General features: G+C 36.7%; 101 protein-coding genes, 3 tRNA genes and 1 pseudogene. 48 read left to right on the forward strand and 57 right to left on the reverse strand.

The window, feature by feature from the left end; all coding sequences use genetic code 11:
- The 3 genes from PLA12_01430 to PLA12_01440 all read right to left on the reverse strand — a co-directional run.
- A partial coding sequence (locus PLA12_01430) for a phosphoribosylamine--glycine ligase family protein (protein HOQ31152.1) occupies positions 1-228 on the reverse strand: 228 nt, incomplete at its 3' end.
- Between the two features lie 44 nt (positions 229-272).
- Positions 273-908, reverse strand: a complete 636-nt coding sequence (locus PLA12_01435; protein ID HOQ31153.1) for an IMP cyclohydrolase — start codon at positions 906-908, stop codon at positions 273-275.
- Positions 909-1,041: 133 nt separating this feature from the next.
- Complete coding sequence (locus PLA12_01440) at positions 1,042-1,914, reverse strand: uracil-DNA glycosylase (protein ID HOQ31154.1); 873 nt, start codon at positions 1,912-1,914, stop codon at positions 1,042-1,044.
- A 93-nt stretch (positions 1,915-2,007) separates the two neighbouring features.
- On the opposite strand from PLA12_01440, the gene PLA12_01445 reads away from it, so the two are divergent.
- Together PLA12_01445 and dnaE are read left to right on the forward strand one after the other, a co-directional pair.
- Positions 2,008-2,511, forward strand: a complete 504-nt coding sequence (locus tag PLA12_01445; GenBank protein HOQ31155.1) for a CinA family protein — start codon at positions 2,008-2,010, stop codon at positions 2,509-2,511.
- Positions 2,504-5,989: a DNA polymerase III subunit alpha gene (gene dnaE, locus PLA12_01450; GenBank protein HOQ31156.1), complete on the forward strand. Its 3,486-nt coding sequence runs from the start codon at positions 2,504-2,506 to the stop codon at positions 5,987-5,989. Before PLA12_01445 ends, dnaE begins: the two co-directional genes overlap by 8 nt.
- Positions 5,990-6,085: 96 nt before the next feature.
- Here dnaE and PLA12_01455 read toward each other — a convergent pair whose 3' ends face one another.
- The 4 genes from PLA12_01455 to PLA12_01470 are packed head-to-tail and all read right to left on the reverse strand — an operon-like array spanning position 6,086 to position 10,479.
- Positions 6,086-7,465, reverse strand: coding sequence for an MBL fold metallo-hydrolase (locus PLA12_01455; protein HOQ31157.1), 1,380 nt, complete (start codon positions 7,463-7,465; stop codon positions 6,086-6,088).
- A complete protein-coding gene (locus PLA12_01460; protein ID HOQ31158.1) occupies positions 7,462-8,040 on the reverse strand; it encodes a hypothetical protein in 579 nt (192 codons plus the stop codon). Before PLA12_01460 ends, PLA12_01455 begins: the two co-directional genes overlap by 4 nt.
- Positions 8,033-9,721: a DNA repair protein RecN gene (recN, locus tag PLA12_01465; protein ID HOQ31159.1), complete on the reverse strand. Its 1,689-nt coding sequence runs from the start codon at positions 9,719-9,721 to the stop codon at positions 8,033-8,035. The genes PLA12_01460 and recN overlap by 8 nt, the downstream gene beginning before the upstream one ends.
- A 14-nt stretch (positions 9,722-9,735) precedes the next feature.
- Entirely contained in the window at positions 9,736-10,479 is a 744-nt protein-coding gene (locus tag PLA12_01470) for a TlyA family RNA methyltransferase (protein ID HOQ31160.1), read from the reverse strand.
- A 101-nt stretch (positions 10,480-10,580) separates the two neighbouring features.
- Between PLA12_01470 and PLA12_01475 the strand changes: the two genes are divergently transcribed.
- Entirely contained in the window at positions 10,581-11,348 is a 768-nt protein-coding gene (locus PLA12_01475) for a hypothetical protein (protein ID HOQ31161.1), read from the forward strand.
- A gap of 72 nt (positions 11,349-11,420) precedes the next feature.
- Here PLA12_01475 and PLA12_01480 read toward each other — a convergent pair whose 3' ends face one another.
- Together PLA12_01480 and PLA12_01485 are read right to left on the reverse strand one after the other, a co-directional pair.
- The gene (locus PLA12_01480) at positions 11,421-12,263 is read right to left on the reverse strand and encodes an SGNH/GDSL hydrolase family protein (protein HOQ31162.1); all 843 of its coding nucleotides are present in this window, start codon (positions 12,261-12,263) and stop codon (positions 11,421-11,423) included.
- A 183-nt stretch (positions 12,264-12,446) separates the two neighbouring features.
- Positions 12,447-13,397 (reverse strand): response regulator, encoded by a 951-nt coding sequence (locus PLA12_01485; GenBank protein ID HOQ31163.1) that lies wholly within the window; start codon positions 13,395-13,397, stop codon positions 12,447-12,449.
- Between the two features lie 178 nt (positions 13,398-13,575).
- Between PLA12_01485 and PLA12_01490 the strand changes: the two genes are divergently transcribed.
- Positions 13,576-14,052 carry a biopolymer transporter ExbD gene (locus PLA12_01490; GenBank protein ID HOQ31164.1) on the forward strand — a complete coding sequence of 159 codons (477 nt, stop codon included), beginning with the start codon at positions 13,576-13,578 and terminating at the stop codon, positions 14,050-14,052.
- Positions 14,053-14,054: 2 nt separating this feature from the next.
- Here PLA12_01490 and PLA12_01495 read toward each other — a convergent pair whose 3' ends face one another.
- Positions 14,055-14,990, reverse strand: a complete 936-nt coding sequence (locus PLA12_01495) for a hypothetical protein (protein ID HOQ31165.1) — start codon at positions 14,988-14,990, stop codon at positions 14,055-14,057.
- Positions 14,991-15,140: 150 nt separating this feature from the next.
- Between PLA12_01495 and PLA12_01500 the strand changes: the two genes are divergently transcribed.
- The 3 genes from PLA12_01500 to purF are packed head-to-tail and all read left to right on the forward strand — an operon-like array spanning position 15,141 to position 18,870.
- The gene (locus PLA12_01500; protein HOQ31166.1) at positions 15,141-16,427 is read left to right on the forward strand and encodes a 6-phospho-beta-glucosidase; all 1,287 of its coding nucleotides are present in this window, start codon (positions 15,141-15,143) and stop codon (positions 16,425-16,427) included.
- A 26-nt stretch (positions 16,428-16,453) separates the two neighbouring features.
- On the forward strand, positions 16,454-17,341 hold the full coding sequence (locus PLA12_01505) for a phosphoribosylaminoimidazolesuccinocarboxamide synthase (GenBank protein HOQ31167.1): 888 nt from the start codon (positions 16,454-16,456) through the stop codon (positions 17,339-17,341).
- A 59-nt stretch (positions 17,342-17,400) separates the two neighbouring features.
- The gene (purF, locus tag PLA12_01510; GenBank protein ID HOQ31168.1) at positions 17,401-18,870 is read left to right on the forward strand and encodes an amidophosphoribosyltransferase; all 1,470 of its coding nucleotides are present in this window, start codon (positions 17,401-17,403) and stop codon (positions 18,868-18,870) included.
- 83 nt (positions 18,871-18,953) lie between these two features.
- Here the strand turns inward: purF and PLA12_01515 are convergent, their stop codons facing one another.
- The 11 genes from PLA12_01515 to PLA12_01565 all read right to left on the reverse strand — a co-directional run bounded on the left by PLA12_01515 (position 18,954) and on the right by PLA12_01565 (position 27,641).
- On the reverse strand, positions 18,954-19,670 hold the full coding sequence (locus tag PLA12_01515) for a hypothetical protein (protein HOQ31169.1): 717 nt from the start codon (positions 19,668-19,670) through the stop codon (positions 18,954-18,956).
- 33 nt (positions 19,671-19,703) lie between these two features.
- Positions 19,704-20,297: a hypothetical protein gene (locus tag PLA12_01520; GenBank protein HOQ31170.1), complete on the reverse strand. Its 594-nt coding sequence runs from the start codon at positions 20,295-20,297 to the stop codon at positions 19,704-19,706.
- Entirely contained in the window at positions 20,294-20,872 is a 579-nt protein-coding gene (locus tag PLA12_01525) for an RNA polymerase sigma factor (protein HOQ31171.1), read from the reverse strand. The genes PLA12_01520 and PLA12_01525 overlap by 4 nt, the downstream gene beginning before the upstream one ends.
- A gap of 82 nt (positions 20,873-20,954) precedes the next feature.
- On the reverse strand, positions 20,955-22,352 hold the full coding sequence (gene cysS, locus PLA12_01530) for a cysteine--tRNA ligase (protein HOQ31172.1): 1,398 nt from the start codon (positions 22,350-22,352) through the stop codon (positions 20,955-20,957).
- 93 nt (positions 22,353-22,445) lie between these two features.
- Positions 22,446-22,529, reverse strand: a tRNA-Leu gene (locus PLA12_01535).
- Between the two features lie 13 nt (positions 22,530-22,542).
- A tRNA-Cys gene (locus PLA12_01540) sits at positions 22,543-22,617 on the reverse strand.
- A gap of 206 nt (positions 22,618-22,823) precedes the next feature.
- Complete coding sequence (locus PLA12_01545; protein HOQ31173.1) at positions 22,824-23,219, reverse strand: secondary thiamine-phosphate synthase enzyme YjbQ; 396 nt, start codon at positions 23,217-23,219, stop codon at positions 22,824-22,826.
- A 3-nt stretch (positions 23,220-23,222) separates the two neighbouring features.
- Positions 23,223-24,917 carry a hypothetical protein gene (locus tag PLA12_01550; protein ID HOQ31174.1) on the reverse strand — a complete coding sequence of 565 codons (1,695 nt, stop codon included), beginning with the start codon at positions 24,915-24,917 and terminating at the stop codon, positions 23,223-23,225.
- A gap of 4 nt (positions 24,918-24,921) precedes the next feature.
- Positions 24,922-25,656 (reverse strand): ABC transporter ATP-binding protein, encoded by a 735-nt coding sequence (locus tag PLA12_01555; GenBank protein ID HOQ31175.1) that lies wholly within the window; start codon positions 25,654-25,656, stop codon positions 24,922-24,924.
- A gap of 12 nt (positions 25,657-25,668) precedes the next feature.
- Complete coding sequence (gene dprA, locus PLA12_01560; GenBank protein ID HOQ31176.1) at positions 25,669-26,904, reverse strand: DNA-processing protein DprA; 1,236 nt, start codon at positions 26,902-26,904, stop codon at positions 25,669-25,671.
- 14 nt (positions 26,905-26,918) lie between these two features.
- Entirely contained in the window at positions 26,919-27,641 is a 723-nt protein-coding gene (locus tag PLA12_01565) for a DUF1080 domain-containing protein (protein HOQ31177.1), read from the reverse strand.
- Between the two features lie 135 nt (positions 27,642-27,776).
- Here PLA12_01565 and PLA12_01570 point away from each other — a divergent pair, with 135 nt between their 5' ends.
- The 3 genes from PLA12_01570 (at position 27,777) to PLA12_01580 (ending at position 29,005) form a co-directional block, all read left to right on the forward strand.
- Positions 27,777-28,505: a sugar phosphate nucleotidyltransferase gene (locus tag PLA12_01570; GenBank protein ID HOQ31178.1), complete on the forward strand. Its 729-nt coding sequence runs from the start codon at positions 27,777-27,779 to the stop codon at positions 28,503-28,505.
- Between the two features lie 13 nt (positions 28,506-28,518).
- Positions 28,519-28,773 carry a hypothetical protein gene (locus PLA12_01575; GenBank protein HOQ31179.1) on the forward strand — a complete coding sequence of 85 codons (255 nt, stop codon included), beginning with the start codon at positions 28,519-28,521 and terminating at the stop codon, positions 28,771-28,773.
- Positions 28,774-28,918: 145 nt separating this feature from the next.
- Positions 28,919-29,005 (forward strand) — tRNA-Leu (locus PLA12_01580).
- 123 nt (positions 29,006-29,128) lie between these two features.
- Here the strand turns inward: PLA12_01580 and PLA12_01585 are convergent.
- Entirely contained in the window at positions 29,129-30,250 is a 1,122-nt protein-coding gene (locus tag PLA12_01585) for a winged helix-turn-helix domain-containing protein (GenBank protein ID HOQ31180.1), read from the reverse strand.
- A gap of 183 nt (positions 30,251-30,433) precedes the next feature.
- Here PLA12_01585 and PLA12_01590 point away from each other — a divergent pair, with 183 nt between their 5' ends.
- The 8 genes from PLA12_01590 to PLA12_01625 all read left to right on the forward strand — a co-directional run bounded on the left by PLA12_01590 (position 30,434) and on the right by PLA12_01625 (position 39,303).
- The gene (locus tag PLA12_01590; protein ID HOQ31181.1) at positions 30,434-30,892 is read left to right on the forward strand and encodes a flagellar assembly protein FliW; all 459 of its coding nucleotides are present in this window, start codon (positions 30,434-30,436) and stop codon (positions 30,890-30,892) included.
- Between the two features lies 1 nt (position 30,893).
- On the forward strand, positions 30,894-31,145 hold the full coding sequence (gene csrA, locus PLA12_01595; protein ID HOQ31182.1) for a carbon storage regulator CsrA: 252 nt from the start codon (positions 30,894-30,896) through the stop codon (positions 31,143-31,145).
- Positions 31,129-31,764 carry a hypothetical protein gene (locus PLA12_01600; GenBank protein ID HOQ31183.1) on the forward strand — a complete coding sequence of 212 codons (636 nt, stop codon included), beginning with the start codon at positions 31,129-31,131 and terminating at the stop codon, positions 31,762-31,764. The genes csrA and PLA12_01600 overlap by 17 nt, the downstream gene beginning before the upstream one ends.
- A gap of 41 nt (positions 31,765-31,805) precedes the next feature.
- The gene (locus tag PLA12_01605; GenBank protein HOQ31184.1) at positions 31,806-35,111 is read left to right on the forward strand and encodes a glycosyltransferase; all 3,306 of its coding nucleotides are present in this window, start codon (positions 31,806-31,808) and stop codon (positions 35,109-35,111) included.
- Between the two features lie 25 nt (positions 35,112-35,136).
- Positions 35,137-36,609 (forward strand): glycosyltransferase, encoded by a 1,473-nt coding sequence (locus PLA12_01610; protein ID HOQ31185.1) that lies wholly within the window; start codon positions 35,137-35,139, stop codon positions 36,607-36,609.
- A 90-nt stretch (positions 36,610-36,699) separates the two neighbouring features.
- Positions 36,700-36,921 (forward strand): hypothetical protein, encoded by a 222-nt coding sequence (locus PLA12_01615; GenBank protein HOQ31186.1) that lies wholly within the window; start codon positions 36,700-36,702, stop codon positions 36,919-36,921.
- 2 nt (positions 36,922-36,923) lie between these two features.
- Positions 36,924-38,624, forward strand: coding sequence for a glycosyltransferase family 9 protein (locus PLA12_01620; protein HOQ31187.1), 1,701 nt, complete (start codon positions 36,924-36,926; stop codon positions 38,622-38,624).
- Positions 38,625-38,700: 76 nt separating this feature from the next.
- Positions 38,701-39,303, forward strand: a complete 603-nt coding sequence (locus PLA12_01625) for a nitroreductase family protein (protein HOQ31188.1) — start codon at positions 38,701-38,703, stop codon at positions 39,301-39,303.
- 3 nt (positions 39,304-39,306) lie between these two features.
- Here the strand turns inward: PLA12_01625 and PLA12_01630 are convergent, their stop codons facing one another.
- The 6 genes from PLA12_01630 to melA form a co-directional block, all read right to left on the reverse strand.
- Positions 39,307-40,866 carry an alginate export family protein gene (locus PLA12_01630; protein ID HOQ31189.1) on the reverse strand — a complete coding sequence of 520 codons (1,560 nt, stop codon included), beginning with the start codon at positions 40,864-40,866 and terminating at the stop codon, positions 39,307-39,309.
- A 168-nt stretch (positions 40,867-41,034) separates the two neighbouring features.
- Positions 41,035-41,391, reverse strand: coding sequence for a hypothetical protein (locus tag PLA12_01635; GenBank protein ID HOQ31190.1), 357 nt, complete (start codon positions 41,389-41,391; stop codon positions 41,035-41,037).
- A 59-nt stretch (positions 41,392-41,450) separates the two neighbouring features.
- Entirely contained in the window at positions 41,451-42,611 is a 1,161-nt protein-coding gene (locus PLA12_01640; GenBank protein ID HOQ31191.1) for a VCBS repeat-containing protein, read from the reverse strand.
- 10 nt (positions 42,612-42,621) lie between these two features.
- A complete protein-coding gene (locus PLA12_01645) occupies positions 42,622-44,730 on the reverse strand; it encodes a hypothetical protein (GenBank protein HOQ31192.1) in 2,109 nt (702 codons plus the stop codon).
- Between the two features lie 24 nt (positions 44,731-44,754).
- Positions 44,755-46,056, reverse strand: a complete 1,302-nt coding sequence (locus PLA12_01650; GenBank protein HOQ31193.1) for a Gfo/Idh/MocA family oxidoreductase — start codon at positions 46,054-46,056, stop codon at positions 44,755-44,757.
- Between the two features lie 24 nt (positions 46,057-46,080).
- Positions 46,081-47,517: an alpha-galactosidase gene (gene melA, locus PLA12_01655; protein HOQ31194.1), complete on the reverse strand. Its 1,437-nt coding sequence runs from the start codon at positions 47,515-47,517 to the stop codon at positions 46,081-46,083.
- Positions 47,518-47,693: 176 nt separating this feature from the next.
- On the opposite strand from melA, the gene PLA12_01660 reads away from it, so the two are divergent.
- The 5 genes from PLA12_01660 to PLA12_01680 all read left to right on the forward strand — a co-directional run bounded on the left by PLA12_01660 (position 47,694) and on the right by PLA12_01680 (position 52,721).
- Positions 47,694-48,932 (forward strand): PAS domain S-box protein, encoded by a 1,239-nt coding sequence (locus tag PLA12_01660; protein ID HOQ31195.1) that lies wholly within the window; start codon positions 47,694-47,696, stop codon positions 48,930-48,932.
- 145 nt (positions 48,933-49,077) lie between these two features.
- On the forward strand, positions 49,078-50,304 hold the full coding sequence (locus PLA12_01665; GenBank protein HOQ31196.1) for a 6-phosphofructokinase: 1,227 nt from the start codon (positions 49,078-49,080) through the stop codon (positions 50,302-50,304).
- A gap of 79 nt (positions 50,305-50,383) precedes the next feature.
- Complete coding sequence (locus tag PLA12_01670; protein HOQ31197.1) at positions 50,384-50,842, forward strand: hypothetical protein; 459 nt, start codon at positions 50,384-50,386, stop codon at positions 50,840-50,842.
- A 22-nt stretch (positions 50,843-50,864) separates the two neighbouring features.
- Positions 50,865-51,674, forward strand: a complete 810-nt coding sequence (locus tag PLA12_01675; GenBank protein HOQ31198.1) for a phosphatidylinositol-specific phospholipase C/glycerophosphodiester phosphodiesterase family protein — start codon at positions 50,865-50,867, stop codon at positions 51,672-51,674.
- A gap of 18 nt (positions 51,675-51,692) precedes the next feature.
- Positions 51,693-52,721 carry a Gfo/Idh/MocA family oxidoreductase gene (locus PLA12_01680; protein HOQ31199.1) on the forward strand — a complete coding sequence of 343 codons (1,029 nt, stop codon included), beginning with the start codon at positions 51,693-51,695 and terminating at the stop codon, positions 52,719-52,721.
- On the opposite strand, the gene PLA12_01685 is transcribed toward PLA12_01680, so the two are convergent.
- The gene (locus tag PLA12_01685; GenBank protein HOQ31200.1) at positions 52,711-53,697 is read right to left on the reverse strand and encodes a hypothetical protein; all 987 of its coding nucleotides are present in this window, start codon (positions 53,695-53,697) and stop codon (positions 52,711-52,713) included. The genes PLA12_01680 and PLA12_01685 overlap by 11 nt on opposite strands.
- A gap of 167 nt (positions 53,698-53,864) precedes the next feature.
- Between PLA12_01685 and PLA12_01690 the strand changes: the two genes are divergently transcribed.
- The 4 genes from PLA12_01690 to PLA12_01705 are packed head-to-tail and all read left to right on the forward strand — an operon-like array spanning position 53,865 to position 56,968.
- A complete protein-coding gene (locus PLA12_01690) occupies positions 53,865-54,053 on the forward strand; it encodes a galactokinase family protein (protein HOQ31201.1) in 189 nt (62 codons plus the stop codon).
- A 48-nt stretch (positions 54,054-54,101) separates the two neighbouring features.
- The gene (locus PLA12_01695) at positions 54,102-55,217 is read left to right on the forward strand and encodes a hypothetical protein (GenBank protein ID HOQ31202.1); all 1,116 of its coding nucleotides are present in this window, start codon (positions 54,102-54,104) and stop codon (positions 55,215-55,217) included.
- A 21-nt stretch (positions 55,218-55,238) separates the two neighbouring features.
- Complete coding sequence (locus PLA12_01700) at positions 55,239-56,279, forward strand: deoxyguanosinetriphosphate triphosphohydrolase (protein ID HOQ31203.1); 1,041 nt, start codon at positions 55,239-55,241, stop codon at positions 56,277-56,279.
- On the forward strand, positions 56,267-56,968 hold the full coding sequence (locus tag PLA12_01705) for a hypothetical protein (protein HOQ31204.1): 702 nt from the start codon (positions 56,267-56,269) through the stop codon (positions 56,966-56,968). The genes PLA12_01700 and PLA12_01705 overlap by 13 nt, the downstream gene beginning before the upstream one ends.
- A gap of 55 nt (positions 56,969-57,023) precedes the next feature.
- Here the strand turns inward: PLA12_01705 and amrB are convergent, their stop codons facing one another.
- Positions 57,024-58,043: an AmmeMemoRadiSam system protein B gene (gene amrB, locus PLA12_01710; GenBank protein ID HOQ31205.1), complete on the reverse strand. Its 1,020-nt coding sequence runs from the start codon at positions 58,041-58,043 to the stop codon at positions 57,024-57,026.
- Positions 58,044-58,218: 175 nt separating this feature from the next.
- Here amrB and fusA point away from each other — a divergent pair, with 175 nt between their 5' ends.
- On the forward strand, positions 58,219-60,258 hold the full coding sequence (gene fusA, locus PLA12_01715) for an elongation factor G (GenBank protein ID HOQ31206.1): 2,040 nt from the start codon (positions 58,219-58,221) through the stop codon (positions 60,256-60,258).
- A 26-nt stretch (positions 60,259-60,284) separates the two neighbouring features.
- Here the strand turns inward: fusA and PLA12_01720 are convergent, their stop codons facing one another.
- The 21 genes and pseudogenes from PLA12_01720 to PLA12_01820 form a co-directional block, all read right to left on the reverse strand.
- Positions 60,285-60,734 carry a hypothetical protein gene (locus PLA12_01720; protein ID HOQ31207.1) on the reverse strand — a complete coding sequence of 150 codons (450 nt, stop codon included), beginning with the start codon at positions 60,732-60,734 and terminating at the stop codon, positions 60,285-60,287.
- Between the two features lie 12 nt (positions 60,735-60,746).
- The gene (gene fliP, locus PLA12_01725) at positions 60,747-61,571 is read right to left on the reverse strand and encodes a flagellar type III secretion system pore protein FliP (protein HOQ31208.1); all 825 of its coding nucleotides are present in this window, start codon (positions 61,569-61,571) and stop codon (positions 60,747-60,749) included.
- The gene (locus PLA12_01730; GenBank protein ID HOQ31209.1) at positions 61,555-62,367 is read right to left on the reverse strand and encodes a flagellar biosynthetic protein FliO; all 813 of its coding nucleotides are present in this window, start codon (positions 62,365-62,367) and stop codon (positions 61,555-61,557) included. Before PLA12_01730 ends, fliP begins: the two co-directional genes overlap by 17 nt.
- On the reverse strand, positions 62,357-62,689 hold the full coding sequence (locus tag PLA12_01735) for a FliM/FliN family flagellar motor switch protein (GenBank protein ID HOQ31210.1): 333 nt from the start codon (positions 62,687-62,689) through the stop codon (positions 62,357-62,359). The genes PLA12_01730 and PLA12_01735 overlap by 11 nt, the downstream gene beginning before the upstream one ends.
- A gap of 2 nt (positions 62,690-62,691) precedes the next feature.
- Complete coding sequence (locus PLA12_01740) at positions 62,692-63,237, reverse strand: hypothetical protein (protein HOQ31211.1); 546 nt, start codon at positions 63,235-63,237, stop codon at positions 62,692-62,694.
- Positions 63,238-63,315: 78 nt separating this feature from the next.
- On the reverse strand, positions 63,316-64,053 hold the full coding sequence (locus tag PLA12_01745) for a flagellar motor protein MotB (protein HOQ31212.1): 738 nt from the start codon (positions 64,051-64,053) through the stop codon (positions 63,316-63,318).
- A 6-nt stretch (positions 64,054-64,059) separates the two neighbouring features.
- Positions 64,060-64,833 (reverse strand): MotA/TolQ/ExbB proton channel family protein, encoded by a 774-nt coding sequence (locus tag PLA12_01750; protein ID HOQ31213.1) that lies wholly within the window; start codon positions 64,831-64,833, stop codon positions 64,060-64,062.
- 201 nt (positions 64,834-65,034) lie between these two features.
- Complete coding sequence (locus PLA12_01755; GenBank protein ID HOQ31214.1) at positions 65,035-66,294, reverse strand: flagellar hook protein FlgE; 1,260 nt, start codon at positions 66,292-66,294, stop codon at positions 65,035-65,037.
- A gap of 69 nt (positions 66,295-66,363) precedes the next feature.
- Positions 66,364-66,990, reverse strand: coding sequence for a flagellar hook capping FlgD N-terminal domain-containing protein (locus PLA12_01760; protein HOQ31215.1), 627 nt, complete (start codon positions 66,988-66,990; stop codon positions 66,364-66,366).
- 12 nt (positions 66,991-67,002) lie between these two features.
- Complete coding sequence (locus PLA12_01765) at positions 67,003-68,565, reverse strand: flagellar hook-length control protein FliK (protein HOQ31216.1); 1,563 nt, start codon at positions 68,563-68,565, stop codon at positions 67,003-67,005.
- Positions 68,566-68,654: 89 nt separating this feature from the next.
- Complete coding sequence (locus PLA12_01770; GenBank protein ID HOQ31217.1) at positions 68,655-69,230, reverse strand: hypothetical protein; 576 nt, start codon at positions 69,228-69,230, stop codon at positions 68,655-68,657.
- 37 nt (positions 69,231-69,267) lie between these two features.
- Positions 69,268-69,726: a hypothetical protein gene (locus PLA12_01775; protein HOQ31218.1), complete on the reverse strand. Its 459-nt coding sequence runs from the start codon at positions 69,724-69,726 to the stop codon at positions 69,268-69,270.
- 5 nt (positions 69,727-69,731) lie between these two features.
- Positions 69,732-71,039, reverse strand: coding sequence for a FliI/YscN family ATPase (locus PLA12_01780; GenBank protein HOQ31219.1), 1,308 nt, complete (start codon positions 71,037-71,039; stop codon positions 69,732-69,734).
- Positions 71,026-71,724 (reverse strand): FliH/SctL family protein, encoded by a 699-nt coding sequence (locus PLA12_01785; protein HOQ31220.1) that lies wholly within the window; start codon positions 71,722-71,724, stop codon positions 71,026-71,028. The genes PLA12_01780 and PLA12_01785 overlap by 14 nt, the downstream gene beginning before the upstream one ends.
- Before the next feature lie 20 nt (positions 71,725-71,744).
- A pseudogene (fliG, locus tag PLA12_01790) lies at positions 71,745-72,746 on the reverse strand (flagellar motor switch protein FliG).
- Positions 72,747-72,783: 37 nt separating this feature from the next.
- A complete protein-coding gene (gene fliF, locus PLA12_01795; GenBank protein HOQ31221.1) occupies positions 72,784-74,340 on the reverse strand; it encodes a flagellar basal-body MS-ring/collar protein FliF in 1,557 nt (518 codons plus the stop codon).
- 231 nt (positions 74,341-74,571) lie between these two features.
- On the reverse strand, positions 74,572-74,889 hold the full coding sequence (fliE, locus tag PLA12_01800; GenBank protein ID HOQ31222.1) for a flagellar hook-basal body complex protein FliE: 318 nt from the start codon (positions 74,887-74,889) through the stop codon (positions 74,572-74,574).
- 84 nt (positions 74,890-74,973) lie between these two features.
- Positions 74,974-75,399, reverse strand: a complete 426-nt coding sequence (flgC, locus tag PLA12_01805; protein ID HOQ31223.1) for a flagellar basal body rod protein FlgC — start codon at positions 75,397-75,399, stop codon at positions 74,974-74,976.
- A gap of 4 nt (positions 75,400-75,403) precedes the next feature.
- A complete protein-coding gene (gene flgB / locus PLA12_01810) occupies positions 75,404-75,805 on the reverse strand; it encodes a flagellar basal body rod protein FlgB (protein ID HOQ31224.1) in 402 nt (133 codons plus the stop codon).
- A gap of 197 nt (positions 75,806-76,002) precedes the next feature.
- A complete protein-coding gene (locus PLA12_01815; GenBank protein ID HOQ31225.1) occupies positions 76,003-76,611 on the reverse strand; it encodes a GNAT family N-acetyltransferase in 609 nt (202 codons plus the stop codon).
- 47 nt (positions 76,612-76,658) lie between these two features.
- A complete protein-coding gene (locus PLA12_01820; protein ID HOQ31226.1) occupies positions 76,659-77,591 on the reverse strand; it encodes a response regulator in 933 nt (310 codons plus the stop codon).
- Positions 77,592-77,806: 215 nt separating this feature from the next.
- Between PLA12_01820 and PLA12_01825 the strand changes: the two genes are divergently transcribed.
- From PLA12_01825 to PLA12_01840, 4 genes are all read left to right on the forward strand, one after another.
- Complete coding sequence (locus PLA12_01825) at positions 77,807-78,547, forward strand: hypothetical protein (GenBank protein HOQ31227.1); 741 nt, start codon at positions 77,807-77,809, stop codon at positions 78,545-78,547.
- Positions 78,548-78,576: 29 nt separating this feature from the next.
- Positions 78,577-80,397: a hypothetical protein gene (locus PLA12_01830; GenBank protein ID HOQ31228.1), complete on the forward strand. Its 1,821-nt coding sequence runs from the start codon at positions 78,577-78,579 to the stop codon at positions 80,395-80,397.
- A gap of 24 nt (positions 80,398-80,421) precedes the next feature.
- The gene (locus PLA12_01835; GenBank protein ID HOQ31229.1) at positions 80,422-80,838 is read left to right on the forward strand and encodes an RbsD/FucU family protein; all 417 of its coding nucleotides are present in this window, start codon (positions 80,422-80,424) and stop codon (positions 80,836-80,838) included.
- Positions 80,839-80,998: 160 nt separating this feature from the next.
- A complete protein-coding gene (locus PLA12_01840) occupies positions 80,999-82,882 on the forward strand; it encodes a hypothetical protein (GenBank protein ID HOQ31230.1) in 1,884 nt (627 codons plus the stop codon).
- A 63-nt stretch (positions 82,883-82,945) separates the two neighbouring features.
- Here PLA12_01840 and PLA12_01845 read toward each other — a convergent pair whose 3' ends face one another.
- From PLA12_01845 to PLA12_01860, 4 genes are all read right to left on the reverse strand, one after another.
- Positions 82,946-83,755, reverse strand: coding sequence for an undecaprenyl-diphosphate phosphatase (locus tag PLA12_01845; GenBank protein HOQ31231.1), 810 nt, complete (start codon positions 83,753-83,755; stop codon positions 82,946-82,948).
- Between the two features lie 22 nt (positions 83,756-83,777).
- Positions 83,778-85,424 carry an alpha-L-rhamnosidase C-terminal domain-containing protein gene (locus PLA12_01850; GenBank protein HOQ31232.1) on the reverse strand — a complete coding sequence of 549 codons (1,647 nt, stop codon included), beginning with the start codon at positions 85,422-85,424 and terminating at the stop codon, positions 83,778-83,780.
- Between the two features lie 90 nt (positions 85,425-85,514).
- Entirely contained in the window at positions 85,515-86,375 is an 861-nt protein-coding gene (locus PLA12_01855; GenBank protein ID HOQ31233.1) for a DUF1559 domain-containing protein, read from the reverse strand.
- A 116-nt stretch (positions 86,376-86,491) separates the two neighbouring features.
- Complete coding sequence (locus PLA12_01860) at positions 86,492-87,211, reverse strand: DUF1080 domain-containing protein (GenBank protein HOQ31234.1); 720 nt, start codon at positions 87,209-87,211, stop codon at positions 86,492-86,494.
- A 139-nt stretch (positions 87,212-87,350) separates the two neighbouring features.
- Between PLA12_01860 and PLA12_01865 the strand changes: the two genes are divergently transcribed.
- The 3 genes from PLA12_01865 to rimI are packed head-to-tail and all read left to right on the forward strand — an operon-like array spanning position 87,351 to position 88,962.
- Positions 87,351-87,698: an HU family DNA-binding protein gene (locus PLA12_01865; GenBank protein HOQ31235.1), complete on the forward strand. Its 348-nt coding sequence runs from the start codon at positions 87,351-87,353 to the stop codon at positions 87,696-87,698.
- A gap of 56 nt (positions 87,699-87,754) precedes the next feature.
- Positions 87,755-88,468, forward strand: coding sequence for a tRNA (adenosine(37)-N6)-threonylcarbamoyltransferase complex dimerization subunit type 1 TsaB (tsaB, locus tag PLA12_01870; protein HOQ31236.1), 714 nt, complete (start codon positions 87,755-87,757; stop codon positions 88,466-88,468).
- Positions 88,447-88,962, forward strand: a complete 516-nt coding sequence (gene rimI / locus PLA12_01875) for a ribosomal protein S18-alanine N-acetyltransferase (GenBank protein ID HOQ31237.1) — start codon at positions 88,447-88,449, stop codon at positions 88,960-88,962. Before tsaB ends, rimI begins: the two co-directional genes overlap by 22 nt.
- Here rimI and PLA12_01880 read toward each other — a convergent pair.
- Positions 88,959-89,729, reverse strand: coding sequence for a hypothetical protein (locus tag PLA12_01880; protein ID HOQ31238.1), 771 nt, complete (start codon positions 89,727-89,729; stop codon positions 88,959-88,961). The genes rimI and PLA12_01880 overlap by 4 nt on opposite strands.
- A 166-nt stretch (positions 89,730-89,895) precedes the next feature.
- On the opposite strand from PLA12_01880, the gene coaE reads away from it, so the two are divergent.
- Genes coaE through PLA12_01895 form a run of 3 tightly spaced genes read left to right on the forward strand, consistent with a single transcriptional unit; the run spans position 89,896 to position 92,038 of the window.
- The gene (gene coaE / locus PLA12_01885; GenBank protein HOQ31239.1) at positions 89,896-90,495 is read left to right on the forward strand and encodes a dephospho-CoA kinase; all 600 of its coding nucleotides are present in this window, start codon (positions 89,896-89,898) and stop codon (positions 90,493-90,495) included.
- Positions 90,485-90,958, forward strand: coding sequence for a hypothetical protein (locus PLA12_01890; GenBank protein ID HOQ31240.1), 474 nt, complete (start codon positions 90,485-90,487; stop codon positions 90,956-90,958). The genes coaE and PLA12_01890 overlap by 11 nt, the downstream gene beginning before the upstream one ends.
- A gap of 48 nt (positions 90,959-91,006) precedes the next feature.
- Complete coding sequence (locus tag PLA12_01895; GenBank protein ID HOQ31241.1) at positions 91,007-92,038, forward strand: lysylphosphatidylglycerol synthase transmembrane domain-containing protein; 1,032 nt, start codon at positions 91,007-91,009, stop codon at positions 92,036-92,038.
- Positions 92,039-92,123: 85 nt separating this feature from the next.
- Here the strand turns inward: PLA12_01895 and PLA12_01900 are convergent, their stop codons facing one another.
- The gene (locus tag PLA12_01900; GenBank protein ID HOQ31242.1) at positions 92,124-92,996 is read right to left on the reverse strand and encodes an EF-hand domain-containing protein; all 873 of its coding nucleotides are present in this window, start codon (positions 92,994-92,996) and stop codon (positions 92,124-92,126) included.
- Between the two features lie 215 nt (positions 92,997-93,211).
- Here PLA12_01900 and PLA12_01905 point away from each other — a divergent pair, with 215 nt between their 5' ends.
- The 10 genes from PLA12_01905 (at position 93,212) to PLA12_01950 (ending at position 102,172) form a co-directional block, all read left to right on the forward strand.
- Positions 93,212-93,937: a metallophosphoesterase family protein gene (locus PLA12_01905; protein HOQ31243.1), complete on the forward strand. Its 726-nt coding sequence runs from the start codon at positions 93,212-93,214 to the stop codon at positions 93,935-93,937.
- Positions 93,938-93,975: 38 nt separating this feature from the next.
- Positions 93,976-94,569 (forward strand): imidazoleglycerol-phosphate dehydratase HisB, encoded by a 594-nt coding sequence (gene hisB / locus PLA12_01910; protein ID HOQ31244.1) that lies wholly within the window; start codon positions 93,976-93,978, stop codon positions 94,567-94,569.
- Complete coding sequence (gene hisH / locus PLA12_01915; GenBank protein ID HOQ31245.1) at positions 94,566-95,198, forward strand: imidazole glycerol phosphate synthase subunit HisH; 633 nt, start codon at positions 94,566-94,568, stop codon at positions 95,196-95,198. The genes hisB and hisH overlap by 4 nt, the downstream gene beginning before the upstream one ends.
- Positions 95,198-96,037: a universal stress protein gene (locus PLA12_01920; protein HOQ31246.1), complete on the forward strand. Its 840-nt coding sequence runs from the start codon at positions 95,198-95,200 to the stop codon at positions 96,035-96,037. Before hisH ends, PLA12_01920 begins: the two co-directional genes overlap by 1 nt.
- A 10-nt stretch (positions 96,038-96,047) precedes the next feature.
- Positions 96,048-96,929, forward strand: a complete 882-nt coding sequence (locus PLA12_01925) for an HDOD domain-containing protein (GenBank protein HOQ31247.1) — start codon at positions 96,048-96,050, stop codon at positions 96,927-96,929.
- Positions 96,930-96,951: 22 nt separating this feature from the next.
- On the forward strand, positions 96,952-97,161 hold the full coding sequence (locus tag PLA12_01930) for a hypothetical protein (GenBank protein ID HOQ31248.1): 210 nt from the start codon (positions 96,952-96,954) through the stop codon (positions 97,159-97,161).
- Positions 97,162-97,237: 76 nt separating this feature from the next.
- Positions 97,238-98,404 (forward strand): glycosyltransferase family 4 protein, encoded by a 1,167-nt coding sequence (locus tag PLA12_01935; protein ID HOQ31249.1) that lies wholly within the window; start codon positions 97,238-97,240, stop codon positions 98,402-98,404.
- Positions 98,385-99,464, forward strand: coding sequence for a glycosyltransferase (locus tag PLA12_01940; protein ID HOQ31250.1), 1,080 nt, complete (start codon positions 98,385-98,387; stop codon positions 99,462-99,464). Before PLA12_01935 ends, PLA12_01940 begins: the two co-directional genes overlap by 20 nt.
- Before the next feature lie 33 nt (positions 99,465-99,497).
- A complete protein-coding gene (locus PLA12_01945; GenBank protein ID HOQ31251.1) occupies positions 99,498-100,301 on the forward strand; it encodes a glycosyltransferase family 2 protein in 804 nt (267 codons plus the stop codon).
- A complete protein-coding gene (locus tag PLA12_01950) occupies positions 100,298-102,172 on the forward strand; it encodes an ABC-F family ATP-binding cassette domain-containing protein (GenBank protein ID HOQ31252.1) in 1,875 nt (624 codons plus the stop codon). Before PLA12_01945 ends, PLA12_01950 begins: the two co-directional genes overlap by 4 nt.
- Positions 102,173-102,185 lie beyond the last annotated feature (13 nt).

Here is a 102,185-nt window from a genome sequence, read left to right on the forward strand (position 1 = left end):
AAGAGGTTCTTCGGGACCTACAACAACCAGATGAATTTTTTTTTGTTTAATATAGTCCTTAATGGCTTTGAAGTCTTTGATATTAATAGAGGCACAGGTGGCTTTTTCTAATTTTTTAATACCAGGGTTTCCAGGGATAGCATATACATGTTCGACTTCCGGACTTTGGTGAATCTTCCAGCATAAAGCATGTTCTCTACCGCCACTGCCTAATACCAATATACGCATAGGAATTTCTCCTGATTATAAATGTCTGTTTTTTATTTTAAAAATTAAGCCTCTCTTTCCCGTTTAGGTATTTCCTCCGAAGGAGGTGTGGCTTTGCGGTCGAGAAATTCCGCAATTGCACGGTCATAACGGGAAGTGCAGAAAAAAGCCTCTTGAGCGAGGCGATAACGCGTTACAAATGAGACACAACCATCGTGAGCTCGCATTTCATGCATAATGAGTGGATAGTAAATCCTATCTACGACGACGGTTACATAGCGGAAATTTTTTGCTGCGGAACGAATCATGGTAATACCGCCGATATCAATCTGGTCAAACAGTTCATCTACGGAACCTGCGGATTGCTCGATGATTCGGGGTATAGGTTTGGGATTTACCACGACAAGGTCTATTTCCGGGAAGTGATATTGTTGCATCTGTTCAAGGTGCAATTTGTTATCACGCAAAGCAAGCAATCCGGCGTGTATTTTGGGGTGTAATGTTTTGAGCCTTCCACCGAGGATTTCGGGAATACCGGTATACTCACCTATATAAATAGAGGGAATTCCATTTGCCTGTAATAATTCATTTGTTCCTACCGTTGCGATTATTTCCACATGATATTCATGTAAAAATTTTGCAAATTCAATTAGGTCGCTTTTGTCATAGCAACTGATAACGGCTCTTTTTATTTTTCGCATGGGTTTCTCCTGAGACACTTATTTTATTTTTATATATTGTAATCTCACTCATTGCCAAAGCCCAAAACTTTATGTAATAAAAATTCGTAAGATACATTTTAACACAATCACGGATTTTATATTCATTTTGCTGTTATAAAAGTGAAATTTTATCGTTATCAAAGGAAACAGTTATTTCTCCATTTAATAGTTTCATGATTTCCTGAATATCAATCCAGGCTTTCTTTTTATCGGCAGGATTTCTCAATAGATATGCAGGGTGATATGTTACCCGCAGGGGAATTCCGTGATAATTGTGCCACTTTCCCCTCAATTCATTTAGGGGGGCATCGGTTTTAAGCAATGTTTGGGCGGCAATTCTCCCTAAAGCACAAACGACTTTAGGGCGGATTAATTCTAATTGGCGAATGAGATAGGGTTCGCAATTCATTACTTCCATAGGATTGGGGTCGCGATTGTTGGGGGGACGACATTTCAAGACATTACAAATATAAACATCCTCACGACGCATTTTCATACCTTTGACGATAATATCGGTTAATAACTGTCCCGCTCTCCCCACAAAGGGCAATCCCTGTCGGTCTTCTTCGGCACCGGGTGCTTCACCTACGAAAACTAATTCTGCGTGAGGATTGCCAGTTCCAAATACGGTATTTGTCCTATCTTCATGAATAGGGCACTTTTTGCATACCGATACTTCTTTGTTGATTAAATCAAGTTGGTGCTGGATATCGAAAATAGGTGGGTTTTCTTCTGTCTTTTCATATACCATCTCCTGTGATACTGTATTATTTTCAATAGCCATCCAAGGAACTTCGTTTTTTACATCATCTTCATTAGCGTTCATTATCTGGAATAGATGTTTTGCATAAGACCGGGTATCAAAAGCATTCCATCGCTGCAAAAATTCAGGGGAAACCGTTATTGTATTTTTTTGTTTCGCCTCATGTTGCAAAAAACTTAATAACTCATCCAGTATTTCGTTTATCTCTTTTTGAATATCCATTAAAAAATCTCGCTCTGCTTTTTGTATATAATATATGTAAAGTTACTTTGGGTATAACTATTTTAATAAACCTGAATCTGAATTTTGAAATCAATGAATCCTGAAGAGGCCATCATACATCAACTTGTTAGAAAGCATTTAACGCTGGCTACAGCAGAATCGTGCACAGGTGGGCTTATCTCACACCGTTTAACAAATGTTTCTGGGTCATCTGCGGTATTCGTTGGAGGTATTGTAGCCTATAGTAATGAAGTTAAAAAATCCTTGTTAGGGGTTTTGGAATCTTCATTGGTAGCATATGGAGCCGTGAGTAATCCTGTTGCCCTTGAAATGGCTCAGGGTATTTGCAATAGATTAAATAGCGATATGGGTGTTGGCGTAACAGGTATTGCCGGACCTACGGGAGGAACAGCGGAAAAGCCTGTAGGGTTGGTATATATTTCCGTGGTTTCTCTACCCTATAACATACATATAGTTAAAGAATGTCGGTTTCATGGAAGTCGTTCTGAAATAAAACAGCAGACATCGGATACTGCTTTGAATTTATTACTTGAAGTTATAAATAGCATAAATGGAAGGGAAGATACTCATGAATAATGAATTTGTTCATTTACATACCCATTCCGAATACAGTTTGTTAGACGGGATGTCAAAGATTGAAGATTTAATTCAACTTTGCTATAAATATCGTATGCCTGCATTAGCATTGACAGAGCATGGCAATATGTTTAGCACGGTTCCGTTTTATAAGACCTTAAAGAAATTGAAGCCGGAGAGTGATTTTCAACTTAAACAAATTATTGGTGCAGAATTATATGTAGCCCCTAAAAGTAGGACGGATAAAAAAGCAAAAGAATTTGACCGCAGTTATTATCATCTTCTTTTACTTTGTGAAAATGAAATTGGATACAAGAATCTATGTCAATTAATTTCCGCAGGTTATACAGACGGATTTTATATCAAGCCTCGTGTTGATATGGAATTGTTGTCTCAACATCATGAAGGATTAATCGTAAGTAGTGCTTGCATTAGCAGTCGGATAGCGAAAGCCATTTATTATGATAACGACAATGTGGCAGTAGATACATTAAATCAACTCATAGATATATTTGGAAAAGACCATGTATTTTTGGAAATTATGTATCATTCTTTGCCGGATGAGGATAAGGTTAACAGGGGGATAATTGAATTATCCAAGAAGTATTCCATTCCCCTGATAGCAACGCAGGATTCACACTATACAAGCCCGGAAGATTCGGAAGCCCATGAAGTATTGTTGTGTATTCAATCGCAAACTACGCTGATGGATGAAAAACGATGGCGGTTTGGCAGTAATGAATTTTATTTTCGTAGCCCGCAAGAGATGTATGAGATATTTAAGGATTATCCCGAGGCTTGTCAAAATACACTTCGAGTCGCAGAAATGTGTCAGGGCCATATTATTAAAAAGCGTAATTTAATTCCTAAATATATACCCGAGGATAATTCGGATGCCTATACCTTTTTAAGAAGATTAGTTGATGAAGGTTTTAAAAAGAGATTTGGTAATAAAATTCCGTCGGGTTATAAAGAGCGAGCTGAATATGAATTATCTACCATTGCAGAACTAAAATTTGTAGATTATTTTCTTGTAGTATGGGATATTGTTCACTTTGCCAAAACACATGGAATTCCTGTGGGACCGGGTAGAGGTTCTGCGGCAGGAAGTCTTGTGGCTTACCTTCTGGAAATTACGGATATAGACCCCATTCGCTATCAACTTTTGTTTGAACGATTTTTAAATCCGCAACGCGTGAGTATGCCTGATATTGATATTGACTTTGCAGATGACCGACGGATGGAGGTTGTCCAGTATGCTATTCAGAAGTATGGGAAAGATAATGTGTCTCTTATTGCGACTTTTCAACGCTCACTGGCAAGGAATGTCGTCCGTGATGTAGGCCGTGTGTTAGGTATCAGTTATGGGGAAGTTGACCAAATAGCGAAAATGATACCTACGGGGAAACATACCCTAAATGAAGCGTTGGAAATGGAACCTGAACTTAAAAAGCGAATAGAAGCGGAGCCCAATTTACAACGATTGTGGAAATTTGCTCTTAAATTGGAAGGGACTGTCCGTAATTCAGGCACACATGCGGCAGGAGTTGTAATTTGCGATAAACCCATCGTTAACTTTATTGCTACTTATAAAGAAAAAAATTCTGAGTTTATATCCACACAAGCAGAAAAAGAATGCGTGGAGGAATTAGGTCTATTGAAAATGGACTTCTTAGGGTTAAAAACATTGAGTGTTATTCATAACACATTAAAGTTGATAAAAAAGCATAAAGGTATTGATTTGGATATAAATAAAGTTTCTTTAGAAGATAAGAAAACATTTCAGATGCTTCAAGAAGGATTTACCCTGGGCGTGTTCCAATTAGAAAGCGAAGGGATGCGAAATCTCTCGATTCGATTAAAGGTACAATCCTTAGAGGAGATTGTGGCTTTGGTGGCTCTATTTCGTCCCGGACCTATGAAATATATTGACACATTTATTGAGAACAAATTTAAGCCGGAAAGGATACAATATTGGCATCCGATGTTGGCACCGGTGGTAAAAGAAACCTACGGAATACCTATCTATCAGGAGCAGGTTATGCAAATAGCCCAGCGGTGTGCAGGATTTTCATTACCTGAATCGGATATGTTGCGTCAGGGTATGGCAAAAAAGAAAATGGATATTGTAGAAGCAAAAAGATTGCCGTTTATTGAAGGTTGTATAAAGAACGGAATTGACAAACAAACCGCAGAACAAATTTTTACAAATATTGAGGATTTCGCAAACTATGGCTTTAATAAATCTCATAGTGTTGCTTATGCACTGTTAGCCTATCAAACCGCCTACTTGAAGGCAAATTATCCGGAAGAGTATATGTGTGCCTTGTTAACCAAAGAAGTGGATAATCTCGAAAAAATCTCTCTGTATATTAACGAATGTAATCGGATGGGCATTTCTGTATTGCCGCCGGATGTAAATAAGAGTGATGTAGTCTTTTCAATAGAGGGCAAAACCATCCGCTTTGGATTGGGTGTTATAAAAAATGTAGGTATGGGTGTTTGTGAATTAATTGTAAACGAGCGAGAAGCGAATGGCTGTTACAAAGATATTTTTGATTTCTGTTGCCGACTTAACCCGCGGCAAATTAACAAACGAGTGTTGGAAAACTTGATTAAAGCGGGTGCTATGGATTCATTTGGGGTAACCCGACAAAGTCTTTTTGAATCTATAAACATAGCTATGGCAGAGGGGCAACGCGCCAGTAAAGAACGCTCCTCTGGACAAATAAGTCTTTTTGGGGATGTCCCCATTACCTCTCTCAATACCAATATTCATAATGAAATTGTTCCGAAGGAAGAATGGCCATTGTTACAGAAACTTTCTTATGAAAAAGAGGTAATAGGAATATATATATCGGGACATCCATTAGAGCAATATAAAGATATATTTAAATTATGGACTACACCGAAAGATACCGTTGAAAAGAAGGGGGAAGGAGAGGATGTTATTTTAGGAGGAATTATTATTGATGTGAAATATCATAATGCAGCCAAAGGGAAAATGGCTTTTATTAAATTGGATGATACTGAACGGCAATATGAAATAACCTGTTTCTCAGATACCTACGAAAAGTCAAAAGATTTGATATATATAGAGAATATAGTCCTTATTCAGGCGCGGGTCAATTTCAGGAATTCTCAACGCGGTTACATTGCTCGTATTATTATTCCGCCCGATGAATGTATAACCCTGGCAAGTGCTTTCCATATACGGGTGGATTCGACAATCACTGAAAGTGATTATGAAAAATTGATGGATATATTTTCTTATAATATCGGGGATTGTGAGGTCTTTTTTCATTATCAGGATATCCTAAAACAAAGGGAAATTATTATTCAGGCGTATCCGGATATAAAAGTTTCTGCAACGCCACGGCTCGTAGCAGAAATAGAAGAAATTGTAGGGAAAAACAATACATGGTTTAGTGCAGGTAATTTATTACCTATTTCTCATAATGGAAAAAGAATAAGATAATCGTGGTGTAAAAGATTTTTCGGCTTCACGGCAATAAATTCGTGATTACGGCACGAGATGAGAAAAGAGGGTTAATTACTTTCTTATTTTAAGGTATTAAACTTCAATTGTTTCGCGGAATTTAAGAATGGATAGGTTCTTGACACCTTTTTCTGCAAGTGCTAAATAAAGGGCTTGCATAGCTTTTGTTTCGCCGTGCACCAGAAAAACTTTCGTGTCTGTATTGGCATATCTTGAACCAAAGTCAATTAGTTCCGTCCTGCCGGCGTGGGCACTAAATTCGTTCATAATTCGAACACGAGCCTTTAATTCCAACATAATACCTAAAATTTTAACCTGTTTTTGTTTTTCAACAATTTTGCGTCCCAAAGTGTATTCAGCCTGAAAACCAATAATAAGAATGGTGTTGCGTGGGTCTGAGATATTATTTCGGAGATGATGCAAGATACGGCCATATTCACACATACCGGATGCAGAAATGATAATGGCGGGACCTTTCAAACTGTTTAATTCCATAGATTCACTCTGAGAGCGAATGTAGCGGATTCGTTTTAAGTCAAATGGGTTGCCCGCTTCGCGTAATTGTTCTTTAAAATCTTCGTCAAAGGATTCCATGTGTAGGCGAAATACTTCTGTAATATCCACGGTAAGAGGACTATCCACAAAAACAGGGATATCTGGGATTCGGTTTTGTGTTTCCAATCGGTGAAGAGAATAGATAAACTCTTGTGTCCGTTCTAAAGCGAAACTGGGAACAATAACTTTGCCTTCCTGAGCAACGGCTTCTTTTATTATCTCTTCTAATTTAGCGTCCATTTGTTCTACATTACCATGGTCACGGTCACCATAGGTAGACTCCATTATAAGGGTATCACAAGGAGGAGGTTCCCATGGGTCTTGTAGGATGGGCATGTTTTTTCGACCAATATCACCGGAAAAGATAAATCGTTTCCATTTCCCAGATTCTCGATATTCTAATTCGACCATAGCAGAACCTAATACATGACCGGCATCGTGAAATGTCAGGAATACATCATTTCCGACTTGCATTCGCATTTCGTAAGGGACTGATATAAAATGTTTCATAATTTCGTGGACATCATCCGAAGTATAAAGCGGTGGGATAAAGGTCAAATGTTTTTTAGATAGCCATTGGGCATCTTTCTGCTGAATATGGGCGCTATCCATTAACATAATGGAACATAAGTCCCTTGTTGCTGGTGTTGCGTAGATAGGTCCTCTGTATCCTTTTTTACCAAATAATGGTAACAGTCCACTATGGTCTATATGTGCATGGCTAAGTATAATGCAATTAATTTTTTGGATATCCAAAGAATTCTGACGGTTTTTCTGGTCAGCCTCTGCACGTCTTCCCTGAAAGAGGCCACAATCCAGTAAAATTTTATTGCCGTTTATCTCTAAAAGATGTTTACTGCCTGTAACTTCTTGTGCGGCTCCGTAGGATGTTATTTTCATAATGCGGACTCCCTATTTCTTATAACGGGTGGATGTGTTTTGAACCATTCTACACAACGCTCAACAAGTCGTTTGGGGTCTCGGTCAAAAACGATGTTTGAACCTGTTTTTTTCTCGATTACAGGGAGAATATCATCTATATGGTCGGCAATACCTTCTGTGCCCATCAGCACACCGATGGGTCTTCCTTCATCATAGGCAATGGCAAATTCGCCCAATGTTCCCGAACGACCTCCCACTATAATAATAATATCGCAACTGCGAACCCCTATTACTTCACGACCCATGAGACCTGAACCTGTATATATCATAATATCTATGTGGTCTAAAGGACTGCCGTAAACATGAACATGTTCATACTCACTTAATGCGGGGGAAACTCCTACTGTTAAACCGCCTTTGGATTTACAACCTTTAACGGCTTCGTGAGGCAAACCGGGACATCCCCCTGTTAATATTACACAACCTAACTCCGCAATTGTTTCTCCTAAAATTCTGCATTTTTGTGCTGCTTCTGGAGAAATTTCTCCTCCCGCAGAACCCATGACACCTATTTTGATTTTAGGTTTATCCATTTGTTTTTACTCCTTTCTGCTGTTTTACTTCTTTTAATAATTCATTGGCATGTTTTAAACTAATTTCAGAAATAGAACCATCAAGCATACGGGCGATTTCTTTAATTCTCTCTTCTCCTTTTAAGGGTCTAACGCGGGTTACAGTTCGGTTGTCCACATTCTCCTTCAATATCTGGAAATGAGATGCTCCGAAAACGGCAATCTGGGGAATATGCGTTATGACTATAACTTGATGATGACGGGCTAATTCTGCCAATTTTTCGGCTACTTTTCGTGCAACCATACCTCCCACACCGGCATCAATCTCATCAAATATCAAAGTAGGAATCTGGTCGGCACGAGCCAGTTCCGTTTTCAAAGCAAGCATGATACGGGACATTTCACCACCGGAGGCAATTTGTCTTAAAGGTTTTTTAATTTCACCTATATTGGGAGTTAGTAGGAATTCAACTTTATCTATACCACTGGAATACAAGGGACATCTTTCTATTGTGACATGGAAAGTTGCATCTTTCATGGCTAAGTCTTTAATTGACTGGGTAACCTGCGAAGAAAGGATTTCTCCTGCTTTCTGTCTTCGTTCTGATAATTGTTCGGCGGATTGTATAATTTCTTTGTATAGTTTATTTTTCTGTTTTTTTAATTCTTCCAATTGTTGCTCACTGTTCATTACTTTATCCAGAACGGAACGGGCTTTTTGTGCGTATTCTATAACTTCTTCAATGGTATTTCCATATTTATGTTTCAATCGGTTTATCTGATTAAGTCTCTGGTTTAATCGTTCAATTTCTTCTTCGCTAATTTCTACCAGATTACAGCATCGCTCGCATTCTCGGGATAACTCTTGTAGTTCACATTGAATCTCTTCGAGCCGATTAAAAAACGGCTCAAAGGTGGCATCGTGTTTTTGCAGTTCACCAACCATAGATTGGATACGGTGCAGGAAAACGATTACACTAAATTCAGAGCCGGAAAGTAATTCGGAAATTTCTTTTGCATTTTTCCGTATGTTTTCAAGATTCATAGCATAGGACAGTTGATTTCGTAAGGTTTCATCTTCTCCGATAGAAGGGGATACTTGTTCAATTTCGTTTAATTCATGTTTTAATAAATCTAATTCGCGGTTTTGCCGCTGTGCCATTTCCTCAAGGTTTGCTATTTCTTCATCTATCTTTTTTATAGCAAGGAACTTTTCACGAACATTTTCAGAAAGGGCGTTGGCATTTGCAAAGGTATCCAATAATTCTAACTGGCATGAGGGTTTTAATACGGACTGATGTTCATGTTGTCCATGAAAATCTACAAGTTGATTTCCTATATTTAAAAGGACGCTAACAGGAACAGGTCTGCCTGAAACCCACGCTTTACTTCTCCCATCGGAAGATATAAGACGGGAAAGAATAATTCTGTTATCATCCAATTCGATTTCATATTCTTTCAGTATTTGTAGTATGGATTGGGATACAACTGGAATATGAAAAACCGCATCTACCCGAGTTTTTTCTGCACCTGTTCGTATAAATTCAGTAGATGCCCTCTCCCCCAATGCTATCTGTAAGGATTCAACAATAATAGATTTGCCTGCACCGGTTTCACCCGATAAAATATTCAGTCCTGATGAAAAATTGATTTCGAGTTCATCAATCAGTGCAAAATCTTTGATATACAAGGTTTCTAACATAAATCTTTCATATCCTATGTTTCTATCCTTTTCGTCAAAGTTAGGTATGCCAGATACTCCTGATTTCCTGCGGGTCCTTTTATGGGAGAAGGAACTACACCCTGAATTTCAAAGCCAAGTTTTTCTGCTTCGTTTAATACTTCATCAATTGTTTTTTTAATAATCATATTGTCCTTAACAACACCGCCTTTTTCTACATGTTCGCGTCCTGCTTCAAATTGAGGTTTGATTAATATTACCCCCCGCGACTGATTATCTACAAGTTCTACTATTTTAGGCAAAATTAATTTTAATGAAATGAAGGAACAATCTACTGTAAAAAAATCAGGTTTCTCAGGTAATTGATTAGGGTCTAAATATCGAATATTACATCGTTCCATAACAACTACTCGAGAATTATTTCTTATAGCCCATGCTAATTGACCATATCCCACATCAACTGCATAGACTTTTTTTGCGCCATATTGTAATAAACAATCTGTAAAGCCGCCCGTAGAAGAACCTATATCTATGGCGATTACAGAATGAACATCTATCCCGAAATGATTTAATGCATGCTCTAATTTTATTCCCCCTCGACTAACAAAACGGTTATCCTGTATTATCTTTAATTCAATATTTTCAGGAAGTTTGGTTCCGGGTTTGTCAAGACATATACCATTTTTATCAAATACTTTACCCGAGCGAATAAGGGATTGAGCCTGTGTTCGTGTTAGGTTCAGCCGTTTTTGCAAAAGAATATCCAATCGTTCACGCATTTTTTAAAATTTTTTAAAATATACAATTAACTATTTGATTTTATTAAGAATTTTTAAGGTATTATTATCTTATAAAAAATATATGGATAAAGGAAAATGTTATGTTTCGAAATGTTATGTTTTTGCTTATATGTGTAATTATATCCTCGAGTATTTTCGCAGATGGTGTTTTAACTATTTCTGATGTTGAAACAGCCACTCCTGGAGTGTTTCGATTACCTTTGAATTGGGAAGGGAATCAATCTAATATAAGCACCTTGATAATCCGATGGAATTCCACTGTATCTAATATTTTTCCTCTGGAAGTAGAACCTTCATCAAATCTCGGTGCAGAGAAAAAGTTAATGTATTCCGTAACAGGCTCCCAAATAAATATCATCATTTACGGAGGCACACAGAGTATTCCTGATGGTTTATTGGGCAACCTGGTTGCACAAAGCACAACTCGATTAGCCGATAATTCAGAAATCCAGATAACAGGAGTAACTGCAGAAGGAGCAGACAATAAAGCATTACCCAAAAATGTATTGGTCAATGGAGGGAAAATAATTGTAAAAAATAACAACGATTTCCACAGTGCAGATACGAACAAAGATTGGAGCATTAGCCTTTCTGAGGTGCTTCGTGTAGTTCAATTGTTCAATGCTCGTGAATATCATTGTGAGGCAGGAACAGAAGATGGGTACGCTCCTTTTGAAGGGAATAAAAATTGCACACCTCATAAATCGGATTATGACCCACAGGACTGGAAAATTAGGTTAAATGAATTACTCCGTATTATTCAATTTTTTAACTTTCCCGGTGGCAGTTATCATCCCGATACCAATGGAGAAGATAAATACAGTCCTGGTCCTTTCTCAAAAAAATAACAATATTTATTGCTTTTTGCTGTCGGTTATGGGGGTGTTGGGTCGGGTGAAGCACTATGCTAACAGTATTATTTATTGCTTTTTGCTGACGGTTATGGGGGTGTTTACATTTGTAAGCCATTGTTTATAAATGACTTCGATACAATACTTCGCTAAATAATAATAACCTTCACTACTTAAATGAACATTATCCATCATGGCTTTTGTGTCATTACAATAATCGGGATTTCCCCCGGGAAAAGGTTTATAGTCGGGATATTGTCCCGGTAGAGGAACGGTATGAGGAGGAATATCATTCGCTACTCCAAAATGGTATTGCATTAATCCATAGGTTTGAATATAAAAGCATCTGTCAATGTTTTTACACATTTCCATTCGTCTGCGGGATAATTCTACCCCCGCCATATTGAGTTCTTGACAGCGGGCTTTTCCTCTACTTTTATTGATAAAATCATATTCAATAAGTGCTACATGGAGGTTGGGTTTCATATCCAAAAGGGCTCGAATAATCGTTTCGGTATCACGGACAACCTGTTGGAATAATGCTTCTTTGGCTTCGGGGGGCATATCAATCCGCCAATTATTCAGGAAATCGTTACCTCCAACACTTAAATGAATAATATCAATTGTGGGGTAATTATCCAATTCTTTTCGGACTTGTTCTAACCATTTTGGATTAACCCATTGTGAAGCCTCGCTACCCGGAACTGTTGTAAAAATACCAATTTCCTCATATTCACCTAATCCCATATCTTCCAGAGCATCTCGCAAAGAACGGTTTAAATACATAAACCATGCCCAACTATCACCTACCATTAAAATCCTTGGGGTCTTTGCGGATGCGGATAAGGGAAGAACAAAACTACATAAAAGAAAAATGACAAGAATAGAAACGAAATGTTTTTTTCTTAACATAAGAATCTACCTCTAAGTTTAACTTAAAATTAGTTTTTAACCTGCTTATCAGACTTTTACTTGTTTTAATTGGTTTTATTTTTTTGAATTATTAAAGAGAATTATATCAATGAGTTACACAATTACCAAATGTAATATGATTAACTGTTTGATGACTAACAAAACGATTTAGGCGGGGGATAATTAGAGGAAAACTTCTTTCTTTTCGGTAAGGTCTTTACCTACAATGCTAATTCCGGGACGAGTAAAGGCTCTTAACAGGTTTTTCATAGCAATACCTAAAAGTTCTTCTCCAGAGGGAACACATTTATCTTTACAACTGACAATCCCGAATTTTGACTGTAAGGAAACGGTTTTCTCTTCTTCTAAAAAGTTTTTTTCAACTTCTTTTGCTATTTTCTGTGCGTATTTTATTGCTCTTTCAAGATTTTGATTAGGAAGTACAATGACAAATTTTGATGATTCGAATCTTGTCAAAATATCACAGCTGCGGGAATTTTGTTTTAATGCTAACGCAACATCCTGTAAAAAAGATTCGCTTTCTATCAGTTCCGTTCGTTCTGTGGTTTCTTCTTCATTAATATCATAATCGGCAAAATCTAAAACGATACAACTTAGAGGGGACTTGTGTCGGTCTGTTCGGACAATTTCTTCTTCTAACCGTTCCATTAAATAGCGGTAATTTCTCAATCCTGTTAGTGGGTCTGTATAAATAGGGTCATCCCAGAATTCAACCGGGCTATCAATATAGGCGGATGTATGCAGGGTTCGTAATGCCATTTCAACAGCAACAAGAACCATGGGCAGATTGTAAGGTTTTGCAATATAATCAACGGCGCCTAATTCGTGACCTAAGGCGACATCTTGTGATGATCCTCGGGCTGACACAAAAATGATAGGAATATCTCGGGTATTGGGGTCTGCTTTTAATCTTCTGCATACCTCAATACCGTCAATGTCGGGAAGTCCTATATCCAATAATAATAAATCTACGCTCCCGCTTTTACATAAATCGAGAGCCTCTACACCACAGAAGGCAGGGATTGCTTCATAATTGTGTAATTTCAAACTTTCACATAATATAAGGACTTCATCCCTGTTATCGTCTGCGACACATACTCTAATATTCTTCATTTACACCTCGTTTAAGCCAAATTTCTTGCCTCCATCATTCCTTCACCTATAAGTTTACCAGAAAAATTCAAATTTTGCCAATTTTTTTTAATTTTATTTTTGTATTCTCTATAAATTGTTGATTCCACATGTAAATCAGTGGTATATTGGGAATTTCTAAAGTGCGAGATAATTCCTTATGCGTGAAGGTCCTTTTGGAAAACCTGTAAAAAAAGATTTCCCTCTTATTAATATAACATCACTAATTGATGTGATGTTTTTGTTACTTATTTTTCTGATTATCACAACAACATTCAATCCTCATTTGGGGCTTTCTTTACAACTGCCAGAAAGTAAAACAAATAATGAAATAAAAGATACGAACATTTATAGGGTTATTATTGACTCCAAAGGGAATATTTTCCTGTCTGAGAAAGAAGGAGGGAACTCCATACCTGTAACTATAGAAGAGTTAGAAAAGAAACTTAAAGAAATAAAAACAAAAAATCCTTCTGCTACATTAATTTTAGAATCTGATGCAGAGGTCCCTTTTCGTATCACAGTTAAGGTATTTGACCTTGCTTTACAATTAGGTTATTCGGGTCTTACCATTGCAACCGTTCCTGAAAAGGATAGAATATCCGAAGTGGGGAACAATAAATTCGTTGAACAATGATTTTACATAGGTTCTAAACGGGATATTGTTGATTTTTTCTCTTCTTTTTCTTGGTCTTTGTTATCCAATTTTTCTTTTTCGGTAGGACTACTATCTATAGCATCTTGTTTAATTTTCTCTAAAGTTAATTTTTCTTTTTTAATTTCTTTTTCTTCTTCTAAATCCTCATTGCTCATTGGAACATCTTCCATAGGTATTAATAAAGATGACCTCTCTTTTGAGGTGTCTAATTTTATCCGTTTTTTTCTTTCTATAATTGACCGTGAATGTATGGATTCGGGATATTGATTTACAAAATAGTCCATCATCTCTGTTGCGGAAGGAATATCTCCTATGTCATGAGCAATATCACAATAGCGGGCTATAATTAGATAGGTATCCTCTTCTTTTTTAAGGTATTGCAATGATTTTTTCAGCCAATGTAATGCTTCCTCTGGTTGTTTCATCTTTATATAAACATTAGCAATCCGCAAATGAACCGATGGATGGTGGGGATAAATTCGAGCCAGAACGAAATATTCATTTAACGCACCTTTCCAATCGTTTTGTCGTTCTAATATTTCCGCAGGCCCAAAGCGAGGGACATCAGGTGCTGATTCTTCCCCGGGGTGGATAATACTCAGGAATATAAGCGTAACCAGAGATATGAAACTTTGTGAGTAAAGAGCTGATGCGGAAATGAACAGTCCTAATGCGGAGAGAATATAAAGAAGTGGATAATTACGAAGCCAGTCACTAAATTGAAGTAGTTCAATTCCAAGCACAGCAAACATAATAATAAGGGACAGCAGGTCTAACCAGAAGGGATAATCATAGTTTTTTATCCATTTTTGATACAACAGGAAAACGCCCCAGAAAAACAGAAACCCTAATAAAAGGATACTAATAATATCTGAGGGTTCCCATTGTAGATTGAAAACAAATTCCCGTTCTGTCATTTAGTTTTATCTTTGTTTTGCTTAAATCGTTTTATGAGTATCATATTTTAAACCAAGTCATCATATTCGATATTATATTCTAAAATTTACTCAATAGTTATAATCGGGCATTAAAATTTTTTACCAATCAGAATAGTAAAGGGATAAGATATGAAGTTTGCAGTAATTGGTGGTGGTAGTTCATATACTCCGGAATTAATTGATGGGATATTTGCGAGAGAAGGTAAATTTTTATTTGATGAAATCTGGTTAATGGACCAAAATGAGCAGAGATTGGAAATAAACCATGCCTTCTCAGAAAGATTGGCACAGCGTTATGGCTCATCCTGTAAGATATATAAAACGAAAAATATTGAAGAAGCGGTAAAAAATGCACGCTATGTATTAACGCAAATACGGGTTGGTCAAATGCAGGCTCGTATAAACGATGAAAAATTAGGGCTTAAATACGGAATTATAGGACAGGAAACGACGGGGATTGGTGGTTTTGCCTGTGCTTTGAGAACGATTCCTGTTATTCTGGATATTGCCCATAAAATGGAGCAGTTATGTCCAAATGCGTTTCTTATTAATTTTACAAATCCTGCAGGAATTAATACAGAAGCCGTAATTAAATACAGTAAAATACGGACAATTGGTCTATGTAATGTCCCTATAGGAATGATAATGGAAATCGTAAAACACATAGGAGGTAGCCCTGAAGAAATTGAGTTAGATTATGTTGGATTAAATCATTTATCTTGGGTTCGTAAATTTAAGAAACAAGGTGTTGACATTACCCAAGAAGTATTACAAAAATTCTGGGAACATGCAGAAGAAGAATGGGAAGATGAAACGACCCGTAATAACATGCTGGAAGCAATGAAAAGTTTGAATATGTTTTGTAATTATTATCTTCAATATTATTATTCCACAGAATCCGTGTTGAATTATTTAAAGAAAAAAGAGAAAACAAGAGGGGAAGAAGTGTTAGAAATTGAGCAAAAATTGTTTGAAAAATATTCCAATACTGAGTTGAAAGAGAAACCGGAAGAATTGAGTAAGAGGGGTGGGGCTCACTATTCAACCGCAGCACTTATGGTAATTGATGCCATAGAAAACGATAAAAAATCCCGACAAATTGTGTGTTGTAGAAACAACGGCGCCATTCCTACTTTTGATGATGATGTATCCGTCGAAATTTCGGCTATTATAGATAAAGATGGTGCTCATTCTATTCCTCAATCACCGCCGGAACATTCTATTCGTGGTTTGATGCAACTTATAAAGGCTTATGAAACATTAACTGTTCATTCTGCGGTGAAGGGAGACCGTGAACTTGCTTTTCAGGCATTATTAAGTCATCCATTGATGCCCGATGCAAAAAAATGTAGAGAATTATTGAACGAACTTCTGAAAATAAATAAACCTTATTTAAAAAATTTTTTTAACGAATAAAAAAATCAAAAACAAAAGGAATATTTATGACTGTGCTATCAGAAACAAATTTAAATGGGAAAGAACCAACCCGTAGGGGGAAAGTAAGGGATATTTATGACTTAGGAGATACATTATTCCTCGTAGCCACAGACCGTATCTCTGCTTTCGACTGGGTAAATCCTACACCCATACCTGATAAAGGAATCATCTTGACACAATTATCTTTGTTCTGGTTTGAAATGATGAAAGATATAGTGCCCAATCATTTGATTTCGGCACGGCTGGAAGATTTTCCTGAAGAGTTTCGAAATCATCCAGAGATGTTTAAAAACCGCTCTATGTATGTGAGAAAGTGTCAAATGTTGCCGGTTGAGTTTATTGTTCGTGGATATTTAGCAGGGAGTGGGCTTAAAGAATATAAAACCCAAGGAACTGTTTGCGGTATCTTATTACCATCAGGACTTGTGGAAGGTAGCAAATTACCCGAACCTATTTATACTCCCAGCACAAAAGCAGAAGAAGGACATGATATTAATATATCCTCGGAAGAGGCAGGGAAAATTATTGGAAAGGAACTTAATCAAAAGGCAAGTAGAGTCGCTATTGAAATTTATAAACGAGCTAATGAATATGCTATTACCCAAGGGATTATTTTATGTGATACAAAATTTGAGTTCGGTTTGCTGGATGGTGAATTGGTGCTGGCAGATGAGATATTGACCCCGGATTCTTCACGATTCTGGCCTGCAGACCAGTATGAACCCGGAAAAAGTCAGCCCAGTTTTGATAAACAGTTTATTCGAGACTATTTAGAATCGGTAAATTGGGACAAAAATTCGCCGCCCCCACCATTGCCACCCGATATCGTAGAAAAAACCCGAGAAAAATATCTTGAAGCGTTTACACGGTTAACAGGAAAAAATCTTCCATAAATTTGTGGAAGTTATGATACAAAAAAATAAACATTTTTTTAGGGAAGTGATACAAGGTTATGTTTGATTTTACATCTGATAAACTTCACGAAGAGTGCGGTATCTTTGGCATCTATAACCATAAATCGGCTCCGAACTGGATATATTTAGGGCTCTATGCATTACAACATCGTGGACAGGAAGGGGCAGGGATTGTGTGTTCTGATGGAGCAACATTAACAGCCCATCGGGGTGTAGGACTGGTTAATGATGTATTCCCTGCTCATAAACTCGCACGCGTTCAGGGACATATAGGTATTGGACATGTCCGCTATTCTACCTTTGGTTCAAGTAATTTACGAAATGTTCAGCCTTTTTTAGTAAATTATGTGAACGGTTCCCTTGCGGTTTGTCATAATGGGAATCTGGTCAATGGCGCTTATTTACGGCACGAGTTAGAACAAAAAGGAGCTATTTTCCAATCTTCTTCAGACACAGAGGTAATTATCCATTTAATCGCCCGTTCTAATAAAAAGACCTTTGTTGAATCGGTGATTGATGCTCTGAAGCAGGTAAAAGGAGCGTTTTGTGTCCTTGTTATGAATCATAACGAATTAATTGCCGCTCGCGACCCTTATGGCTTTCGTCCTTTATGGATAGGGAAAAAAGGTAGGTCTTATATTTTTGCAAGTGAAACCTGTGCTCTGGACTTAGTAGGAGCTAAATGGCTTCGTGAAGTAGAACCCGGGGAAGTAGTCCATGTATCCAATAACCAAATAACAAGTTCATTTCCGTTTCGCAAAGTTATTCCCAAACAATGTATCTTCGAGTATATATATGTTGCCCGCCCGGATAGTATAATATTTGGTAAAAGTGTGGATTTGGTTCGAAAAGAGTTAGGTAGAGCCCTTGCAAGGATAGCTCCCGTAGATGCGGATTTTGTAATGGCTGTTCCAGATTCATCCAATCCCGCTGCATTAGGATATGCTCATGAATCGGGATTACCTTTTGATATGGGATTTATTCGCAATCATTATGTGGGTAGGACATTCATAGAACCTGACCAAAAGATGCGTGATTTCGGCGTTAAGATAAAACTAAATCCGTCCAGAGATACGGTAAAAGGGAAAAGAATTGTATTAGTAGATGACAGTATTGTTCGTGGGACTACTTCCCGTAAGATTATAAAAATGCTTCGACGGTGCAAGGCAAAAGAAATTCATTATCGTGTTGCCTCTCCTCCCATTATTAATTCCTGTTACTATGGGATTGATACTCCCAATCGGGAACGATTAATTGCTTATAAAATGTCAAAACAAGATAATCAGGTAGACATAGAAAAAATTCGGAAATATTTAGGCGTGGATTCACTTGCTTATTTAACAATTCCTGCAATCCTCGAAGCGACTTTCAATGATAAGCGACATTTTTGCACCGCCTGTTTCGACAATAACTATCCAACACCAACACCTCTTGATTATAACATTCCACCTCGCAATCACAATGCCATCAAAGATTCCAGTCTTGATGATATTCGACACGGTAGGTAGGGATTATTCTAATTTACTATTCAGTAAGGTATCAAAGACCCTTATATTTCAAATTTTTTAGTTGAAATAAGTGCAGTGTTTGATTATTCATTTTCTACTTCGGGATTATTGTTGTTTTTTGGGACTCTACCACGACGCTGTTGTTCTGGAGGCATTAATCCACCCTTTTCTTCCAAAAATCTATTTTGTTTCCAATCGTAGGCTTTACGAAGGAATTTGCGTATTTCATTTTCAAAATCGGAAAAAAGTAAGTATAACTGGACTTTGGACTCTAAAGGTAGGTCTATAGAGATATTATCAATCCATTTCTGCTTTAATTCTGCTAATTCCATATCCATTTTTAGGAGACGAGAAAATTTTTCTTCTAATTCTTTAGGGTTTGCTTTCGTTTTATCATGGATTTGTTTGCGCAGTTCGTTTGCCAAATTGTTGCGTTGTTGAGTTTTTTCAAATAAGACTTCCTTCTGTTCGTTAAATCTTCGAACCAATATAACTGTCTGTTCATCGTTTAGCTTTAGTTGTTTTGCCACTTTTGCCAGAAGCACTTGTTCCAGTATTTCACGGGCGGGTAAATCTCCTTCAGGAGGAGGTCCCATTGGCTCGGGATAGATACCGGGTGCGGGTAGTGGTGGACGATTTTCACCATTAGGTAGTGGGGGTCCACCTTGCCGAAAACCATCCGGGCGGGGAGGATTTTGCATATCAGAACGCATTGCATCTGGAGGTTGGGCTGTTGCAATAACACAAAAATAAGATAAAAGGACTATTAGAAAAAGGATTGTTGTAATACATTTTTTCATAAAATCATTCTCCAATATTTATATTTGTTCATATTATAGGGATACATCTGAAATATTATACTCTTCTGTCTCTTCAGCAAGGGACAAAAGTAACTCTGATATAGTAATGTCATGTAATTCCTCTTCAAAAGGTTCTAAATTAATGTATTGTTCGCTAATGCTATTTAATATGTTGTCTTCCATCGAGATTTGTTCTGTTATAGAAGGATTATCTACGGTTCCGTTGTTATTACTGGCAATGGGACCTATATCAGAAACAGGTTGAGAATTACCCTTATCCAAAGTCTTCTCACTATCATAATTGTTGTAAATAACCGTAATTCCAAAAATAATGAGAAGGATAACAGCAATGGAAGAGGCAAGGAATTTGTAGTTCCATTGGATAGAGGGGAAATAACTTCTTCTAAAATCTTTTTGAATAGAATTTATTTTATAGTTTATTCGAGATGTCAATTCATCGGGGACAGATTGAACAGGTAGATTTTGAACACAGATGGAAATGCTCTGCCATTCTTCTAACTTTTTCTTACATTCGGGACAGTGTTGTAGATGTTCCTGTTGTTTCTGGTTAAGAACACAGAAACCGTCCAGAAGCTCTGAAATTTGTTCATCTGTTAAATGTGTCATTTTACTGTTATTCCTTTCTCAATTACTATCTTTCTGAGTTGTGCTCTTGCTCTTGCCAAACGACTGCGAACCGTTCCTACACGGCAACCCAAAATTTTGGCAATACTTTCATAATCAAGTCCTTGTGTTTCTCTTAATAATAATATCTCCCGATGTTCCTCTGATAGCTCTAACATACATTGTTGAATAATAGAGGTAAACTCTTGCTTTTCATCAGGAACCCACACATTGGGTTTAGGATTTATTTGTTCTTTATAGTCGGAATTTATTTTATTGAATAGTCGTGATAAAAAATTATTTTTCCTTTGTTCGTTACGAATGTGGTTAAGAGCAAGATTTCTCGCAATAGCAAAAATAAATGTTTTAAATTGTGCCTTAGGTTCTATCTGGTTCAAATTTCTATATAAACGGATAAATGTTTCTTGCACAATGTCTTCTGCGTTCTGGACATTTCTTGTTAAATAAAGGCTAAAGGTATAAATAGGGGATTTGTATCGTTCTACAAGGTTGTGGAACGCTTCATGGTTTCCTTGTTTTGCTAATGCAATCAATTCCCAATCCTCTAAGGAACGCATTCTTTTTATTTACCTTTTATAATATTAAACACCTTTAATACGGTCAAAGTTCCATTTTAAGGTATGGAAACCTATACTGTATTTATTTTCGTTTTACGCGTGGACCTTGAGGGGTATCTTCAATAATCCAACCTTGTTCAAGTAATTGATTGCGAATGGTATCAGCCAGAGCAAAATTTTTATCTCTCCGTGCCTGTTGTCTTTGCATAACTTTTTCTAATACTTCCGCAGGAACATCATCTTCCCTATCAGGGTTAAATAAACCTGTTATCTGATTTAATTTGTTTAAGAGATTAATAGCGTTTTGAGCCCCCTTCTCCCCCACTTCCCCGCTATCAATTTTTTTATTAACATCCCGTATAAAATCAAATACAATACCGAGAGCTGAGGAAATATTTAAATCATCATCTAAAGAATCTACAAACGATTTTTCACATTGTAAGCATTCCTCTACCAGTTCATCTCCATTTCCTTTAATTTCTTTGAGACGCAAACGGAAATCGCGTATTCGCCGAATACTACTGGAAGCGGATTCTACTGTTTCAAAAGTAAAGTTATTAGGTTGCCGATAATGAGTTGCGAGGAGGACCCAACGAATAGCCAGAGGTTCTAACTCTCTATCTAAAAGGTCTCTTAGTGTATAAAAATTTCCCAATGACTTTGACATTTTTTTACCATCAACAACCAGATGGGCACAATGGAGCCAATATTTGACAAAGGGTTTTCCTGTGGCACATTCGGATTGGGCTATTTCATTTTCATGATGGGGGAACATATTATCAATACCCCCACAATGAATATCAAAACTTTCTCCAAGATATTTCATGCTCATAGCCGAACATTCAATATGCCAGCCGGGTCTTCCCTTTCCGAGTTCGGTTTCCCAATAGACATTGCCATCTTCTTCATCCCATGCTTTCCAGAGGGCAAAATCACGGGCGTCTTCCATCGTATATTCATCGGTATCTACCCTACCGCTGGCACCGACTTTCAATTCTTCAATATTCATGTGGCTTAATTTACCGTATTCTGGGAATGTATTTAAACGGAAATAAATACTTCCTTCATGTTCGTATGTATGCCCTTTTTCTTTTAATTTTTTAATAATCTCCACCATTTCAGGGATATGCTCGGTAGCACGGGGATAAACATCCGCTCTTTCGATTTGGAGGGTATCCAGATCTTTAAAAAAGGCTTCTATATAAAAATCGGTAATTTCTTTGAGTGATTTTCCTGTTTCACGGCAGGTGCGTATTAATTTATCTTCTACATCTGTAATATTCATTACATGAAATACATCATAACCACGGAATTTAAGATATCGTTTCAGTAAATCCTCAAAAATATATGCACGGAAATTTCCAATATGGGCGAAATTGTAAACTGTGGGCCCACAAGTATAAAGTTTTACTTTTGGTGGTTCTAAAGGGATAAACGGTTCTAATTTTCGGGTCATAGTGTTAAAAAAACATACGGCCATTTCAGTATATCCTCTTGGATGTAAGTTTTTAATATTAGGCTGGGAAAACACTCTGTCAATGATTATATAAAAAGAGAGGTAAAAATAAAAAAGTGGGCGAGGCGGGAATCGAACCCGCATGGCCTTACGGCCAACGGATTTTAAGTCCATCGTGTATTCCTATTCCACCACTCGCCCACGACGATAGATATGGAGGCGGCACCCGGATTCGAACCGGGGAATGGAAGCTTTGCAGGCTTCTGCCTTACCACTTGGCCATGCCGCCATGCCGCCACCGTTATCATGGTAGTTTAATTTTACAAAGAAAAGGTGTCATAATTCAAATATAAAAAATGCTCTGATAGATTACACAAAACAATTTATAAATAAATATGGATTACTAACACAGATACGAGTTCCTTCTTTAACCCATACAATATGTGAAGATTGCTATAAGCAATTAGAATCTTTAATCCTTCGTAGAAAAGATTATTAGGTAGGAATTACTTCTATATAAAATTTCCTTGTTCGAGGTCCATCAAATTCACAAAAGAAAACCGATTGCCATGTCCCTAAGACTAATTTCCCGTTTTGAATGATTATTTGAACAGAGGAGCCCATAAGAGATGCTTTTACATGGGCAGGGGAATTCCCTTCGGCATGTTTGTAATTTCCATTCCAGGGAATAAGTGTATCCAGTGTTTTGTCAATATCATGCAAGACATCGGGGTCTGCATTTTCATTAATAGTAATTCCTGCTGTTGTATGAGGAACATAAACACAAACTATCCCATTTTTTATCCCTGTTTCCTGAATAAATTGTTCGATATATGAATCTAAAGGTATAAAATGGGTTCGCTTTGAAGTGGTAATGTTAACTATTTTCATTTTTTAATACTCCAGTGATTTTAAGTTTTTTAAACCTAAAGACATAGGCAAGGCAACTGCTATACCTGTTAATGTTACTATCAAAGTGATTACAAATGCCAAGGCAAACCAGAAATAACCCGGGCGTGTGAATTGTTCAAGCACCCGCCATTGAAGAATTATCGTTTGGGCTGTAACTACTATGGTGATATAGAAAATGCTTAACAATAGGTTCAAAGTTCCACCCAAACCTGAAACAATTCTTGCCGGATTATCTTCCTCAAAACTGGGATAAAGGGCACCTAATCCAACGGCAAGACCTGAAAGCCCGAAATTCATAAGGACAATGCTGAATATTGTCATGAAATAATAAAGAGGAGCCAGTTGAAGCATATAACCTGATAAAATAGCAAGAGTAACGGTAAAAGGTGCGGAGGTCATCACGCTGAGCCAAAATTTCTGCCATAATATCTGCCGAAGTGTGATGGGTGCCAAACCAATAATCCAGAAACGGTGTCCTTCTAAACTAATTAGTGGGAAAATGAAACGGCTGGTTAGGGTAGCAAGGATAAGACTTAATGAGGCTATGTTCATACAGGCAACAAAACTGCGCCACATCTCTTGTTCAAAGTATTTGGTAGTATTACGCAGATTGGCAATATAAATCGCCATAATACCAAAAAATATAATAAATTGAGACCATTGGGTTGCATCTCGCCAGAACATTCGAACATCTTTTATGACCAAAGGTTTGTATGGGTAAGGAATAAAACTTAATAAGGTATCCAGACGACCTAAAATCCCTTTATTAGGAAGTTTTATCCTTCTCTGTCCACTACCCTGTAAACCTGAAAAGCCCGGATAAAATATCCACTTAGATATAATCGACCCTAAAAAGGTAAAGAATAAAGCATTGGACATAAGAAGCATAAACCAGAACAGAACCTCGGAAAACTGACTGTCTTTAGATTTTAATACCCCTTGAGAAAACCAATAGGGTGGGAATAAAGGAGATTGAACACGAGAGGTAGCACTCAGGAATACAGGTAGAATGGTATCCTCACTGATTCGCGTTCCCTTTAACATGGTGGTTAAATACCAGAATAGGAATATAACCGCCAGGATACCGAATAAAATCATTGTTCTTAACTTTATTTTCGGGAATATAAGTACTAAAAATTGAGTAATAATATTTCCCCAACTTGCCGGTATTATGATAAATGGTATGAAAAAGATAATTGACATAATGTAAAAGAATATAGGGGTTTTTAGGCTTAATCCATAAGCAAGTATAAGAGGGACACCGAGAAAGGCAACTGACCATGAACTAAAAGCAACACATTCAACAAAACGGACAAGGAATAGGCGTTGATAAGGAATTGGCGTTTGAACAAGGAAAAAAATCTCTTCTGCTTTATAAAGGGTAAAAAAGGCTATGAGAACATTTGAAAATATAAGGAACAGAAAAACCGCACTCATTAGTATCATAAACATCCGTGCCATTAACAGTTCCCCAAAATTTACTTCTATCCCTGCCCTGGAACCGAATGTTAATAACCAGTTGAAACCTTCATAAAGGCCGAAAAAAATCCCTAACCAGATAGCAATAGCTGAAATTGTAATTACGGTAACTTTTAGTTTTGATTCTTTTCGAATACTTAATATCTGATGTTTCAGGATATTTCGTTTTGCTTCTAAAATAGCGGAAATCTGATTCATACTTTTACACTTCATCTGTTTCTTTTGTTAACTCTAAAAATACATCTTCCAGATTCCCGGGAGTATCGGAAAGGGACTTAATATCATTTACAGAACCAAACGCACATAACTTTCCTTGATGGATAATGCCAATAACATCTGCAATTTCTTCTGCAATACTTAATGTATGAGTAGACATAAAAACGGTCACACCTTCCTTCCGTGTTTTTTCTTTAAGATAGTCTTTTACAAATCTTATGTTTTTGGGGTCAAGTCCTACCCAGGGTTCATCTACAATAACAATTTCGGGTTTATGCAGAAAACAAGCCGTGAATGATAATTTCTGTCGCATACCATGGCTATAATCTTCAATAAGTTGGTCAATGACAGAATTTAAACCAAATAAACCGACCAGTTCTTCTGTTCGTTCTTTAAATTCTTTTTCTGAGATTTGATATAGTCCTGCAATAAATTTTAAAAACTCTCTTCCTGTTAACTTGTCATAAAGGAATGGATGGTCAGGCACAAATCCAATGTATCTCTTAGCTTTGACGGGGTCCTGTTGAATATCAATTCCAGATATAAATGCTTTTCCTTCTGTGGGACGCATTAGACCTGTTAGCATTTTAATTGTCGTTGTTTTACCGGCACCGTTAGGTCCTAAAAAGCAAAAAAAGGTGCCGCGTGGAACTTCAATATTAAGTTTATTAACGGCGATTTTTTCGCCAAATTTTTTGGTCAGATTTTCTGTTTTTATCATGGTAGCTCCGATTTATGCTTTTGCAAATCTTTTTCCTGAAAATTGTTTAACCCAACCTTTCATTTCCATTAAGGTTAATGTTGAAAGTGCTTGAGAAATAGGTATCTGGCAGGATATGGCAACTTCATCTACATAAGAACCTTCAGGACTTAAAATAGATAGGATTTTCTTTTCCAGTGGACTTTGAGAAGCAAAAGAGTTAGAATTGGTTTGTTGGATATTTTTTTCAGTTTTTTCTGGTTTTGAAGGGACTGTCTCTGAAGAAGGTTTTATCGCCATAGACAAGGTGTATTGGATTTTTTGTTTTGTATATTCTTGTGCGGGTTGAGTTGTTTTTTTGCCAATATCCGAGATGTCGTCAGCAAAATTTTCACGAGCATATAAAGGAATTTCTTCGATAATATCCGAAATTTTTTCTGCCAACTTTGCTCCTTGTCGGATTAAGCCATGGGGTCCTTCACTATTTAACGAACCGATAGGACCGGGGACAGCAAAAACTGTTTTTCCCTGCTCTACGGCATGTTGTGCGGTAATTAAGGCTCCACTATTTTTTGTTGCTTCTGTAACAATTGTCCCCAATGAAAATCCACTAATAAAACGATTGCGTATTGGGAAATTATTGCCTAAGGGCTTCGTTTGCATGGGAAAGGTAGATATTACCGCTCCTTGATTTTGTATTCTCTCATATAAATTTTTATTTTCTCTGGGATATATAACATCAATTCCACAGCCTAAAAAGGCAATAGTCCTACCCCCACTATCCAGAGCCACCTGATGGGCTATGGTATCAATACCCCAAGCAAGACCACTCACAATGGTAAAACCTGCATTTACCAGACCCTGAGCAAAGAAATGTGTTACTTTACTACCGTAAGGGCTATATTTTCGTGTGCCAACAATAGAAATAGAATATTGGTCTCTTTTTAGTAAATTTCCTTTGCAATACAAAACCAGAGGTGGGTCATAGATTTCTGCTAACGAGACGGGGTATTCCGGGTCATCTAAGGTAATAATTTTTACCTTATGATTTTCAATCAACCTTAGTTCAGTATCTACATCTACAACTTCACGGTAATGGGCTATTCTATGGGCTAAAGTTTTTCCAACTACTTCGGACAGGGCTTTTTCCGATGCGGAAAGCACTTCGTAAGGGGAACCAAAACGGGCTATAAGTTTTATAAAAGTAGTGGAACCAATACCCGGAATTAAAAATAGAGTTAGCCAATATTTTTGTTGTTCGGAGTACATGTCTACTTCCTGTATTAATTACCTGCAAGATTTTTATAATAAGCGTTTCGATACCACACTTCTCCCCCGTGGTCCTGAAGCTGGAAATATCCTCTACGGGGTAGTTGTGCTAATGGTGTATCAAATTTTCCAATGGGCATTGTCATAAGAGAAATATCCACATCAATAACCTTCCAACCATTCATTACAACTACGAGATGACTATCTTTACATGTAATATCATAAGAATTCCATTCACCGGGCGGTAAGCACATATTAAACATAGGAGTGGCTACATCATACAAAGAGCCGCAACCATTTTTGTTAGGAGACTGTCCATAATCCTCTAAAACCTGTATTTCAAATCCTTTTTGAACAGGGTCTTTCAGGTCGGAACGGAAGAATACACCACTATTCGCTTTTGGGGTCAATTTAAATTCGATATGTAATTCAAAATCAGTTATTTCTTCGCCCATATATGCTATATATCCCCCGGATTTAGAACCGAAAATATGGAAAACATTGTCAGGCATAAATTCAAATCCTGCTTTTTTATTGTTCGATGTTACATTTTCCCATTTCGATTGATTTTCTGAAGAAAACAAATTTACCCAGCCATCTCCTTGTGGAGGAGTTGTGCATTTTCCGACAGGAATTCGTTTTTGAGTTTCTTCTTTGCCATTTGTGGAGCAAGTAAAGAAAGTCACTAACACAAATAGAGCCACTACAGACATTAAAATAATTTTTCGAATTTTCATTTTTTATTCTCCTATTGATTTTTATTATGTTAAACTCATATAAATAATATCATCAGTTTTAAAAGTAGATAAAAGATTGTATAATGATAAGACAAATATAATACAATTTGTAAATTAGAGATAAGGAGAAATTAGATGAAAGGTGTCGTTTTGGCTGGAGGTTTAGGAACACGATTATTACCCTTAACTCGTGTTACTAATAAACATTTATTGCCCGTCTATAATAAACCTATGATTTTTTATCCCATTCAAACTCTTGTAGACGCTGGTATTAAAGATATTATGATAGTAACAGGGGGAAATAACGCAGGGGATTTTCTCCGATTATTGGGGAATGGAGAAGATTTCGGCTTGCATCAACTTCATTATACTTATCAAAAAACAGAAGGAGGCATAGCTCATGCTCTCGCACTTACAGAGCCATTTGTTGGTAAAGATAAAGTTGTAGTCATCCTTGGAGATAATTTTACTCAGAGCAGTATTAAAAAAGCCGTAGATGATTTTGAAAAGCAAGATTCCGGTGCAAAGATTTTTTTGAAAGAGGTATCTAATCCTCAAGAATTTGGTGTTGCGGTAGTAGAAAATGGGAAAGTGAAGGAGATTATAGAGAAGCCTAAAGTTCCACCCACAAATTATGCAGTAATTGGAATATATATGTATGATTCGGATGTATTTAATATTTGTAAGACACTGAAACCCAGTGCGCGAGGTGAATTAGAGATAACCGATGTAAACAATGAATATATTCGACGAGGGACAATGACTTATGAATTTTTAGAAGGTTGGTGGGCAGACTGCGGAAGTTTTGAGGCATTGTTACGCTCAAATATACTTGTAGCGAAAGAACACGGTATACAAATTTAAGGAGGATAATTTTATGGGCACTGTTTATTTTTGCAAGTATTGTGGTAAACAAAGCACAAATGTCCAATCTTTAACCTCATCTCTATGTGTAAGGCATCCTAATGGACCTGGAAAAGGGAAACATGTCCCCTATGAAGGTGAAACAAAAAATGAATATATATGCAAATTCTGTGGAAGAAAATTTTCATCCATTCAAACGATGAGTGCTAATTTTTGCCTTCGCCACCCAAACGGTTCGGGAAAAGGTCGCCATGAACCCATGCTATAATTCGTTTGATTTTTTACATCTCGTCATTAGAAAGTTTTATCTTTCATTTTCATAAATATCGAAAGGAAATTCTTCAAAACTTCGCACTGATTTTAAATTTTTCTATCATTTGTTATAGAATTTAAACACTTTTTTAAAGGTATTCGCCCGGGTGGCGGAAATGGCAGACGCGCCAGACTAAGGATCTGGTCCCAGAAATGGGGTAGGAGTTCAATTCTCCTCCCGGGCACCACTAAACATCCCTTATAATTCTCTCACTAAATTTATCTTGCACCTCTTATAAATTGTTTTTCCAAATAATTAATCTCGTCAGGAAAATTTTATATATTCTTTGTAAAAATGTAGCCTTTATCTATTAACCGTTTTGCTCTGTTTCTGAAGGAGAAAAATCTGAAGGAATAGTCTGATCACCAACATCCTGAGAACTTTGTGGAATATCTGCATGAGATTCTTCTGACATTAATTGCGAGGTGTCCATAACTACTTTTTGTTCTTGAACTTCTTTTTGTTCTTGAACTTCTTCTGAATTTGGGGTGCTATCAGAAGCACCTTCCTCTAACATCGTTTGCGGGGAATACGCATCTATATCGTGTTCTTTGACTTCCTCCGAAGACTGATTATTTTCCCCCTTCAATTTATCCTTGTGCTGGGCATAATATGCTTTTCCATATTCGGTAATAGCCCAGATACCCCTTTCGGTGTTCTTTTCGAGAATACCTCTATTCACAAGATCTATTTTTATCCATTTCAATGTATCCTTCCAGCGAGGGATATATTTATTATGAGTAACCGGGGATAAGTCATAACTATTAAAAATATGCTTCATCTTTTCATAAACCTGTTTTGTAATTACGGAATAAGGGGCAGAGCCATTGAATTCCATCAATGTATCTAAAAGAGGGTAAATATAAGCAGATTGTGGGGTCTTCAAACCTTTTTCCAATTTTCCTGTGAATGGAAGTCTTTTTCCCGAAGAGGATTTTTTCTCTGTTTTTTCTTTTGAGTTTTCAACCACAGGGGTTTCTTGATTTTCTACCACTTCCTGATGAAGAACAACTACTTCTTCCTCTTTATCCTTTTTTAGCGGTTCTTCACTTACAAGGGGTTTTTCTTCCTCAGTCCATTCACTATCAAAAACTGCTTTTTTCTTGCCCGAAACTTTTTTCTCTAAAGAAACGGTGGTATGTCCTTGCTTACCTACCTTTTTTTCAAGCTTTTTAGCCGTTTTTTTTTCCGCAATCATTGATTTCTTTGCCAGAATTTGGGAAGAAACTTTTTTCTTTGCTTTAACTTCTTTTACTTTTTTAGTTCCTGCTTTGGTAGGTTTCTCTGATTCAGATATTTCGGTTTTCTTCTTCATCTGAATCATCATTTCTAATGCGGATAGTAAATACTTAACCCGTTCACTGTCCTCCTCATCAACAGCCTTTACTATCTCATTCTTAATAAACTGTTTAAAATCATCATACTCTTTCATTCCATAATCTCCTATCAATTTACCGCTTTTGTTTTTCAGACCACTTTTTTGAACAATATATTAATTATTAACAGAATATTACAAGTAACGATTAACTATCTGATTATATTTTAATAATATCAAGTTGTTATAGTAAAATAAAATATTGCATACTGAAAATAAAAAAGGAATAAATGTAATTATATGAAATTACAAACAACACGATTTGGTGAAATAGAAATTGATGAAAATCAAATTCTTTTATTTGTAAAACCTATTTTAGGATTTCAGAATTACCAGAAATTTATTTTATTACCGGGACCTAAAGATAGCCCGCTATGGTGGCTGCAATCCGTAGAGGATGGTTCATTGGCTTTTCTATTGTTAGAACCTTTGCAGGTTTTACAGGGCTATCAGGTTCCGTTCACTCCTCAGGACTTACATGAATTACAAGCTATTTCTCCTCAGGAGATTTCTATATATACATTACTTGTGGTTCCGGAAGACCCAACAAAAATCCGAACGAATTTAAGAGCCCCCATTGTAATAAATACAAAAACAAGGTTAGCAAAGCAAATGGTATTGGACAGAACGGATTACCCTGTCCAATGGTTCCTTGCGCAACCCCAAAATGAACAACCAACCGATAGACAGGAGGTCTAATATGCTTGTGCTCACGCGTAAGGAAGATGAAAGCATAATGATTGGCGATAATATCGAAATCAAAGTGCTTGAATTACGGGAAAATCAGGTCAAGATAGGGATAGAGGCACCTCGTTCTATCCCTGTTCATCGAAAAGAGGTCTATCTATCAATCAAAGCGGAAAATGAAGAGGCGGCACGGGTAGAACCCCCGAAAGAAATTCCTGTTCTTCAACCCAACAAAGGAGACCCCCAAGATGGAAATACTCATTGATGGTATAAAAGGATTTCAGTTTTCGAATTCGCCGAACACCCTTCAATCTGCTTTGAATGAAATCATGAATTTTCTTAGCACCCAACAATTGGCAATGGTGAAGTTAAGAGTTAATGAACAGGAAGTATATCCGGGAAAGTCATTAGAATCTATTCAGGATATGGATGTATCTAACATACGGACATTAGAAATCAGTACCTACCCCATACCTCAGCTGGTGGAAGAAGGTATTGCAGACCTTAAATTGTATTCACCCGAATTAAGTGGGTTATGTCGTGAAATTGCTCAAGTATTTCAGAGTGAAAATCCAGATGAAGGGTTTGACCCGTTCCAGAAGCTTTCCGCAATATGGAGCGAAATAAAAAAAAGAGAGGCACTTATAATTAATTTGTTAAGTTCCCATGTAACGGAAGAAAACCCTACTATAAAAATGATAAAAGAGCATCATGAAGATTTAAATCGGGTCCTTGAAGATGCTTATAAGTCCCTCGAAAATAACGACTGTATCGGTCTTGGGGACTTACTAGAATATGAATTAGCACCCCTTGCAGAAAAAGAACCCGAAATTGTTAGTCAATTAAAGCAATTGGTATTACAATATATTTCCAAATCAACCTAATATGTTTTATTCCAATGTGATAAAATAAATAGAAAGGAAACATGGGACAAATTAAAATCTTGACTTTTAATTTTCACGAGCCTTACATGTGTTTAATGGCAAAAACGGGGTTTGAAATGGATTTAGGATTGTATAGTGAGGGGTTGCTTGCTCGAAAATGGAAAGCGGAATTCCGACCTAAACCTGAAAATTTACATGAAGTTCCCCAAAATGAGTGGAGAGAACGACTTTTCAAAGGGTATTACGATATTGTAATTGCCCATAACGAAACGAATGCCTGGGATATTCGTGAAGCACCCTGCCCTAAAATTCTCGTATGTCATAATAGAAAAACCTACCTAAAAACAACACTGCCGAAAAATGACATTTCTGCTATTGAAAACTTTGAGAAGGTTTTAGGTGTTTTATCTGAATTGTTTACTTTTGTATTTATTTCTCCCTCGAAAAGAGATGATTATGGTTATCCGGGGTATGTGGTGTTGCCTGGTATTGATATAGAAGAGTATGGGGGTTATCAGGGAAGCGAGGAAGTGATTTTACGGGTAGGTAATTATATGCAGGTGCGAAACTGGATGTTTGATTTTCCATTACAGGAAACTCTCTGCCAGGGATTACCTAATATTATTGTTGGAGAAAATCCGGGTGTTGAAAACTCAAAACCTTCCGCAAACTTTGAAGAATTGCTATCTGCATATCGTTTCAATCGCTGTTTGCTTCATATAACCCGTCAGGAATTTGAAGATGGATACAATCTTTCTACATTAGAAGCGATGGCTTGTGGTATGCCGGTGGTTGCATTAAGCAATCGCACTTCGCCAATTACAAATGAGGTAGATGGTTTTACATCGTTTGACCCTGCCCAATTGCGAAAATACCTTGAACTTCTTTTAGAAAATCCAGATTTGGCGAAAAAAATAGGAGCCCAAGGGAGAGAGACTATTAAAAAGAAATTTCCTATATCTCAATTTGTTGAGAATTGGCAAAAGATAATTTTAAAACAAAGTGGGAAAGAAACGACCTCTGTTTCAATCACAAAGCCATCAACAGAAACAAAACATTATCACATTTTATTAGATTATGTTACTTCCCCACATACAACGGCTCGATATTTCGAATTCGCATTTGAAAAAGACCATGATGTTGTAACATCGGGTTTTCGATGCCCTGAAGAATTGCTTTATAAGTGGGGATTTCAAAATCCTCCTCCATATCCTCCTCAGAGAATCTCAACCTCGTTTGATGAAAAACGCATAGAGAATCTCCTCTCGGGCATTCCATCAGGATATATCTTCGATTTCTATATCTATGTTGATTCGGGACTTAAAACAATTGACCCATTAATAGATTTGCTCAATATCCCTCGAGTGGCGTATTTTATTGATACCCACCTCGACATACAAACACGGTTAGAAATGGCAAAACATTTTGATATTGTGTTTCTGGCTCAACAAAGTCATGTAAAAATATTCAAGGAACAGGGTATCCGTCATGTTTTTTGGTTACCTCTTGCTTGCTGTCCCGAATTATATCCTCAAAAGGAACTACCCCGTTATATTGATGTCTCTTTTGTAGGTAGTTTATCACCTGATGAAGGGGATAAAAGAAGAAGGTTGTTAATGAAAGTGGCTGAAAAATTCCCAAATCATTACATTGGTAAAAAATGGCCTCTTGAAATGGGAGAAGTCTATTCAAGAAGTAAAATTGTTGTAAATTCTGCCATTAATTATGACTTAAATATGCGGGTATTTGAAGGTATGGCAGGTGGGGCTTTACTCATTACAGATTCTGCGGATAGTATTCTGGAATTGTTTGAAGATGGGAAAGACCTTGTTATTTACAAAAATGAAAAGGATTTAATTGAAAAAATTCATTATTATCTGGAACATGAAGAGGAAAGATACGAAATTGCTATGCAGGGGCAACAAAAGGTTTTAGGGAAACACACTTATCACCATAGATGCCAACAAATTCTTAACAAAGTTGAGGAAATTTTTAAAATTGATACAACAAAAGCAAACCGATTAGAAGTAAAACCTATAAACTATTACTCTTCTGAAAGAAGGGAGGTATTAAATTATATTCCCCAAGGAACAAAAAAGGTTCTTGATGTAGGTTGTGCTACGGGGAATTTCGGTTTAGCAATGAAACGGGAATTGGGTGTTGAAGAAGTGGTTGGGATAGAAATTGTCCCCGAAATTGCTGAAATTGCAAAGAAGGTTTTGGATACCGTATTTGTTGGAAATATCCAAACAGATAGTTTTCCTTTTGATGATAACTATTTTGATGTAATCACCTGTTGCGATGTATTAGAACATACAGAACACCCTGAAAAGGTATTGCGAAATCTAATCCGATACCTGAAACCTTATGGCTATGTTATCATCAGCATTCCCAATGTTCAATATTGGGGTGTCATTTTTGGTCTATCTATTGGAAGATGGGATTATCGTGATTCGGGTATTCAGGATATAACTCATTTAAAATTCTATACGAAGAATACATTACAAGAATTAATTCGTAAAGCAGGGCTTCTGATTAATACTATGGAACCTCTTTCTATATCCCCTGAAAATATGATACCCCGTAAAGAAAATGGAAACCTGCAAATAGGTAAGATTTGTATTGATAAAGTTTCTGATGAAGAGTATAGGTTATTACGCACTTTTCAGTATATTGTAATTGCACAGAAAATCCCTTCGGATATAAACGAGGTTAATGAACAAGTTCGCAAATTATTAGAATCAGGGGAAATCGGTTTATTATTTGAACTTGCGAGAACAGAAAGCGATTTACCACTATGGAAACGATACAGTATCGAAGGGAAAGCGTATGCACACACCGGCAATCTTGTAAAAGCCCAGGAGTGTTATTTAAAAGCCATAGAAATGGACAAAAATAATGAATTATATATTGAATACGGGCTACTTATGCTGGCAATGAACCAAGTTCAAACAGCATTAGAGATATTCAATAAGGTGTTTCAGGAAGAACCGAAAAACATTCGTCTGCATCTTGCCATGGGGCAGGGATATTTACAAATGGGGAATATTCAAAAATCTTATGAACATCTAAAATATGCTTTCTCAAATAGTTATGATTATCCGAGCGTTCTTGATTTGTACATTTATGTATGCGAGCAATTAGGACATATAGAGAATGTGGAAGAAACAATTAAAGCATTCATAGATTTTTATCCCGGAGATGTTTCGCTGATATTGAAATATTCAACATTCCTGTCCAGACATGGTAGAGCACGAGAAGCAATTAATGTATTAAAGGAATATATAGAAATCTTTGGGACCAGTGATGAGTTGGAAAAGGAAGTAAAACGATTGGAATCGATATAAAAGACCGAAGTAAGAGGCATGTCTTATGAGTATATTTAAATCTATTGCGGAATGGCGAAAAGAAATTCCTGAAAATTACAGAAGTGAACGGGTTGAACTTATCGAGAAACGCAAGGGTATAAAAACGATTCGAGTTGGAGGGCTTCTTTATCACAGTCAATATAACCCCACAGAAGAAGCAAAAAAATTAATAGAAGCATCCTCTCTGGACAAAAAACGACCCGTCGTTGCTATCGGTTTGGGATTGGGGTATCATATACAGGAACTTATACAAAAAGAATACAAAGTTATTGTTATTGAACCTGATAAAGATATTGCATTTACCGCCATTCAAAATAACCTATTGCCTGATGATTTATTACTCGCTATTCCTGATACATTGGATTATCTTTTTAATGATTCTTTTTTTAAGGACTATCTCGATAAAATACCGCAACCTTTTTTTCATCCTGTTGTCAGCCGTATCTATTCTGAATTTTGCGAGACATTAATCAAACGAATATCTCGGGAATGCTTCGACCGACAGCATTTCAATATTGCGATTGTAGGTCCTATGTATGGAGGCTCCCTTCCTATCACACGATATTTAAATCGGGCTTTTCGAAAATTAGGACATCAAACACTTCTTGTAGATACAGAAATAGCGTGGAATGTCTTTAATTCTATAGGCAAGACTTTGAAAACTCCCAAAATGGCTCACTCACTCGAAGATTTTTACACCAAGTTTCTTTCGGAATGGTGTCTGGCTCAGGTAATAGAATTCCAGCCAGAGATTTGTATTGTTATGGCACAGGCTCCAGTTACAAATTTATTCGTTTCGAGGTTAAATGAGCGAGGAATTGTAACTGCATTCTGGTTTGTAGAAAATTGGCGACATCTTAGTTATTGGAAGGAAATAGCTCCCTTTTATAATTTATTTTTTCATATTCAACCTGGTGAGTTTGATAACAAACTGGATGCTATCGGTTGCCATTGTCATTTTCCCATATTTACAGCCTGCGACCCGGAACTCCATGCCCCTGTTTCTTTAAGCCCTGATGAGGAGAAGATATATAAGTGCGACTTATCTTTCGCAGGGGCAGGATATTATAACCGTATCAAAATGTTGAAGGGACTTACGGATTACAATTTAAAAATCTGGGGTGTAAACTGGAATGAATTGGAACTACTTCCTCATGTAGTAGAAGGAAATAAAGGATTTGATACAGAAGAATATATGAAAATTGTAGCCGGTTCAAAAATTAATCTAAATCTTCATTCCAGTGTTATTCATGAAGGAGTTGACCCCGATGCTGATGCTATTAATCCACGAGTATTCGAAATCGCCTCTGCAGGCGGATTTCAACTTTGTGACCCCTGTAAAGGATTAGAGGATTTGTTTGATACCCAAAATGAAATCCCTACCTACACCGACCTGAAAACACTTCGGGATAAAATAGATTACTTTTTGAAACATGAGGAAGAAAGACAACAGATAGCCCAAAATGCTCAAAAATGAGCCTTGAAGGAACATACTTACGAACACCGTGCTAATCAAATGTTGGATTATATTAAAGAATTTTTTGGTGGGAAAATCATGAGGAAGGGAATGCGTATACAGAGGACTGTCGGAGAAATTATTGAACGATATGGGAAAAATAGCCCTCTGGGGCAATGGCTTGCAACATTACCTCAAGATATACCCTTTTTACAGGAAGAAATTAATAAACATTTACCTATATTGGATGATAATACTCCATTTCCTGTTCAAGTATTTTGGTATCTGAATGAAGTTCGTGTTTTTGGTGAAAATTTATTGAGGGAGAAATAACGGTGAAAATACTCATTTTGCAGACGGCAAGAATTGGAGATACGATACAGACCACTCCTCTATTTCGTCAAATTCGAACAAAATATCCGCATGCCCATATTACTGTGATGATACGAGCGATGAGTGAAGAGGTTATTAAAGCCAATCCTGATGTAAACGATTATATTATTTACCATGAAGACCCTATTTTTTCAGATATGATTGCTCGAGATTCTGACCGATATATGAATGCCTATAAAGAAGTGGAAAAATTAATCCTTGATTTGCGGCAACGAAACTTTGACATTGCTTACAACATAACACATAGCACCTCATCTGCTTTGCTTTTAAAATTGGCTCAAATTCCTAAGGTTATCGGGGCTCATTTGTCTGAAGATTGGCAATTTACATTAAGGGGACCCTGGACTGTTTATTTTTTCACCAGTGTTCTTTCACGGGATTACAATGATTTAAACCTATGCGATATATTTAAACTCTATGAATCTATCCCGGAACCTGTAAAAGAACTTGTTTTTGAGGTGAATTCCAATGCTATGGAATTTACAGACCATCTTTTTGCAGAATATCACATCGAACCGGAAGATTTTGTTGTATGTATGCAATTGGGTGCCAGTGAAGCCAACAAACGCTGGCCTGCAGAATATTTTGCTCAATTAGGGAAAAAATTGCATGAAAAATACAAGGCACGGATATTTCTCGTAGGGGTGCCATCAGAGGCAGAATTGGGTCAGAAATTTCAAAGGGAAGTTCCGGGTCTTGCAATTCCACTTTTTGGGAAAACGACCATACCTCAGTTGGCAGGGCTATTAAAACGCTCCCATTTATTAGTAACTAATGATACAGGGACAATGCACCTTGCATCCGCTGTGAAATGTCCTGTAATGCTTGTATCCGTTGGTTATGTGCACTTTCGTGAAACAGGTCCTTATGGCAGGGGAAATTGTGCTATCGAATTAAGGGAACGCTCTTTTAAAATGGATATTTCTTCAAAATCTTCAGAGGTTCATCCTTTAGATAGGATACAACCCGAACAGGTCCTTAAAGCAATCGAATGGCTGTTTTCCATGCGTGAGAAAAAACAATTAGTCCAACATGAACTTACACCGGATATGGATAATGTCAATGTTCACATCTCGGAATTTGCCCCTGATGGTTGTTTACAATTCTATCCTGTTATTCGGCGGGAAATTGATGAAAAAGATTTTCTGCGTTTTGCCTATCGGTTAATGTGGCTGGAACATCTTAATGTAACCCCACATAAACAAACCGAAATTGAAAATCTCCACAAATTGTTTCAGTATTATATTGCTCCAGATACAAAAACTCTTACTATGTGGAATAAGGAATTTCGGGGTTCTTTCGAGGAATTGGCAGGAAAGTATAAGCAGGGAATTCATATTACAGAACAGTTAAAAAGCACTATAACCGATGGCAAAATTATGAGAGCACGCGAACAAGTCAAATTATTATCAGAAATTGATGAACAAATACGAATATATGGAGAACTCAATTCCTACTTAAAACCTATTACCCTTGTTACTAAATTCGAACGCGATAATCTGGAAGGGAGTAATCCTCTGGAACTGGCAAAACAGACATTGAACATCTATCGAGGAGGCTATGAGCGTTCAACATTGATGGCAAAGAAAGTCAAAAAATGTTGTGATTACCTTCAAAACAACGAAAATAGCCTTTTAGAATAAAACCTTTTTTTATTTTGTTATAAATCCGAACCTTAAAGATGAGAAAATTGTAACTATACAAAAAGGAGTATAAGTTATGGATGTTTTTGAAGCCGTTGAACAACGAAGAGCCGTAAAGCATTTTGACTCCAATCACAAAATGACAGAGGAAGAGATCAAAAAGTTAATGTCTGCGGTACTTTTATCTCCGACATCGTTTAATATACAAAATTGGCGTTTTGTGATAGTGCAGGACCGCGAATTACGGCAAAAAATTCGTGAAGTAGCATGGAATCAATCGCAGGTAACCGATGCTTCTTTACTTGTTGTTCTATGTGCAGATGTAAAATCATGGGAAAAACAACCTGAACGATACTGGAGAAATGCACCGGAAGAGATACAGAATTTCGTTGTCCCCGCCATTGCCCAATATTATCAGGGACGAGAAGAGGTTCAGCGAGATGAGGCTATGCGTTCTTGTGGTATTGCAGGACAAACCTTAATGTTATGTGCAAAAGCAATGGGATATGACTCCTGTCCTATGGTTGGTTTTGATTTTGATGCTGTAGGTAAATTAATAAATCTTCCACCTGACCATGTAATTTCTATGATGATTGCGGTAGGTAAAGCCATTAAACCTGCCTGGCCTCGGGCGGGACAACTTCCCTACGAAGAAGTTATCATTAAAGATAAGTTTTAACGATTAAAACTCAATCGTCGTGGAGATGTAGAAGTAGTCAGCGTCGTCATCGTTAAAAGTAGAAATATAAGAAGTAGCATAATTGTCTAAAAAGTTCCCCTCGACCAAACCATCACCGATAAAGAAATGAGACCAGCCGGTTTCAAAGCTCAGGTCTTCACTGTATTGATATGTCAGGGAAAGTAATGTTTGCCAGCCAAGGTCTTTACTGTTCGTCTGTGTTAAGAATGGGAACGGACTGAAAGGATAAAATTCTATATCACCCATTGTAAACGAATAAGGTTTATCAAAAGCAGATACGGCTTGTAGATAAGCAACTTCAAAACCAACTTCCACTTTTTCTACTGGTTTGACAGATACACCCGAATACAATTGCCAGAAGTTTGTCATGCCGGACAAATCAATAAAATTATCTTCACGGGTTGCTGTGAATAAACGATTAAATGAGGGACTGGCTTCCCCAACTCCTATTCCAACTAACCAATCCGTAAATGAAAGAGAACGATTATCCGCGGCACCGTAATAACATCCTCCCAAATAAATACGGGGTGTCCATTTTACTTCCTTCATCGTGTATCCTACTTCAAAATGTCCTGCAGGTAATGCCCAATCTGCATTACTATCACCGTAAATACCATCAACAGGAATGAATAGATTTCCAAAAGCCGAACTTTCTCCCCATTGATAAGCAAATTCTACTTCGTAATCAAATTTGTTATATTCTCCAAAAAACCTCGCACCTATGGTGTGAATATAAGTTGTAGAAGAATTATCTCTGTCAAAAATTCGCTCAAAGGTTTCTAAAAAAATGTCTCCATCAGTTACTTCGTTCTTACGATTATCTCGAAGCAAAAAATAATAAATATCCAAGCCACTTCCTTCAACGATTTCCTTCCAGGTGAAATAGATACCCGCAAAATCAACATCGTTGTGATTGAATGAACTTAAATTTTCAAAAAGTTTTGCATAAAAGACATCCAGCATATAAACTTCTTGTTCATACTGTAGTCTGATTGCATCAAAACTTAATCCAACGAAGGGATTGGGACCCGGGTCCGAACCTACAAGCCATCCCGAACCTAAATCGATTGCCTGTCTTCCTACAGTAAGAGTTAATCCTTCCGTCCCTATGTCCTTACATTGTATATAGGCTTGAAATAATTCAATATCATCAATAGTATTACCTCTTGTGTCTCTCCCTGTTAAATAATCCTGAGAACGGAAATCTTCTCCCCATGTATCAATCGAATCCACTTCGATAAAAGCAGAAACATTATCGGTCATTACAGCGTTTGTGTGTAATCGGGTTCTTTGTTCTACATACGCACTCCCTGTTGATCCTTTTCCCGTCCTGTAAGCGGAGTATGTTCCATCAGGTCCTATGCTTCTACCCGACAAAGCCCATGATGGAATTCTATCTTGGTCTGACGGCTCTACAAAACCCCGATAATAGAGACCATAAATCTCAAGTTTACCTCCTACTTCAACAGATACTAATTCTCCATAGGACAAAACACATAATAAAGAAATTGTAAGAAACATAAGAAAAGATTTTTTTAACATTTTATTTTTCCTTTTCTTTTGTTTTTTATCTTAATTAAAACCTGAAAGTCCATTAACAAAAACTGTGCCAACATCTAATATGTAATAAAAAAGTAATATTCGCTGATTATTATATACATTTTAGTAGTCCCACGAAATGTAAAAAAACATTTTTGTAGTATTCGATAATTATTCTGGATGTTTTGAATATCTAATAAATATCCAATAACCACACTCTATAAGGATTGAAATTAGAGGGAATGTAATAACAGGATACAGATTGACATTAAAATACCCTGCTGACCAATGATGAAATAGCCAATCCCAGTTAGGGGTCCATTTACCATCATTCCCAATCCATACCTGAATGAATTCTTCTAACATGCTTAATCCGAAAGCCCACCATACCCATGGAAAACATACAATCACCATGATTACTGCAATAGCAAAATTTCCCAGTCCCGCTTTTGTTGCTCCCGGTGCTGTTGGAGTAGTCCATGCTGCTTCTAATAGACCTAAATGGATGGCTACAATAACTGCTATCAAAAATTTTATAAATCTTTTATGTCTATAAAATAATTCGTTGAGTTTAAGCATTATTGTGATTATTTTTGTATATTTTTTATAGGTCCGAAATTACGGAACAGAAAAACACCTTCTTTTCCGGGGGCGACAATATCTTTCCAGCCATTTTTGTCTATGTCTTCAACCCAGAAATAAATTCCAACGCCACTTGCCTTCCCTGCGGGTCCATAATCAATTGTATAACGATGAAATTCACCGTTTATAATTTTAAAGTAATATACTCCCAAGGGGTCTTTTGAACCGGGGTCATGAAATGCATGAGCACGATAGCGTTTCCCTGTAACCAATTCTAACTCGCCATCATTATCAATATCATGTAGTTGAATATCATGATATTGAGACCGATACTCATCAATAATATGTTTTTCCCATGTTCTTTTCCCATCTACAGAAATCTTTTGCTCATACCAGAATAAGCCATAATCATGTGCAGAGCCCACCAAAATATCGTTTTTTCCATCTTTGTTAACATCAAGGGTCAAAATCGGAACACTTGCTGAACCCAAATTCCACTCTGGAAACCATTGCCATCCTTCTACATCAAAGGGATTTGCAGGGGATTTTAACCAGCCACCTGCAAACAACAGGTCTATATTTCCATCTCCGTCCACATCCCCGTAACCTGCTCCATGTCCTCCTGCTCCATCTGTTTTTATTTCATACTTAATAAATTCACCGGCGGGCTTTCCATTATCAGAAATTTTTAATTTAAAAATATAAACAGGCTTTGTAACGGGAATGACTTCTACAATACCGTCCTTATCCAAATCACAAAAAATAGCTCGTTCAATATTGCCGACTTCTGCTATATCGTGTGTAGTCCACAGTTCCTCTTTCCCCTGAGGATTTTCTCGCCAGCGTAAGGTCTTCCCCCACCAACCACCGGAAATAACATCCATATAGCCATCGCCATTTACATCCATAGGATAATTGGAGAAATCATCGTAGTAATCGTCTATAGGTTGTAGAACACATACACGATGTGCTTTTTTGAAATCAGGACCTTCATACCAGAACTCACCTGAATAAATATCATAAATACCATCATTATTTACATCAAAAATAGATGCGGCTTCGTAAATTCCTTCTCCAATTCGTTCTCGTTGGAAGGATAAAAAATTATCTGCATCAACAACGGATATAATTCCACTGTATATGAGGGAAATTGCTATAAATAACATTTCTTTTCTCCTATAAAGGTTTTATGTTAAATATAAGTGGTTTTCCAGAAGTATCGGTTAGTCGGAAACAAAAATTCCAACCTCCTTTTATCTGGGTTATCTGGAGCAGAATTTCGTTCTCTCCTTTCTTTAGATGAACCCCTACTTTATCCTCATCTACTCTCATACCCCTATCTACATGTTTATTAGTTATTTCTTCCTGATTTATCCATAAACGGAACCCATCATCAGAACCTATACATGCAAAAGCCGAAGTATCTTCGGAAACTTCAATCTTTGTATACGCAAAGGCACATACATTCTCACAATCCGTTGAAGATTGTGAGCATAATCCCATTAATCCTACATATCCCCAACCTTCCGTGGAAACATCTTTTTTCCAGACATAATCTTTGTCATTATACTTGTAAGGGCTATCTAACGAAACAGGCTGAGGAAATCCATAATTTTCATCAAAGGGTGTCTGAGTATTCCATGGGAAAGGTCCCAGTAAATTCCATTTATTTACAAAACCGGCTAATGAACAAAATTGAGGAAGGTTTTTTGAATTACTTATGCTACCTAAAATCTTTTCTAAAGATATGGTTGCTAATTGTTCTCTCAATATCTCATATATCTGATTTCGCTTTTCTTTATTGTCATCGTTTAGCGTGTTATATAACTCAAAGAGTAAGGGGAAAGGCAGGTTTTTAGGGTCCTCCTTGCCCAATTCAGGAAGCAATACATCCACAGTTTCAGGGACAGGGAACTTTTTTATTTCTTCCAGAACCATCTCTCGTTCTTCGGGTGGACATAGTTTAAATAGGTATAAATTGGCTCTTCCCATTAGTTGTTTATCGGATTCCTCTACTTCATGACAAGAAGCGATAACCCGCCAGAGACATTCTACTAATTTTTGTTTTTCGGGTTCCTCCAGAGTTTCTATTATTGACGGAATATAATCTACATACAATAACGATGGAGTTTCGTAAAATGCATTTAAAAACATCCTTTTACCATTAGTTCCTGTTTCCTTTAATAGATTTTGAACTATTGTCTTGCCTTCTTCATTATTTCTCTGAATTAAGAAAGGTAACAAATAAATTTGTTTTTCTTTGGGAAGTTTAGAACATAGTTTCAATATAGGCTGGGTTGCAGATGGAATGTTCAACATTTTTATTGCATGAAATACAGCCCGATGAAACATTTCTTTTTCTGAATTTAAAAGAATTGCTTCTAAATCAGGTATAACTGTTTCGTCTCCATACCGTCCCAGTCCGATAATAGCCGATTCCACAAGTTCCGGTATTTTACAGTTTTCAATAATATTTCGATACATAAACATTGTGTAATCCCAATTTCCTCCTTTCAAAGCAGACTTTTCTGCCAGACGAACATAGGCGTCCCATAATTCCTGACATAGGGGTTCGGTTTCTGGAGTAGATTTACACATATCCAATAACTTAGAAGCATAAAGGACGGACCCTGTGTTTGCAATCACTCGTGCAGAAGCGACTTTTACAGGCATCATGGGATTATCTAACAACATGGCTATTTCTTCGATACATGGAACTTTTTCCATCTGATATAAGCCTAAAAGGATGGCAACTTTTTCTTCATCTGAAAGAAGACTTAAACTATCACATAAAATTTTTGCGGATAACATAGTCCCATTCTCGACAAGTGCGGTTCGCACCTTTTCTCTCCATAAAGGTTCCAATAAAATTTTTTGAAGAATCTCAGGGGGTGTTTCTTCATCTACGATAAAAGATAAGGCTTTTAAGATATATTCTCGCGATAAATCGATCAAAGAAGTATCTGCAAAATAAGTCAATAACGCATTGATGTATTGTTCCTTTTCTGACTTTTCGGCTTTAGTCATACGATTGGTTATATCAAATAGAATATTTTTTGCAACACCCCTTATATCGGGATTATCAGAACCTAAGGCAGGGATAATTTTGGGCAAAACTTCCATAGGGGGCTTTAATGGTAATAATTGTCGGGCAATTGCATGTTCTTGGGGATTATCTGAATTTAGTTTTCCCACCAATTGCTCAATGGATAATGCTCTGTCATAATCGGCAGGTGATTGAATTACAGAGATTATAAGAATAAGTGTTAATAAGGGAGTTAGCATAACTATCATTCCTTTCTTATATACTTATAAATGCCATGGAGGGCGATAAGTTCGAATAAGGTAGCGATTTGCATTGTCATCGTTTATGAATTTTTCTTCTTCAGCATTCCATATCAATTTTCTACCGCAACGCAAGGATATACCGGCAAGAAGAACCGTTGTAGTAGAACGAAAGCCCTGTTCTATATCTGCATGAGGCTTACAGCGAGAACGGACACAATCAAAGAAATTATTATGATGGTCTGTATTTGCCCAACTGCGTTCAGGCTCTCCGATAAATTCAGGGGCACGAGACCCATCTTTATATCGAATAATAAAAGAATTTCTGTCTACAAATAAGGCACCTTCCGTCCCATAAAAAGCAATTCCATATCCTTTGTTCTCGTGGAAATTGGCATGTCTTTGTTCCCATGTTACAAGACAGCCGGGAAATTCCATTACAGACTCGATTGTTTCGTAATTATCGGCACCGGCATTTTCTCGATAACTTCCTCCACTGGATTGAATGGTTAATGGCGCAGACTGCTGAATTCCCCATTGAACAATATCCATCAAGTGTATGCCCCAATTGGTTAGTTGTCCTCCTCTTGCATAATCAAAAAAGCCCATAAATCCACCAAAACGCTCCCGTGAAAACGGAACATAGGGTGCCGGACCTAACCACAAATCCCAGTCTAACCCTCGCGGAATAGGTTCAATTTTCTCTCCCGGTTTCCATTCATTCACTCCAACCCAAGCACGAGCAGAGGTTATCGTGCCTAATCGCCCTGAATGGATAATATGCATCGCTCTTTGAAAAACGGGCATAGAACGCTGTTGTGTCCCTGCTTGAACAATGCGTCCATACCTACGGGCTGTATCTACCATAGCACGGCCCTCTTGAACAGTCGTGCAAACAGGCTTTTCTACATATACATCCTTGCCGGCACGGCAAAACATAATGGTTAATAAAGCATGCCAGTGGTCTGGTGTAGCCACAAATACCGCATCAATATCATCTCTATCTAACAAATAACGAAAATCTTGAAAACCTTCCGGTTTCTTACCACTTAATTTTTCCACTGTTTCAATAGCCGTGTAGTATCGGCTTTTGGCAACATCGCACAGGGCCATTATTTGGCAATTGGGATTTACAGAAAGGGCTTCTATATGCCTTGAACCCATACCTCCGTTTCCAATAACTGCAATACGAACCAAATCGGATAAACCGACATTTCCTGCAAATGCCTTTGAAAAGTATGTGGAACTTCCTAATAAGGCAAGCCTGGATATTTTTTTGAGGAATTTTCTCCTATTAAATCCCTCGCTTTTTAAATCTTTTGACATATTTTATAACTCCTGTTTGATTTATTAAGATGTAGTCTTGCTTGCTTTGTCTGCCAATTCTCCAAAACGATGAACCACAGCAAGGGCAGGGTCTAAAGGCACTTTTGCTCTTTGCACATCCTTAGGAATAGATATTATCGGGGTTGGTTTTAGAGATTTTCCGGCAAACTGAGGAAGCCATGATTGTTCGGCTTCTAACATTTCCGCAACCAGGTCACGCACTTCTTTCAAAGATAAACAAGCAGAGGTTAATGGGTCTAAAGCACAGGCAGAAACAACCAGTTCGGGGTCTCCCTGAATTGCGGCTTCGACAGCCAACCCCTGAACATTAATATTTGATAAATTCAGACCTGCACATTGCGGAGGTAATGCACCTATATGCGTTGGATGTAGTCCTATTTTATCAGCAAAAACTGGGATTTCGACGCAACAGCCATCTGGCAAATTAGTAATATAATGGTCATTTCGGACATTTCCTTGAAACTTAAATGTTTTTCCTGTCTGTAAGGCTTCTAATATATAGGAACAATATTCAACACTTCGATGAGTAATTTTTGTTGGCTCATTCTCTAACAAATCTTCATTTTCCAGTTTATCCGCTATTAGTCTACACCATTTGTAATATGCACCAGACTCTCCGCCAAAGGAAGGTTCATCGCAATAGGTTTGTAGTGTCCTTTCATGACTACGAAACCACGGAATATATTCAGATAAATGTCCTGTACTCTCTGTCATAAAATAGCCAAAGTGCCTCATAACCTCTATACGAACTTTTTCATTCACATAATATTCCGGCTGTTCACAACGAAGTTTAAATAGAGGATATAAATCCTTTCCTTTGTGCTCAATGCGTAGGAACCAAGCCATGTGATTAATTCCTGCTACCAGATAATCAATCTCATTTTTGGGAACTTCTACATAACCCGAAATCAAATCCAGTGTTGTCTGGACCCCGTGACATAAACCTACAAACTTTAATCCCGAAATTTTTCCCAAAGCCCAACATACCATCGCCATAGGATTGACATAATTCAGCAAATAAGCATTAGGACAAAGTTCCTGCATATCTCGGGCAAGGTCCATCATCACAGGTATTGTTCTCAATGCTCTAAAAATTCCACCTGGACCCATTGTATCGCCGATACATTGGTCAACACCATACTTCAAAGGTATTTCATAATCATACTTAAAGGCATTTACACCTCCTATTTGAAGCATTGCAATCACATAATCCGCTTGATTAAGTGCTTCCCTGCGGTCCTGCGTAATATAGTTTTTTACCTTCAATCCATTATCTTTTACCACGCGGTCTGCAAAAGACTTCATACGCTCTATTTTTTTTCGAGTAGGACTCATGAACCAAAATTCTGCATCTTGAAAAGCAGGCACAGAAACGAGGTCCATAAACAAAGTTTTACAAAAAACGATACTTCCTGCCCCTATCATTGCAATTTTAGCCATAAGAATTCTCCTTTATTGTTAATTGTGACTGGAAAAATATGTAAAAGTTATTATACATAAACACTTTTACAAAAAAATATTTTTTGAATTATAAATATCCGGAGGGTATGATATTTTGAACAGAAAGATATATAATAGTCGCCTAAAATAAAAACAGAAACAATTATTAATGAGTAATGCTTCAAAAACAGATAAAAAACATAAAAAATCTTTTCAATCTCTGGATAACGGAATCTGTTCCAGAAGACATATCTAATGAACCGAATATACAGATTATTTCATCCATCGAAAGTTTATCTCTATTTCTCAGATATTTAACTTTGATTGTTGTTATTGTTGGCTATTCAATAGAATCATTTTCACAACAATATTTTGTTTCTATATTTTTGGGTTGTATCATTTTTCATATCCTTTTTACACATATCGTTTTTTATTTAAAACAATACTATTTATTTACTAATCCTTTAAATTTTTTTCTTCATCTACTTACAATAACTACATCCGTTGTAGTAACAGAAAAAGAGTACAGTCCCTTAATACTTTTCTATCCACTGCTCACCTTTGGAAATCTGATTTACGCGAGGAAAAGACCTCGCCCACTAATGGTAACTCTTATTTCCATTATTACATTAAATTTCACCATTATAGGGATATGGTTATGGGAAAACCTTGCATTTGCTACCTACTATTTGTTCTGGAAAAATTTTATGATTTTACTATCAGGTATTTTCTGTTACTTTTTACTAAACTATATTCAACAGATACGGAGGGAATCGTATCATATACAACAAGAACTTCTATACACTCAAGGAATCATAAAATCTATTTTGGATAGTATCCAGAGCCCTATTTTAATATTTGATGAGAGTGAAATCATAACAGATACTAATTCTTATACATCTCAATTTTTTCAGATGGATTCTTCGGAACTTATAGGACAGCGTATTCGAAGTTTATTTTTTGATGATACACTTATAGGAGAACATCTTTTAGCCTTACGTTCAAGAAGTAATGTTGTTATCAATGCAATTGCTCTTTCCTCTTCAGGGGAAGAAATACCAGTTGATTTTATTGTTCAGGTCTTTTATCGAAATCAGAGGAAGTATTTCTTCGGAATTATGATAGATAAAAGAGAACACAAAAGATTGGAAGAAATTTCTCAATTACTTCACAAACGAGAGGAAGAAATCAATAACAAAATATCCCTATTGAAAGACCTGCAGTCTGATTTATCTCTTCAACATACTGCACAAATTTTTACTTATATTACAACCTTAAAGAATATTCTACATTTGTTATCGCATGAGCAATTAGGAGTAATTACAGAACGGCAAAAAAATGCATTAGAAATAGGCATTCATGCGTTAGAACAATTAGAAAATGAACTACAAAAAGAAGCCAAAATCGTTTCATAATAACACGGCTCCGATTATTCTAAACATTCTGGGAGATATATTCTACGGGCCTCTTTGTATTTTTAGCCCCAATCATGGCATAATATAGTCCTATTCCGCAGTAATTAAAGATAATTAAATAAAACATAAACATAGGAGAAGTTCTATGTCAACATTAAAGGGTAATTTACTTGTAGCCCAAGGTGGTGGTCCCACTGCGGTTATTAATCAAAGTTTAGTTGGAGTTATCACAGAAGCAAGAAAATATGCACAAATTACTCATATTTTCGGTGCAAAACATGGTGTCCAGGGGATTGTTGATGAAAATTTATTAGACCTGACTGAATTACCCTCGCACCAGTTAGAAGCAGTGGCACAGACTCCATCTTCTGCCTTATTATCAACCCGTAAAAAGCCCGATGCCGAATTCTGTAAAAAAATCTTCAATGTATTTAAAAAATACAATATACGCTATTTTTGCTATATTGGCGGAAATGATAGTTCTGAAACATGCAGAATCATCGGAGAATCTGCAAAAAGTGAAAATTATGATTTGAGACTTATTCATGTTCCTAAAACGATTGATAATGACTTAGTTCTCAATGACCATTGTCCTGGCTTCCCTTCTGCGGCAAAATATGTAGCACAAGCATTTGCCGGGATTAACTTAGATAATAAAGCATTGCCGGGCATTCATATTGTTGTAGTTATGGGACGACACTCAGGATTTTTAACCGCTGCATCTGCTTATGCGAAGAAATACAATGATGATGGTCCTCATTTAGTCTATTTGCCAGAAAGACCTTTAAAACTTGAACAGTTCTTCACAGATGTAAAAGAAGTATATGACCGTTTAGGGCGTTGTTTGATTGCCGTTTCCGAAGGTGTTCATGATGAAAGTGGAACAACCATTGCGGAGCGGTTCACAAAAGGGGAAGTGGATTCCTTCGGACATGTTCAATTATCAGGCACGGGAGCATTAGGAGATGATTTGGTTGTATATTTAAAAGAAAGATTTAAGGAACTTAAAATAGAGAAAATCAGAGCGCGTGCGGATACATTAGGATATCCACAGAGAAGTTTCTTAGGCTGTGTAAGTGAAGTTGACCAGAGAGAAGCCCGAGAAGTGGGTGAAAAAGCAGTGCAATTCTCCGCAGGACAAAATCAAACTGGTTCTGTATCCATCCAACGAATAGCAGATTATGTTGTTCGCTACGAGTTAAAACCATTGGAAGAAATTGCAAATAAGACAAAATATATGAGCGATGCGTTTATTAATGAAGCCGGTAATGGAGTAACAGCGGAATATATAAATTATCTTCGTCCCTTAATCGGACCATTACCCGTTTACGAGCAATTGGATGCACCTGCAGTTGATATAAACAAGATATAAAATATTTGACAAATGTGTAAAAAAAGATTATAATAACATCTCATCATAAAATTTAAATATTAAACATGGGGTATGAGATGTGGATAATTTAAGTGAACAATTTTTTAAGGCTCTTGACCAATATCAGGTTGAAGGGCTTAGTTTAAAATGGCCCTCGCACTCTTTTTCAGAACTGAAAATGAGTGTAGCTGGCGTTCAAGTAGGAAAAAGTATTTCTTTTATTCTACCGTGTAATCCTCTTTATCAAGATTGCATGGGTTTTCTACACCCGGGATATTTATCCTTTGCGTTTAATGAAGCCTTCTATTGCTTCGCTTTTTCAATCGCAAATCGCCCATGTATTCCTATTCAAACGAATTTTTCTTTGATCAATCCCATCCCAATCACTTCGTCTGCCCTTACTATTGAAATCTCTATATCTGCAAAAAGTCGGAAATTATTATTACTCACTGGAAAAGCCAAGAACTATCGTGAGAAAGTGCATGCCCTTGCAAATGCAATTGTAACTCCTTATTCTGTTTCAAACTCATCCGAATAAATACACAATGTTAAAGAGTATTATGCAAAAAAAATTATCCATCTACATTTTTATTATTCTTGCTTCTGCTATAACATTAATAATTTATGCAGAAAAGAATGTTATCCCTTTGAAACGGGCACATTCTCATAATGATTATCTTCGTCCGCAACCTCTTCTTGATGCATTGAATAACGGTTTTTGTAGTATTGAGGCGGATATACATATCGTTAATGGTGATTTGTTGGTTGCTCATGATTTGGATAAATGCAAACCTGAAAAGAACCTTGTCAATATGTATTTAAAACCCATTTTTGAGCGTGTTCAGAAAAATAATGGGCATGTTTATGCAGTCCCTTCTGAATTCTGGCTATTGATAGATATAAAAAGCGAACCAGAAAGCACCTACACACTTCTGAAAGAACAATTATTACCCTATAAAAAGTTTCTTACTCGTATAGAAAATGGGAAAAAAATTGATGGAGCCGTAACTATTGTTATTTCTGGGGCTGTTCCTCGAGAAACGATAGAAAAAGAGAAAGACCGTTATGTTTTCATTGATGGTAGATTAGGAGATTTAGATACAAATCCTTCACCTGACCTTGTTCCATGGATTAGTAATTCATGGTTCTCCATTTTTACCTGGATAGGAAAAGGAGATATGCCTCCACAGGAATTGAATAAACTAAAAGAAATCGTTTCCAAATCACACGAACAAGGCAGAAAAGTCCGTTTTTGGGGTGCCCCACAAACCTTAGAATGCTGGGAAGTTTTGTATAATGAAGGAGTAGATTTTTTAAATACGGATTTTCCGAAACGGCTATCTGAATTTTTAAAAAATAAAATGAAATAAATATCGAGAATTCAATACATGATGAAATTTAAAGTTGCTTTTGTAGGGTTGGGAAATATATGCAGGGAACGACATATTCCCGGATTAATGAAACTACCCAATGTTCAAATTATTGGCGTTATAAATAGGACAGAACAATCGAGTAAAAAAGTAGCTCAGGAATATAAAATTCCCCGTGTATATTCCTCATGGGTAGAATTGGTCAATGACCCGGAAGTAGATATTGTCTGGATCGGCACCTGGCCTTATCTCCATGCTCCTGTAAGTATTTCCGCACTAAAAGCGGGAAAACATGTATTTTGTCAGGCTCGTATGGCAATGAATCTTTTAGAAGCACAACAAATGTATGAAACTGCTTGTCGAACAGGTAAGGTTGCTGGATTGTGCCCGGTGCCTTTCGGTATGACTTATGATAAAACGATTGCTCGAATAAGACGGGAAGGAATTCTTGGAGAAATATATTTTGTAAAAGTGAACAGTTTTAATGATTTTAACCTTGACCCTAATAAACCTTTGCATTGGCGTAAAGACCATCGGCTCTCCGGACAAAATGTGTTAACTTTAGGGATGTATATTGAATTGATACATCGTTGGTTTGGATGGACAAAAAGCGTTTGTGGAAATTATCAGATTTTTACACCCACACGAAAGACACCCGAAGGAGAAATTGTAGAAATACAGGTTCCAGACCAGGTACAGGCTCAATTAGAACTTGTTTGTGGAACCATAGCCCAACTGACCATATCCGGTATGTCAATCTATCCTCAGGAAAGTGTAGAAATTCATGCTCAATATAAAACGCTCTATTATGATGTACTCGAAGATAAACTCTATGAACTGGCTAAAAATGGAGAAAGAAAAATTATTGTTCCACAAGAAGAAGACTTTTACGATGTAAAAAATTGGTCTGTGGAAAAAGATTTTATTGAAGCCGTGTCTATGGGTAAAGAGTATCATCCTAATTTTGAAGATGGATTAAAATATATGGAAGTATTAGACGCTATTTATAAATCCGCACACTCCAACCAAAAAGTTTTTATTCGTTAATCAGTTCTGTAAGCAATTTTTCCAATTGTATACTTCCTTCCTCCCATGTAGAAAAAAGTGTTTTATTGTTATGTGAAAATGTGGGTTTTTGTTTTAACAAAGTATATATACGGTTTGGTATATCCATCGGGGTGTCATAAAAAAATAAATTTTCATTATCTCCCTCAAAAGGCAAATCTAATGCAGGGACAAAAACTTTTGCTCCTTTTGATATGAATTCCATTCCTATGTGATATAAATTTTTACTTAATACAGCGATGATTTCCCTTCCATCAATAATCTTTTGTATCCAGTCATGAAATTCTTCCGCAGGGATGGTATTTAAATCCTTATTGCCTATATAGAGAATATCGTAATGAGGTTTTTCTTTTTCTATTTGTTCAGCAAGTGATTTTAAGTGTCGTTGTCGATCTTTATCTAAAATAAGTATTCTCTTTTGAATTTGCTTTTCTGTGTTTGTTATTTCATTTACATTAGAACATACACCCATGGGGATGTAATTTAAATATTTTTCTGGCACACCTTTGTAAATTAAATCCTTTAATGTTTCTTTTTGGGGAATGATAACAGGACCTGGAAAATCATTTGAAGCAATCCATTTATTTCTCAGTGAAAAAATAATGGGTATATTTACAAAGGCTTCATCTATATCTAATTCAAATGGGTTCCCATCAATAATTTCAATCAGCGTAAATGGCTTAATATCCTTGCTTACCCGTTTTAATCGTGATAAGAAAAAAGGCATTAACCAGCGATAGGTCAAGGAATTCCCTATATTAATAACAAAGAAATTTCTCCAGTGTGAAAGGGAGGGGAACAGACTGAAGTTGTAAAGGTTCTTTCCCGGTTGAAGCCAATTAACGATATAACCTTTTCGGAATAACGCCGAAAAAAGTTCTACACAGTAATATACTTTCCAATTCCATGGATATTCTGCCAACCGAAATGGGCTAATGATATATAATCTCTTTTTCAACTAATATTTCCCTTATAAAGTATTTCTTTGTTTACAATTTTAAATAAACGGGCAGAATAAATAATAATTTCACCTTTGTAAAAATTGTATAATTAGTATCCGTAGTTTTATAAGAATACATTTTGCAATATAAATACAACAGAACTTTTAGAGAAGTAGAGTAAATTATGTCAGATACTTTAACATCAACAATGATAAAGAATAAATTACCCGGACATTTTTTTAACTCTGAGAATATTGGTTTTTGTCGAGTTCCAGGGAGAGTTAATTTAATTGGAGAGCATACAGATTACAATGGTTTCTCTGTGCTTCCCGTAACTATCAAGAAGGAGGTTCATTGTGCCTTTTCTCGATGAAATGATAATGAAATACATCTTTTCAATGAAGACCCTCGATTTCAACCGTTGTCTTTTTTAAATCAACCTGAAATTTTACCTTCTCCTACAGGGTCATGGGACAACTATATTAAAGCAGGTGTGATTGCGTTAAACAAAAAATTTAAAGTTCGAACCTTTCCGGGGTTCAATTTATTCATAAAAAGCACCTTACCCATTGCAACAGGATTAAGTTCCTCATCGGCTCTTGTCATAACTGCTTCACTGGCATACTTAAAGATATTAGGCAAGGAATTAGGTAGGGATATATCACGATTGGAACTGGCAGAACTTATGGCGGAAGGAGAACATTTTGTAGGGACTAAAGGCGGTGGAATGGACCAAACGGTTATATTGAATGGTGAGGAAGGACATGCCTGTAAAATTGATTTTTTCCCTATTCGAACAGCCCTTATTCCCTTGTTTGAAGACTATGTTTTTATCGTTTGCGATTCAACTATACGTGCTCAAAAAACGGGGGCTTGTTTGCATCGGTATAATGCAGGACCGCGCATGTGTTTTCTTGCATGTGCCCTTTTAGAAAAACATTTGCGGAATGAATTTGACAATGATTTGCACATTAAACGATTGGGGGATTTATGGTCGGGTGACCTGTGCCTTACCTTTAATGAAATTCTTGATTTTACCGAACAGGCTATTCCCAAAGAATATCTATCATTGAAAGAAATTGCTTATCTTCTGGATATAACCCCACAGGATGTTCGTAAATTATGGTTAGGCGAGATTGAAGAACCTGAGAAGGGCTTTCCTTTAAGAGCTCGTATACAACATGTAATAACAGAACATAAACGCGTAGAACTATCTCGAGACGCATTATTAGCAAACGATGCATATACTTTTGGCAGGTTGATGAACGAATCTCATTCCAGTTGTGCTGATAATTATGAAATAAGTATTCCCGAACTGGATATACTTACTCAAATTGCCCGCAAATACGGAGCCATTGGCTCGCGTCTTACGGGTGCCGGCTTTGGAGGATGTACCGTTAGCCTTGTTCCTCGTGAGAAAGTAGATTATTTTATGGAAAATGTTGAAAAACAATACTATCAGAAATATTTAGGACTTCCTTCGGCTCAGGGAATGTTTATTGCAGAGACATGTCCTTCCGCTTCATATATAAATTAACTCTTTAACAGGACCTTTTTTATGACTATCCTTTTCCGTGAATTATATGAAGCAAAAGAAAAAGAATGGTTATCACCGTTAGCATGCCTTGCCATAAATTCCAAAGGGAGGCAAATCCCGGAAAAGGAAGACCCTTACCGCACCTGTTTTCAGCGAGACCGTGACCGTATAATTCATTCCAAAGCATTCCGCCGATTAAAACGGAAGACGCAGGTATTTCTTGCCCCCTTAGGAGATCATTACCGAACACGGCTTACACATACATTAGAAGTGGTGCAAATTGCACGAACTATATCTCGCGTTCTGAGGTTAAACGAAGATTTAACCGAAGCCATTGCTTTAGGGCATGATTTAGGTCATACGCCATTTGGACATGCGGGTGAACGAGCACTAAATGAACTATTCTCATTCGGTTTTAACCATGCGGAACAGAGTTTGCGCGTTGTGGATATTCTCGAACAAAGACGAAAAGGCAAAAAAGGATTAAATCTCACTTATGAGGTTCGGGAAGGAATTCGAAATCATTCTCGGGGAAAATGCATTCTTTTCGGACAACCCTGTCCGGAAAACATAAGTTATGAAGCACTTATTGTTAGTTTAAGTGATGTAATAGCATATATCACTCATGACATTGACGATGCAGTCCGTGCAAAAATTTTGAAAATTGACCAATTACCTTCAAAAGCCATTTCTATTCTTGGAAAAACGGCATCCGAACAGATTGATACTATGGTTCACGGGGTTATCGAAGGTTCTACACAGGGCAATATCCAGATTGTCCCGGATGTATTAAATGCTATTGTTGAATTAAGGACTTATTTGTTTGAAAAACTTTATCCATCCGAACCGATAGCAAGGGAAATTAACAAAGCCCAGAGGATTATCCGTGAATTGTTCCATTACTTTATGAAAAATCCTCCCGAAGATATATTACAAAATGACCCTGAATTTACACAAAATTCTATAGAAAGAAATATTATTGATTTTCTTGCAGGTATGACAGATGAATATGCTTTAAATAAATATCAAGAATTGTTTTTACCTTCCCCATGGCACACATAAAATTAGCAATCATAACAGGCTCGGGTTTGAATTTTACAAACATTTTAGATGTTTACTGTCAGGAAAAATCTTTATTCGATGTATTTCCCGAAATCACAACACAAATAGCAGGGCATAAATATCAAATCATTGATGGCTTTATTGGTTCGATACCCACAATAATTTGCAGTGGCAGGATACATGCTTATGAGGGGTATGAATTTGAAAAATTTAAATCTTTTTTAAATTATTTTAGAGAACAAGGAATAACACATCTAATCTCTATAAATGCAGTAGGTGGATTAAATAAAGACATGTCTGTTGGAGATTTTGTATCCGTTGAAAAACTTGTTTCGGTTCAATATAAACCTTTTCCTATTCCTCCAATAATGTATCCATCATGGGTATTTCATCACTATCATCCGAAAGGCACTTATATCTGGGTAACGGGACCATGTTATGAAACGCAATCCGAATTACGACTATTTTTATCTATGGGAGGCGATGTTATCGGTATGAGCGGAGGACCGGAGTTATATTGGGCTATGGAAATGGGAATTAAAACAGCCATGTTTTCTTGTGTTACCAATTATTGTTTTGATCATTCCATCTTAACTCATGAACAGGTTGTCGCTAATGCACAGAAAGCATGTGCTCGTTTTGAACAGATGTTCCGCAATATGGTTATAAAAGAACTTACTGACATTTAATTCTATATACATAACGATTATGTAAAAAAACTTTAAAGGATTTTATATAAATTTACTAATTGTTCGGTGCTTCGGATAAAACAGGACGGTAATAATTAATAGCAGTAAATCCTATTGAGGTATCTTTTATATTTAATTTTCTACCGGATTGCTCATAACCTAAAAAGGTTCCCTGAACATCCTTGGGTAAAAGGGCAACAAATAGATACATTGCATTCTTCCCACACACAGGGTTTTTTGTCCTTTCAAAATAATCCTGCAAACCTAACAGGTCTTTCTTCATGAGAAGGTCAATCAATTCTTTATCCAATTTTTCTTGCATTTCAAGCATTTGTTCCGCAGGTGCCGGTGTATAGTTAAATGAGGCACCCCACGATGTTAAATCCGTACTTAAAATTAACAGCGTTTTATCGGTAATAAATCTTCGTAATGTTTCTACGATATTTCTAAATACATTAGAACTCTCTTTTCCATAATTATCAACAAATTCACCAACGAGGACAGGAATAATTTTTGTTGATTTCATTTTATACTGCAACATAGGTAAAATTACTTCTATAGAATATTCATTCTCATGGATGGCAGTTCTTCCCTGTCGCAATGATTTTTGTAATGATTGCATTACGATATAAGGAGACAAAGCTATTTGTTCTAATTTTTCATAATCAACACGCACAACACCTAAAGGTGTGGCAAAACCTTGAACAGAAGGCAAGGAACAACCAGCAAATTTAGCAATATGGCAAGGAGCTAAAATAATTACATTATCGAATTCTCCTTCTTTTATTTCCGCAAAAGCACGAGATATTAAATTTCCACATAAACCCCATCCTGAATGAGGGACAATACAGGCAACCAGTTTTTGATTTGTATTCGGGCTTGGTGGAACCTGTTCAAAAAATTTTTGAATGGTTTCTTTTAATACTGGTAAATCACCGGGATACAATGTTCCTGCAGAGATAGGACGGCGTATTTTCTCAGCAGAAAATCCCAATGGATTAAAGAATAAAAGCAAAATAATTAATAAACAAGTTATTGGTTTTATACTTCTTCCCATAAAGAAAGGTAAATACATATTTTTTTATTCCTTATTTATTGCAAATTTTTAGTTGCTTGTGAATTTGAGGATTATTATATATAATCAGTATAATACATACTCTATGATTTTAAATGAAAATGGATAATCGTGCAGTAATTTCTTTTTAAATTCAATTTTAATCCTATAACCCTAATAAGAATGGAGTTATCCGATGGCACAATTTGACCCGAGAAAAGTTCGTAATGTTGGTTTTGCAGGACATGGTGGTGTTGGGAAAACAATGTTAATTGAACGAATATTGTATTCCGCAGGACTAACCAGTCGTTTAGGAAGTATTGAAGATGGAAACACTGTTTGTGATTATCTGGAAGATGAAAAAGACCGCAAGTGTTCCATCGCTATGAAATTAGTTCATTTAGATTGGAAGGGTACACGGATACATATTGTTGACCATCCGGGTTATACAGACTTCATCGGAGAATTATGCGCATCCTCTGCCGTGCTTGATGCGTTAGTTATTCTGGTGGACGCAACTACTGGTGTTCAGGTAGGAACGGATATAGCATGGAAATATGCGGAAAAGAGACAAATTCCCCGTGCTATTTTTGTTAATAAATTAGACCGCGAACATACTAACTTCAACGAAGTAGTTGAAAAAATTCAGAATGCCTATGGCAAACACTGTGTCCCAATAGTAATGCCCATAGGTCAATCCGCAAATTTGAAAGGTGTTGTTAATATTGTCACGGGAGATGCCTCTGTTTTAGGTGCAGAAGCAGAAAAGGCAAAGGAAGCCATCGTAGAGGTAGTCGCAGAAACAGATGAAGCACTTATGGAAAAATATCTGGAAACATTTGAACTATCTCAGGAAGAATTTGATAAAGGGCTCCAGAAAGGAATTAGCACAGGGAAAATTATACCTATTATCGCAGGTAGTGTTACCCAAGGAATTGGTCATGAAGAATTGCTTGACATTATAGCCAATTCATTCCCCAACCCGTTAGAACGGACTGTTGTGGCAAAGAATTCTGCGGGCGAAGATGTCGTTATAACACCTGACCCTGATGGTCCCTTTGTGGCTCAGGTATTCCGTTCTATGGTTGACCCATTTGTAGGACATCTTACTTATTTCCGTGTGTTTTCCGGCACTTTACGGTCGGATTCTGATTTTTACAATAGTTCCACACAAACCAAAGAGCGTTCTGGTAAAATTGTAATGCTGATAGGAAAGGAACAAAAACAGGTAGCGGAAGTAGGTCCTGGCGATATTGCAGCAATGACAAAGTTAAAGAATACCCATTTTGGAGATACTTTGACTGTCCTGGGAAATGAGATTAAGCTTCCTACAATTGAATTACCACGCTCTATGGTTAAATTAGCCATTTCTCCAAAATCAAGAAACGATGAAGACCGTATCGGTGAAGCTCTAAATCGCATGGCAGAAGAAGACCCTACTTTCAGCCATTACAGAGATAATGAAACAGGAGAACATGTTATACGCGGGATGGGTGATTTACAGATTGAAATTCTGTTAAATCGAATGAAAAGGAAATATAATGTAGAAGCAGAAACCCGTCTTCCCAAAGTCGCCTACAAGGAAACCATTCGTGGTAAAGCAGAAGTTCAGGGGAAATATAAGAAACAGACCGGAGGTCATGGTCAATACGGTGATGTGCACCTTCGACTTTCTCCCAATGAACGCGGAGGAGGATATAAATTTGTAGATAGTATTGTAGGCGGTGTTGTCCCCAAACAATACATTCCTGCTGTTGATAAAGGAGCACAGGAAGCACTGGCAAAAGGTGTTATTTCAGGACACCCTGTTGTTGACATCGTTGTTGATTTATTCTTTGGTTCCTATCACACAGTGGACTCATCCGAACTCGCTTTCAAAATTGCCGCTTCGCTTGCTATACAAAAGGGCGTTCGTGAAGCAAATCCATGTATTTTAGAACCCATTATGGAAATTACAGTAACCGTCCCGGAAGATTTCATGGGTGATATTACTGGGGATTTAAATAGTCGCCGCGGAAGAATCTTAGGGATGGAACCTGTCGGTGGTGGTTTACAACAAATACGGGCATTGGTTCCTGAATCAGAAATCCTCCGATATGCAACTGATTTAAGAAGTATGACAGGTGGTAGAGGAACCTTCGATTTGAAATTTAGCCATTATGACGAAGTGCCCGAATTTATTGCAAAAGACATTATTGCTGCTTATGAAAAATCCCGTGAAGCAGGAAATGAATAATTTAAGATTGCTTTTCGGATAAAATTTTACAGATTTGTAAAAATTTTGACTATATGCTCTAAAACTGATTTGTCTTCTCCTTGTGCAACTAAAAGGAACATCTTTCGGCGTGCTACGCGCTCTGGCTTATTTTTTGAAGGAGCCGCACCTAATGATTGAGCAAGTCCCCATGCTTCAACAATTGCTGTGCCCGGGTCTTTTTTATACATCTCCGCATATCTTGCAATAGTTCCTTCATTATCATACTGATATATATTTACTAACGCATCCCCCACTTTAAAACTTATTTGAGCGATAGATTCATTCGTTGGAGGATTGACTACTTGTATTTCAACTACTCCTAAATCCGATTTTTTAAATCCTTCTACAATTCTTTCCATATTCAGAGGAGCAGGAAGAAACTGCATTAAAATGGGGACACCGATGATAAGAATCCCTAATCCTATAAATATCTTGATTATTTTTGCCAAATCCATAAAAGAGCCCTCTTATTGAAAACTTCTTACTAAATTACCTACAACTAATGTCCATCCATCTACAAGAACGAAAAGAATTATCTTAAAAGGTAACGATACGAAAATAGGGGGTAGCATCATCATACCCATTGACATTAATGTGCTTGCCACTACCATATCAATAATTAAAAAAGGGATATATAACAGAAAACCTATCATGAATGCAGTCTTAAGTTCACTCAATACAAAAGCAGGGATAAGCACATGTGTAGGGACATCATCCGGGGTATTGGGTCTACCTCTTCCCGAAATCTGCAACATGGTTTTTAGTTCCTGTGGTTTTGTTTGTTTGAACATAAATTCCCGAATAGGAATTAAAGCACGGTTAAATGCTTCCGACTGACTAATTTGCTGTTGAATATATGGTTGTATGGATTCACGATTAACCCGTTCATAGGTAGGCATCATAATAAACATTGTCAAGAACAAAGATAATCCAATTAAGACTTGATTGGGTGGAGTTTGTTGTGTCGCTAATGCCTGTCGAAGGAAAGCAAGGACTACAATAATCCTTGTAAAAGATGTAGTTAAAACAAGAATTGCCGGCGCTAATGTAAGTGCGGTAATAAGTATTACTAATGTTAATGTGGTAGAAAGATTCTCAGGGGCAATTGCTTGTTGAGCGGTTCCAACAATATTAATCCCTGTAGGATTTGTTACTGAAGTACGGGAAGGTTGAGCCAAAGAACTGGATACCCAAATAATAAAAAAGAAAAACAAAAACAGTCCGAATTTTTTACTTTTCAAAAGGGTGTTTTTTTTTATCCTCATACTAATAATTCTACTGGTCTGAAGCATTATTTGTTTCTTCTCGTATTGCTTGCTGCAGTCTTTGTATGTTTGCTTTCAAGGAAGCCAATTCATCGTCAATCGTTTCTGATACTTCGGGCATTTTTGAAGAACTCTGGGATTGAATTCTCGTTTCTACATCATCTAAAACCTTACTAAATGTCTTTTTTGTATAAGCGGAGTCGGTAATATCTTCATTTGCAATAGAAACAAAAAATTCGTCCTCCGGAAAAACAAATAACAAACTCATACGGTCTCCAGAAATACCTAAAACAAAAACTTTTCCTGCACTTTGGACATAATAAATCTTTATGCGTGGAGATAAATAAAGAACACCTACAATTTTTCCAATAGATTTTACCCCTCGATATGTTTTGTTTGAAAAATAGCGAAGTCCTCCTAATAATACCAGTATCAATCCAACGACAAAGATAAGGGCAACAATCGTTCTAAAGAAATAATATATCCATGAATTTCCCGTTGTAGATGTATTAGAGCTACCTGTAGGGAGACTTTCTCCTTCTGTGTTTCCTGTATTTGTGGGTTCCGAACCCCAAACTGCCTGATGTTGTGAAAACCATGTGTTTGTTTTAGAGGATGCATTTTCCTTCTCAAGGGGTGTTTCTACATTTTTTACGGGTTTAGCCCCTTCACTATTTTTTTCTATATATTGTTCAGGATTTTTTAATTTATCCAGAACATTTTCTTTTTCAGTGGGAGCTGTATTTTCAGCAAAAATATATAAGCCAGAAAAAAATAGAAACAGAAATGCAATAATCCAAAAAACATTTTTTTTATTCTTCATCTCTTTTATATCCTTCAATCTCCACTATGCGAATATGTAAGATATCGGCTAAGACTATCATCTCTCCCCTGCCTATAAGAACATTGTTAAAAAATATGTCTGCCAATTCACCTGCTTGTTTACTTAATGTAACGATAGAGCCTTTGTCCAATTTCAAAATATCCCTTATTTTTATAGAACATCTTCCTAATTCCGCATCCACATGAATAGGAATCATGGCTAAATCATTTAAAGTAAGATGAACCGTGGAAGGGGAAGATTCTTTTTCTAAGTTTTCCTCAGGAACAAAATCGGAAATATTTTCAGAATTTTGTATAGCCATCATTATAAATCCACAATGGTATATTTAAGATACATTACTTCAAGGATAGAGCCTTTAACTCCAGGAGATAACTTATTTAATAATTGATTTGCTTCATTTTTTGTTTGTCTTAATAGTGCTTCCTGGACGCCGGGGTCATTAAGTTCGGTTCGTGTGCGATTTCGATGTATTTTGTTTATCAATGCAGTAAAATACTCCTTTTTCCCTTCAATTACAGCAGATACCTCAGGTCCAGAGCAGGACATGGCCACCTGATAAATCAGCAAGGGTGCTGGAGCATCGGATTTTTGTGTAATTACTGTTGCTTGCGTTTCATCAAACTTTACGATTACTGCTGTTGCTGGTATTATATCTGTCGTATCGGTATTTACAGAAGAACTCTTTTCCTCTGTATTATCGGTTAATAGCATAGGTCGTAAAACAAATATGAACACAACAATTGCACTAATCGATGGAATTAGCACACTTGCTCCTCCTATTAGGAGCAATTTCACAAGGCTTGATGATTTTTTTTGTCCCTGTTGTTCTGGTGCTTTTTCATCCGCCATAAGAATTATTCCTTCTATCTTTATATCTTCATTATATATTCATTGTAATAATAGAAAAATACATTTTAAAAAATAAAATCAAGGCATCCCCTTTTGTATCATTTCCATTTTTTCCTCACTTATAAAACCTCGCACAAAAATTTCAACTCGTCGGTTTTCTTTTCTTCCTTCTTCTGTTAAATTCGTTGAAATAGGCTGACTTGAACCACAAGCCGTTATTTCAAACATTTCAGGAGTAAGAGAACTAACAGCAAGCATTTTCCGCATAACCTGGTCTGAGCGATAATAACTTAAATCATAATTATCTCTGTATTTGGGATTATTCACTATAGGTGTATTATCTGTATGTCCCTTTATTTCTATAAAAACATCCGTAAGTTCTCCCAATATTTTTGATATAGATTCAATGATAGGAAACGATTCGGGTTTCAGGTCTGCACTTCCTTTATCGAATAAAATAGAGTCGGGAAAGGTTATTTTTATCCCTCCTTTTGCATCGTATTCAACTTTAACCTGTTTTTCCTGTCCCATTACTTGTAACTCTTCGGCTATTTTTTGGGCTGCCTGTTGCATTTTCCTTTCTTGTTCTCTTCGATTCATCATTTGCATATCCAAAACACCTGGATTTTTAGGTAGAACACTGAAAGCTCCCTCAAGAGAACCCATCGCTTTTTTAAAGTCTTTTTCACTTATGGTAGAGAAAGAAACTAAAAGAATAAAAAAGGTCAGGAGCAAACTCATCATATCCCCATAAGTGACCACCCATCCAGGGGCACCTCCTTCTCCTTCAGGCTGTTTTTTTCTTTCTTTTCCCATAATCTTCTACTTCTTCCCTGTGATTATCTTTTTTCGCAATTCCGGTGCTATAAATGCTTTCAATTTTTGTTCCACAACGCGTGGGTTATCTCCAGATTGAATGGATAAGATTCCTTCTATAATAACTTCTCTTAAAAGCAATTCCTCTGCGGTTCTCACTTTTAGTTTCCCGGCAAGAGGTAACATAATTAAATTAGAAATTAATGCCCCATATAATGTTGTTAAAATAGCAACAGCCATACCAATACCAATTTGAGATGGGTCTTCCATTGTAGCAAGCATTTGCACCAAACCAATTAATGTTCCTATCATTCCAAAAGCAGGAGCGTATGCAGCCATTGCAGTTAGAACGGATTGTCCTAATGCGTGTCGGTCTTCCATAAAAGCCAATTCTGTTGTAAGGATATCTTTGAGCAATTCGGGGGCTGTTCCATCAATTGCCAGTTGTATGCCCCGTTGCAAAAATTCATCATCTAATTCTGCTGCAGGTCCTTCGAGAGCAAGAATACCCTCCCTTCTTGCAATGGTTGCAAATTCAATAATCTTTTCGATTAAAGTTTCTACAGGTGTAAGTTTCTGAATAAATGAATTTTTTACAGTATTAAACACCTTTAAAACATCACTCAATGGATAATTGATTAGCGTAGATGCGATGGTCCCTCCTACTACAAGGATAACAGAAGGTATATTAATAAAGATTACAATTGACCCCCCCATTAAGATTGAAATGAGTGTTAAAGATATTCCAGCAATCAGCCCTATTACAGTTGCTAAATCCATAGAACTCCTTTTTCTATGACGTTATACATGTATATTTCTGATAACTTGTATTAGTATAACACACCTCTTCGTATTTGATTTTAACATGATTGAATCATTTTTTGCTATTACAATTCTACTAAAAAAAAATAGGCTGAGGTTTAAAACCTCAGCCCAATGGAAAATCAGTTAGATTGGTTGCTAATAAAATCATGTATTAGATTATCTTCCTAAATTGACGGTTTCCTGTAGAAGTGTATCTGCTGCGGTTATGGTTCGGGCATTCGCCTGAAATCCGCGTTGAGTTACAATTAATGAGCTAAATTCTGTACCTAAGTCAACATTGGAACTTTCTAAAACGCCACCAGAGACAGTGCCCCTGCTCCCTGAACGTGGAGGACCCACTTGAGCGACACCAGAAGCCGGAGTTTCAAGGAACATATTATTTCCATCGCGAACCAATCCACCTACATTGGAAAATGTTGCTAAGGCTACCTGAGCAAAAACGCGGGTAAGTCCATTGCTAAAAACACCCACAATTTCTCCATTGGACCCTATATTAAAACTTTCAAGGACACCTCTTGGAAAACCATCCTGCGAACGAACTGTAACATCACTACCCGTAGTGCTATCTGTAGCCAATTGAGTAATCTCCGTAAAATCTAAATTAAATGTCAAATCATTAGGTTGTGAACCTGTGGTATTCATTAATGCTGCGGGAATGGTCACTGTTCCTGTTGTTCCTGATGGTAATGTGCCGGAAGTGCTGAATGTTAGTGTTCCAGTACCCACGCTATTCCCATCGTATAAGGCTTCCCATGTCCACTGATTCGCAGGGGTTGCCTGTTTTGTAAATGTTAAAGTAACTTCGCGAGCCGTACCTAAAGAATCATACACTTCTACTGTTCTCGTTACTGTTGTCGGGGTAGGAGATGTAGGAGCATTGGCATTCAAATTTCCAATTAAGTATACATTAGTAGTAGAACGAACAATCCCTGCACTTCCAATGGGTATAGAAATATCCTGCGGTGGCTGGTTCGTATTCACGACTCCTGTATCGTCAGCAATATAGCCTTGCACACGCATACCGGTAGCGGGGTCAATAAGCAATCCGTTTGAGTTTAAATCAAAAGAGCCATCGCGCGTAAATGCTGTTTTCTGTCCATCGCTCAATACAAAGAATCCATTTCCCTGTATTGCCAAATCCGAAGAAACACCTGTAGACAAAAGGGAACCCTGCTGATGATTGACATCAATACTTGCAATACGTACACCTAACCCTACTTGTTGAGGGTTAGAACCTCCGAAATTGCCTACCGGGGCAGAACCTCCCCTTAACAATTGAGAAAATAAATCCTGAAAAAGGACACGAGAAGAACGGTATCCAACCGTGTTTACATTTGCAATATTGTTTGCAATTACATCCAACCTGCGTTGATGTGATTGTAAACCTGTCACTGCTGTTAACATTGCCATACCCATAGTTATATCTCCTTATGGTTTATTTTTTTATATTAATAACTATTCTTTTCATTTCAAATGAATATCCTTTTACTTTGTATTAGTTGGTTCTATGCGGACGCTTTGAACCTGGTTAATAGGAACTTTATTTGAACCTACATTGAAAAGGACAACTCCATTCTCAATAGATACTCCATCCACTTTTCCTTTAATAGAGGTGCCCTCTGTTGAAGAACCTTCGATATATCTACCAATCATTTGTTGACTGGCACTCATAGACATTAATTGCACATTTTGAGATAAAGTCTGAATTTCTTGTTGCAATGACGCAATATTTGTATTTGTCTTGACAGATTGTTCCAATGCCGAAAATTGAGCCAACTGGGCAAGCATTTCTGTATTCTGAACCGGTTCTAAGGGGTCTTGATATTGCATTTGCATAACCAGTAATTTTAGAAATGTATCGGAACTTATCTCTCTTGATGGTGTCCGGGTTGTTCCTGTGTTATTACTGGTAGATTGTGCTTCGGCAGATTTCGCAATAGATAAACTCTTCGCACCCGTAGACTCCATAACTTTCTTTAAGTAATCTTGAAGGAGTCCTTTTCTTCTCGCCTGATACAAGGACTGCATTTCCTTTAAAACCTCTGTTCTTTGAGTAGGTGTCGGGGCATTTAATCCCGAAATATTTGATTTAAATTGAACCATTGCATTCATATTGTTTCTCCTTTATACCCATAAACTTAATGTACCATTATGGTAATCTGAAATGGGTTTTGTTTCTTCTACTGTTTGTTGTGAATCTCTATTTATGTGATATGAGGTAGGTTCTATTTGAACCTCCCTCGAAAAAGAATGTGAATTAAAATCCTGATTTAACATAAGGCTTGCTGTCCCTGTTGAAATCACCTGCACATCCTTAACAAAGATACCTTCTTGTTTCAGAACTTCTCTTAATTGAGGTAATCCTTGTGTTAATATTTTATGAACATCATTGTTAGAAGTAGTCAGTTGAATCCCGATCTTTCCTGAATTTTCCTGAACCTTAACCTCCATTAATCCTAATGATTCGGGTTCCAATCTTATTGTAATTGTCTTTGTTTCTGAGCGAACCGCAAACTTTATCTGTTCTGCCAGAACGGACCTCAGTGAAGATAGGTTAGCAACAACTTCTTTAGGTTCTGTCGTGATAACAGATAATGTTTTGTCTTGAACTCCTTCATTTCCTATCTTCATGGATTTTTCTGAGAGAATTCCTATTTGAGGGTTCGTATTCGGCAAATCAGATTTATGTTGTGAACTTGAATTGCTTTGTTCACCTGAATCGGAAATTAACCTTGTTTCTAATACTTTGGAAAGGAGATTGTCTTGATGATTCCCATTTGCATTATCCGATAAATAGCGCTTTATATATGCCAATATATCCATATATTTCTGTTGTGTGTTTATTTGTGTTTCTACTGCACCACTTTGGATATTTTTATCGTTGGATATTTGTCCCAATTTTAACAGCCCCAGTTTTTGCTGTTCTTCAGGATTTACAAGGGTAGATATTTCCATGTTCTTGATGTGTAGTTTATCCTGAATTTGAGATAAACTCGCTGTCATTACTTCACTTATTTGAGCCAAATCTGCAGGAATAATTATTTTTTGACTATCAGCGGATAGATTTTCTTTTTGCGAAGAATTTAATTGAGCCGAATTTTTTATTATCACATCTGTCGGCTCTATTGAAGTTAGTTCCAATGGCACTTCTGTAATTTTCTGTCCTAAATCTGTCCCTATTTGCAATAATAAATTTTCTTGTATCTCAGGTTTTGAGTAAACATCTAATTTTGCTTCCTTCCCTATTTGCAATAACAAATCATCTTGTGTTTCGGGGGTGGCAGTAATATCTTGTTTTACCTCTGGCTTTACAAGGGTTAAATCTTTTACTTGCTCATTCTTTTGTTCAACAGTAGAATTGCATTCAATATCTGAAGCAGGTAATTGTATTATTTCTTCTGCAATACCACCCGTTACATTAGAGGGTAACTCTGTATCAATCGGATTTGCCATAATAGGAGAAATATTTTCTGGCTGTGCCTCTGAATGGACTTCGGCTTCCATTACAGAATTATTGCTATCCTGCTGAAAAGGTATTGCTGTTAAACCCATTTGTGCCATTAACAAACTCAAAACCTGTCCAAAATCACTCCCATTAGAGTTTGGATTTTCCCGAGTAGATGTTTCCGTTATCGAGGTTTCCCCGGACACAACAGGGAAAAGGGTATTCATTACACTATCAATCATAAGTTCTCTCCTATAAAAAAAGAAGTTAATATTTCAATAGAAATCAGGAATAGGTTTTGAAATAGATTGTTTTTATTGAGGGATAATTTTTATGAGGAGGGAGTAGAAGGAGGTTGCACTTTTTGTAGGGCTTGAAGCACCTGTGCTGCTAATTGAGCATCTAAGGCTTCTACAATTTTTCCTCTTTCCTTAGGTTTGACATAAGAAAGAATTTCTGCAATTTCATCTGGGTTCATTGTTTTCAACCGTTCCGCGGCTTTATCTGGTTTCATACCGCTAAGTGTAACGGCAATGGCTTGCATTTGCACGGCCTTTTCTTTTTTATCCTCTCCTAATTTTGAACTAAGTTCTTTTTGAATGGACTCTATTTTCGACTGCATCTGTTGTAATTCTTGAGATTTTGCTTTTATTTCTTCCTCTTTTTTCTGTATTTCCTCTTCTTTCTGTTTTAATGAGGCTTCTTTTTTCTGTATTTGCTCAATTAATGTGGCAATGGTATCTTCTTGAACATTGGATTGAGGTATTGTTACTTTTTGAGTGGCAGGTGAAGGGGACACTAACTTCTGAAGTGATTCTTTGGACAAATTGCCGGTAACAGCTAATATTCCTACCAGTGTCCCTACAAAAGATATTACTGCTAATATAATAATCAAGAGAAATCGCATATTTTTATTTCCTATATTTCGACACCATGCTTTTATATCATAGGGCTTCTTTAATCTTCATTAAAAATCGTGTTCCACTTAAATCATCTGTATTCTTTTGAATTTCCTTTTGAACCCAGTTACGAAAAACTTTTTCTCTATTCTCTCTCAATTTTTGGAGCATTTTTTCTTCTATCATAATTTGCTCCAATTCTTTTCTTTGCGTATTGGCTATATCTTCTAATTCGCTTTTCTTCTTCTCTAACAACTCTTTTTGCTTACCTAAAAATACAATATATTCAAAGGAATCTGAAATTTCTTTTACTTTCTGTGATTTTTTTTGCATGGTTTGAATTTGCGACATGTTGTCTTTTTGTAATTGTTCTGTGTTTTCTATTTCCTTTTCAATATTCTGTATTTTCATCAATGTTTCCGCTAATTTTTGGGCACATAATTGTTCTTGTGTTTTACGAATTCTTATTAAGGGGTCATAACGCTGAAAGTCTCTTCGGTTCATAACAACTAACTGAGTGCCTCCTTCATTAGTGGTAGTATTTGGTCCCAGTGAACCTTTTCATACAAATCCTGGGTTAAAAATTTTCTTATTTTCGGCATGAGCCGTAGTGCTTCATCAATCTCTTTATTTGACCCGGTAACATAAGCCCCGATATTTACCAAATCTTCTGCATCACGATAAGTAGCCAGAATATTTCGTATCTTATTCGAAAGGAGCCGATGTTCGGGTGATGTAACTTCTATCATGGAACGACTAATACTTTCTAAAACATCTACCGCGGGATAATGTCCACGCGAAGCCAGATTCCGTGATAGAGAAATATGTCCATCGGTAATACTTCGAACAGCATCTCCTATAGGGTCATTCAAATCATCTGCTTCCACAAGGACTGTATAAAAACCTGTTATAGTTCCTTTTTCGGATGTTCCTACCCGTTCTAAAATACGGGGCAAAAGACTGAACACGGAAGGGGTATATCCTTTCGTAGTTGGAGGTTCTCCGATAGATAAGCCTACCTCTCGTTGTGCCATGGCAAACCTTGTTATAGAATCCATCATCAACAATACATCGGCACCCTGGTCGCGAAAATATTCGGCAATGGTTGTCGCCACAAAACCTGCACTAATTCGCCTTAATGCAGATTCATGAGATGTCGCAACGACAACCACCGACCTTTTTATTCCTTCTTCACCTAAATCTAAATCAATAAATTCGCGAACTTCTTTCCCTCGTTCTCCCACAAGGGCGATAACATTTATATCTGCACTGGTATTTCGTGCAATCATACCAATCAATTTGCTTTTCCCAACTCCACTCCCTGAAAGAATCGCTACACGCTGTCCTTTACCACAGGTAGCACACCCATCGATAGATTTTATACCTGTTGCTAATGGTTCTGTGATACGAGGACGGAATACGGCAGATGGAGGATTTGTATATAGAGACCTTTTTTCATTGACTTTAGGGAAAGGTTTCCCATCTATAGGATTACCGAGAGCATCAATAACCCTTCCCAGAAAGGCATCTCCAACAGGAACTTTTCTCGATTGAAAAGTTGGAATTAAAATATAGTCAGGTCCTAAACCTTGAACTTCGTCCAGAGGCATTACAAGGTAATGGTCATTCCGAAAACCTACCACTTCCACAGGTATTAAATTTTTCCTATCCCTTGATGATATATAACATAGGTCCCCAATTCTCATTTCCGGACCACTAACTTCAATCGTTAGCCCCGTAATATTCTTCACCTTGCCACAAATATGAAACGGCTCTGTTTTTTGAACAATATCTATATAGGGCTTAAATGTCAACACCATTTTCCCTCGCAAGGCTAACAATTTTTTCAACAATTAATTCTAATCGTGAAGATATTTGATTATCTAGGAACTGTGTTTTTGTTTCTGCTATACATCCTCCCCTTTCTATCCTTTCATCGGGAACCCAAATAACCTTTTGCATTATATTTTCATCCCCTATTCGGGACTTAATTTCATCCTCAATAATTGAATAATCATCTGGATGAATGTGTAAAGAAATCTCCTGACTATCAATAAATTGCTCTAATGTTTCTTTTACAATTGTTTTAACAATATCCGAATTTGTTTGAACTTGAGCAGAGATTACTTTTTCAGAAATTTGAAAAACCAATTTGAGGATTTGAGGGGTTATTTGTTCCAAAAAATTAGTTCTTGCTTGAGTAATTTTTTCTATACTTTCTTGAAGAATTTTATTCGTTTCCTCAAGGAACTGTTGGAATTCCTGTTCTGCTAATAATTTTCCCTCATTATATCCTTCTTCATAGGCTTTTTGTTTAATTTTCTCTGCTTCCTGTTGAGCTTGCTCTAAAATCATAGTACGCAATTCTTCCGGAGAATATATACTTAAAGGGTCATCGGATATCTCTCTTTCTTTAGGGAACTCTTTCAAATCATCCCGAGATAAAAACTTTACCTCGGCATTTTCCGCAATAACTTTTTGTGTTTTTTTAAATTGAGACATAGGTATATTTATCCTGATTGCTAAACAAGAATTTCTTCTCCTCCACCTTCTCCTCTTCCCGTAATAATAAGGTCACCTGATTCTTCTAATCGACGTATAACCGCCACAATTCTTTGCTGTGCCTCTTCCACATTTTTCAGTCGAACAGGACCCATAAACTCAATTTCTTCTTTTAACATCTCACGAGCACGCTCGGACATATTTTTGAATATTTTTTCTTTTACTTCATCAGTGGACGACTTCAATGCTAACGCTAAATCTTTAGAATCAATTTCCCGTAATGCCTTTTGAATACCTGCATCATCCACATAAACTAAATCATCAAAAGTGAACATCAACTTATTAATTTCATTTGCTAAATCTGCGTCTCTTTCTTGTAATTTTTCCATAATATTCTTTTCCGCAGAGCGTTCAACAAGATTAAGTATTTCTGCTACCTCTTTCACACCTCCAGCAAAAGTAAATCCTTGGGTAAATACAGCTGCCATCTTTCGTTCCAGCACATGTTCTACTTCATGAATAATTTCGGGAGCAGTTCGGTCCATAGTTGCAATTCGATAAATCACATCGGTTTGGGTTTCAGGAGGCAATGAAGAAAGAGCCAGGGCAGAAACTTTGGGTTCAAGATGGGCTAATATCAAAGCGATGGTTTGAGGATGCTCTTCTTGAATAAAACTACTAATCTGGGCAGGGTCCGCTTTCTTCAAAAATTGGAAGGGGACTTCTTGCAAAGAGCTTTACAAACGACCTAATATCTCTACGGCTTTTTGTGCACCAAAAGATTTCTCTAATAATTCCTTTGCTAATTCTATACCTCCCTCAGCCACAAATCGTTTTGCTTCTGCCATCTGAAAAAACTCGTCAAATACTTTTGCTTTTATTTCTGGGTCAATCGTTCCCATAGAGGCAATATCCAGTGTCAGGCGGTCAATCTCTGCTTCTCTTAAATGTGCAAGAATATTACTGGCATGTTCGGGTCCCAAACATGCCAGCAGTATTGCCGCTTTTTTACGACCTGTTAATTTTTCGGGTTCTTTTGTATCTTTTTTCGGTGCCGTATTACTCTTCTCCTTCTGTTAGCCATGAACGGATTAAAGCGGCTGCAGTTTCGGGTTCTTCAATAGAGACCCGAGCCACTTCCCGAGCCACTTCTTGTCTTCTTAAATCTTCTTTTGACACACCCGGTAATTCAATCGGTTCCATTTCTTCTTCTACTTCTTTTTTCTCTACCACGGTACTTCTCAAAAATGACCTTAATAACAGAAAGACGGCAAAAATAACTAATAATTGAATAATGATTGTAATAGGCGTTATCCATGTTCTCCATTGGAATGGTATTTCTTCGGTTTTAGGAATTCCTGTCTCTAATTCGGAAATACCAAAGGGCTGGTCATAAACCAATACTTCTGTAGGAACTTCTCCTTCTCCCACTGCAGACATTACAAAATCTTTAAACATCTTTTTCCGCTCTTCAGAAAGACCTATATAGTTTCTCTTTTTATTACCCTGCTCATCCTGTGTTTCTTGATAATCTCCCTCGACAATAACAGTTACAAGGAATTTTTCAACATCTCCTCCTTCCTTTTTCTTTTTCCTTGTTAAACGAGATGGTTCATAGTTGGAAATTTCCTCTGTTGTCGTTTCCTTAGAAGAGGTAGCCCCAGGAACTGTGGCTTCAGGAACATTGGCAACTACGCCAGGAGCACCTTCAGGAGGTTTTTCCGTTGTTTCACTGGTAGTTTCTGTTGTAGATGTGCTTATTTCTGTTCCTTCACTTACTTTTTCTTCGACTTCTTCAGAACTATCAAAATTTATCTTTGCACTGACAGAAACGGTTCCCCGAACTCCTAATTCCCGTAATTTATTCATTACTTTCATCTCTCGCTGTTTCTCCCATTCGGTCAATAACTCCAATTTGGAACTTGCAAGAGAAGCAAAACCTGCCTGTGGAGGTAAATATAACACATCTCCTTTGGTGCTAACTACTGTAATATTTCCAGGGTGAAGATTGGCTCCACCGGCATGGTCTACAATACTAACTATAGCCTTCACTTCCTGTTTTGTAAGAGGTCTATTAATATCAAGCGTAACCGCTGCTTCTGAGGGTTTTTGTTCGGAAACAAATAATTCTTCCTTCGCTTCTCGAATAAGAACATAACTATTGTTCACAAAATCAAAAGCATTTAATTGTTTTTGTATTTCTCCTTGAAGAGCCCTCATAAATTTTACATTCTGCAACCACTGATTGGTCATCAGTTCCGTTGTGGAAAATAATTCCCATCCCGGAGGAACAGGTCTACCCACAGGCAAATCACTTTCTGCCAGCAATAACTGTGCTTTACTTCGTTGATTTATTGGGACCAAAACACTTGTATTGTTATCCCCTAACTGATATTGAATTCCCTGACGGGATAATATATCTGTTATTTTGGATACTTCTTGCGGAGAAAGTCCTGCAGACAAAATTGTATATTGAGGTTGGGTTCCAATAAATATAATTAATAACAAACCTAAAAAAACTATAAAAAAAGAAACCCCAATAATAACTTTAGCACTAAGCGTTAACTTAGCCCAGAATTCTCTTATTCCATTTATGAATTGTAAAATTGTTTCCATAAATACACTATATATTTTCTTTTATTTTTCATCATCATATTGTATATATTTTAATTAAACACAACAGACAAAACCAAACTAATAGACTATTTCTATTTATATAATACAATATATAGTGTATTATGTCAAGATTTTTCGACAAAATTTTAGGAAAAATTATTCAATTTTTACCTCCGCCATTTCCTGGATTTGATGGTTCAAATCACAGGGTATTTGACTTTATGTCAAATACTAAATTTGCATTCGCATTATCTCTTCATACGCCGTTATTACTTTATTTCGAACTGCCATCAGGGTTTGAAAGGCAGTATCTGCCCGTTGAACCGCCACCATTACTTCACTCACATCTTTTATCTCACCCGAAACTAATTTTTTTATTGTTGTATCTGCTTCATCTTGTAATTTCTGAACCTCAGACACAGCATCAACCAATATATCCTTAAAGGAGGTTTTGCTTTCAACCGGTGTAGTCTTAACAGGACTTACCGAGGGTATATCTACTTTAGGTTTTATTGGCCCTATATTGTGAATTGAATCAATGTTATCCACGGGGTATCACCTCTTTATTATTTCCTTAAACTTTTTCTTATATGTATCATATCATTATTTTATCATAAAAAAATCTTTTAATACTCATCTTTGCAAAATTTCCAATGCTCTTTGTCGTATTTGCCGATTTGCTACGAAAACCGCAATATTGGCTTCATAGGCTCGTTGAGCAGAAACAAGGTCTGCCATTTCATTTGCAAGTTGCACATTAGGATATTTTACAATGCCTTGCTCATTGGCATCCGGATGTTCAGGTTCATATACTTCTTTGAATGGTGACATATCATAAATTACGGATTTAACTTTTACCCCTGCTTGTTTTGATGACACATTCTTGCCCAATTCATATCCTTTTAAAAGAACCATTTGACGGCGGAAGGGACCTCCTCCTTTTTCTGTTCGGGTGGTCTCCGCATTAGCAATATTATTTGCGATAATATTCATTCTCAGCCGTTGAGCCCGTATCCCACTAAGGGCTATATCCCATGCTGAAATTCCTTCTACTTGCATAATGCTATCTCTTCAAATCATTAATAATGGTTGTTAATTGACTGAATTTCTTGGCTAATAATGCCGCATAAACGGTGGCTTTTCCTGTATTTTCTGTCAGTTTTGCAATCTGTTCATCAATATCCACCGAATTAAAATCGTTTTTTAATACATTCCTTCTTTTTTCTACGACTACTCCTTCTTTCTCTATCTGGATATGGCGAGGGTGGTTCGTGCGGAGAACGATACCCCCTCGCCCTTGCAATACGGCGTTGAGAGATTTCTGAAAATCCAATTCCCTTTGTGTGTATCCAGGCGTATCCGCATTGGCTATATTATTAGCAATATACCGATGATTAATTTCTGCTACTTTCATTGCAGAAATTAACATCGTTTCAGCACTTATTTTTCCTATTCCATTGACCATTTATCGTAACCATTTTTAGATTTTGGTTCTTTATTTAGCAAATGATATGCCACATGAATAAACTTTTGTATCTATCAAGAAAACAAGCACTTAACCCATTTTGCTTTTTTTGTATGCTTGAAAACAAAGATATTTTTTCCCCTTTCAAAGGAAATTTTTTCTTTTTAAGAGCCCAATAAAATATAAAGAGATATTTTTTATAAAGGTTTATAAATTAGGGAACAAGTTGGAGGACCCCCAGGGAGGGAATATTTTTTATTAAGAAGTGTGAACCCATTTTTTTCATAAAAGATAATATTTTTTTCCTTATGCGTAATCACATAAGCAGGAACTTTGTCCCGATTAGCACAGGAAATTAAATGTTGAACTAAAGCACTTCCAATTCCTTTTCCCTGTGCGGAAGGGTGTACTCCCAGAATATCCAAAATCCATGTAGGCTCTTTTACCTCACTTCGGGTTCTACTTTGATTATCCCAATAAGCACGCAAAGGTCGCCAAAAATTTCGGAATATTAATTTAGGCACAGCCCGAAAAAATCCTGCTTTTATAATATAGTGGAAAGGGATATGTGGATAGAGAGACGGGGGGATACAACCCGCAACACCTTGAACATCTTCATCAACAAAAACGGAATTAAATGTCATTAAAAGTCGAAGCCAACGCTCGTATGTCCATGTTATAAATTCCTTACGGAATTTTTCCTCAGGGAACATATAACAAACCAACCCATCATCATAAAAAGCATGGACTAAAGATTCTACTGCTTTCTCTATATCCGCTTCACGAATTTCTCGGATATGCACCACAGAAACTTTTTTATCCTTACATTATTTATCTATAAAAGTTTAATTTTTTATCGGTCTGTATGTCGGCGGTCAATAAAATAGATACTCTTCCCGTTGACAGGTTGGGCTTTTTGTCGGACCTGTGCCAGCACCTCAAACATTTTCTTTGCATTTCGGAAAGGACGGAACTGATTATGCACAACACCTAAAGACAGTGCCATCAATGGGCATTTTATCTCCGTTCCGTTCCTATCTACGGCAAGAATATATCCATGCTCATATTCTTGGGAAGTGTATAATTCCTTTTTTTTCTGGTCAAATGATGTAATTAAGGCTTCACAAAATTTTTCGACATCTGAAGCATTTAATAAAATGACAAAGTGTTCGCCTCCCATGTGAGCCATAAAACATTCATAAATACCCAAACTCTTTTTTACTTCTACCATAAGGTCTGCAAGAAAAGTTAAGGCTCGTTTCTGTCCTTCCGGACCCCGTGAAACACAATACGGTTTAAAACCTGTCATGTTTACATATACAACCGCTATTTGTTCGCCCCTTGCCAATTTATGGTTAATTTCTCTTTTGATTGCATCCGTACCGGGAAAATTAGTTATCTGATTTCGACTATTTACAGAGGCTATTAACACTCCTAAAGATGAAATCTTGTCCATTAACCGTTCTAATTTAAAGGGTTTAACCAGATAATCATCTGCCCCTTGTTCCAAACCATGCAGAACCTCAGGTTCTTCTCCTAATGCTGTTAAGATAAGTATAGCTGTTTTATAAATTTCAGGGTCTCTTCTGATTTTACGACATATCTGATAACCAGTAACCCCGGGAAGCATAATATCCAGAAGCACAACATCCGGTTTATAACTTTTTGCCTTTTCAAAAGCACCTTCCCCGGTGTTTATAACATCAACCTGATGTCCCTCGCTTTGTAATTTAACCTTTATAAGTTCTGCTAAATCTAAGTCATCATCAACAATTAGAATCCTCATTTATTCCCTTTCTTTAATAAACTTAAAAAAATTAATTAAAACTTAAACATATACGATTTTACAAAATTATACACAATAAAATCATTTTCATTTATTTCATTTGTTTTCAAATGAAACTTTCTAACGGTGAAATTCAATTTATATTTTGTGATACACCATTTTTCTATGATAACATTAAATAGAAGCATAAACATCAAATAGAGGATGGATAAAATATGAAAAAAAGTAATTTGTTTTTAAGACGATTTGCTTATGTATTTATATTTATTGCACTTGGAATTATTTCTATTTCTAATATCAATTGTTCCAAACCACCTCCCCCCCCTCCTCCCCAACAAGAACCCCCTCCGCCAAGTCCGGAACAGATACAGTCTGAAATGCGTTCTGCAATCCAGCCATGGGTAGATGCTGTAGTAAATAATACCCGTCTGCCGCAAGATCAACAAGATACTATTGTAAATAATTTTCGAGGAATTAAAGCGAAATACTCCGCAATTGAGAACGGCAAAATCGCTATAAGCCGAATTGCTCCGGAGATAGAAGAAAATATAAGAAAAGCAAGAGATAACCAGAGGTGGGCTCTTGTTATCGCAGGAATAAATATTTATGATGTTTTGCGTCCCGGAGCCTCGGCTCCTGATGGGAAATATGCCCGATTAAAGGAAAGGGCAGAACTTATGCTCTCTCGCCCTCGTGTTGAAGTTACAGGCTTTCTACAAGCAGAAAATGATTTGTATGTATTCCTTAATGTAACGGATACCAAAACAAATAAAACAGAAAATTTTAAAGTTCGCGAAGGTGAAGAATTTTACGAGCCTGAAAACCCACAGACAAAACAAAAAGAACCAGCCAAACTTCGCATAGTTCGGGTTATTGGAGACCAACAATCCGTTGAGATACTCTACATTCCTGCAAACGATACATGGATAGTCCCCGGACCTAAAAATAAAGGTTAGTAAAACCGACTAAAAAATTGATTTCAAAAATGACCGATAATTTGTCAAAAGAGACATGGGAACATTCTAATGAAATTAAAGAAGGTATTGTTCTTTCCTTATCGGAAAAGTTCTTCTACTCTTTCCTTTTACTTTGTATAACATTCCTCGCTTATGCCAATACATTAAATAATGACTGGGTTTGGGATGATGCTTCGTCAGTCCTTATGCACAAACATGTTCAAGACCCTAAAAAGATTTTTCAACTTTTTCTCGAAGACCAGCACGCTTTTGGAAGGGGGCAGGGAAATTTCTATCGTCCTCTGGTTTCTGTTTCCTTTATGCTTGATTACCTTCTGTCCTATAAACAGGAAAAGGAAAATTCTTTATTTCCTGTAATTTCTCCCTTAGTTTTTCATATAACCAACAGCCTTTGGCATGCATGTGTCGTTATCCTTGTATTTTTATTACTAAACCGACTAAAAGCCCCTTTTTTTGTTTCTTTCTGGACAGGTGTAATTTATGCTGTTCATCCTATTCCTACAGAAGCCGTTACCTACATTAGTGGTCGTGCAGATATGATGTCTGCTGTTTTCCTATTAGCAGGGGTTATTTCTTGTATCCAGTATTTACAGGGAGAAAAGGGACTGCGAAAAAAACTATATCTAATCGCCTGTCCATTATTTTTTACTTTGGGACTACTCAGTAAAGAATCCAGCAATATTTTTCCTCTTTTAATTTTACTCATAATACCTTTTACACCCAATATTCAAAATTTTCAAAAAGCACCAGGTTTCCAGCAAATAAAAAAATGGCTTCCTCTTTTACTCTCTGTAATAGTTTCTGCAATCTATATTGTTTTACGAATGACCCTACTAAACTTTTCAGAAAAGTCGGTTTCTATCATTAAAACATGGGGCGATAAAATTGTAGAAATCGGGCAATCTTTCGCTTTTTATATTCGAATTCTTTTTTTTCCTTTTGGTTTACATATGGAACAAACCCTTGAGAACACCCCCTATTGGACAGCATTACTTGGATACGCTTTTTTAATCATCATCAGTCTAATTGCTTATTGGTCATGGAAAAACAAACTGTATAGAGTTTTTATAAGTATTTTATGGTTTTTAATTACATGGTTCCCTATCTCAGGTTTTTTTACATTGAATGCACCCCAAGCAGAACATTGGATGTATACACCTATGATAGGTTTCTGGTGGTGTGTTTTGGAGATAATTTGCTACTATATAAAACCTCTGACTTCGCAAAACTCTTATAAAAAATATATACTCCCTGCAATAAATATCTTACTTATCATTATAACCCTTTTTTATTTTTATTTAACTTACCTTCGAAATCAAGAGTGGAAAGATAACGAGACTATATTCTGCAGCACATTGTACTATAATCCCAATACAATACGAGTTCGATATAATCTTGCAGTAACTTATGAAGAAATAATGAAAAACTACCCTGGTGCAAAAAGAGAATATCAAGAATTGATGAAAATATATGATAGGATTAAAAGAAAATCTGGAGTTTTAGAAAAACAAATTTCCTTCATGAATGAAGAAGAAATTGAAACATGGCTTTCTTTTGGAAAAACATTGTTTAATATGGGAAAATTTAACGAATCTATAGAACATCTAACACCCGTAAGTTTTTTAGTAAAACAAAAGAATTTTGTCCCTTATGGAATTGAAGCATTGTGGTATATTGCTCAATCTTCTCTTGCTTTGGGAGATATAAAAACATATCAAATGATTTCTTCTCGAATACAAACCGCGGATGAAAAATTATTAAAAGAAATACAGAAAATTTCTACAGGCGGAAAATTGGCAGTGCCTTCCTATATGCCTGTTGAAAACTAAAATCATAAGATAAAGGGAATGGATATGCTTAAACACAGACTTTTACATCCTGAAATTCTTTATGCTATTGCAGGTGCCGGTCACGGTTCAAAAATTTTAATTACAGATGGGAATTACCCTGCCAGCACAAAAGAAGGGGTATCTGCAGAGACTGTTTATCTTAATCTTGCTCCGGGAATTGTAAAAGTAACTGAAGTCCTCGATACACTGCTTACTGCAGTAGAGATTGAAGAAGCGTATGTAATGATGCCTAACACAGGAGAAGAACCGGAAATTTATAAAGAATTTCGTCAATCCCTGCCCCATTTATCATTGATTAAGTTAGACCGATTTGATTTTTACGATTGTGCATCCTCTTCAGATACCTGCTTACAAATTGTTACCGGTGACCAGCGTCTTTATGCTAATATATTGTTGACTATTGGGGTAGTAAAACCCTAAACATGATTATTCGTTTGCAAATTGCAATTTTTGTTAAAATAAGATAATAATATATTATAAATTGTTGACAATTTTCTTGACAAAAGATATAAAAAATGATAGAATTAAAAATAAACTAAAATTGAAGATTACAAACGAATTATAATTATGGAGATGAAACATGTCTGAATTTGAAAACCTTTCTCCCGAAGAAGAAAAAAAGAAAAAGGAAGAAATTCCCAGTGCGGATTCAGGATTGGGAAATCTTCCACCTTTAAGTGATTTTGATACAGGTGAAGTTTCTGACCTAAGCAGTCAACTTCCTCCATTATCTTCTTTCGATTCCGACGCTTTCAAAAAAGCAAAAGGAAGTGATGACTTTGAAGGAGGATTACCTCCTATCAGCGATATAGATATTGTGGTGCCGGAACCGACAGGTGGTAATATCAAAACAACTCCAACAGAATTTGATAAATTAGGTGGCTCGGCATTAGGTTCTCTTTCGACACCCTCACAGCCTGGAACGAAAAAACCTTCCTTCCAGGACCTTGCTGCTGACAGTGATTTCTCCCCGGAAACTCCTGAAATAGGACCGGGTCCTATTAGTCTTGAATCAGGTTTAGAAACTCCATTAGGTGATAGTGCTTTTGGCGGTGGTAGTAAAGGAGGCGTATTCGACCTGAAATCTGCACCTCCTTCCGAAACTGTCGCCACGGCACCAACACAAATTATAGAAACTCCTATTTTTGGAAGTGCTCAGACACCGTCGCCTGATTTTGGTTCACCCGCTGTGGGATTTGGTGGAGTGCAAAGTGGTGGTTCATCTGCTCCTGCAGGCATAGAAGGATTAGGAACGGATATTTTTGGAGCACCCATTGGTCCCGGTTTAGAAACACCTATTCCGGAATTCACAGCAGGGTCCGGTGTGGCTGTAACACCCCCAATTGCACCTACAACTTCTACACAACCTCCTACAGATACAGGTGCACCTGCTGCACCGGCTAAGAAAAAGAAATTTAAAATTCCGATGGCACCCATTGCCGCAATTATTGCATTGATTATTGGTATAATTGCGGGTCCATTCTTATCAAATTATCTACCTATTCCAAATCCCGCAAAACAGGAAATCGCCGCGTTAGAAAACCAATTGAAACAGCGAGATGAAATTATACACAGATATTCTGACATCCATGAGAATGCTCCCGGTTCCAAATTAAATCCGGAGGAAGTCCAGAAATTGCAAAATGAATTATTAGATATCTCAAATAAAATTAAGTCTGCCCAACAAGAGTTGGATGGCGTAAACGCAAAAATAACCGAACGGCAGTCGGCATTACAAGCAGTAGAAGCAGATATTGCCGCGAAAAACGAACAATATGTTTCTGCTCAAGAAGCATATGATAATCTGGTTAATGAAACTGAAATTATTAAAGCCCGTCAAACAGGACTTTTAGCAGAAATAGAAAGACTTACCAATCAGGTAGGACAACTGGAAGAAGCCAATGCAAGAAGCCTTGCTATAAAAGAATCCTTTTTACTTGATATTGATAAGCTCATTATCCAGATTAAGGAATCTTTGCCCTTAACACCTGAAAAGTATTCCGTTCATGAACGATTAGCACGCGCAGAATCTTTACGACAAAAAGCCGAAACTTCAAATTGGATAACACCAGAACTTCAACAGGAATTTACCAAACTTTATCAAGATGAAATTGAAATAGGAAAACGACAGGAGTATTTCTATGCAAAAATCAATGTGAAAGACTCCTTAGGAACTCCTGTAAACAAATGGGCAGAATGTCTCATGAAAGGTTCTTGGGGCGTTTATTACAGAACACTTGATGGTAAAAATATTGGCGTATTCCAGAATATAAAACCTGAAGCCGTCACACCCGTATGGGGATTTCAGGAAGGACTTCCACCTAATGTTGTAGCCCAAATTGAACAGGAAATTACTTCTGCAAGACCTGCAGATTTTGAACAAGTTGTTGTTAAATTAGCAGAAAAACAACTGTCCTCCGAGCCCAAATCAACAGTACAAAAACTATACAGTTCTCTTCAATAAAGATCTCTTTCTCCTTCAAAAATTCTAAAAAACCTCTTTCTCTCTTTGAGAGAAAGGGGTTTTTTATATTAAATAAAAGATTATAAAGATTATAATCCCCAAACAAATCCGATAGATACCAAAAATCTTAAAATCATGTGTTTTGATATATTTTAAGAAAAAAGCAATAACAAAATAAGCCACAACAAAAGAAATTATCGAGCCAGATATTAATACAATCCATTCATTAAAACTAAAATGAAATCCATGCTTTAATAGTTTTAATCCGCCAGCACCTAATAAGGTCGGAATAGCCAGATAGAAAGAAAATTCGACCGCAACACTTCGCGTAGCACCTATTATCATGGCACCTATAATTGTTGCCGCAGACCTCGACACACCCGGTATCATTGCAATGCACTGGAATAAACCTACTCCAAGACAAAATAAGACTGTTAATTCTGTTACTTGATTATAACCTTTGCCTCCGATTTGTAATTTTTCAATCCCTATTAAAATAATCCCCCCTATAATAAGGGATATAAGCACTGTTGTTGTATTGAAAAGATAATAATCAATAATATCATCTAATAAAAAGCCAAGAATTCCCGCAGGTATGAATGCAATCCCTATTTTAACCCAGAGAAAAAACCAATTTTTCATCTCATCTGTGTTATTAAGTGGAGGCAGCAATGTTTTATAAAAATAGAGTAATACCGCTAATATAGCGGGAAATTGAATAACGACAAGAAAGGTATCCTGAAAAGTTTTATCTCCTTGCAAAGGGAACCAGTTCTCTGCGAGTATCAAATGTCCTGTACTACTGATGGGCAAAAATTCGGTTATCCCTTCAATAATTGCAAGAAATGAGGCATTGATAACATCCTGTATCATAATAGTTTTTCATCCTCTTATCTTATTTACTTCCTGCTAAAATTATTTCTACTTCCTTAGGTGCTTTAAATTGCGTTTTTATCTTCCCTTCTTTATCTTTTTCATGTCGAAGCGAAACAAGTCCAAAAGGTGTGGGCATGGCTCCCTCTGCATAATCCAAAGTATCCCCCAGATAAGGCACTATCCGTATTTTTTTACATGACGGAGCGATAGGTTGAATTCCAAGAATATATTGAATTAACCACGCTGTCGGTCCAGAAGCCCATCCATGACAAAGACTGTGTCTTAATCCTATATAGCAATGTTCCCCAAAATCTTTATGTATGCTCTTTTTACCCTGTGGGACAACCTCATGTATTGGCACGACATCTCCTTCTAACCAGCGAACATCAAAATGTTCCCAGAAAGTTGTTGCACCCATATTTAGCATTGGTCCCCAATAATTACGAATCAAGTCTAATCCTCCGGCTAAATCCCCTGCCATTGCCTTTGCCTGCAACACATAAAAACCGTAGAAAGTAGACAATCCTGACAAGGGGTCTTTCTTAAAACATTCTTCATTCACCCGAACAGGATTTTCCAATCCAGCAATAACCCCTAACGCCCGAGATTGTTTGACCTGATGTTCCGGGGCTCGATATTTTTTCATTTGTTCTCTTATTTTCGAACATTGTACAACCAAATCAGTTTCGTTCAGTTCTCGTAACAAATTCTCCGCACAAGTAAACGCCCAATATAGCAAAGATTGCAATCCAGAATGAATAGCATCTTTATTTTCCGCTGTACTCCAATCCAAAAACCTTGCTTCTGGTAAAATCTCCTTACCATTTTCATCAACGCATTTTAGCATTTGTTGGACCAAACCTTTTAAATAGCCTCTCTGCTGTTCCATATATTCTTTTCTTGAAAACATAAAATACCAGTATTCCTGAATAATCACCCACCATAGCGAATAAGAACTAATACCATTCATCCAACCGGGCAGAGGTGTATTATCGCGGACGAAATCTAAACTTTTCTCAATAGTAGCGTTATACCCGAAAAGATAACTTAATACGACTGTCTCCACATGCATATCACCAATCCATACTAATCGGTCTCTTTTTATCCCATCCCATAAATAATCCTGTAAACACAAATGAACAGTATAAGCACCTGTTTTCCATATCTTGTTCAGGAACTCATCACTCGAATTAAAACTCCCTAAATATTCCAAATCTTGAATTAATACAATGGCTTTAATACCTGTGCAAAGCCATTCTGTTTTTGGTTTAATCATCTCTATCCGCACGAAACGGAACCCTGTCGTTCCTACTTCATTATATCCATACCAGGGGAGTAAAACCGTGCCGTTATGAATAGCATGGTCTTGGTCTGGCTCTCCCATTGCTTCAACTACAGACTCACCAAAAGTAATTTTCAAAGGCAATGGGGTTTTATCTCTGACCATTCCCTGACCCAATTGAATTCCTCCATGAATTTCTCTGCCAAAATCTAATACAAATGCTGGAGGCTCATCTCCCTCATATTTAATAGATACAGTTTTCTGGGGGTTGGAAAGCAATCCCTCCAAATCAATATTTTGCAGGGACTCGCTCTTCCATACTACACGAACAGGAAATAAGTTAAACCGAGAACGAACATCTTTTTCCTTTAAAAAATCCAGCATACAAAACTCCTTCGTTGTAATAATATTTATTAAAACAAAAACCCACCTTCTTATATGAAAGAAACAATCCAATTATAAATTAACACATTATTAGAACAGAAATGAAACTAACATCCCTAATATATCCGCAGGATATTTGCTTGGCCAACGAAGGAATTCTACATGCCCATCCATATACAAACAATTCCCTCCACCTGGCACATGGTTAAAGGTTGAAGCACCTCCATAAACCGCAATTTCATCCCACATAACAGGAATTTCACTCGCTGCTTTTGAGGATGCCGCAGGATTATTAATATCTGTTATTAAAAATCGCTCTATACCCATTCTTAATCGCGGAACAGGACCTAAGTCCTTTAATTTTGCATCTATCCTCTCTTGAAGAGGAACACCTGAATCATAAATCTTATATGCTTGTAAAACAATATCTGTCTTGACATATTGTAAGGCGGTTGTTAAAGGGTCGTTTAAATTTATCTGGCTTATATCCGTTGGAACTTGCACACCAGGAATTAAAACCACATCGGGATGAAGTGCCCAACCAAAATAATAATAACTTCCTCTCGCTAATCTACAAGGTTCAACAGGTTGTTCGAGATTATTATCCTTGTGAAAGGCTTTGCGAACATTTTCTGCATCAGAATCAGATGGACATACCAGGATATTTACATCTGTTAAATATTCAGGATAAAGCAAAGCACCATCAAATGTGGCATCTCTTGCAAAACTTCCATCACAATTGAACAATTTCATATATGGGAACATTTCTCCCTTTGCCTCATTAGCATACATATTAAAAATAACACCCATCTGTTTAAGGTTATTTTGACAGGAAGACCGTCTTGCCGCCTCGCGAGCCCTTGCCAAAGCTGGAAGTAAAATCGCTGCAAGAATCCCAATAATAGCGATAACCACCAACAGTTCAATAAGAGTAAAACCTTTGAATGAGATTTTATGTTCCATACCAAAATCCCCTTTTATTTCTGTTTATTTAATTGTATAGAGCAAAAACAAGTCTTTTTTAAGACTATCATGTTTTTTATTTTTTTAAAATTTTTTTATTATCTTTAACTCAATGGTTTAATACGGATATTTCGATACCACACTTCTCCCCCATGGTCTTGTAATAATAAGTATCCTTCTTTCGGTAATGATGCGTATGCCACCGGGAATTTTCCTAATGGCGTGGTCATCTTATCCAAAAAAGTATGAACAATCAGCCAGCCATTCATTACAACCTTTACTTCAGACCCTTGAAGGGTAATATCATAAGAATTCCATTGCCCCACAGGAAAAGACATATTATACATAGGCGTGGTAATATCATAAATAGCCCCGCAACTGTTTTTATTCGGCGGTTTTCCATAATCTTCAAGAACCTGTATTTCAAATCCACGATACACAGGGTCATTGATTTGCGAACGCAGAAAAACCCCACTATTGGCTCTTTTGGTAAGTTTAAATTCCAGATGTAATTGAAAATCAGAAAAAGTTCTTTGAGAAAAACCGACATATCTTAGGGGATACCATGTCTTTCCAAATATATGTAAGACACCATCATCTTGAATTTCAAAAATATTCATATCATCTGTAACATTTTTCCAATAACCTCTATTTTCTGGGGATAGCAAATCAATCCAACCCTCTTCATCAGGCACTTTTGTTATTTCCCCAATCGGTATAGGTTTTCTTAAAATTTTATCCGCCCAATAAAAAAAATTTACACCTATATAAATTCCAAGAACCAACACAATCAACATTAATAAAAAAATTTTTTTCTTTCCCATAGTAAAATCTTCTATAAAAAAATTCGTTAAAAATATTTTTTTGTCGCAATAAAACTTGCATAAAGGCTATGATTAATGATTAAATACATTTTACAAAAGGATTTAGAAAAAAACAACCTTGAATAAAGGAGTTCAACCCATGGAACCAGAAAAAGAAGCTCAGGCAAACACACTAACGAAGAGAGACCTTGTGAATCAAATATCCGAGGATTTAGGGTTCACCCAAAGCGATGTCGCTAAAACAATTGAAAAGGCACTGGAAATTATCACCCGGAAATTAGGAGAAGGGAAGCGTTGGGAAATACGCAATTTTGGCGTATTTGAGGTAAAAAAGAGAGCCCCTCGCAAAGGAAGAAACCCGAAAACGGGTGTTGTTGTAGATGTCCCTCATAGATATGTTGTCACATTTAAAGCGGGTAAAGAACTAAAAAAACTTCTGTCTGACTTATCCAGTAACATCCAAGGAACTTCTTCAGAATCACAATAGTTTTTTATTGCTAAATTTCTAATAAATAATAAAAAAACTAATATTTATTTGTTACGATGAGAATTTTATCTGCCGATACAAGCACAGATGTAAATACCGTTGCTGTATTATCTGATAATGAGTTATTGGGTGAAATATCTATTAATGCAGGAAAACGACATTCGGAACGACTCGTTCCATTAATAGATACCTTACTTACCGAAGTTCAATTATCTATTGATGACATTCATTTATTAGCCATTTCAATAGGTCCCGGCTCGTTTACAGGTTTACGGGTTGGATTATCTACATGGAAAGGGATTGCTCTCGCAAAAGGATTACCTCTTATCGGCGTTCCTTCCTTAGACGCAATGACTCTGTTAGCACCTTTTTATAACACTGTTGTATGCCCTATTCTTGATGCTCGAATGAAGGAAATTTTTGCGGGAATTTACAGGTTTGAAGGAAGCCAGCGTAAAACAATTTGTGAAAATTTTTTAGGAAGTATTCATAACTTTATCAAATTATTAAAAGAATGTAAAAACACTGAAACTATTATCTTTTTAGGGGAAGGTGCCTCGTTATATCAGCAAATCCTGGCAGAAAACTTTCCTCAATCAAAATTTGGGGAATGTTGGTGGAGCCATCCTCGTGCTTCTGCTGTAGGAATAGAAGCCTTATCTTTGTGGCAAAAAGGCTATAAAAAGGAAGTTGATGAGATTCTTCCTATCTATTTGCGTTTATCTCAACCGGAAGAAAAAAGGAAAAAATGTCTGAACCCTATGACATAATAATTAGCCCTCAAAATGTCGAAATCAATGTCTTCTTACTGGAAGAAGAACATGTTGACCGCGTCCATGCAATGGAAGTGGAATCTTATCCCGATGCATGGTCAAGGGAATTATTTTTACCGGAAATTAATAATAGAGCAGGTAAATTTTTTGTTTTTTTTATTGAGGATTCCCTCATAGGTTATGCGGGTTATTGGTTAGGAGGCGAAGAAGCACATATAACCAAATTTACAGTCGCCCCTGCATATCGGAGGCAAGGATTAGGCACATTCTTTATGAATTACCTCTTTGAACAGGTCAGAAAAGAGGGGGCACAACGAATTATATTGGAAGTGCGAGAAATGAATTATCCTGCACGCTCCCTTTATGAGAAAATGGGTTTTCATACAATAGGCATACGCATAGGTTACTATGCAAGGACACTAGAAAATGCAGTGGTAATGGTTCGATATTTAAATGAGGAATCGGACAAAGAAGATATAATATATGATTAACAAATATGTATTTTGGCACCCTCAGGAATAACTCCACAATTACATGCCTGTTCAATAAACCAATGAATCCCCTCAAATTCCAATGACGCAAGATTGTAGTATATGTCTTCAATACCTTCCAGCTGCGTTACAGATTCTTCAGGTATTTCTTCTGTTTTTAACATTCCCCGTTTTAACTCTGTTAAATTTTCTTTGGCGTTGTCCCATATATGCCCAAGAACATTCCGAATCTGCCTATAGTCGGAATCCCCACGACACAACCACACCCGGCATACCATCGGATAAATACTAACCTGTTTCCATAATTCTCCTATGTTGTAACTATATATACCCTCCTGTTCTTTCTTTTCCTTAATATCATCAATGAGCCATGCATCCTCATCTCCATTTCCTTCTCTGTTAATATTCAACAAATTTTCAACAGAATTTTTATTTAAAAGACGCCATACGACCTTTAACCAATCTTCCCAATGTCTATACTGCTCTCCAACAAAAATATTTTTTATCTCGTGAATTGGTTTCCGAGAATATAGAACAGGTGCAGGAACTCCTCCGGATGTAGCAATTCCGACTCCGGGTATTATGAGACTTTCAGGAAAATGAACAGCCATCAGCGGAGGACATAAAATTCCATCTACTTTCCCTTGAATAAAACTATCCCATAAAGCAGTTAGAGATAACCATTCAAATTGAGTAGAAGAAATTCTTTTAACCGCACGGATTAAGGGAACGGCTTCATACGAGAATAAAGCAGATAAACGAACCATATATTTGCCCTCAAAAATAGTGTTATTATTATTATACCTTACTAAACCTTTTTGTAAATCTTTTATCTTCATGAGACAAATTATTTTCATTTGGTAAAATTATTATAGATGTTTACTTATCCTACTCTTTCACAAAAATATGTTATTCTATAAATAGGTGTACTCTATGAAAATTATAGGACTTACTGGTGGTATAGCCAGTGGAAAAACAGAAGTAGCAAAAATATTTCAAAATCACGGGATTTATGTAATAAATTCAGATGAAATTGGACACCATGTTTTGTCTAATCCAGAAATCAAAGAAAAAATCGTCAGTATTTACGGAAAATCTATATTAAAAGATGGTCAAATAGACCGAGATAAGTTAGGACGCATTGTTTTTTCTAATCCCGAAGAAAGAAAACGAATTAACGAACTTATACATCCGTTGGTTATTGCCGATATAATGAATAGGATACAACAAGCCCAGCAACAAGGGCATGAAATAATTGTTATTGAATCAGCACTTATCGGAGAAGAAGAAAATCGTTTTCCCGAGTGGTTTAACGGCATTATATTGGTTATTTGTCCAGAGGAAATAAGGATACAACGACTTATGAATTTGCGAAAGCTTTCATACGAAGAAGCCAAACTACGAATTCAATCTCAAAGACTACCTGAAGAAAAAATAACTTTGGCTAAATGGCTAATTCATAACAATGATAACCTTACAAAATTAGAAGAAGAAACAGAAAAAATTATTAAGGAAATTTCCGATGTCGTTTGATAATACCCACATAGCCCGATGTTCCGAATGCGGGAGATTAATGCCTAAAAAGAGAGGAGTAACTCTTTGTTCTCGCTGTCTTGGGAAACAAGAAACCGCTCCTGTCCAAAAAGAAGAATTAATAAAACCTAAAATAATTATTACTCCCTCCGATGAAAGGGAACCCAATATTAATGAAGAAATAGAAGCAACCAACGAAGAGGAAAAAACTAAAGTCCGTATTTGCTCTATGTGTGGAAAACATCCAGCACTTCCTAATCGTAATTTATGTCTGAGTTGTGCTTTGGATATGTACAAAGGATTTCAATCTGCCGCAAAGGAAATATCTGCAGAGAAACAATTGCCCTCTCCAGAAAAAATCCAATGGGCTTATGATACTTATACATCCACAAGAAGAATGGAACCTTTCCGACATGTCCGAACTCAAGGATTAACCTGGGTTAAGGGCTATAATTTGCATTAATCGTAAGTTTTAGTTATCCTTTATAAAAAAATTATTGATAGGAAACTAATGAAAAAAGCCATTCGATTTTTAATAGCAACGATTATCGGTCTTTTTTTATTTTGGATTGTCTTCCGAACCACAGACATTGGAGAATTATGGAAAACAATAAAATCATGTGACTTACGCTGGTTTGCTCTGTGCATTTTAGCAATCCTGATAAGTTTTATAACCCGTGTAATTCGATGGAACTTTATTGTAAATAGTAACGAAAATGTTTCGTTCCGTCACTTATTCACCTCTACACAAATAGGCTTCATGGCTAATTTTCTGCTACCCGGTAGAATTGGTGAGGCAATTCGTGCCGGCGTGCTAACAAAACTTACGCATATACCCTTATCTAAAACCCTCACCTATGTCGGATTAGATAGAACTTCTGACTTACTGGGGCTGCTCATGGTGCTAATTTTCGCTCTAATAGGTTTTCATCCAAAACAAGATATTGTCCTTCCGCCTGATGTGCTTAATGTAACAATACCTGCCAATCTAATACAAAAAACCGCTTTATTAACAATAACGATTATTTTCCTAATAGCCATTGCTTGCGTTTTCTTTTATTTATATTCTCGTAGGTTTTTAACTCTCATAAAGAAAGGCGAAAAGGTTTTAGGAGGAAGGGCTGTTCACTTTATCACAAAAATTTCAGAAAATATACGCGATGCTATCAGTATGATAAAAAAACCTAAAGCCATCTTAGGTGCAAGTTTCTTTTCTTGTCTTACCTGGGGAACCTTTTGGTTATCTTATATTTTTCTTTTCAAAGCATTTGATATACAATACCCGTGGTACACACCTCCAGTAAGTATTACATTATTATCCATTCTTATAAGTGTTCCCGGAGCACCGGGATTTATCGGGCAATTCCATGCAGGAATTATTGGAGGATTAGTTTTAACCGTACCAACGGTAGATATTAATATTGCACGGGCTATTGCTATATTAGGACATGGAGCCAATTTTATAAGTGTTATTGTTGTAGGACTTATATGTATATATATAGAGCAACTATCTTCCCATTCTTCAAATAACGAAAATATCTAATCTTACAAATAAAATAATAGTGTAGGGGCGAAAGATTTTCCGCCCCTACAAAAAACGGAGAGGTAATGTTATATGGTAAAAAAGATTAGTTTCTTTCGAATTTCGGTTTTAGTTCTTCTAAGGTTAAAAAGCCATCCTTATTTTCATCCTTCCGATTAAATACCTCATCATTCATATTCGGGAATAACTTTTTCACCTCCTCACGCGAGAGTTTGCCATCATTATCCGTATCTGCTTGTTTAAATTTTGCTCGAGCATGCTCCGCCCAATCACGGACATCTTCCTTCGTAATAAAACCATCATTGTTAGTATCCATTCGTTTAAACCGTTCTTCGGTTATGTGTGGACGAACTGCCTTTAACTCTTCTAAGGATACCTTCCCATCATTATTCGTATCTGCTTCTTTAAGCAATTCCATTACTTTTTGACCCATAGGTCGCTGACCTTCCGGTCCCGGTCCTCTACCCGGAGGAACAGGTTTATTGGGTGGTAATGGAGGTTTGGGTCCACGCGGAGGTTTAATTGACTTAAACTCATCCAGCGTCAATTTGCCATCACCATCTTTATCTGCTTCCTTGAAAACTTCCTCTACTCGTTGTTTCATTTTCTCACGAGGCATCTCCTCTCGAGAAGGTCTATTCCCTCTTTCCATCTTTGGAGGTCTATCGGGACGCATATCGTTCGGAGGTGGACCTTGAGGTCTGGGTGGACGGTTCTTATGCATTTCTATAAATTCCTCTAATGACAGATTGCCATCTGCATTCTTATCTGCCTTTTTAAATACCTCTTCCATAGCAGGACGATTAGGGGGTGGTCCCGGAGGTGGACCGGGTTCGTCTTTACCTATAGCACCCGGAGGTGGAGGACCTTGCGGTGCAGGCGGTTGAGCCATAGCCCATTGTGTCATTAATAGGACACACAACCCAGCGAACAGTGTTATTGTAATTTGCTTTTTCATGGTGGTAACTCCTTCTATTTGGTTTTATTTAATTTGTCTCTCCTTGAGACTTCATTATTGTAAACACCACTACTTATTAAAAGTTCCCTTTAAACAAAAGTTTGAAACGGATATCAGATTTATTACAAAATATTACAATTAGAACTTGTGGTCTTAAAATGATTAAAATATATTACTTACCGTAAACTATTATATGTTGTGAATGGAGTTGTTCTTTGATTTACGCAATAATTTCTGATATACATGCAAATGCAGAAGCACTCAAAGTTGTGTTAGATGCAATAGATAGAGAAAAAATTGAACAGATAATTTGTTTAGGTGATGTTGTTGGTTACAATGCAGAACCTAATGAATGTATTGATATTTTAAGGGAACGCAAAATACCCACGATATTAGGAAATCATGATGCCGTTGCCTGTGAATTAGAGGAGCCATGGGGATTTAATGCTGTGGCTCTTCCCGCCATTCTTTGGACACGAAAAGAATTAACGGAAGATAATAAAGAGTGGCTACAACGCCTACCTGACACATTAAATTTCGTTGATTTTGCGGCTGTTCATGGGGCTCCCAAAAACCATAATACTTACATTTTTACATGGGAAGATGTTCATCCCTTCTTATATTTCTTGGAAGAACAAAACACCGAATTATGTTTTCATGGGCACACACATATACCCATTATTCTCTCTTCCGATGGAACTTACAGCCTCGATGAAGATGGAAATTTTAAGATGAAACGGGGAAAAGAATATTTCATTAATCCGGGTTCTGTAGGACAACCTCGCGATGGTGATTCGCATGCCGCTTTTGGAATTTTGGACACTGAAACCAATATATACAAACAAGTTCGTGTCGAGTATAATATAGAAGTCACCGCAAGAAAAGTGCTCGAAGCAAGTCTACATCCTTTTCTTGCGGAACGACTACAACATGGAAGATAGTCTTCTATTCTTAACTCAAGCGGTAAGGTTTTTCAATTATGTCCGAAGCTAAAATCAGTCGTAAATCCAAAGAAACAGAAATTAAATTACTCGTCCGTTTTCCGGGAACGGGACAATCTAAAATAAATACAGGTGTTGGTTTTTTAGACCACATGTTAACACTTTTTTCCAAACACTCCGGCATGGATATTGAATTAGAGGCAAAAGGTGATTTGGAAGTAGATGCTCATCATACCGTAGAAGATGTTGGAATCTGTCTGGGGAAAGCCTGTGCCCAACTCTTTCCTGATATAGAAAAAAGAAACCGTTATGGACATGCCGTAGTCCCGATGGATGAGGCTCTTTCTGAAGTTATCATAGACCTCAGTGGGAGACCGTATCTTTATTTTTCTGCGGATTTACCCCGTGTTAAATTAGGAACATTTGATATAGAATTGACGGAAGAATTCTTTAGAGCCTTTTCAAATCATTTCAAAATAACTTTACATATCCTATTACGATATGGTAAAAATACACATCACTGTATAGAAGCCCTTTTTAAGGCATGTGCTCGAGCACTCTCTCAATCTCTGGAAGAAAACACCAACTATGCCCGTTATGGCTCTTCGACAAAAGGAATGATTGATTCATGATTGCAATTATAGATTATGGAATGGGAAATTTAAGAAGTGCACAGAAAGCCCTGGAAAAGGTCGGTTGTGAAGCAGTAATCACAGAAAATCCTAAAGACCTGATGGATGCTGATGCCGGGATATTGCCCGGTGTCGGGGCTTTTCGTGATTGTTATGAAGGTTTAAAACAAAAAGGATTTGTTGACCCTATCAAAGAATTTGTTCAAACGGGAAAACCTTTATTGGGAATATGTATAGGGCTACAACTTCTTTTTGAATATGGAGAAGAAGGAGGTGGCTCTGAAGGATTAGGAATTTTTAAGGGAAAAGTAATTCGATTTCCATCAACAGAACAAACGGGGCTCAAAGTGCCTCACATGGGTTGGAATTTGGTTCAACCTGTTCCTGGTAAAAACAACCCTTTACTTCCATCGGGTAAAGGTGGTTATGCTTATTTTGTTCATAGTTACTACCCTCAACCTACCGATGATAATATTGTTCTCGCAACTTGCGATTACGGAGTTTCTTTTCCCTGCATGGTAGGAAATGGCTCTATTTTGGGTGTCCAATTTCATCCGGAAAAAAGTCAACAATTTGGATTGCAAATTTTACATAATTTTGGAGAGTTCATTAAAAGGAAAACAACCTGATGTTTCGAAGAATATTAGTCCCTGTAGATGGAAGTGAACAATCGTTAAAGGGGCTAAGATATGCTATTCATTGGACAAAAAATGTAAAAGGGGGGCTAACCCTTCTTCATGTCATTGATATTAAACTTTTAGAAGGTCCTCTTTTACGCGATGTAAGTAGCATATTAGGTGTAACACCGTGGACGAATTATCAAAATCAGATACATGCTTTATTGGAAGAACGAGGGAAACAAATATTAAACCTATGTGAAACAGAGTGTCAGAAAAATGAAATTTCTTGTGAAAAAATATTAAAAACAGGTATTATTTCACGAACAATTTTAGAAGAAAGCGAACTATACGACATTATTATTATCGGCAAATCTGGCGAACATTCCCGTTGGTCAGAAGGTTTCTTAGGCGGGACCACGCAGGCGGTTATTCGTCGCTCCAAACGCCCAGTCCTTATAACCAATCAGGCTGAATTTCGACGGGGACCTTTTATCCTCGCTTATGACGGTTCACCATCAGCAAAAGAAGCACTTCGTATCTCTACCGAATTAGCAAAAATATGGGATGTTACCTGCCATGTTGTTTATGTGGCGAACAAACCTGAAGAAGAAATCATAAACGAGGCAATTAAATACTTAAAAACGAATGAGGTTCCTTTTTTATCTCATACAATTCATGAAAGTTCTCCTTCAACAGGAATATTAGATATGGCTCGAAAAATTTCTGCCGAATTAATTGTTATGGGAGCCTTTGGGAAAAATCGGGTCCATGAATGGCTTTTGGGTAGCAATACTCATTCTGTAATTCATACTTCAACATGTCCAACGCTTCTAACAAGATTAGGTTAAAAATATTTTTATGGAAACATATAATAATTTAAAAAAAGCCGAAGAAATGATTCGAAGATTCAAAGGGTTACCTTCCGTGCCTGTTGTTTTATCGGAGGCACTACGCATAACTGCAGACCCTTCTGTAAGTTATGATAAGGTAATCAAAATTATATCTCAAGACCCTAATCTGTCCGGGCGTTTGTTACGCATTGCCAATTCCCCTTATTACGGACTTAAACATCGTGTAACAAACCTTCAACTGGCTTTAGTCATACTCGGCATTCGGGAATTCCGATGTATCCTTATCGGGTCGGCAGTTCTTGACCTGATGAAATTCAAAAATTTGCAGTATCAGGAACTCTATAAAAAACTGTGGCGAGAAAGTCTTTTCATGGCTTCCTTCTGTCGTGAGTTATCGCAATCATTAAAATTACCTTATGAAGGGGAAGATTTCCTTGTAGGTCTTCTTGCCAATATAGGCGCATCTATTTTACTAAGTGAAATATCTCAAAAATATTTTGAAATCATAAATCAATCCCTCAATAATCATAAAAAGCAGTTAGAACTTGAACAGCAACAATTTGGCTTTATACAAACGGATATAGCAAATATCTTTTTAAAGGATTGGGATATTCCACCAGTCCTTTGTGATACTATCTGGCGACAATACGATATAGATTATTTACCGATAGATAGCGCCATTGACCCGAAATTATCCGCATTACTAAGATTAGCTCGATACTCCCTGATAGAGATTCAGGAATCCGTTACCTATCAAGAAACCCTACAAAAATCTTTTACTATACTTGATACTACTTTTGAAAATTGCAAAGGTTTATGGGAAGAAATTAAAAAGTCCAAACAAACAATTCTTACTCAAAGTAAAATAGATTTAGAAAGCCTGTCTTAAAAGATACTAAAAGGATTTTAAGATGAGTAAAAAACAAAATATAAAATTAAATAAAGACGAGACATTGGAATCTATCGAACAAGAACTGAACAGTGCCATTCAATTCCTTGAAACTGTTAATCAAAAAGTACTCGAAACATTAAAAGACTCCCAAAAAGAAGAAGTAGAGATAGAAAAAAACAATGCAGAAAGTCCTGATATTGATAAAATTAATCCTGAAATTAATTCGTAATAATTAAGTATAATATCTGCATTGCTAAAAAATAATTTTTTAAACCTTTTCAATCCCTGTAAAATAACCGACTGAAATGACAAATTTTCCTTCTGACCAAAAGTTAAGAATTCTCATTACCGACCCCCACATTAAAGGCGGTGGACAAATTACTTATGTTTGCAGACTTGCCAAAGGGCTTCGGGAACAAGGGCATGAAGTTTATGTGGGATGCCGAAAAAATAGTATCTTTGTTGAATTCGCCCAAACATTTCAATACATACCATTAAACAGGTTCTATTTCGCAGGCGGATTAAGACCCAAAAAATGGATTGAAGATATCATTACTTTTAAGGCAACCCTTCAAGAAATAAAACCTGATATTATCCATACCAATGGCTCGCAAGACCATTGGACTTCTGCTATTACCAATCAATTACTTCATCACCGTTTTTGCCTTGTGCGAACCCGCCACAATACCTACTCACTCAGCAATCACCTGCTAAACCGCTGGCTAAACTTAAAATGCACCGATTATCATATCGCTGTCTGTGAGTTGGTTCGTCAGGAATTGATTAATAATAATCATTTCCCCGAAAACCGAATCTGTTCCATTCACAATGGAGTTGATATAAAAGAATTTCAACATAATGATGAACATAGAGAAAAATCTCGCAAAGAATTCGGTTTTCAAAATACGGATGTTGTCTGTGGTATCTCTGCAAGATTATCTCCTGCCAAAGGGCATATTTATCTTTTCAAAGCATTGCAAATGATTGCCTCAGAATGTCCTGAAATAAAGTTGCTTGTATTAGGAGCAGGGGAACTGGAAAAAGACTTAAAAAAATTAGCCATTGATTTGGGTATTTCTGACAAAATTGTTTTTGCAGGTTATCGCAAAGATATGGCTTATTGCACTCAGGCTTTCGATATTGCCGTTCTCCCTTCTATTGATTGTGACACATCATCATTTAGTCTAAAGGAAGCCATGGCAGAAGGAAAACCTGTAATCGCTTCTAATTACGGAGGTCTGCCTGAAATTATAGATGATGGTATCGAAGGCAAAATTGTTCCCGCAGGAACTGTGGAACCGTTAGCACAAGCTATTAAGGAACTTGTAAAAAATTCGGAAATAAGAACAGAAATGGGGAAAAGAGCCAGAGAACGGGCCATTTATAAGTTCAGTATAGAACAGTTTATTAATAAAACTTTAGAAGCATACTTTAAGGCATTGGAGTTTCATCGTGAAAATATTACACATTGATGAACAACAGACATGGAGAGGAGGAGAGCAACAAGCCTGCTGGCTGATGGAAGGACTTTGTTCTCATGGTGTTGAAATATATGCTGTTGGAAGGGAAAATAGTGAATTTATAAGCCGTTTAAAAACAATCTCCCATATCAGGACATTTACCCTCCCCCTTCATTCAGAATTTGATTTATACTCTGCATGGAATATAGCCAACATTGCCCGAAAAAATAAAATAGATATCATTCACGCTCATACAAGTCATGCTCATTCTCTGGCAATTCTTTCCACTTTTTTTTATACCAAACCTAAAATTGTTGTTTCTCGAAGAGTTAGCTTTCCCCCTGCTAAAAATATTTTTTCACAATGGAAATACAACCATATTGACCTGATTATCCCTGTATCCTATTTTGTAGCAAAAATCTTAAAAGAAAATGGTATTGCTGAAAACAAAATTAAGGTGGTTCGAAGTTCCATAGACTTATCTCATATAGATGTTCCTCCCTATAAAAAAAGGGAACTCGGAGTTGATGACAATGTAAAAATTCTTTTGAACGCAGGAGCCCTTGTCCCGCATAAAGACCACTTTACATTATTGAATGCATTTGCAGAAGTTAAAAAAGTTTTTAATGATATTGTATTACTTATTGCAGGTTCCGGTCTCTTACAAAAGGATATACAATCCGAAATAGACAAACTTCATTTATCTCCGCATGTCCGTCTCTTAGGATATAGAAATGATGTTCCCCGACTTATTCGAACATCTGATATGTATATATCTTCTAGTTGGTCTGAAGGGTTAGGCACTTCTATTTTAGAAGCATTAGCAAGTGAAAAACCTGTTGTTGCCACTGAAGCAGGCGGTGTATCTGAAATGGTAATAAATCACGAGACAGGTCTTTTAGTTCCTAATAAAAATCCTCAATTATTAGCAGAAGCCATAATTTACATGTTGTCCCACTCTGAAGAAGCAACGAACATGGCAAAAAAAGGTAGAAAACATGTAGAAGATAATTTTACAGTCCAAAGAATGGTCAATGAAACCTTGTCGGTGTATCAAAAATTGATACAATAATTATTAAAAATAAAGGGATAATTAGAAAAAACCATGAATATGGAACCCGGTATTACTGTTTTAACATTAATTCCTAATGCAAAAGACCGTATTCCTCGCTGTCTTGAAAGTGTATCCTGGGCAGACGATATTTTTTGTGTGGTAGACCCTAAAACAAACGATGGGTCTGAAGAATTGGTGAAGCAATATACAAATCATGTGGTCGTGCATGAATACATTAATGCGGCGGACCAACGCAACTGGGCTATTCCACAAATAACAACGGAATGGACTTTAGTTCTGGATGCAGATGAATGGTTATCTCCAGAACTCACAAAAAAAATACAGGATATAATAAAAGACCCCAACAGTCTCGATGGTTACAATATTCGCAGACTGTCTTACTTCTTTGGAAAACTCATTAAACACTGCGGTTGGCATAAAGACTACAATTTGCGACTGTTCCGAACACAGAAAGGGAAATATAAAAAGAAGCGTGTTCATAGTCATGTCGTCGTAGAAGGAACCGTGGGTTATATTCACGAAGTTATGTACCATGATACTTATCGCAATTTTGATGAGTTCCTAAGAACAGCCCACCGATTCACAACATGGGGTGCCGAAGATGCTTATGAACATGGGAAACGAACTCATTGGTATGATTTAACACTTCGTCCTATTTTGCGTTTTATCAAAATGTATTTCTTGAAACACGGTTTTTTAGATGGCTATCATGGTTTAGTTCTTTGTGGATTATCTGCCTTCTCTGTTTATTTAAAATATGCAAAACTCTGGGACTTGCAGAGAAAAAAAACAAAAAACTCCGACACATTCAATAATCCTACGAATATCTTATGAGTTTAATCCGTTTTGAAAATATTTACAAAGCATATCCGGGTAAGATTATTTTAGATGAAGTAAATTTTCAGATAGAAGAGGGGGAACACATAGCCCTTGTAGGAAGAAATGGCTGCGGAAAAACAACCGTTTTTCAATTAATCAGCCAACGAATAGAACCCGACCGTGGAATTATAGAACGACAACGCAACATCCGAATTTCTTATCTCGAACAAATACCTCATTTCCCCTCGGACTTAACATTACTTGAAATTGCAGAAACTGCTTTCAGTGAACTGAAAGAAATTGAAAAAACATTAAAGGAATTTGAAGTAAAAATTTCTAATGGAAATACGGAATTACTCAATGAATACTCAAAACTCCAATCTTATTATCAAGTGCATGGGGGATATCATTATTCTTCCCTTACCAAAAAAGTGCTTTCGGGTTTAGGCTTCTTACACGATAGTTGGTCAAAAAAATTTCATGAACTCAGTGGAGGGCAACAAACGAGGTTGCTTCTTGTCTTATCTCTGCTACAAGATGCCGATGTATTACTTCTGGACGAACCCGATAATTATCTTGACCTTGAAGGAAAAGAATATCTTGAAGAATTTCTAATATCATCTCCAAAAACAATCGTAATTATTTCCCACGACCAGCGACTGCTATCTCGTTTCCCTCAAAGAATACTCGAATTGGAAAACGGAAAAATTATTTCTTATTCTGGCTCTTACCAAAGTTATCGAGAGATAAAAGAACAAAAATATGAAAAGCAACAAGAACTGTATGAACAACAAGAAAAAGAATTGAGAAAACAGGAGGAATGGATTGAACGATTTCGTTACAAAAAAACGCGAGCAAAACAGGTGCAAAGTCGTATCAAACAAATAAATAAAATGGCACTTATAGAAGAACCTCAAAAATATAATCCTAAACTCAATTTCTTTATTGAATCTGAAGAACGAAGCAATTCATTAATATTGCATGCTGAAAATTTGTGTATGCAATATGACAATCAAGTTTTATATAAAGATTTATCATTTCAGTTATACCACGGAGAACGACTGGGAATTATAGGTCCTAACGGTTCTGGAAAAACTACGCTCTTAAAACATTTATTAGGCTACCACAAAGGAACACACGGGATTATCCGATATGGTCATAATGTAAAAATTGCCTATTACGACCAACACCATAATGATTTAAATCCAGAAAATGAAATCCTTCAGGAGGTTTTAGCCGTTCGACCGGATGTAATACCTACTTCCCTTCGTTCTTTTTTAGGGGCTTTTCTTTTTCATGGAGATGATGTGTTTAAAAAAGTAAAAACTTTAAGTGGTGGTGAACAGAGCCGCCTGGCGTTAGCTAAATTAATCTTACAAAAGCCTAATTTACTTTTTTTAGATGAACCCACCAATCACATGGACCTCACTTCTCGAGAAGCATTAGAAAATGCTCTACTCAATTTTGATGGTTCTATTATTCTTGTAACACACGACCGCGAACTTCTGGACGAAATCGTAGAGCGACTTATTGTACTGAAAGATGGGAAAACAGAACTCATCTGGGGAAATTATTCTCACTATTTGTGGCGAGAAAAAAATAATGTTGTAAATAACGATACAAGCACTATCTCTAAAGAACAGAAACCAAACTCTTTCGAACAGGCAAAACAGATAAAGCGTGAACAAAGAAAAAAAGAACGAAAGATGGAGGACATCGAGAAACAAATTGAAATTCTTGAAAGTGAAATAGAAAATTTGGAACTTTCTTTTTCTCAAATAAATCCCAAAGATTTCCAAAAAATTCAAACTCTAAGTTATGAATTAAAAACAAAAAAAGAACTTCTTAATTCACTTTACTCTCAGTGGGAAAAACTGATAGAATAAATAATCAAAAATT

The sequence above is a fragment of the Candidatus Hydrogenedens sp. genome (assembly GCA_035378955.1).
Lineage (GTDB): Bacteria > Hydrogenedentota > Hydrogenedentia > Hydrogenedentales > Hydrogenedentaceae > Hydrogenedens.

Coding starts and splice junctions, on each gene's coding strand:
- PLA12_01570 (HOQ31178.1), top strand. CDS start 27,777: ATGAAAGGTGTCGTTTTGGCTGGAGGTTTAGGAACACGATTATTACCC.
- PLA12_01585 (HOQ31180.1), bottom strand. CDS start 30,250: ATGAAAGAGTATGATGATTTTAAACAGTTTATTAAGAATGAGATAGTA.
- PLA12_01890 (HOQ31240.1), top strand. CDS start 90,485: ATGTCGTTTGATAATACCCACATAGCCCGATGTTCCGAATGCGGGAGA.
- PLA12_01660 (HOQ31195.1), top strand. CDS start 47,694: ATGCTTCAAAAACAGATAAAAAACATAAAAAATCTTTTCAATCTCTGG.
- PLA12_01455 (HOQ31157.1), bottom strand. CDS start 7,465: ATGAAAATAACATCCTACGGAGCCGCACAAGAAGTTACAGGCAGTAAA.
- fusA (HOQ31206.1), top strand. CDS start 58,219: ATGGCACAATTTGACCCGAGAAAAGTTCGTAATGTTGGTTTTGCAGGA.
- PLA12_01820 (HOQ31226.1), bottom strand. CDS start 77,591: ATGAGGATTCTAATTGTTGATGATGACTTAGATTTAGCAGAACTTATA.
- PLA12_01750 (HOQ31213.1), bottom strand. CDS start 64,833: ATGGATTTAGCAACTGTAATAGGGCTGATTGCTGGAATATCTTTAACA.
- PLA12_01765 (HOQ31216.1), bottom strand. CDS start 68,565: ATGATTGATAGTGTAATGAATACCCTTTTCCCTGTTGTGTCCGGGGAA.
- dnaE (HOQ31156.1), top strand. CDS start 2,504: ATGAATAATGAATTTGTTCATTTACATACCCATTCCGAATACAGTTTG.
- PLA12_01880 (HOQ31238.1), bottom strand. CDS start 89,729: ATGGTTCGTTTATCTGCTTTATTCTCGTATGAAGCCGTTCCCTTAATC.
- PLA12_01480 (HOQ31162.1), bottom strand. CDS start 12,263: ATGTTAAGAAAAAAACATTTCGTTTCTATTCTTGTCATTTTTCTTTTA.
- fliP (HOQ31208.1), bottom strand. CDS start 61,571: ATGCTTCAGACCAGTAGAATTATTAGTATGAGGATAAAAAAAAACACC.
- melA (HOQ31194.1), bottom strand. CDS start 47,517: ATGGCTAAAATTGCAATGATAGGGGCAGGAAGTATCGTTTTTTGTAAA.
- PLA12_01520 (HOQ31170.1), bottom strand. CDS start 20,297: ATGACACATTTAACAGATGAACAAATTTCAGAGCTTCTGGACGGTTTC.
- PLA12_01675 (HOQ31198.1), top strand. CDS start 50,865: ATGCAAAAAAAATTATCCATCTACATTTTTATTATTCTTGCTTCTGCT.
- PLA12_01500 (HOQ31166.1), top strand. CDS start 15,141: ATGAAGTTTGCAGTAATTGGTGGTGGTAGTTCATATACTCCGGAATTA.
- flgB (HOQ31224.1), bottom strand. CDS start 75,805: ATGGTCAATGGAATAGGAAAAATAAGTGCTGAAACGATGTTAATTTCT.
- PLA12_01895 (HOQ31241.1), top strand. CDS start 91,007: ATGAAAAAAGCCATTCGATTTTTAATAGCAACGATTATCGGTCTTTTT.
- PLA12_01470 (HOQ31160.1), bottom strand. CDS start 10,479: ATGCGTGAACGATTGGATATTCTTTTGCAAAAACGGCTGAACCTAACA.
- PLA12_01705 (HOQ31204.1), top strand. CDS start 56,267: ATGGCACACATAAAATTAGCAATCATAACAGGCTCGGGTTTGAATTTT.
- recN (HOQ31159.1), bottom strand. CDS start 9,721: ATGTTAGAAACCTTGTATATCAAAGATTTTGCACTGATTGATGAACTC.
- PLA12_01775 (HOQ31218.1), bottom strand. CDS start 69,726: ATGAACCGAAGAGACTTTCAGCGTTATGACCCCTTAATAAGAATTCGT.
- PLA12_01925 (HOQ31247.1), top strand. CDS start 96,048: ATGGAAACATATAATAATTTAAAAAAAGCCGAAGAAATGATTCGAAGA.
- PLA12_01545 (HOQ31173.1), bottom strand. CDS start 23,219: ATGAAAATAGTTAACATTACCACTTCAAAGCGAACCCATTTTATACCT.
- PLA12_01605 (HOQ31184.1), top strand. CDS start 31,806: ATGGGACAAATTAAAATCTTGACTTTTAATTTTCACGAGCCTTACATG.
- hisB (HOQ31244.1), top strand. CDS start 93,976: ATGTCCGAAGCTAAAATCAGTCGTAAATCCAAAGAAACAGAAATTAAA.
- cysS (HOQ31172.1), bottom strand. CDS start 22,352: ATGGCCGTATGTTTTTTTAACACTATGACCCGAAAATTAGAACCGTTT.
- PLA12_01825 (HOQ31227.1), top strand. CDS start 77,807: ATGAAAAAAAGTAATTTGTTTTTAAGACGATTTGCTTATGTATTTATA.
- PLA12_01495 (HOQ31165.1), bottom strand. CDS start 14,990: ATGACAGAACGGGAATTTGTTTTCAATCTACAATGGGAACCCTCAGAT.
- PLA12_01745 (HOQ31212.1), bottom strand. CDS start 64,053: ATGGGAAAAGAAAGAAAAAAACAGCCTGAAGGAGAAGGAGGTGCCCCT.
- PLA12_01865 (HOQ31235.1), top strand. CDS start 87,351: ATGGAACCAGAAAAAGAAGCTCAGGCAAACACACTAACGAAGAGAGAC.
- csrA (HOQ31182.1), top strand. CDS start 30,894: ATGCTTGTGCTCACGCGTAAGGAAGATGAAAGCATAATGATTGGCGAT.
- PLA12_01485 (HOQ31163.1), bottom strand. CDS start 13,397: ATGAAGAATATTAGAGTATGTGTCGCAGACGATAACAGGGATGAAGTC.
- PLA12_01830 (HOQ31228.1), top strand. CDS start 78,577: ATGACCGATAATTTGTCAAAAGAGACATGGGAACATTCTAATGAAATT.
- PLA12_01920 (HOQ31246.1), top strand. CDS start 95,198: ATGTTTCGAAGAATATTAGTCCCTGTAGATGGAAGTGAACAATCGTTA.
- PLA12_01650 (HOQ31193.1), bottom strand. CDS start 46,056: ATGTCAAAAGATTTAAAAAGCGAGGGATTTAATAGGAGAAAATTCCTC.
- PLA12_01900 (HOQ31242.1), bottom strand. CDS start 92,996: ATGAAAAAGCAAATTACAATAACACTGTTCGCTGGGTTGTGTGTCCTA.
- PLA12_01515 (HOQ31169.1), bottom strand. CDS start 19,670: ATGAAAAAATGTATTACAACAATCCTTTTTCTAATAGTCCTTTTATCT.
- PLA12_01460 (HOQ31158.1), bottom strand. CDS start 8,040: ATGGATAAACCTAAAATCAAAATAGGTGTCATGGGTTCTGCGGGAGGA.
- PLA12_01590 (HOQ31181.1), top strand. CDS start 30,434: ATGAAATTACAAACAACACGATTTGGTGAAATAGAAATTGATGAAAAT.
- flgC (HOQ31223.1), bottom strand. CDS start 75,399: ATGCAAGTAGAAGGAATTTCAGCATGGGATATAGCCCTTAGTGGGATA.
- PLA12_01945 (HOQ31251.1), top strand. CDS start 99,498: ATGAATATGGAACCCGGTATTACTGTTTTAACATTAATTCCTAATGCA.
- PLA12_01645 (HOQ31192.1), bottom strand. CDS start 44,730: ATGCTAACTCCCTTATTAACACTTATTCTTATAATCTCTGTAATTCAA.
- PLA12_01690 (HOQ31201.1), top strand. CDS start 53,865: ATGTCAGATACTTTAACATCAACAATGATAAAGAATAAATTACCCGGA.
- PLA12_01770 (HOQ31217.1), bottom strand. CDS start 69,230: ATGCGATTTCTCTTGATTATTATATTAGCAGTAATATCTTTTGTAGGG.
- PLA12_01610 (HOQ31185.1), top strand. CDS start 35,137: ATGAGTATATTTAAATCTATTGCGGAATGGCGAAAAGAAATTCCTGAA.
- PLA12_01575 (HOQ31179.1), top strand. CDS start 28,519: ATGGGCACTGTTTATTTTTGCAAGTATTGTGGTAAACAAAGCACAAAT.
- PLA12_01475 (HOQ31161.1), top strand. CDS start 10,581: ATGTTTCGAAATGTTATGTTTTTGCTTATATGTGTAATTATATCCTCG.
- PLA12_01720 (HOQ31207.1), bottom strand. CDS start 60,734: ATGGATTTGGCAAAAATAATCAAGATATTTATAGGATTAGGGATTCTT.
- PLA12_01735 (HOQ31210.1), bottom strand. CDS start 62,689: ATGGCTATACAAAATTCTGAAAATATTTCCGATTTTGTTCCTGAGGAA.
- PLA12_01760 (HOQ31215.1), bottom strand. CDS start 66,990: ATGAATGCAATGGTTCAATTTAAATCAAATATTTCGGGATTAAATGCC.
- PLA12_01950 (HOQ31252.1), top strand. CDS start 100,298: ATGAGTTTAATCCGTTTTGAAAATATTTACAAAGCATATCCGGGTAAG.
- PLA12_01835 (HOQ31229.1), top strand. CDS start 80,422: ATGCTTAAACACAGACTTTTACATCCTGAAATTCTTTATGCTATTGCA.
- PLA12_01680 (HOQ31199.1), top strand. CDS start 51,693: ATGATGAAATTTAAAGTTGCTTTTGTAGGGTTGGGAAATATATGCAGG.
- PLA12_01445 (HOQ31155.1), top strand. CDS start 2,008: ATGAATCCTGAAGAGGCCATCATACATCAACTTGTTAGAAAGCATTTA.
- tsaB (HOQ31236.1), top strand. CDS start 87,755: ATGAGAATTTTATCTGCCGATACAAGCACAGATGTAAATACCGTTGCT.
- PLA12_01755 (HOQ31214.1), bottom strand. CDS start 66,294: ATGGGTATGGCAATGTTAACAGCAGTGACAGGTTTACAATCACATCAA.
- purF (HOQ31168.1), top strand. CDS start 17,401: ATGTTTGATTTTACATCTGATAAACTTCACGAAGAGTGCGGTATCTTT.
- PLA12_01785 (HOQ31220.1), bottom strand. CDS start 71,724: ATGTCTCAATTTAAAAAAACACAAAAAGTTATTGCGGAAAATGCCGAG.
- PLA12_01930 (HOQ31248.1), top strand. CDS start 96,952: ATGAGTAAAAAACAAAATATAAAATTAAATAAAGACGAGACATTGGAA.
- PLA12_01490 (HOQ31164.1), top strand. CDS start 13,576: ATGCGTGAAGGTCCTTTTGGAAAACCTGTAAAAAAAGATTTCCCTCTT.
- PLA12_01555 (HOQ31175.1), bottom strand. CDS start 25,656: ATGATAAAAACAGAAAATCTGACCAAAAAATTTGGCGAAAAAATCGCC.
- PLA12_01505 (HOQ31167.1), top strand. CDS start 16,454: ATGACTGTGCTATCAGAAACAAATTTAAATGGGAAAGAACCAACCCGT.
- PLA12_01630 (HOQ31189.1), bottom strand. CDS start 40,866: ATGTTAAAAAAATCTTTTCTTATGTTTCTTACAATTTCTTTATTATGT.
- PLA12_01625 (HOQ31188.1), top strand. CDS start 38,701: ATGGATGTTTTTGAAGCCGTTGAACAACGAAGAGCCGTAAAGCATTTT.
- PLA12_01615 (HOQ31186.1), top strand. CDS start 36,700: ATGCGTATACAGAGGACTGTCGGAGAAATTATTGAACGATATGGGAAA.
- PLA12_01525 (HOQ31171.1), bottom strand. CDS start 20,872: ATGCGTTCCTTAGAGGATTGGGAATTGATTGCATTAGCAAAACAAGGA.
- PLA12_01640 (HOQ31191.1), bottom strand. CDS start 42,611: ATGTTATTTATAGCAATTTCCCTCATATACAGTGGAATTATATCCGTT.
- PLA12_01740 (HOQ31211.1), bottom strand. CDS start 63,237: ATGGCGGATGAAAAAGCACCAGAACAACAGGGACAAAAAAAATCATCA.
- PLA12_01845 (HOQ31231.1), bottom strand. CDS start 83,755: ATGATACAGGATGTTATCAATGCCTCATTTCTTGCAATTATTGAAGGG.
- PLA12_01860 (HOQ31234.1), bottom strand. CDS start 87,211: ATGGGAAAGAAAAAAATTTTTTTATTAATGTTGATTGTGTTGGTTCTT.
- PLA12_01600 (HOQ31183.1), top strand. CDS start 31,129: ATGGAAATACTCATTGATGGTATAAAAGGATTTCAGTTTTCGAATTCG.
- rimI (HOQ31237.1), top strand. CDS start 88,447: ATGTCTGAACCCTATGACATAATAATTAGCCCTCAAAATGTCGAAATC.
- PLA12_01840 (HOQ31230.1), top strand. CDS start 80,999: ATGTCTGAATTTGAAAACCTTTCTCCCGAAGAAGAAAAAAAGAAAAAG.
- PLA12_01550 (HOQ31174.1), bottom strand. CDS start 24,917: ATGAATCAGATTTCCGCTATTTTAGAAGCAAAACGAAATATCCTGAAA.
- PLA12_01700 (HOQ31203.1), top strand. CDS start 55,239: ATGACTATCCTTTTCCGTGAATTATATGAAGCAAAAGAAAAAGAATGG.
- PLA12_01565 (HOQ31177.1), bottom strand. CDS start 27,641: ATGAAAATTCGAAAAATTATTTTAATGTCTGTAGTGGCTCTATTTGTG.
- dprA (HOQ31176.1), bottom strand. CDS start 26,904: ATGTACTCCGAACAACAAAAATATTGGCTAACTCTATTTTTAATTCCG.
- PLA12_01850 (HOQ31232.1), bottom strand. CDS start 85,424: ATGCTGGATTTTTTAAAGGAAAAAGATGTTCGTTCTCGGTTTAACTTA.
- amrB (HOQ31205.1), bottom strand. CDS start 58,043: ATGTATTTACCTTTCTTTATGGGAAGAAGTATAAAACCAATAACTTGT.
- coaE (HOQ31239.1), top strand. CDS start 89,896: ATGAAAATTATAGGACTTACTGGTGGTATAGCCAGTGGAAAAACAGAA.
- fliF (HOQ31221.1), bottom strand. CDS start 74,340: ATGGAAACAATTTTACAATTCATAAATGGAATAAGAGAATTCTGGGCT.
- PLA12_01440 (HOQ31154.1), bottom strand. CDS start 1,914: ATGGATATTCAAAAAGAGATAAACGAAATACTGGATGAGTTATTAAGT.
- hisH (HOQ31245.1), top strand. CDS start 94,566: ATGATTGCAATTATAGATTATGGAATGGGAAATTTAAGAAGTGCACAG.
- PLA12_01935 (HOQ31249.1), top strand. CDS start 97,238: ATGACAAATTTTCCTTCTGACCAAAAGTTAAGAATTCTCATTACCGAC.
- PLA12_01730 (HOQ31209.1), bottom strand. CDS start 62,367: ATGAAGAATAAAAAAAATGTTTTTTGGATTATTGCATTTCTGTTTCTA.
- PLA12_01435 (HOQ31153.1), bottom strand. CDS start 908: ATGCGAAAAATAAAAAGAGCCGTTATCAGTTGCTATGACAAAAGCGAC.
- PLA12_01665 (HOQ31196.1), top strand. CDS start 49,078: ATGTCAACATTAAAGGGTAATTTACTTGTAGCCCAAGGTGGTGGTCCC.